This is a genomic window from Salinimicrobium catena (assembly GCF_900102915.1).
GTDB lineage: Bacteria > Bacteroidota > Bacteroidia > Flavobacteriales > Flavobacteriaceae > Salinimicrobium > Salinimicrobium catena.
In genome coordinates, this window is sequence record NZ_FNGG01000006.1 from 1 (window position 1) to 115,343 (window position 115,343).

The following is a 115,343-nucleotide window of genomic DNA, read 5'->3' on the forward strand; positions in this document are numbered from 1 at the left end:
ATAACAGGAAATCAAACTCTTACCTGTGATGTGACTTCAGTGACCCTGGATGCTTCCGCTTCAACTGCAGATGGAAACTTCACTTACCTGTGGAGCGATGGATCTACTGATCCTACCATAACGGTAACTCAGCCAAATACCTATTTCGTAATTATAACAGGTGAAAACGGCTGTTCTGCTGAAACAAGTGTAACTGTTGAAGCTTTCCAGGAAAGCCCGGCTGCTCCCGAACTTTCAGGCACCCCGGTGCAGCCTACCTGTACTGAGCCAACCGGATCTTTTGAGATCATAGCCACAGAAGGTTTGACTTATAGTATTAACGGCGGAGAGTTTACAACCGCTACTGGCTTTAGCAACCTTGCTCCGGATACTTATTCTGTAGTCGCCAAAAATGAATACGGTTGCACCTCTCAACCTCTAAACGTTAGCATAGAGGCACAGCCCGATGCACCGGCAGCTCCGATCATTCATGTAACCGTTCATCCCTCTTGCGGAGAAACAACCGGATCTTTTGGGATTTGCTGTGATAATGGATTAGAATACAGTATTGACGGTGAAAACTTCCAACGTGATCCGATATTCATGGATCTTGCGCCCGGATATTATGAAGTTGTGGCAAGAAATGCAGAGGGTTGTCTTTCTGTACCAACTCCCGTAACTATTAATGAGGCACCTGAAACTCCGGCCGCTCCCGAAGTGGCTTCTGTTGTCCAGCCTACCTGCGAAGTTCCAACCGGTTCTTTCACAGTGACCACTGAAACCGGATTGGAATACAGTATCGACGGAACAACCTGGCAAACTGAGGGAACTTTCGAAGACCTGACCGCAGAGACCGTTTACGAAGTAGTGGCAAGAAACCCTGACGGATGTATTTCCGAAGCAACTCAAGTGACCATTGACGCGCAGCCAGAAACTCCTGCAGCTCCTGCAGTAGCTTCTGTTGTCCAGCCTACCTGCGAAGTTCCAACCGGTTCTTTCACAGTGACCACTGAAACCGGATTGGAATACAGTATCGACGGAACAACCTGGCAAACTGATGGATCTTTTGAAGACCTTACCGCCGATACGGTTTACGAAGTGGTTGCCAGGAATGCTGACGGATGTATTTCCGAAGCAACTCAAGTGACCATTGACGCACAGCCAAATACTCCGGCAGCTCCTGCAATAGCTTCTGTTGAACAGCCTTCTTGTGAGGTTCCTTCAGGATTTTTCACAGTGACTACCGAAACAGGATTGGAATACAGCATCGACGGAACCAACTGGCAAACTGACGGTTCTTTTGAAGATCTGACTGCAGATGCCATTTATGAAGTGGTTGCAAGAAATTCCGAGGGATGTATTTCCGAAGCAACTCAGGTGAGCATTGAGGCACAACCTGAAACTCCTGCAGCTCCTGCAGTAGCTTCTACAGTACAACCTTCTTGTGAGGATCCTTCAGGATCGTTCACAGTAACTACCGAGACCGGATTGGAATACAGTATTAATGGTACAGATTTCTATACTTCTGGAGAGTTCAATGATCTGGCTCCTGATAGTTATGAAGTAATTGCGAGAAATACTGACGGATGTATTTCCGCAGCCACTACCGTAACCATAAATCCGCAGCCTGAAACTCCGGCAGCTCCGGTGGTAGAAGATATCATGCAACCAAGCTGTGTAGAACCTTCAGGTATGGTTGTCCTTACTTATATCGAAGGAATCACCTACAGCCTAACCGACGAAGCCGGCAACACCACCGCCGATACAGATGAGGATGGAATATTTGGCGGATTAGCTCCCGGAACCTATAGCATTACCGCGGAAAATGCGGAAGGATGTCTTTCTGAAGGCACTCAGGTTTCCATCGACGAACAACCCGAAGCTCCAATAGCACCGGAAGTAAGCTTTACGCAACCAAGCTGTGAAACTCCGACCGGATCTATTACCATCACTGCTGAGGAAGGAATGCTATATCGCATAAATGATGGGGAAATATCAGCTGAAACCTCATTTACTCAGCTCAGCCCTGGCACCTACACCGTCATAGCTGTAAATGCGGAAGGTTGTGAATCTCAACCTGTGACCGTAACCTTAAACCAGCCTGAGGCTGCTGTTATAGAAACCGCAGATCCAATGAGCCTGTGTATCGAAGATGCTGCTTATAACCTACAGAATATGCTGCTTGGAGAATATGACCAATCCGGAACCTGGGAAGATCCTGCAAACACTGGAGCCCTGGAAAATGGCTCTATTGATCCTTCCCTTCTTGCCCTGGGCACCTACACCTTCAATTATGTGATAGAAGGAACTTGTCCCTCTACTACCAGTGTTGAGATAAGCATTAACGACGATTGTGTGGTTTTGGCTTGTGAACTTGAAGATGTGAAAGAAAGCATATCTAAAGTAGTAACACCTAACGGGGACGGGATCAATGAATTCTTTACTGTAGGTTTAGATCTTGACTGCGGCTTCATTTACCACGTGCAGATCTTTAATAGATGGGGTAACAAGGTTTACGAATCAAACAATTACCAGAATAACTGGGACGGCACTGCCAGATCTTCTTTCACAGGAGATCAGTTACCTGCCGGAACCTACTACTACATAGTACAAATTGAAGGCCTCGAACCTATACAGGGATATATCTATTTAGGAACAAAATAAAATGATAAACATGAAAAAAATCTACCCAATAATAATCATCCTGTTTATTAGTGTTAGTACCCAAGCGCAACAAATGCCCCAGTTTACGCAGTACATGTACAACACGATCTCAATAAACCCGGCTTATGCCGGTAACCGGGATGCGCTATCTGTGGTGGGGCTGCACAGGAGTCAGTGGTCAGGAGTAAATGGAGCTCCTGAAACGCAAACATTGTCTATTCACTCTCCTTTGCGAAATGAAAAAGTTGGGGTTGGTCTTTCAATCATTAACGACCAACTTGGATATGAAGATTATACCTATGTGTATGGTGATTTTTCCTATACCATTAACGTAGCCGATTCCACCACCCTTTCCTTCGGGATCAAAGGAGGAATGAGCTATTATAATCTAGACGAAGAACTGTTGGGAGCTGTGGATGATCCTTATTTGAACGGAGACACCTTTAACCGCTGGACTCCCAACGTAGGAGCGGGTTTATATTTATCTGCTCAAAAATGGTACATGGGACTTTCAGCCCCCAGGCTTATCAACAATGACAACAATGAAAAGAGTGAATTTGTTGCCCTGGAACAGGTGCACTACTATTTGACCGGAGGGTATGTTTTCGACCTGAGCGACATGTGGAAACTCAGGCCCACCGCATTGGCAAAAGTGACCAATGGAGCACCACTTTCGGTTGATGTTTCAGCCGCCGCCATCTATAATGAGAAATTATATTTAGGAGCTACTTATCGCATAGATGATGCCTTTGGAGGTTTTGTCGACTTCCAGGTGCTGCCAAGTTTGAGGGTGGGTTATGCTTATGAATATACACTTTCAGACCTTCAGGATTACAGCAATGGATCGCACGAGATCCTGCTCATCTATGAATTAAGGCTTAATAACACGAAATACAAATCCCCAAGATTCTTCTAATAAAATTAAGGCATTATGAACAAAAAATACTTTCTACTTCTGTTGCTGCTGTGTTCTGCTTTTGCCCTGACTGCTCAGTCGGGTAAGCAGAAAAAGGCAGACCGCCTGTATGATGACTTTGCTTATGTTAAGGCCATAGAGGTTTATAAAGATCTCGTAGAACGCGATTATAACACCACTTATAATCAACAAAGGATAGCTGACAGTTATTACAAGTTAAGAGATCCGCAGAACGCAGTGCAATATTACGCGCAGGTGGTGAACAAGCCGGATGTTTCGCCGGAAGCTTACTACAAGTATGCCCAAATGTTGCGCGGAATGAGAGAATATGACAAGTCACGGGAATGGCTGAAAAAATACCAGGAGGAGGCAAAAAACCCTAAAGAGGTTGAAGAACTCTTGGATCCTGAATCCATTACTACCTATGAAGGACTTGAAAGTTTCAGGGTACAGCCCGGTGGAATGAACTCTCAGTACAGTGATTTTGGAACTTTCGTTTCCGACGGTACCGTATATTTCGTATCGGCCCGTGGTGAAGCAGATACCCGCACTAAGATCTATGACTGGACCGGAGAACCTTTTCTCGATATTTATAAGACTTCAGAAAACGGATCTGTGAACGCAGTTTCAGGAGAAGTGAATACCGTGCGTCATGAAGGTCCGCTAACCATTTCGGCTGACGGAAAGACCATGTACTTTACCCGTAACAACTATATGGACAACCGCAATGGTAAAAAAGATGAGCAGGGAGTTAATCACCTCAAGATCTATAAGGCCAAACTGGTAGACGGAAAATGGGATGATATCGAGGAACTGCCATTCAGCAGCGACACCTATTCTGTTGGCCACCCCAGCTTATCGGCCGATGGAAAGACACTTTACTTTGCCTCAGATGCGCCGGGAGGACTTGGCGGATCTGATATCTATAAAGTAAGCATTGACGGTGACAGCTACGGAACTCCTGAAAATCTTGGCGCTCCTGTAAACACTCCCGGAAACGAAGTTTTTCCGTACGCAGCCAAAAATGGCAATTTCTACTTCTCTTCAGACGGTCATAAGGGCTATGGCCTTCTGGATATTTTCGTGATGACCGAAGAAGCTCCGGAGAAAATTCAGAATTTGGGAGAGCCAATTAACAGCAGCCTGGATGATTTCGGTTTTTCCTTTTCTTCGGAAGACGATACCAAAGGCTACATTTCCTCCAATCGTGAAGGCGGAATGGGAAATGATGACATCTATGAAATGACCATTTTAGCGCCGCTTGTACTGAAAGGCCAGGTGACCGATTCCATTAACGGAAAACCTATCGCCAACGCTACAGTTCGCCTGATGGATGAAAATGACGAGCAGATCGCGTTTTTGGAAACCGATGAGGACGGAAACTACAGTACCGAAATTGCACGCGACCGGACGTACCCTCTTGAAGCCAAGCATATCAAGTACAACACTAAAACCGATGAGATCAACACTGCTAATATGGACGAACGGGAAGAACTGGTCTATGACATAGAACTTGCTCCTATCCGCGATGTGGAATACCTGGCAGAGATCAACAAGATCTATTTTGATTTCGATAAATCGAATATTCGTCCGGATGCAGCTAAAGAACTCGATAAACTGGTTGACCTCATGAAGAATGATTATCCCGAGCTTGTCATTGAGATCGGCTCTCATACAGACAAAAGAGGATCTGTGGAATACAACCGTAAGTTAGCGGAAAGAAGAGCACAATCTACTTATGATTATCTTGTAGAACACGGAATCGCGCCGGAAAGGATCGTGACCTACAAAGGTTACGGAGAAATGAAGCCAGATGTGGATTGTATGACCTGTAATGAAGAACAGCACCAGCTGAACAGAAGGTCTGTTTTCAAGGTAGTTAAAATGGAATAACCAAAACCCCTGCCTAATCTAACCAACCAGAAAAGGAGGCTCATGCGAGCCTCCTTTTCTATTATATATCAATAATCTTCTTCTCTGCCCTACTCTTCAGATCAGGAGGATCTTGAGGTATCGAAACCAAACTTCCTTCATGCTGGTTGTGTAATTTTACCCGACCTGGCCTGGGCATTTAATCAAGACAGTTTTTCAAATTTAATTCTTTTCCGGTCTTGGCTCACCCGTTGGGTATTTAAACTTATAGAATAGAAAAAGAGGCTTATAAAGCCTCTTTTCAGGTATCATATAATGCAAATCAGTGGAATTTCTCTTTATTTTCTAACGAAGATATTGGTATAATATAACTTCCCATCTGTTCCTTCTTTGATAGAGATCCCAAAATGTGTATGGTCACCTATCATGTTATCACGATGTCCTTCGCTCTTGATCCATGCGTTTACTACCCCTTCTGCAGTACTGAATCCGTAGGCTACATTTTCACTTACCGCTTTAGCCGCTTCGGTATTTACCAATGCTGTATACCTGTTGGCGAAATTATCATGACACACCTCGTCATTTTCTATCATATGAGAATTATGGGTGGCTGCCTGTCTAGAACCCTCGTCTAATAATAGCAATTCAGTTTGCCCCTCCTGGGTACGATATGCATTTACCAGATCAAGAACTTCCATTTCTAAAGTGGTATAACTTACTGGAGCAACTTTTACCGTAAGGTTAGCAGATTCTATTTCCTCAAGATTATCCTTAGAGCAGGATGTAAGAGTCAGAACCGAAAAAGCAAGAAGCCAAAAAGAGTAGGTTAAATTCTTCATAATCTCAAAATCAGTAGGTTTGGGATTATAAAAGTAGGAGATATTTCCGATTAACAAACAATTTAATCGACGAAATACACAAAATTAGCAAAATTTAACACTTTTGCGCGTAAAATCTTACAGTAACCACCTACAAGCTGCTCAAGATGAGAGGTTTATAACATCGGTGAAATGCACAATAATTGAAAGAAATTTGAAGGAAATACTATTAATAAAAACTAAAATTCTTACCGTCCTCGGCAAGTTCCACTTCAGGAAAGATCTCTTTAGCTTCTTCTTTGAAAGGTAAAATGGAATCGTATCGGGTAGAAAAATGGCCAAGAATTAATTTTGAAACTGAAGCTGAACGGGCAATGGCTGCCGCTTCTTTGGCGGTAGAATGTTTGGTAGGAGCGGCCAGGTAAGCGTGTTCTTCCAAAAAAGTAGCTTCATGATAAAGCACAGAAACGTTCTTCAGCTGAGATGCGATCTCGGGTTTATAAGCGGTATCGCTGCAAAAGGCATAGCTCAGCGGCGGTTCAGGATCGGCGGTAAGCAATTCGTTGGGAATTACGGTGCCGTCATCAAGAACGGCATCTTTTCCTTTTTTTATGCCCCTGTAATACGCAACATCAATAGGATACTTTTCCACCTCCTCCATCAGTAACTTCCGGTCGCCGGGTTTTTCCCTGAACAAAAATCCGTTGGTGTATACCCGGTGATCCAGCGGAATGGTCTCCACCGTAACCTTTTTAGTTTCAAGGATCACTTCGGGCTCCCTGCCGGTCAATTCATGGAAATACAGCGGATAACTGGTCCAGGATTTCGACATCTTCAGCTGCAGGGTAATGATCTCTTTGATGCCTTTGGGTCCGTAGATGTGTAGTTCGGTCTCCCGACCCAGCAGCATAAAGGTGGAGATCAAACCTATTAATCCGAAGAAATGGTCCCCGTGAAGATGGGAGATGAAAACGTGCTTGATCTTACTGAACTTTACCTTGTTTCTGCGAAGCTCTACCTGTGTGCCTTCTCCGCAATCTATCAGGAACAGCTCGTTGTTAAGCTCCAGTACCTGAGAAGTGGGATTGGTAAGTGTTCGAGGGGTAGCAGCATAACATCCGAGTATCGTAAGCTTCATAGCGCAATTTTTCCGCAGAAAAGGACTGCTAAGATCAGAATCCCAAATCCCTTTCTATCTCCTCCATTTGAATAATATCTTCGGCTTCCTGTAAAGTGGGAACTACCATGAGCTCCTCGGGAACCCGGTCAATATTTATAGTATCGTTTACAATGACGAAAGATCTTTTATTCTTTCTGTGGTTATTGGAAAGCTGCAAAAATGCCAGTAATTCATCCAGTTCCAGGTTACCATACTTCAGGATATCCACCACCACATTATCATCGCGGTAATCGTCATGCACTCTCTCAAGATACGAGGCAAAATCCTTCACGTCATCTTTCTCGTCCCTAAAGATCTTATAGTTATCCTTTTCTGTTATTTTCATAGCTGTTTAATTTTTGAAGCAAGCAGATAGATCACCGCCATGCGAACCGCAACTCCATTCTGCACCTGGTCAAGAATAATGGCCTGATCAGAATCGGCCACGTCACTGGTGATCTCTACTCCCCTGTTGATCGGGCCCGGGTGCATCACCACAATTTCTTTGTCAAGCGAGTCTAGTATTGCTTTATTCACCCCGAAAAGCTGCACGTATTCGCGGGTGCTTGGAAAATAGCTAATGTCCATCCTTTCATGCTGCACCCTTAGCATATTGGCTACATCACACCATTCCAGCGCTTTTCTAAGGTTGGTTTCAACCTCAACTCCCAGGGAAGTGATATATTTTGGAATAAGCGTAGTTGGCCCGCACACTTTCACCTCTGCTCCCTGGAGCTTCAGGGCAAAAATATTTGACAGCGCCACCCGGCTGTGTAAAATGTCTCCCACTATCACCACTTTTTTGCCGGCTACTTCTCCCAGTTTTTCCCTTATGGAATAGGAATCAAGAAGAGCCTGAGTAGGATGTTCGTGTGCCCCGTCTCCGGCATTGATGATACTCGCGTTCACATGTTTTGACAGAAAAATTCCTGCACCTGGATTTGGGTGGCGCATTACCACCATATCCACCTTCATGGAAAGGATATTATTGACGGTATCAATAAGGGTCTCCCCTTTTTTTACCGAAGAAGATGCGGCAGAGAAATTCACCACGTCTGCACTTAGGCGTTTTTCAGCGAGCTCAAAGGAAAGTCGGGTGCGGGTACTGTTCTCAAAGAACAGGTTTGCGATGGTCACATCTCTTAGGGAAGGTACTTTTTTAATTGGTCGGTTTATGACCTCTTTAAAATGGTCGGCGGTTTGAAAAATGAGTTCTATATCCTCCTTTTTGAGGTATTTGATCCCTAACAAATGGTCGACACTTAACTCACTCATAATGGTTATTTACTTATAAGATAAACGGCATCTTCGCCTTCGTTTTCCTGCCAGTTCACTTTTACTTTTTCTTCATTGATCGCATCTACCTGTCTACCGTTATAATCGGGCTGGATGGGCAGATGACGGCTAAACCTCCTGTCTATAAGCGTAAGAAGCTCTATCTCTTTTGGCCTTCCGAAGGATTGAATAGCCGTAAGGGCAGCCCTGATGCTCCTGCCGGTATACAGCACATCATCAATAAAGATCACTCGTTTGTCTTCAACCACAAAATCTATCCTGGTCTTATTGGCTTCCAACGGCTTATCGCTTCTTCGGAAGTCATCCCGGTAAAAGGTAATATCAAGATGCCCCAGTTTTATTCCGGTGAGACCATATTCCTCTTCGAGGATCTTTTCGATCCTGTGAGCCAGGTAAACACCTCTAGGCTGAATGCCGATAAGCACCGAATTTTCTAAATTATTGTGATTTTCAACTAATTGACAGGCCAGGCGATGTAAGATAATGTTCATCTCTTTGGAAGTAAGCAGCACTTTCTGGCTCATTTTCTGTACAAATAGAAGAAGTTAGTGAAACAAAAGTAATCTTTTTTTCGTGAGTGTGCAGAAATGAGGATTTCAATTTTTAGCTGATTTGAATCTGTCCTGTCTGAATTCTTCAGCCGTTTTTATAATCCTGGAAAACTTAAAGAATGACTAAAGCTTTTTCAGCAGCATCATAAATTCCCTATCTTTCAGTAAAAATAGGCAGAATGCTCTACCTCTTCCATCCGCCTGCTGATCTTAAAATAGTACAAAAAGAAATCATTCCCCTGCTTGGAAACAGGGAATTTGAGCTCGTTTCATTTCCTTATACAGAACAATTCGAACCGCAGCCGGACAGTATCCTGATGCTGTACCTTACCGACCAGGACCTGCGGGAATTTCTTACTGTTGCTTCACAAAACCAATGGCCGGTGGGCATTTTACCGCACCCGGATAATCAGTACGCAGCTAAAGGCCTGGGTATTTCGGGAGAAATGGAGGAGGCGGTGAACAACATCCTGCAGTCTGTAGATGCCGAACCGCTGGACATGCTTTATTGTAATGGGAAACCAATGTTCCAGTCGGTCAATATTGGTTCTATATTTCTGCTCAAAAAAGAGGAACACAAGAACAACTTCTTTTCAGAGATCTATAATATCTTTAAAAATGTTCGCCGGGCTTATTTTCTGAAACATTCAGAATTTAAGATAAGTTCAGATGAGGAAAAGGTGATCCATACCTCGGCCATGGGCATTATCGTTGTAGAACATTCACTGAATTCTCTTATTTCCAAAAGGCTGATACAGGATACCTCGATCAATGACGGCACATTTTACGCATTCATCCTGGCACCTCAGAATGTATTGATCCTGTTCCTATTCCTTATAAGAAGCCTTTGGCCCAAGAGAAAACCTATTTCCAGATTACCATCATTTATAGGTAGTATCAAAGCTCCCAATCTCACCATTACTAGCGCAACAGAGTTTAAATATGTGGTTGACGGGGAAGAAGGGACAGCCCGGGAGTTATTAATAGAGGTAAAAAGCAAGGCACTCATGCTGCACCAAACATCCAGCTACAGCGGGGAAAAAGGTGGGAAAAGTGGCAAGAAAAGCCTGAACGTAGAGGGGTTGCCAACCGGGCAAAAAAGGGATGAGCTGGTAAAACACCGTCTGCCGTTGCTACCCAGGGCCACTACCGAAGAATTTGAAGAACTATTCAAGGTTCTGCGGGAGAATGCCAGGATCAAAACAGCCTATATGGTTATGATGATCCTCTCTACCCTAATTGCCTCCTTTGGTCTTTTCGCCGACTCCTCCCCGGTAATTATAGGGGCCATGATCCTCGCTCCCATTATCGCACCCATAGTTTCGTTCTCAATGGGGATTGTTCGCTACGATGTATCTATGTTGAAAACCGGGTTTAAGACTATACTTTTAGGTACCATTGTTTCCCTCGCCTTTGCAGCAGCAGTGAGCCTGGTCATACCCTTAGAGATCCTCACCTCACAAATTCAGGCCAGGCTGTCTCCCACCCTGCTGGATATGGGAATTGCAGTAGCCTCGGGCATTGCCGCCGCATATGCCCATGCCGAAGAAGGAATCGCAAAAAGCCTCGCCGGTGTAGCCATCGCGGTAGCCCTGGTACCACCGCTCTCTGTCGCAGGGATCGGGATTGGATGGTGGGACTGGCAGGTATTTTCAGGGGCCTTCCTGCTCTACCTTACAAACCTGGCAGGGATCATCCTGTTCGCCGGACTTACTTTTCTGCTCCTGGGCTTTGCTCCCTTTAAAAGGGCAAAAATGGGCCTTGTCTACACTTTTATCATCGTAGTGCTGGTGGCGGTACCGCTTTCCCTTTCTTTCAACCGCATCATGAAAGAAGCAAAGATCACCAGGGCCCTTGAAGGCACTACCATAGATAAAGTAGTGCTGCGTGACGTAAAACTGCGATTTGGAAAGACAATGATCGTTTCTCTCAAGCTCGTAGGGACAGAACCCATGAAACCGGAGCAGATACAGGCCATCAAGAAAAAGATCGAAGAAAAGATAGAACAGCCGGTGATCCTGGAAGTGGTCTCGGCAATTGAATTTTAAAAAACATTATCCCCTCTAATGAAAAGATTCCTCTTACTCTTGCTCGCATTGTTCCTGATCTTCCTGGTATTGACCTACTGGTCAGTTTCTATTGGTCCCGAAAAAGTTAAACTTTCCGAAGTAGTAGAAAGAGATGGAGATTCGGTAACCGTTATCGCAACCAATGTATATGAATCTAATGTGATCAAAAGGTTCATGCAGGGCCGTAATTATCGCGAGGCGTGGGAAGCCCGGGTCAAAGTGCCTGTTCTTAACCTGGACTCGATGAAGGTAGTAGAAGAAGGCGGCGGGCAGCAGACACATTCCCTGGATCTGATGTCATCATCGGGAGTTCTTTACAGCCTTAGGAGCATTAACAAAGACCCCGATCCTCTGATTCCCGGCATCGCGAGGACTTTGGGACTCGAAAATATTGTTGTCGACGGGGTTTCTGCCCAGCATCCTTACGGAGCAATCCTCTCTGCAGCCCTTGCAGATGCTGCGGGCATTCTGCACACTCATCCCAGGGCTGTGTATGTTCCTAAGCAAAAGAATCTGGATAAATGGAATGACTCTTTTGGAAACCGGCTGTACCTGTTGGAGTATGAAACCGAAGGAAAGGTAAACTGGACCCGCTTTCCCAACGTAAGCGAGATTATGGATACAGATGACCTTCAGGAATTAAAATTAAAACACCAGGAAAAGGTGAGCATAGATAAACGGGCATTCATCCGGGCACGGCTTTTTGATATTTGGATAGGCGACTGGGATCGACATGCCAAGCAATGGGGCTGGGTGGTGATTGAGAAGAATGGCAATTTTAAAGCCGTTCCCCTTGGAGGCGATCGCGATAATGCCTTTTTCAAGATTGACGGTGTCATCCCTACCCTACTCACAAACGAGCTTGTGCAGCCCATGGTACGGCCTTTTGAAAAAGATGTAGATCATCTGCCGGGCTATGTCTACCCTGTTGATATGTATTTTCTTCGGAATGTTCCTGAAAAAGTCTTTATTGAAGAAGCGAGAAGCCTTCAGAAGATCTTTACTGATGAAAAGATCAATGAGGCTTTTAAAGCCTGGCCCGAGGTGGTAAATGCTTTGAATTTTGCGGATATCTCTGAAAAACTTAAAACCAGAAGGAATAATCTCACCAAATATGCGGCAGCATTCAGGGAAGAGATCCAGGAAAGGGAACTTCTCAGTACACCTCTCAAAGGTTCTGAAGACAAGGAGTTGCCGGAAGATCTCATAAAATGCTTTGACTGTTTATAAAGTTCAAAAATGCTGCAGATCTTAATTTTTTCCGCCGTAAATTGAGGCTATCGATGAACGGCAATGAAAAAATTTATTTTCGCCATAGCGACGGCTTTCCTGGCATTTGGATGCACGGTGGTAAGGTATGAAACACCACAGCCGGCAGATGTAGCTTCTTTGTCACAATTTCCTGAAAAGATGCAGGGGCTTTTCATTTCTGAAGATCAGGACACCCTGGAGGTGACCCAATTTAAATTCCATTTCAGGAACGGCGATGAGATCCAGGTGAAGGGCGATCTTTGCGGAAATGAAACTGTTCTGAAGGAATTCAGGAATTATTACATTCTTAACCTCAAGGATGAAGAGGTGTGGGATGTGTTTCCAGTAAGGCTCAAAAATGACGATCTCCAGGTATTTTTTTCAGCTACAGCTTCAAGAGCCGAAGAACTGATGGAAGAGCTGAAGGAAACCTCGGCGGTAAAGGAGATCCCTGATGAAGACGGCGACCTGGAATATTACCTCATTGCCCCCACTTCTGAAGAATTCCGAAGGCTCATGAGGAAAGGCCTTTTTGATGAACGCCTCTTGTTCAAAAGAATAAAATGAAAATTATTCCATTTTTTTACTTTCCGTAGACATCCATTTATCCCAGAAGGTAAAGTACAGCCCGTAATTAGTGAGGTATTCCTTATGATGATAATGATGGTGCGTGGCGCCAATGAACAACTTTCCGAATTTGGTTTTCTGAAAACCCGGCGGATAGATCTCGATATCCAGGTGGTTCACCACGCTGCTCACGGTCATGATGACCAGGTACAGGCCTAATACATAAACAGAGACCGGAATGAAAAGAAGAAGCACGGGCAAAATAATGGCCTCCAGTAAACTTTCCCACGGGTGAAAGGAAAAAGCCGTCCATGGCGTGGGCGTATGACTGTCGTGATGTACTTTGTGCACCTTTCTAAAGATCCCGGGAAAATGCATCCAGCGATGTATCCAGTAATAGTAGGTTTCATGCAGCAGCAGAATGATCACCAGGCTTACCGGCAGGTACCACAGCGGATATTTGGTAATATCCAGGTAAATGGCGGTGAGATCCCTTTGCCATAACCAGTATAAAACTGCACCGAAAAAAGCGAAGATCACGGATGATTTGATGCTCCAGATGACCTCTTTTTTCAGCTGAGCCTTTTTTGGCGGTCTGCGACTAAGCCGCCTTTCCCTGAATTCTTCCTTTTTTAAAACATAATAGTAATAATAGAAGAACCCTGCCGCGACAAAGTACCTGAACAGGATCGCCACAAAGAAGATCAGCACGTAAGCAAAGAAAAAAACGGGAGTATCGGCTTCCATCATATTATTGCGTAAATATTAAAGTTAGAGAATAAATTCCATTTTGAAAAACCCTTCGCCCTTGCCGTAATGGCCTTAAAAAAAGCTTCGGAATTTCACTTTTTTAACTACTTTGGCCTCCCCTCAGAAAAAGCGCGCATGAACAAAAGACAGAGCCAGGCCAGAACCATTAGAATTTTCAGGAAAATTCACCGCTTGACCGGAATTTCCCTCTTTGCCTTTTTCTTTGTGGTTTCGATCTCGGCCCTCTTGTTAGGATGGAAGAAAGACAGCGGAGGCATCCTTCTGCCTGAGACGATGCAGGGCACTTCGACCGACCTTCAACAGTGGCTCCCTCTTGATAGTCTGAACTCAATTGCCGAACAAGCAATTATGGATACGCTGAACACAAACGAGGTACAGCAAATAGATCGCATTGATGTGAGAAAAGAGGACGGGATCGTAAAATTCGATTTTAAGCACAATTATCTCGGTCTGCAACTGGATGGCGCTACCGGAAAAGTGCTGCAGTTTGGCCCCAGGAGATCTGATCTTATAGAGAACATACATGACGGTTCTATCCTGGACGATCTTTTTGGGACGGACGGCGTCTGGAAGCTTATCTACACAAGCATTATGAGTATTGCACTGTTTATCTTTACAGTTACGGGATTCTGGTTGTGGTATGGGCCGAAACGGATGAAAAGGAATAAGAAAAGGTGATTTTTAATACCTGGAGCTTAACAATTATTTCCTCCAAAAATGCAGCAATTTTAAAGGCATTGCGTAAGAAATGAGTTAATTTTATTCCGGAAAATAACCTTGATCAAGAATGAAAAATACCATTGCCCTTATCGCTCATAACAGCCGTAAAAATGATCTTCTTAACTGGGCCAAAGTACATCGTGAGACACTTGTTAATTACAACCTTATAGGTACAACTAATACTTCCAAGCTCATTAATGACATGCTGGAGCTTGATGTTGCCGGGTTCGGCCACGGCCCCAGCGGAGGAGACATCATTCTTGCCGCTAAGATCCTGGGCGGGGAAGTTCAAAAAGTGATCTTTTTTATTGATGCTGAAACTCCTCACGGACACGAACACGACATCCAGACCTTAATAAGAACCGCGGTGATCAATAATATTCCCATTGCACTTAACCGCGCCTCGGCCGACCTTATCATCTTGGAAGAAGATTAAGTAAATTGATAGTAACTTCTGGAAGTTTGGCCGCTAATTCCTAAATTAGGGATAGACTTAACTTTCTCTCTATGAAGATCCTTCTCACCGGCGCCACCGGTTATATAGGTAAAAGATTGCTTCCGGTTTTATTGGAACAGGGCCATGAGGTGGTGTGTTGCGTGAGAAACAAAGACCGCTTTCCAAAAGAGGGTGTCTATACAGATCCTAAGATCAGTCTGTTCCAGGTAGACTTTCTTCAAGAGCCGCCTTCTTCCGAAGCAATTAAAGATTGCGACGCGGCTTACTATCTTATCCATTCCATGAGTTCTGGCAGTGATGATTTTGAAGTGCTCGAAGAACGTGCCGCCAAAAATTTCATCAGCCTGGTCAAACCCACCTCTATTCAACAGATCATCTACCTCACGGGCATCACCAATGAAAAGAAACTATCGAAACACCTTGCCTCCCGCAAAAACGTAGAGGAGATCCTGGACAGGAGCGGGATCCCGGTAACTGCCATAAGGGCGGGTATCATAGTAGGCTCGGGCAGCGCATCATTCGAGATCATTAGGGACCTGGTGGAGAAACTGCCGGTAATGATCACTCCAAAGTGGGTGAACACCCGCAGCCAGCCTATCGCCATCAGGAATATCCTGGAGTTTCTCTCAGGGGTATTGCTCAAAAAGGAGACTTTTGGAAAAGGTTTTGACGTGGGAGGCCCAGATGTGCTGACATACAAAGAAATGTTGCTGCAATTCGCCGAAGTAAGGAACCTGAAAAGATATATTTTCACAGTGCCTGTCATGACCCCGCGGCTTTCCTCCTACTGGCTGTACTTCGTTACCTCTACCTCCTATAAGCTCGCCGTAAACCTGGTGAACAGCATGAAAGTGGAAGTGATCGCGAAAGATAATGAGCTTGAAAAGATGCTGGGCATCAAACCAATTTCTTATAAAAAGGCTGTAGACCTTGCTTTTCAGAAAATAGAGCAGAACAACGTCATTTCCAGCTGGAAAGACTCGCTGGCCTCCAGTTACCAGGACAATTCCCTGCTTGACCATATCAATGTGCCTACCGATGGATGTTTCTTTGACAAAAGAGAAAAACTGATCAAGGGAGATCCCAATAAAGTGCTTCAAAACATCTGGTCTATAGGCGGCAAAAACGGCTGGTACTACGGCAACTGGATGTGGAAGATAAGAGGGATCATGGATAAGATGGTAGGCGGTGTTGGCTTAAGGCGCGGCAGAACGCACCCTCACAGGATCAACACAGGTGACACACTCGACTTCTGGAGAGTTCTTGCCGCCGATAAAAAGAACAGGCGCCTGCTGTTGTATGCCGAAATGAAGTTACCCGGGGAGGCCTGGCTGGAGTTCAACATCTGTGAAAAGGATGGCAAACATTACCTTAGGCAGACAGCAACTTTCCGGCCTAAAGGCGTAGCGGGGAGGTTATATTGGTACTCTGTACTACCCTTTCATTTTTTTGTTTTTGACGGAATGGCAGAAAACCTTTTAGAAACAGATCGCACTATTGAAAAAGCTGATGCCTGAGCTGTTCTTCGAATCATAAAATCGTCTATTTTCGGCCTTTCTTCAAACCGATGAATATGAGCACCTCAATCCAATTGTCCGGCACAGGATCAACCCCCTTTGAAAGATTAATAGGACATAATCCTGCTGTTCTCGAGAAGTGGAATGATCTCGAAATTTCCCTTTTTACCCAAACTTCTCTTGATCCAGACCTGCTGGAACAGGTTCGAAGAACGTTGGCTTTTGGAAATGGCTGCGAATATTGCATGGTCAAAGCAGGAAAGCCCGATTTTGATCCCAAAGATCAAAAGATCTCTCTGGTAACTGCCTTTGCCGAATTGTTTGCTCTTGATCATAAATCCATACAGGAAGCCCATTTTAATATGCTGCGAGAGGCTTTTACAGAAAAAGAGATCGCAGAGCTGTGCACTTTTATCACCTTTATTACAGCTTCCCAAAGGTTTGGGAAGATCATGAACCTTACAGAAGACCTTCAGAAAAATAAAGTAAAGTCTCTTGCTGGAATGCAAGGTTCTTAAGCCATTTTCAGCTTTCAGAAACCAGGTTTTTTTCTTAACTTAATGGAAGATCAAAAACCTGAAAAACTATGAAAGAGAATGTTGGCAAAAAAGATAGAATCATCCGCAGTCTTGCCGGCCCGGCGCTCATCACTTTTGGATATGCGGGCTTAGGCGGAAATAAAGGCCACATTGCCGGCCTGTTGTCTATCGTGGCAGGCACCCTTATTACCGAAAGCGCGATCACCGAAGTTTGTCCTGTAAATGAATTTTTCGGGATAGATACAAGGCATAAAAAACAAAGTCCGTTCTCCAAGATAAAAAAGGCTTTGGTTTAAAATAGATCCCCCTCTCGCTCAGCTAGCCGGAGGTGTTCCCTACGGGGAAAATTCTTTCTTCGGTTATTAACTTAATGGATTTATTGGTATATTTAGTAGAACCACAGACATCCCCTCCTCTTCTGTTTTTTTACTAACCAATACCTGTACCTATGAAAAGAGCGATTTTTCTAATGCTATTAGTATGCTTTCCCGTCCTTGCACAACAGGACACCTCATCTGTTAAAAATTACACCATTGAAGAATTCTACGGAAATACCCGAATTGCCGGAGGGGAATTTTCAAATGATGAGACCAAATTGCTCATGAGCAGCGATGAATCGGGCATTTTTAATGTTTACGAGATCAACATCAGTGACGGCACCAAAACCCAGGTCACTAATTCAACCGAAGACTCCTTCTTTGCTGAAGATTACGTGCCCGGTACCGGGGAGATCATCTATTCCGCAGATAAGGGCGGCAATGAAATAAGCCATCTTTACCTGCTTCAAAAGAACGGAGAGGCAAAAGAACTTACTCCTGCCGAAAATGAAAAAGCCAACTTTGGTGGTTGGAGTGATGATGACCAATATCTCTACTATATTTCAAACAAGCGGGACCCTAAGTTCTTTGATATCTATAAAATGGATAAGGACACCTGGGAACCCGAAATGCTCTATGAAAATGATGAAGGCTACCAGCTGGAAGGCCTGTCGCATAATGAGAATTTGGTCGCACTTTCCCAACCCATCACCACCAGTGAAAGCAAACTTTTTATCTATGACCGGGAAAAGGACAAAATGACCGAGATCTCCCGGGAAAAAGGAAACTATTCGGCTTCGGGCTTCAGTAAGAACGATCAAAAATTCTATTACATCACAGATGTAGGCAAGGAATATGCTTATCTCGTGGAATACGATCTTGAAAGCGGGGAGAGCTCTACTGTTTACGAAACCAACTGGGATGTGATGTACAGTTACCTCAGCGAAAATGACAAGTATCGCGTGATCGCCATCAATGAGGACGGTAAGAACAGGCTTATAGTTCAGAACAACGAAACGGGAGAAAAGGTAGACCTGCCCGAAGTGCCGGACGGCGATATCAAAGCCGTCAATATCTCTGACAGCGAGAACCTCATGAGGCTCACGATCGGCACCTCAAAAACCCCCAATAACCTTTATGTTTATAACTTCAGGACCAATAAGATCAAAAAACTGACCAACACCCTCAATTCCAAAATAGATCCTGAAGACCTGGTGGCTTCAGAAGTGGTTCGATACGAATCTTTTGACGGCCTGGAGATACCTGCCATTTATTACAAGCCGCAGCAGGCATCTGAAAATAATAAGGTTCCCGCCCTGGTATGGGTACATGGTGGTCCTGGTGGGCAGTCCAGAATAGGATATTCTGCACTTATTCAATACCTGGTCAATCACGGTTATGCTGTCCTGGCAGTAAATAACCGCGGAAGCAGCGGCTACGGAAAATCCTTTTACAAAATGGATGATAAAAAACACGGCGAAGAAGATCTTAAAGATGTGATATGGGGCAAAAAGTGGCTGCAGGAACAGGATTATATTGATGATGAAAATATCGGGATCATTGGCGGAAGTTACGGAGGCTATATGACCATGGCCGCCATGACCTTTAATCCCGAAGAATTTGACGTTGGGGTGAACCTCTTTGGAGTGACCAATTGGCTGCGAACCCTAAAGTCAATTCCTCCCTATTGGGAAGCCTATAAAAAAGCATTATATGATGAGATGGGCGATCCTACAACTAAAGATTCTATTGCCCTGTACAACAAGTCGCCGCTGTTTCATGCCGACAAGGTGAAGAACCCGGTGATGGTGTTGCAGGGCGCCAATGATCCACGGGTACTGCAGGTGGAATCTGATGAGATCGTGGAAGAACTAAAGAAGAACAACGTACCGGTAGAGTATGTGGTCTTTGAAGATGAAGGCCATGGTTTCATCAAAAAAGAAAATGAGATAAAAGGGTATAAGCAGATCCTCGCGTTCCTTGACAAGTACCTCAAGGATGAAGAAATGTAAGCGTGAAATCAAAGCCCTGATCATTGTTTTGTAAACAAGCGATCAGGGCTTTAAAAAAATGTGAGCGTGGGCGATTTTTTTCAGGAACTCAGAAGGCGTAACGTCTACAAGGTAGCCACCGTATATGCTATCACGGCCTGGCTTGTAGCGCAGATCATCAAACTGGCGGCTGACTCCTTTAGTGCTCCTGCCTGGGTGATGCAGATGGTGATCGTATTATTGATCGCCGGTTTTCCTATTGCACTTATCCTGGCCTGGGCTTTTGAAATGACTCCCGAGGGTCTTAAGAGAACTAAACATTTAGAACGGGAGGAAACGGTAGCAGCAAGAAGCAGCTCCCGGTCCCGATTTAATTTCTGGATAATAGGACTGCTGGTCATAGCTCTTCTTTTTCTGGGATTGGAACGCATTTTCTTTGCTGAATCATCCCTTTGGGGAAATGATCCCGAGGCCCAGAATGCTTCCATAGCCGTGTTGCCTTTTGCCGATTTTAGCGCTGAAGGGGACCAGGAATATTTCGCCGACGGAATTTCTGAAGAGCTACTGAATTCCCTCGCGCAGATCAATGGCTTACATGTGGCAGGCAGAACCTCTTCCTTCCAGTTCAAGGATGAGAATCACGACCTGAAGGAGATCGGGGAAAAACTGGGCGTAGATCATATTTTGGAAGGCAGCGTTAGAAAAGCGGGAAACCAGCTCAGAATTACGGCGCAGCTCATAAAAATAGATGACGGCTTTCACGTCTGGTCTCAGACCTATGACCGCCCCTATTCGACCGAGAACATATTTGACATTCAGGATGAGATCTCCCAGGCAGTGCTGGAAGAATTGAAGGTCAGACTGCTTCCCGCTGAGCAGGAAAATGTCAAAAATCCCCGGCCTACTAAAAATGTGGAGGCTTACAATCTTTACCTGAAAGGACTTTCCAAAGCCGCCACGTTGAACCCATCAGATCTTGAAGAGGCAGAAGGGTTTTTCGAACAGGCCATAGCCCTTGATCCGGAATTTGCGCTCGCCTACGCAAAAAAAGCTGAAACCGTAATTTTTCAGCACATTTTGGGCAACGCTGAATATGAAAAGGCTATAAAAGAATCGGGGGAGGATATTGACGTAGCGCTACTTTTAAAAGATGATCTTGCTGAAGCATATGTCGCCCTGGGCCTCAACCACATGGTAAAAAATCAGCGAAAAACCTCCTTGCTAGCCTTTAAAAAAGCTAAGGAACTTAAACCGGGAGATGCAGAAGTCAGCGCCAGTTACGGCATTGGGTTGTGGCAAAATCAACAGCGAAAGGAAGCCCAGGAAGAACTGGAGTATGCCTACGAACTTGATCCGCTCTCCCCGCTTGTCAACCTTTACCTGGGGGAGATCTATCAAATGAACGGATCTTTAGAAAAAGCAGAAGAACATTTGCAGACAGCCATTAAGATCCGGCCCGATTACCTGGTAGCCTATGAATCGCTGGCGAATTTATATGGAGCAATGTTAGGACAACATGACAAAGCCATTATAACCATGCACAAAGCCTATAAAAAGACCGCTGAAAAAACGAAGTCCATAAGCCTGATATTCTACCCGGCAGTAGATCTGGATCTTTTAGGAGTTGCAAATGAGGTACTTGAAATCTTAAAAACAGAATTTCCGAACAACGAAACCACTTTAAATACCCAGCTTTACTGGCTAAGCCGCCAAGATAAATATGCAGAAGTTCTGGAGCTCATGAAGAAGTCAGATTCCATAAAGGGCAGAATGCCTGATCATTACTTTCTTAATCACATTCAAAAACCCGCACTTATAACCGGGAATTTCAACTATTTTCTTGATGAAGTAAAGAAAAGAAAACCTGAAAACCTTAGAACCGACACCATTAATTTCAAGGAACGATCCTACTCCACTATGTTAGGGGCCATTGTAGCCCTTACCAAAGCCGGTGAGGAGAAGAAAGCCCATACCATTCTTCGGAATCTAAAGGAACATCTTGAAAATTTACCTAAAAAAGAAACCCGGGATTTTCACGGCCGTTACTTTTGGCATTACACCGTATGCAAAGGCCTGATGAACGACAAGGAAGCGGTCAAAAATTCTCTGCAAACCCGATTGGAAACCGGAAATATCATTGGGCACCATTTTATCTATGGCATCGAAAATGAACTATTCTTTCATTTAAGTCCTGAGGAAATGCGCCCTTTTAAAGAAGCCGAAGAAAAGATCATTAAGGAACAGCGTCAAAACGTGATCGCCTATCTAAAAGAAGAAGGCGAATGGAAGGATGAATGGGAGACAACAGCATTAAAAAAATAATTTTTTCAGTGCCTTCTGAATAAAAGATTTCAACCTTTTTCGGAAAAAGCGTAGTTTTAACACACTTCATGAATTACGACTACGATTACATCATTATTGGCAGCGGCTTTGGCGGTTCTGTAAGCGCGTTGCGGCTTTCAGGAAAAGGTTATAAGGTCCTGGTGATCGAAAAAGGAAAGTGGTTCAGGGCTGAAGATTTTCCCAAAACCAACTGGAACCTGCGCAAATGGCTATGGATGCCTGCACTACGTTTTTACGGGATCATGAAGCTAAGCATCTTCAGGCATATCGCTGTGATCTCGGGTACCGGCGTTGGCGGCGGTTCCCTGGTCTACGCCAATACCTTACCCGTTCCCAAAAAAGCCTTTTATGCCTCCGGCAGCTGGAAAGACCTGGCCGACTGGGAAACCGAATTGAAACCTCATTACGAAAAAGCCCTGCAAATGCTGGGAGCAACTCCCAATCCACACTTATTTGATGGCGATCTTGCCCTACACCAAATGGCCAAAGAAATGGGCCGGGAAAAGCATTTTGAAAATCCCAATGTGGCGGTGTATTTTGGTAAAGAAGGAAAAACAGTTAGGGATCCCTATTTTGGTGGAAAAGGGCCGGACAGGACCGGTTGTAACTTTTGCGGCGGCTGTATGACAGGCTGCCGGCATAACGCCAAGAACACCCTCGACAAGAATTACCTGTGGCTGGCACAAAATTATGGCGCAGAAATACTTGCCGAAAATGAGGTTTTTGACGTACGTCCTTCCGAAGAAGGATATGAAGTCTTTACAAGATCGAGCACCGCATTTTTTCCGAAGAAAAAAAGCTTCAGGGCCAAAAATGTGATCTTTTCGGGTGGAGTTTTGGGAACAGTAAAACTGCTCCTGAAATTGAAAAAAAGTTCTCTTCCCCATCTTTCAGACAAGGTAGGTGACGACATTCGGACAAACAATGAAACCCTCATCAGCGTCTCCAGCAGCAGAAAAGACAAAGATTTTTCAAAAGGGGTGGCCATAGGCAGCCTTTTGCATACAGATGAGCACAGCCACCTGGAGATCGTGCGCTATTCGGAAGGTTCGGGTTTCTGGAAACTGTTGCACCTGCCCATGGCCTCGGGCAGCAATCCCATCAGTCGGCTACTTCATATTTTCGGGCAGCTGTTTTCCTCTCCTCTTTCCTGGTTCAACACCTATTTCATCAACAGCTGGTCAAGAAGCACCACCGTTCTGCTTTTCATGCAAAGTGTAGACAGCACGCTCAAATTAAAAAGAGGTTCCTTCGGAAACCTTGCCACCGGAGTTTCTTCGGGTAAAAGACCCACAGCCGATATTCCGGAGTCTAAAGAATTAACCGCCAGGTACAGCAGGATCGTGAACGGAAAGGCCACCTCTTTCACCCTGGAAAGCCTGGCAGGAATTCCCACTACCGCACATATTTTAGGCGGGGCAGTGATGGGAAGAACTGCTGAGGAAGGCGTGGTCAATAGCCGCAATGAGGTATTTAACTACAAGGGTCTGTATGTTATTGACGGTTCCATGATCTCAAGTAACCCGGGCGTGAATCCCAGTCTGTCCATCACCGCGATAGCCGAACATGCCATGGCGGGAATTCCCTCAAAAAAAGAAGCATCCCAACAGTCATTTTTAAAGGAAAGCAGTTGAACACCTGCAGATTTGGCGCAACCGGTGAAAAGGGTTTGAAGTTTGCTTTCAGTATAACCAAAAATTAAAAAATGATGACAGTAGATATATGGTCAGACATTCGCTGCCCTTTTTGTTATATAGGAAAACGCAATTTTGAAACAGCCTTGGAGAAATTTCCGGAAAAAGAAAAAATTGAGGTGAACTGGCACAGCTTTCAGCTGGACCCCAACCTTGAAACACGACCAGACCTGAGCACCCTGGATTATTTTGTGCAGGTGAAGAACGTTACAAAAGAACAGGCGCAGGAAATGTTCAGTAATGTGAAACAAATGGCAGCCGACACAGGGGTGCAGATAGATCCTAACTCCTCTGTGCTGGCCAATTCCTATAGAGCCCATTTACTGCTGCAGCTGGCCATTCAAAAGGGAAAGGCCAATCAGCTGAAGGAAAAGCTTTTCCAGGCTCATTTTTCCGAAGCAAAAAATATCGATGACGAGCAGACATTGGTAGACATTGCTGTTGCTGCAGGTTTAGACCAGCAAGAAGCCGAAAATGCCCTGACTTCTGAGGAATTGGGATATGCCGTGAAGCAGGATGAAATGCAGGCACAACAAATAGGTGTGCGCGGTGTTCCACTTTTTGTTTTCAATGATAAATATGCAGTTTCCGGTGCACAACCTGCCGAAACTTTCCTGGAGGTACTGCAAAAGGCCTGGCAGGAAAAGAACCCGGAATAGGTCTTCGTAACAAGTGTTACTGAAAAGCTTTTTTAAAAAGACATTTTTGTAGTAACTTAAGTATCAAACTAAAAGACCGAAAAAAATGAGCTATTATTTCACCAAAACCGTAAATGACAATTTCGATCAGGCTATTGAAAAGGTGACCGAAGAACTGAAGAAAGAGGACTTCGGCATTCTTACCGAAATAGATGTAAAAGAGACTTTTAAGAAGAAACTGGATAAAAATTTCAGGAAGTACCGAATATTAGGAGCCTGCAACCCCAATATGGCTTTTGAAGCCATACAGGCAGAGAGCCGCATTGGGACGATGCTCCCCTGTAACGTGATCGTACAGGAAACGGAAGACGGGAAAGTTGAAGTTTCGGCGGTTGATCCGGTGGCTTCGATGCAGGCCGTAAAGAACGATTCCCTTGCCGCTACAGCCAAACAGGTACGGGAAAAACTTCAGAAGGTGATCGAAAACCTAAATTAGTCAAACCTACATTTCAGATATAAATCCGGGATGATAAAATTCCGGATTTTTTATTTTAAGGCGGCTTTTGTGTAACAAAAGTAACTGTGGGCAAGGCACTTCCGCAGTAATTTTGCGCCTATTAATCCAGAAACTTTGATTATGGAAATTGAAAAACTGATAAAAGAAAATAAAGGAACCATTGTAGATGTACGCACCCGCGCCGAATATAGCGGTGGCCACGTGGCAGGTTCTGTCAATATTCCCCTAAATGAAATTCCTCTACGCATGGATGAGTTGGAAGCAATGGATGAGCCGCTGATCTTATGTTGCGCCTCAGGAATGCGCAGCGGGCAGGCGGCGAATTTCCTTGACCGCCAAGGCATGGAATGTCTCAACGGGGGTTCCTGGCTTGAAGTAAATCACCTGCAATCAAAATCTGCTTAACCTATGTTTGAACTAATAAAAAGACTTTTTAATCCCGGCCCAAAGGCTGATTATTCAGAAATGGTAAAGAACGGAGGAATTATCCTTGACGTTCGCACTCCCGGAGAATTCAAGGGAGGACACATCAAAGGATCCAAAAACATTCCTTTGAACAGCCTGCCGGCGAATCTAAAAAAACTGAAGAATAAGGAACAACCCATCATTACCTGTTGCGCATCGGGCATGAGAAGCGCTTCTGCCAAAAGCATCCTGCGCTCCAACGGTTATACCAATGTCCATAACGGCGGGGGTTGGAGAAACCTAAGAAACAAATTATCATGATAAAAGACAGGCTTCTTACCGGCTGGACCTTCACCAGAATAGCATACCTAATCATTGGGATCATGGTGATCATTCAGGCTGCGGTGAACGACCAATGGCTGGGGATCCTTTTGGGTGCTTATGTCACCTCCATGGGGCTATTCGCTTTTGGTTGCGCCTCAGGTAGTTGTTTCGATGGAGATTGCCGTGTGAAACATGACCCTGATCAGGAAAAATGAGCCGGTAAAAACCTAACTTCAGATAAAATTAAATACTATGGAAGATCATCTATACCAGGTGGGCCTGGAATGGAAACAAGACAGGAAAGGAGAAATATCCTCTCCGGTTCTAAACGATAAAATAGAAGTGGCCACTCCGCCTGAATTTCCGGGAGGAATGGAAGGCATCTGGTCTCCGGAACATTTATTCACGGCGGCTGTAAACTCTTGCTTCATGACCACTTTTTTGGCGATCGCTAAAAATTTTGACCTTAAGTTCAAGGATTTCAGCTGTCCTGCGGAAGGAAAACTGAGCAAGGCTGACGGCAAGTTCGCCATGACCGAAGTTCTGTTGCAGCCTGTGCTTACCATTCTTGACGAGAAGGATCTTGAAAAAGCGGAAAAGGTGATCCATAAGACCGAAAAGGCCTGCCTTATCACAAATTCCATTAAAGCTGAGGTGATCCTCAAACCTACAATAAAACTGGAAAGCAGCTATTCTTTAAGCTGAAAGATATCCCTGCACTCCTATCCCGTATGGCATTTTAAAAGCTATGCGGGATTTTTTTTGCCTATATTTTGCGTCTTTTTTAAACTTTTACAGTCTTGAGGATATAACAAAAATTCAAATAAGATGAAACCCTTCCATGTGCAAGGAATTTTTGGAAAAATGGACCGGCAATGATAATAAAAAGACCGATCACCTTTCTTCCGGAAAATAATTGGAAAAGGGCTGTAACAAAACCTTTGTTGAAAAGTCTGTAGAAAAATGCCTTGAAAAAGTTCAGATACTTCTGAAGGCTCATTTTAATCATCTAACAAATCTGAAAATGAAAAATCTCTTCCTTTTGTTCGCACTGTTGCTGATAAATTATTCGGCCCAATCAGAAGTAGTTAAGGTAACAACCACAGATGGCGTTGATCTCTACGTGAAAGTAGAAGGAAAAGGTACTCCCCTGCTTTACATTCATGGCGGGCCGGGATCTGGAAGCTATTGGTTCGAGAAATTCTTTGGAGAATTCATGGAAGAACATTTTACCGTAGTTTATCTGGATCAGCGAGGAGTGGGAAGATCGGGAAGCGCTAAAGACGGAAATTACTCCATGGATCGTATGGTGCAGGATTTTGAGGAGATAAGGCAGCAACTGGGCTTTGACAGCTGGCTTACCCTTGGCCACTCTTTTGGAGGAATTCTGCAAATGGGCTACGCCGAAAGATTTCCGAAGGCCCAGAAAGGCATGCTGATGATCAACTGCACTCTTGACATTACCCAAACCTGCTGTGAAAGCTGGTTTCCCAAAGCTGCCGAATTTTTAGAGGAAAAGTATACTTCCTGTGAAACAGACAGTATTCCGGTAGTAGAAAGAATGGGATATTTTGGAAACAAGCTTCGCGAGAAAAAGCTGTTCTGGAAAATGGCTTATGAAGATCAGGCTAATGAAGCAGTTATGGACAGTACTTTATATGCAATTCCTCACTTTAATTATGACTTTGGTAACGCGGCCATGAACAATCCTGAATTCTGGAACAATTTCAAATCGCTTACCCAGAAAATGGAAATGCCGGTGCTTTTCTTCTACGGAAGAAGGGATTGGATGATAGGGCCTGAGCATTACAAAGGTGTGAACTTTCCGCAGTTGATGCTATGGGAAAGCGAAGTAGGACATATCCCGTTCCTGGAGGCTAAAGAAGATCTTAAAAATGCTATTCTGGCTTATTTGGAGAAATATGACCTTTAAAGAATCTCATCGATCAATCAACAAAAAAGCCCCGTCTGGGGCTTTTTTATTGTATGGTCTCTATCTCGGTTCCCAGAGGAAGGGCAATTTCTCCCGCAGGAGGTTCGGGTTTGGCAAAATTCCGTTCATCCTTAAAATACTTTGCCACATAATTTTTCAGAGTGTCCCTTTCAGCAGGAGTTAGAAAATTGTTTTTTGGATCCTCTGCCATTTTCAGCCATGGGAAAGGGTTCTCATAATCGTATTTTCCAAATACCATAAAAGGAGTTCCATTTCTTTCAATTACCTGTCCTCTTTTATCCAGTTTCCACTGCTGCGCCCAATCGTAAACGTAAGTAGCATCTTCCTTCCGCAGCCTTACACAGGCATGGCTGGCAGGATAACCAGGCATGGAATATTCATGCACCCCTACCCCTTCAAAGTTCATGAAGTTAAAGTAGTATGGCATCAGCCAGTCGGGATTTATGGTACTTACCTTCTTACGGGCTTTGTAGTTTCCGTAGAACAAGCCATTTGGAGTTGGTGTAGATCTTTTACCTGAACTCACCGGCCCCCAGCGCACCAGTTTAGCTCCTTCGTAGAGTGCTATCCCTTGTATTCTTTGGTTTATGAGAACGGTTTTGGGAATGGAATCAAGTATTTCCAGTTGCTTCGGAAAAGGAGAATAATCCATCAGATCACCTGTAAGAGTGTCGGGAATGACAAGCTTGTCCCCGGCATCAAGTCGCCAGGCGTCCATGCGATTAAGCGCGAAAATAAGGTGCTGTTCCTCCCTGGAAAATCTGTTTTTAAAACTATCTACCACAGCCCGGGTAGGCAGGCTGTCCACTTTGTAAGTCATTATGATTTCCGGCTCCTTCTTCTTTACAGGACTTGCATTTAATACAGTGTCTTTAACTTCTTCTTTTGAAGGGTGTTCCTGCTGCTTCATTTCGGTTGCCCCGGTGTCGCAGGAAAAGATCACAAACGTGACCACAGCCAGGATAATCAAAGCATTAAAGAACCTGTATGTCAGATCTTTATCCACGGTGTAGATTTTAATTAGGTTGATCAATTTATATACCGAAAGATTGTAAGAATTGATTCGATTGACGGTTAAGGAAGCGCCAAAGCTTTGATAAAAAATCCTAATGTTTTTCACGGGGAACAGCTGAATTTACAGGATATTTGGCGAAATTTTGAGGGTAAGCATCTTCAGAAGGCAGGAATTTTCTTTGAAAAACAGCTGTTCAGGCTGGGCTAATTAACAAGAAATTAATATCTTGTGGCTTTACAACCAGATGCTATGAAAAACCTCGTTCTACTTTTAATGATGCTGATAGGCACAGGCCTTTATGCCCAGGACACTCCTGAAATCTTTAAAGGAGCCGGTGTCGTTTTTTCGGGAGACAATAGCAACTTCAGCAAGAACAGGCAGGTTGTGGAATTTACCGGAAATGTGCATTTCACCACAGATATAGTGGAAATAGAAAAGGCCGACAAGATTGTTTACGACAAGAAAACAAAAACATTTACCATTAGCGGCTTCAAAGAAATGCGTCTGCATGGGAAAAAGAAAATGGCTTCAGATTACGGCTCTACCACACTCAAAGTAGATCTTGGGGACTGTGTAGCTTACCTCATCCCCGACAGTAGCGCCTGTCCCGACGGCAAAGGCAATTGCTAAACTACCTGTTTTATTTAACGGCCCGGTTTTTGACTCATCACATGAGGCAAGGATAAAAAGTTTATCTTTGGCACCTTCTTAACATCCAAACGGCAGGTTGTAAGCCGGTCAAGAACAAAAAATCCATCGCTGTTTCAGAAAATGCAACGTCTTTTCCAGCATTTCAGATATACATAATTAATGTCATTCAAGAATTTAGAATTATCACAGCCTCTCCTGAAGGCCATAAAAGATCAGGGCTATACCACTCCCACTCCTATTCAGCAACAAGCCATTCCTTTAGTATTACAGGGAAAAGATCTTTTGGGGATAGCCCAGACAGGAACGGGAAAAACAGCTGCCTTTGGAATTCCGCTTTTACAGAGACTGGAAGAAAGTAACATTTCCGGAAGAGGAATAAAGGCCCTCATCCTTACTCCCACCAGGGAACTGGCCATACAAATAGACGAGAGCCTTACCGCCTACGGAAAATACACCAGATTAAAGCATACCGTCATTTTTGGCGGAGTTTCTCAAAACAAGCAGGTGCAGAAATTAAAAAATGGAGTGGATATCCTGGTGGCGACACCGGGGAGATTGCTCGACCTTATGAACCAGGGCTTTATAAGCCTGAAGCACTTACAGATCTTCGTACTTGATGAAGCTGACAGAATGCTGGATATGGGCTTTATACATGACGTAAAAAAGGTGATCAAGGTACTGCCTTCAAAGCGGCAGACGCTTTTCTTTTCGGCTACCATGCCCGAAGAGATCCAGAGTTTATCGAATATGATGCTGAAGAACCCTGCGAAAGTGGAAGTCACGCCTGCATCATCTACTGTAGATAAGATCCAACAGCGCATCTATTTCACCAATAAACCCGATAAGCGAAAATTACTTCTGCATTTGCTGGAATCTAACGGCATCTCCAGTGCGCTGGTCTTCACCCGCACCAAACATGGCGCCGATAAGGTGGCAAGATTCCTTGGTAAGGCAAAGATAAATTCCGCCGCCATTCACGGAAATAAAAGTCAGAATTCCCGCCAAAATGCTCTGAAGAACTTTAAGAGCGGAGAACTCAGTGTCCTGGTGGCTACCGATATTGCCGCCCGGGGAATCGACATCGATGAACTAAAGCACGTATTCAATTTTGATCTTCCTAATGTTCCGGAAACATACGTACACCGTATTGGCCGAACCGGCCGTGCCGGGAATGATGGTATGGCCATCTCCTTTTGCACTTCCGAAGAGAAAAAGGACCTGAAAGGAATAGAAAAACTAGCCGCAATTAAGATCCCGGTGGTAGAGGAGCATCCCTTCCCACTCGATCCAAACGCGCAACCTGCGCCGGCTGCTTCTCCAAAGAGAAACAGAAACAACAGGCAAAGAAGAAGGCGTTAAACACTTCAAACTTTCCGAATTATATAAATAAGTAAGAAACCTTTTCCCTCAGGAAAAGGTTTTTTTACTTTTTCCAACTTCTAACTTCGAACATCTAACTTCAAGGATCATCTTGCCAGATATCCTCCATCGATCGGGTAATAAGCTCCCGTGGCAAAAGAAGCTTTGTCACTGCCCAGCCAAAGAATGAGTTCGGCTACTTCTTTACCTTTTCCAAAGCGGCCTATAGGATGCATAGCTACCAGCTGTTGTTTCAGATCATCATCAAGTTGATCCAGAAGCGGGGTGTCGATAAATGCCGGCCCCACGGCATTGACACGTATATTTTCTGAGGAATACTCCAAAGCGGCTGTTTTAGTGATTCCCAAAGCAGCGTGTTTGGCAGCCACATAACCGGCTGAACCCATAAAACCAACACTTCCTAAAATGGAGGAAATATTCACAATGCTTCCGCCTCCATTTTTCTGCATGGCCGGGATCTGGTATTTCATACCGTAAAACAGGCTGTCCAGATTTACTGATATCACCTTATGCCAGCCTTCCAGGCTCATATCGGCAATTTTATTGGCCTCTCCGCCTATTCCGGCATTGTTCACTGCAATATCCAGTTTTCCGTAGGTTTCAATGGCAAAATTTACCAGGGCCTCATTTTCTTCGGCTACAGAAACATCGGCTTTGAAAAACGCCGCATTCCCGCCGTTTTTTTTGATTCTTTCGACCACAGCCTTGCCTTTCTCTTCCTGAATATCGGAGACCACCACACGGGCGCCTTCCGCAGCAAAAAGAGCAGCTGTGGCCTCGCCAATGCCAGAAGCTCCGCCGGTGATTATTACAACTTTATTCTTCATTTTTAATGATCTTTAGATTTCTCCGGAAGTTACCAAAATTCACCCCTCGTGAAGAATGACTTTTATCACCACCTGATTTTCCTTAACTTTAGATAAGAAGAAAAAGCTATGGAAAAAGAATTTTCAGGAATAAGCATAGAATGTCGACAAGGAGATATAGTTAACCAGGAAGACTGTGAGGCCGTGGTCAATGCGGCCAATGCGCAACTGGAAACCGGAGGCGGCGTTGCCGGGGCCATTCACAGGGCTGCGGGTCCTGAACTGGCTAAGGAAGCCAGACCTTTGGCACCCATAAAACCCGGGGAAGCCGTGATCACCAGCGGACAAAAGTTGCCCAATAAGTACGTGATCCACTGTCTTGGACCTGTCTACGGTCGTGATAAACCAGAAAATGAAATTCTGGCAGCCTGTTACCGGAATGCATTGAAACTGGCAGAAGAAAAGGGAATAAAATCAATAGCTTTTCCGGCAATTTCAACCGGCATCTTTGGCTACCCTGTAGAAGAAGCTGCAAAAGTGGCTTTTTCCACTATAATTAAAGAAGGGCCTTCACTGAAACAAGTCAAAAAGATCAGGTTTGTGCTTCACAGCATTCAAGACCTGGAGGTGCATGAACGGATTCTGGAACAGATGTAAATCCTGAGGCGACCTGCCTCTTTTCACTTACAACGATTAATTGAATTTGGGAGATTGCTCAACTCTCATTGCTCATTGTTCATTGCTCATTGCTCATTGCTCATTGAACTTTCACCACCATTTTCCCAATGTTCTTACCTTCAAAAAGGCCTATGAAAGCTTCGGGCAATTTATCAAACCCTTCAATAATGGTTTCCTCATAAACCAGTTCTCCTTCCTCTAGCCATTCGGAAAGTTGCCTGAAGGCAGGTCCAAAATCTTTTACATGATCCCTTACCAGGAATCCCTGCATTAAAGCTGTTTTTTTGATCAGGATCCCTTCGGGTCGAGGGCCTGTGGGCATTTCTTTTTCGTTGTATAATGAAATAGCGCCGCAGTTGATGATTCTTGCATCCTTATTAATGTTGGCCAGCACTGCATCCAGGATCTCGCCACCCACGTTGTCGAAGTAAACATCCACCCCGTCTGTACAACATTCAGAAATGGCCTTTTTCATATCGCCTGCAGTATTGTAATTGATTCCCTTGTCAAAACCCAGATCCTCTTCCATATATTTCACCTTTTCGTCACTGCCGGCAATTCCAACCACCATACAGCCTTTGATCTTACCAATCTGCCCGGCAATACTGCCAACCGCACCGGCTCCTCCGGAAACCACCAGAGTATCTCCCGCCTTGAGATCACCGATCTTTTCAAGTCCCAGGTAAGCGGTAAGGCCTGTTAACCCCAGAATTCCCAGGTAAGCAGAAAGAGGTGCTATTTCCTTATGAACCCGGTTAAGACCATTTCCCTTGGCCGTTTGAAGTTCCTTCCACTGCAACATTCCGCTTACATGATCTCCCTTGCTGAAAGCCGAATTTTTGGACTCTACCACTTCAGCCACCACCATGGATTCCAGTGGTTCGTTCAGCTTAAAAGGTTCAATGTAAGATTCCTCATCGCGCATCCTTCCGCGGAGATAAGGATCAACAGAAATATAAAGTGCCTTTAAAAGGATCTCCCCTTCTCCCGGCTCCGGCTGGCCTTCCTGAATGATCTCGAAATCTGAAGTAGAGGGCTTACCCTGAGGGCGATTCTTAAAAAGGATAGTTCTGCTCATATTTTTTGGTTTGGTTTCCCTGAAGTTACCTTTATTTATGCACATGAACAAGAGGCCAGGGCAGATTTCCCGAAGGATAACTTCATTTTAAGAATTCATATTTCGCAAAGATCAGGAACAAAAAAACCTCCTTAGTTGCCTAAGGAGGTTTTCATTATTTAAAAATGTTCAGGAATTACTTCTTCCCTTCCATTTTATCTTTCAACGCTTGAAGTTCTGCGTTCACATCACCAATAGTGGTGTTGTTCTGAGCCTGTTGCGCAGCGGCTTTCTTCTGAGCCTGCTTCACGATCTGAGCTTCTTCTTCCTTGTGGATAGCAGTGTGTGATGCTACCACTCTCTTGAATTCTTTGTTGAACTCAATGATCTGGAATTCTGCAGATTCTCCCTGCTTCAGTTTGCTTCCGTCTTCTTTTTCAAGGTGACGTTGCGGAACGAATGCAGTGATATCTTCATTAAAGTCAACTGTCGCACCTTTGTCAACGATCTCTGAGATCTCTGCAGTGTGAGTAGTACCTACAGCGAATTCAGTTTCGTATTTATCCCAAGGGTTTGATTCAGTTTGCTTGTGACCAAGGCTTAATTTACGTCCTTCAACATCAAGCTCAAGAACTACCACGTCAAGTTTGTCACCTACGTTAGTGAATTCTGATGGATGCTTGATCTTCTTAGTCCATGAAAGGTCAGAGATGTAAATAAGTCCGTCGATCCCTTCTTCCAACTCTACGAATACTCCGAAGTTAGTGAAGTTACGAACGATACCTGTGTGTCTTGAACCTACAGGGTACTTAGAAGTGATGTCAGTCCATGGGTCTGGAGTCAATTGCTTGATACCAAGAGACATTTTTCTGTCTTCACGGTCTAAAGTAAGGATCTGTGCCTCTACCTCATCTCCAACGTTCACGAAGTCCTGAGCTGAGCGCAGGTGAGTACTCCATGACATTTCAGAAACGTGGATAAGACCTTCAACACCTTCAGCAACTTCGATAAACGCACCGTAATCTGCGATCACAACTACTTTACCTTTTACTTTGTCACCAACTTTAAGGTTCTCATCAAGAGCTTCCCATGGGTGTTTGCTAAGCTGCTTAAGACCCAACTGGATTCTTGTTTTAGCCTCATCAAAGTCAAGGATAACAACGTTCAGTTTTTGATCAAGCTCAACGATCTCATTTGGATGGTTGATTCTTGACCAGCTAAGATCAGTGATGTGGATAAGTCCGTCAACACCTCCAAGGTCAACGAATACACCGTAAGAAGTGATGTTCTTAACAGTACCTTCAAGTACCTGACCTTTTTCAAGCTGCCCAATGATCTCTTTTTTCTGCTCTTCGATATCGGCTTCGATAAGCGCTTTGTGAGAAACAACAACGTTCTTGAATTCGTGGTTGATCTTCACCACTTTGAATTCCATTGTTTTTCCAACATATGCATCGTAATCCCTGATCGGCTTCACATCGATCTGTGAACCAGGAAGGAAAGCTTCAATTCCAAATACATCTACGATCATACCACCTTTGGTACGACATTTTACGTATCCGTTCACGATAAGACCTTCGTCGTGCGCTTTGTTCACACGATCCCATGCTTTGATCACACGAGCCTTACGGTGAGAAAGGATCAATTGTCCTGTAGCGTCTTCACGAACATCGATCAATACTTCTACCTCATCACCAACTTTAAGATCTGGGTTGTAACGGAACTCGTTAAGAGAAATTACACCTTCACTTTTCGCGTTAATGTCGATGATCGCGTCACGATCTGTAATGTTGATCACTTTTCCGGTTACAACTTCGTCATCTAAAGTGTCAACGAAATTCTCGGCTACAAGCTTCTCGAATTCTTCCAGCTTGTTATCGTCGATAGGATCAATTCCTTCTTCGTAATTGTGCCAGTTGAATTCCTTTAAGAATTGCTCAGGATTTTGCTGTTGTGCAGCAGTATCAGGTTGAGATGCAGTATCCATTCCTGCTACTTCCTGAACTTCTTTGTTTTTGTTTTCTTCAGCCATTGCTGATAATTAATTTGTATCCTGTATTCTTCGGAAGAAATTCTGCAATAAAAGAACACAGAAGTGTTTATAATATTGATTTTCAACCCTTTTACTCTTCCGGGTATTGCTAAAAGGAGTGCAAAAATACGATTAATTATTACAATTAACAATTGTCAAGAAACAATTATCAAAATTTTGGTTTTCAGGCGGTTGTCTTTTACAGTAAATGTTTAGTTGGCATTTTTTGCCACGAATCCACTAATCATTTTCTTTTCTGCGGAAATCTTTGTGGCCGTGGAAGTGTTTAGCCACGGATGCACTGATGTACCACATTTATCCGGAATTCTCAGTGAACTGCGGAAGAAATCATTTAAAAAAGGAAGAGTTAAGAAATTGACATTTTTGAGAGGTTTTGAATTCTACCGCTAATATCCCACTAACGTCCATCTTCAAATTTTCAAATTCACCAAATCTTCAAATCTTTATCTTGAAATTTGACGTAAATTACTTCGACTTTTCCTCCCTTCGGTCGGGCTCTGTCTGACAATTTTTGTTAATTGTTAATTGCTAATTGCAGCATTGTACAACTCAAGGATCTTCTCAAACTGCCCCGTCAAAGCAAGATGTGAATTATCAATCTCCTTGGCATCTGATGCCTTGACCAGCGGAGAGTCTTCCCTGGTAGTGTCCAGGTGATCTCTCTCCTGTACGTTTCTCAAAACCTCTTTATAAGTCACCTCTTCTCCCCTTTCAGAGAGTTCCTTAAATCTTCTTTGGGCCCGTTCTTCGGCCGAAGCAGTCATGAAGATCTTTAGTTCAGCATCAGGAAAGACTACCGTTCCGATATCTCTTCCATCCATGACAATGCCTTTCTCTTTACCCATTTGCTGCTGCTGGGCTACCAGCATTTCCCTTACTTCCGGAATTGCAGCGATCTTGCTCACATATTCTGAAACCTCCATTTGCCTGATCTCTTTCTCTACGTTCTCGCCATTCAGGTACATTTCTCCAAAACCTACTTCCGGATTAAAGATGAACTTCAGCTTTATCAGAGATAATTCCTTCACTAAAGCATCCCGGTCTAAATTATTTTCAGAAATGTAATTTTTCCGCAGGGCATAAAGGGTCACCGCACGGTACATGGCCCCGGTATCCACATACACGTAGCCCAGTTCTTTTGCCAGCTGCTTGGCTACTGTACTTTTACCTGTTGAGGAGAATCCGTCTATCGCGATGGTGATCTTTTTGGTCATGAAGAAATCAGGGTTTGCTTATGGTTTTGCAAAAATAGCAAATAGGATGGGATACTATAGGTTTTCCTGTCATCTATTCCTGATATAGGAAAAGAAAAACCCGGCCTTAGCCGGATTTTTCATTTATAGTTCTTTAGGATTTTTCACCTTCTCGTCAAGTATCGCCAGATCGATGACCTCCTTCATTTCCTTCACGTAATGAAAGGTAAGTCCTTTTAGATATTCATCCTTGATCTCTTCGATATCCCTGCGGTTCTCTTCACACAAAATGATCTCCTTGATGTGGGCCCGCTTGGCAGCCAGGATCTTTTCCTTGATCCCGCCTACAGGCAACACTTTTCCTCTCAGGGTGATCTCTCCTGTCATGGCAATGCTCTTCTTTACTTTTTTCTGAGTGAAAAGAGATACCAGTGAAGTCAGCATGGTGATTCCGGCACTTGGGCCGTCTTTTGGTGTAGCTCCCTCCGGTACGTGGATATGCACATTGTATTTCTCAATAACCTCGGGATCTATTCCAAACTCTTTTGCATTTCCTTTGATATATTCCAGGGCAATGGTCGCCGATTCCTTCATCACTTTCCCCAGGTTACCCGTAATGTTCAGGGCTCCTTTTCCTTTGGAAAGTATAGACTCGATAAACAGAATATCTCCTCCCACCTGGGTCCAGGCAAGGCCGGTGACCACTCCTGCAGTCTCATTGTCCTCGTACTTGTCGCGTTCCATTTTAGGGCTACCCAGCACTTCTTCAATATCGGCATCTGTGATCTTGACATTGTACTCCTGTTCCATCGCGATGTTCTTGGCAGCGAAACGCACCATCTTGGCCAGTTGTTTCTCCAGGCTACGTACTCCGGACTCACGGGTATAGCCTTCCACGATCTTCTCAAGCTGCTTCTTCCCTATCTTCAGGTTTTCTTTTGAAAGACCATGCTCTTTAATCTGCTTCGGAAGCAAATGCTGTTTGGCAATTTCCACCTTTTCTTCGATGGTATATCCTGTTACATTGATCATTTCCATACGGTCTCTCAAGGCCGGTTGGATATTGGCAATATTGTTTGCCGTCGCAATGAACATCACTTTAGAAAGGTCAAAAGGCATCTCCAGGAAGTTATCATGGAATTCGCTGTTCTGCTCGGGATCCAACACCTCCAGTAAAGCCGAAGAAGGATCTCCGCTGTGGCCGATGCTCAGTTTATCCACCTCATCAAGTACAAAAACCGGATTGCTTGTTCCGGCTTTTTTCAAAGACTGGATAATACGTCCGGGCATTGCCCCAATGTAAGTCTTACGGTGTCCTCTTATCTCTGCTTCATCCCGCAGTCCTCCAAGGGAGACCCTCACATACTCTCTGCCCAATGCTTCTGCAATAGAACGTCCCAGGCTGGTCTTACCCACTCCAGGAGGCCCAAAGAGGCACAGAATAGGAGATTTCATGTCATTCCTGATCTTAAGAACTGCGAGGTATTCTATGATTCGCTCTTTTACATCCTCAAGTCCGTAGTGGTCACGGTCCAGGATCTTTTGAGCTCTTTTAAGATCGAATTTATCTTTACTGAACTCGTTCCACGGAAGTTCCAAAAACAGGTCCAGGTAATTTCTTTGTATCGAATACTCCGCTACCTGCGGATTCATTCGTTGCATCTTGGACAATTCCTTATCAAAATGCTTTTTAATGTTCTCAGGCCATTTCTTCTTCTTGGCGCGGGCACGCATCTCCTCTACTTCCCCTTCATGTGAAACCCCTCCAAGTTCTTCCTGTATGGTCTTCATTTGCTGGTGAAGGAAATATTCCCGCTGTTGCTGACTCATGTCGCTTTGAACCTTTGACTGGATGTCATTCTTAAGCTCCAGCTTATGGTACTCCATATTCATGTACTTCAGGGTAGCCAGCGCCCGGTCCTTAAGATCATTAGTCTCCAGCAATTTTTGTTTTTCCTCAACAGAAAGATTCATGTTCGAAGACACAAAATTGATAAGGAAAGAAGGACTTTCAATATTTTGAATCGCAAAGGAAGCTTCCGAAGGTATGTTTGGACTGTTCTTTATGATCTGTAGAGCAAGATCTTTTATAGAATCAATGATCGCGCTGAATTCTTCATTGTCCACCGCGGGCCTGGCCTCGGGCACCTCCTTGATCCGGGCTGTCATATAGGGTTTCTCGGTGATCACCTCGGCCACTTCAAAACGTTTTTTACCCTGAATGATCACGGTAGTGTTCCCGTCAGGCATCTTCAAAACCCTTAAGATGCGTGCCACGACCCCCACCTTATTGATATCCTTAACGGTAGGATTCTCTACTTTTTCATCTTTTTGCGAGACCACCCCAATAACCTTACTATCGCCATTGGCCTCATTTATCAATTTAATAGAGGTATCACGGCCGGCGGTGATGGGAATCACAACACCGGGAAACAACACGGTATTCCTTAATGGAAGTATTGGCAGGATCTCCGGGAGGTTTTCTTTATTTATTTCTTCTTCATCTTCGGGGGTCATTAGGGGAATCAACTCAGCGTCTTCATCTATTCCCTGTAATGACAGACTGTCAAGATCTGTAAATTTTGTTCTGCCCATATCTATTTTTAAGTCAAACTGTCACTGCAGTTATTTATACAATATCAAAAAACTGCTATTTCTTTTCAGAAATCACCTATAAAACAAGGCTTTAAAGCAGTATACATCAGCAGTATTTCAATTGTTGTGCCAACGTACCCGAAATTTTTTAAAAGAAATTTTTCCAAAAGTGTAACAAATGAGACCTTCACCTATCTTTATAGTAAAGCATTGATATTTTGCCACTAACCACCACACATATTGATGAACTTATAGAAAAATGCCGTCGGGGAGACGAAAGGGCCCAGATGATGGTGTACAACAAATACAGTAAAGCCATGTACAACACAGCTTTTCGTATTGTCAAACACTCTGCGGAAGCGGAAGACATCATGCAGGAATGTTTTCTGAAGGCTTTTTCAAAGCTCGATTCTTTCCAGGGAACCTCAACATTCGGGGCGTGGCTGAAGAAGATCGTGGTCAATGAGAGCATCAATATCTATAACAGGAATATTAAATATCAGGAAGTCTCTTATAATGACCAGTTCAAAAATGCTGCAGAAGACGGAATTTCTACGGAAGAATCTGAAGAAAACCCGAAAGTGAAAATGATCCTGAAGTGCCTTAATTCACTTAAAGAGAGTTATCGCGTAAGCCTTACTCTCCACCTGATCGAAGGGTATGATTATGAAGAGATCTGCGAAATACTGAATATTTCATACGCCAACTGCAGAACAACCATCTCAAGGGCTAAAGAAAGCCTACGAAAAAAACTTACGAGCTATGAAAACTGATGATCTAAAAGACATTTTTGACGAGCTTGATTTTGACATCGCCCAACCGGCACAGGATCATGAAGAGCGGTTTCGTCATAAGCTAAGGAAAAGCAGGAAAAAGAAGACCAGTAGATCTGGAGTGATCTCCCTGTGGGGGCCGGTAATGGCCGTAGCAGCTAGCTTCCTTTTGGCTTTCCTCATCTTCCAGGGTGCATTTAACCCACTCTCCCAGGAACAGGATCTCGCCAGTGTTTCTCCAGAGATGAAACAAACCCAGGATTTCTATGCTTCAGTGATAAAAACCGAACTGGAAAACCTGGAAGAGCAGAAAACCCCGGAGACAGAGGCTGTTATTGAAGACGCGCTCAAGCAACTGGCCATCCTGGAAAAAGATTACCAGAACCTTAAAAAAGATCTGGGCAAAAGCGGCCAAGACAACCGTGTGATCTACGCCATGATCTCCAATTTTCAGAAAAGAATAGACCTATTGAACACAGTTCTTCAAAAAGTAGAAACTATAAACACCCTAAAAAACAATAGCCATGAAAACAACATTATATAATCTCCTTTTCGCGCTCCTGCTGCTACCGGCAGTCGCATGCGCCAATGATGTCTATAAAGGAAAGTATAACAAGCAAAAGACCATTAAAAAAGAGTTCAAGGTCTCTGCCAACGATCTTTTGAAACTGGATAACAGCTATGGTAATATCGACATCGTCACCTGGGACCAGAACCGTGTGGAGATTGAAGTGACCGTCAAGACCAATGGCAATGACGAAGAAAAAGTTCAACAACGCCTGGATGAGATCAAAGTAAATTTCAGCCAGACGGGTGGCGAGGTAAGCGCCGAAACCATTTTTCCCAACACCAGCAATTCCTGGTTAGGCAGCCTCTTTGGAAGCAGCAGCAACGTCAATATGGAGGTGAATTACAGAGTTAAAGCGCCGGTCACTAATAACATGAACATTTCTAATGACTACGGAAGCATCAACCTGGATGAGCTCGAGGGAGACCTGAAACTTTCCTGTGACTACGGAAAGTTCATGATAAGAGAGCTTAGGGGAAACAATAATTACCTCAACTTTGACTACACCCGAAAAAGCTCTATTGGCTTTGTCAAAAAGGCCAAAATTCAGGCTGATTATTCTGAGTTCAGAATAGAGGAAGCCGGTACGGTTGACCTTTCCGCAGATTATACCGACGCGTATTTCGAAAAAGTGGAAAACATCAGCTTTAACAATGATTATGGATCATTGAGCATTGACAAGCTAAGAAACATCAAGGGCCAGGGAGATTACCTGGGCGTGAAGCTGGGAATGGTGTACAGCAGGGCCGATCTTAATATGGATTATGGTTCCCTAAGCATAGACAAATTGATGCCCGCCATCAAAACAGTAGAAATTGACAGCGACTACACTTCCTTAAAAATAGGTTATGACCCCGAAGCCGCTTTTGGGTTTGAAGTTAACACTTCTTACGGGGGAGTAAAAGGTCTGGAAGGCAACAACTTCAATGTAAATAAAAGGCACCAGTCCGGCAGCGATAATTATTTCCAGGGATACTACGGAAATAGTTCCGGAGGACAGGTAAAGATCAACTCCAGCTACGGCAGTGTCAATTTCAACAGCAAGAACTAATCATCAATCCATAAAATAAATTCAAAATGAAAAAAGCATTTTTTATCCTGGCGATTATAGCCTTTAGCTTCCAATCCACCCACGCCCAGTGGTGGTCAGGTTCAAAAGAAATTGAAGGTAACGGAAATATGGTAACCAAAACCCGAACAGTTTCTAATTATGACCAAGTGGCGCTGTTAGGTTCAATGGACGTGGAACTGGTGGCAGGCAAAGAAGGGAAGATCAGGGTAGAGGCCGAAGAGAACCTTCAGGAATACATCCTAACCGAAACTGAGGGTGATCGCCTGAAGATCTCAGTTAAAAAAGGTTATAATCTGGATCCTTCAAACAATAAGCCTATCAGGATAACTGTTCCTTTTGAAACTTTAGACGGTATTTACCTAACGGGATCGGGAGACATATTTACTTCAGACGAAATAAAATCCGAAAATTTTGAGGTCAGGATGACGGGATCCGGAGATATCAGGCTGGTTTTGGCAGCAAAGAATACTTCCGCAGGCATTACCGGATCAGGTGACATAAGCCTTCGAGGCACTACCCAGGATTTCGATTGCAAGGTTACCGGTTCCGGTGACATCAGCGCCTTCGATTTCAAAGCCAAAAGAGTGGATGCTACCGTTACAGGATCGGGAGACATTCAGGTCTATGCTTCCGAAGAAATTAAAGCGGTTGTGCCCGGTTCAGGAGACATTGAGTACAAAGGCAATCCTAAAAAAGAGGATTTCAGGACAATGGGTTCCGGCAGTGTCACTAAAAAATAAGATCACAAAAACAAACTTTTTGAGGCGGTTTGATTTCTATCATACCGTCTCTTTTTTTGGCTGCAGGTGCTCCCTTGGAACCCTTAACAGCAGGATCACTCCTATAAAAAAGAAGGCTGTGAGAAACAGTACCGAATACCGGATACTTCCGAAAACCTGAGCTACCATTCCATACAGCAGCATGCCAATAACGATCCCTATTTTTTCAGAAACATCATAAAAACTGAAAAAACTGGCGGTATCAAGAGTGCCTTCAGGGATCATTTTTGAATAAGTGGAACGCGAAAGTGTCTGAATTCCTCCCATCACCAAACCTACCAGCCCTGCTGCGATGTAGAACTGCATGGGCGTCCTTACGAAAAAAGCGTAAATGCATATGCCTATCCACACTAAATTTACGGCAATGAGGATGTTGATGTTCCCGAACTTTTCAGAAAGTCTTGAGGTTATGGTCGCCCCGGCTATGGCCACGAGCTGGATGAGCAAAATGCTCACGATCAACCCTATGGTGGAATCATCTCCCGCCCAGTTGACCTCTTCTATTCCGAAGTAGGTAGCGATCAGCATTACCGTCTGCACCGCCATACTATAAACAAAGAAAGCCCGCAGATACTTTTTTAACTGCGGATTGTGCTGAAGCGAATTCCAGATCTTTTTTAACTCCTTAAAGCCGTTGAAAAGCACCTCGTTTGAAAGCGTTTGCTTTTTGTTGCCCTTTGGAAGATAATAATAGGTGATCTGGCTAAAACCTATCCACCACACTCCGGTAAGGACAAACGACAAACGGGTAGGAAATGCCGAATCTTCAAAGCCGAACAGTTCAAAGTTCAGGATCATGAAAAGGCAAATGACCAGCAAGATCACGCTGCCTATGTAACCCATTGAAAAGCCTTTGGCGCTTACCTTGTCCTGTTGCTCTGGAAAGGCTATATCGGGCAAATAAGAATTATAGAAGACCAGGCTGGCCCAAAACCCTACCAGGGCCAGGAAATAACAAAGAAGCCCGAACCAAAGGTTTTCAAGATCGAACCAAAAGAGACCGATACAGGAAAGGGCGCCCATATAACAGAAGAACTTTAAAAAGTTCTTTTTGTTCCCAACATAATCTGCGATACCCGAAAGAAAGGGGCTCATGACCGCCACCACCAAAAAAGCGAGGGCAGTAACATAGCTAATAAGGGAATCATTGTTGAAGTCAAATCCTAATAACTGCACGCTATCGTCAACTATTTCACCCTGCTCGTTCTTCACAATGGTAAGGGCCGCATAAAAAATAGGGAAAACCGTAGAGGCGATGACCAGGCTATAAACAGAGTTGGCCCAATCATAAAATGCCCAGGCATTGAGCAGTTTTTTACTTCCTTTTGGGAGGTTCTTCATACAGGGGGAAATTAAAAGAGCTGCCAAAATTGGCAGCTCCTAAAATACTATTTTTAAAATTTATCCCTGGAAGGAGGTCACTCCATACTTTCGGGCTTCGGCTTTAGCCTCGGGCGCCCATCTTTCAATGTTCCTTATCCTGGTGTCTGAAGAAGGGTGAGTGCTCAGAAATTCCGGCGGAGCCTGTCCCCCAGATTGTGCCTGCATTCTTCTCCAAAGGTCGGCCGCTGCCATTGGGTCGTAACCTGCCATAGCCATTAAGGTCAAACCTATACGGTCTGCTTCAGATTCGTGGCTTCTGCTAAAAGGCAGCATAACTCCTACAGTAGAACCAAGACCATAAGCGGTATTGAAGATCTGACGGGTTTCATCGCTCTTTCCGCTAAGAGCAACATTTCCGGCAACTGCACCAAGCTGCTGCAACTGCGCCGCGCTCATCCTTTGCGCTCCGTGATCGGCCAGGGCGTGGGCCACCTCGTGGGCCATGATCGCAGCCACGCCGGTTTCATTCTTTGCTATAGGCATAATACCGGTGTAAAAGGCGATCTTACCGCCGGGCATGGCCCAGGCGTTCACCTGGTCATCTTTGATCAGGCTGAATTCCCATTTGTAGTCATCAAGATATCCCTGGTACCCGTTGGCATCAAGAAATCTTTTAGAGGCAGTGGCAATTTTCTGGCCTACATTTTTTATCATTCGAGATTCAGCAGTTCCGGTCACCACCTCATTTTCGGCTAATACCTGGTTGTACTGCTGAAAAGAGGCCGGGAAGATCTGGGAGTTTGGATAAAAGTTCAGGTTCTTTTCTCCGGTAAAAGGATTGGTTTTACAAGCCGCCACCATGAAAAAGAAACTTAGGACTATTGCTATTTGTTTAAATTTCATAATTATTGATTTTTGTTAAAGTTACTAAATCAAGTGTTGTTGATTTATGGCTTTAAACTAGGTTTAACAAAATACCTGCCAAATTGATAATGGCCCCTTTATATATTCTTTTTCGATCTCAAAATAATTAACTTGCAGGCTTATCTCTAAGCATGACCGCAAAAACAAAAGACAATACTCCAGTACAAAGGCTCCTGGTGCCTTCTTACATATTGGCTATCTCCAAACTGCTTACCATCGTTTCTCCATTCCTGGCCAGCAGGTTTGCAGCGAAACTTTTCCTCACCCCTTTTAGATACAAACTACCCGAGCGGGAAAGAGAAATGGATGAGAACAGCAGGCAAACAAAGCTTACAGTACCCTCAATAAACAGGGAGGTTGTGGTCTATGAATATGGTGATTCTTCCAGAAAAATACTTCTTGCACACGGCTGGAGCGGCAGGGGCACACAGCTTTCTGTAATGGCGAAAACACTGTTACAGCAAGGCTATAGCGTGGTGAGTTTTGATGCCCCCGCCCACGGCAAAGCCCCCGGTAAATGGAGCATGATGCCCTTTTTCATTGAAACAATTCATTACCTGGAACAGGAATACGGACCGTTCGAAGCAGCCATTGGCCATTCCCTGGGAGGCATGTCCTGTTTAAAGGCTGTAAAAGATGGCCTGGACATCGAGAAACTGGTGATAATTGGAACTGCGAACAGCGTAACCCATATTACTCGTGAATTTGCCCATAACATGAAGATGAACGAGAAGGTGGCCAAGAAGATGAAAAAATACTTCGACAGGAAGTTTGGGGAGGATATGGATAACTATTCAGGTGCGGTCTCTGCGAAAAACGTACATATACCTACTCTGGTGATCCACGATGAGCATGATGTCGATGTTCATATCAGCTCAGCTCATGAGATCACAGAGAACCTTGAGAACGGGGAACTATATATTACGGAAGAATTGGGTCACCGGCGCATTTTAGGAGATCAAAAAGTAATTAACAAAATCATTGAATTCCTTTCGGTATAGTTCTTGCATCTTTCCCCAGAAAGAGCCGCAAAATGAAAAATTACCTCCTTTTAATATTGCTTGTTCTTGCTGTAAGCTGTAACGGAAACGCGCAGCGTGACCAGGAAGAGAAATATCCTTTAACAAAGTCTGAAGCTGAATGGAAAGCGGAACTAAGTCCGCAGGAATTCCAGGTGCTTCGGAAAAAAGGAACCGAACCTGCTTTTTCCAGCGAACTGAATGACATTGAAGAGCCGGGAACCTTTGTATGCGCTGCCTGCGGAAATGCCCTGTACAGAACTGAAAACAAGTTTGACAGCGGCACCGGATGGCCAAGTTTCGACAGACCTATTGATGAAGATAGTGTGGATTACCGGCCAGACAAGATCAATGGATATTCTGCTACCGAAGTGGTCTGCGCCAATTGCGGTGGCCATTTGGGACACGTCTTTAATGACGGGCCAAAAGAAACTACAGGAAAAAGGCATTGCATCAATGGGGTAGCAATGGATTTTATCCCCGATAATGAATAGCTAAAGTTTACAAATAGTTTAAGAGGCTTTAACCGGCGCATTCCTTATTTTTAAAAGAAACACCTTATGAAAAAGCGATATCCAGTAGAACATTCCGAAGCAGAGTGGCGGGAAAGACTTACCGAAGAACAGTACAGGGTACTGCGCCAAAAAGGAACAGAGGCGCCTCATTCAGGAAAATACAACCTCCACTTTCAGGATGGGGAATACCATTGTGCCGCCTGTGGCGCCAAGTTGTTTGAAAGCCCCCACAAATTTGAAAGCAACTGCGGCTGGCCAAGTTTTGACGATGCCATTGAAGGCAGCGTAGAATATGTGCAGGACAGGAGCCACGGCATGGTAAGAACAGAGATCCTTTGCGCCAACTGCGGAAGCCATCTTGGCCACGTCTTTGACGATGGCCCCACACAAACCGGTCAGCGTTACTGCGTAAACTCGGCCAGTATAGATTTTGAAACTAAAACCGAATAATATGAAACCAATTTATTTTTTACTGAGCTTTGTGCTCATCGCCTTCACCTCCTGTTCAGATGACGGGGAGATTGGCCCGCAGGGACCACAAGGACCCCAGGGAGAACCCGGAGTTAACATCGCAGGAACTGTTTTTGACGTTCAGGGTGATTTCACAGATGCCAACGAGTACACTTTATTCGTAGATTTTGCAGAATTCACTGATGTCGAGGTATTAGAATCTGATGTTGTTCTGGTATATCTACGAGTAGGAACTGATGGAGAAGCAGGCGGGGAACCTGTGTATGTATGGAGGCTGCTGCCTCAAACCTATTACTTAGAAGGCGGAGAAACCATGCAGTATAATTATGATTATACATTTTTTGACGCCACCGTTTTTCTTGATGCGAGCGTAGACTTGGCCACTCTTGGCCCTGAATTCACAGATGACCAGGTATTCCGGATCGCCATCCTTCCGGCTGATTTTGCCCAGGATACCGGTGTAGACGTATCAAACTACGAAGCGGTCATGTCTGCCCTGGATATTCAGGAAAGTGAAATTCCGCAGCTGGAACTTCAGTAATTCCACAAAAAGATTTTTAAAAGCTCCTTTTACAGGAGCTTTTTTTATGGCTTCCATACGAGCTTTTTACATTATGGTTTTCCTAAAGGTCAATTTCTTTAGGTTTATAGTTTAATTCCGTAAATTCGCTGTCTTAAATTCAGTTACAAAAATTTCCAGATATGAGTAAATACGATATCATTGTTTTAGGAAGTGGCCCGGGTGGATACGTTACCGCCATCAGAGCTTCACAATTAGGTTTCAAAACCGCTATTATCGAAAAAGAAAACCTGGGTGGAGTTTGCCTTAACTGGGGTTGTATTCCTACTAAAGCACTTTTGAAGAGTGCACAGGTATTTGACTATTTAAATCACGCCGAAGACTACGGACTTAAAGTAGACAAAGTTGAAAAGGATTTTGGCGCCGTTATAAAAAGAAGCCGAAATGTGGCCGATGGAATGAGCAAAGGTGTTCAGTTCCTAATGAAGAAGAACAAAATCGACGTGATCGAAGGCTTCGGAAAATTAAAGCAAGGAAAAAAAGTCGCAGTAACCGGAAAAGACAATAAAACTACAGAATATTCTGCAGACCATATCATTATTGCTACCGGTGCTCGCTCCAGAGAACTTCCAAACCTTCCGCAGGACGGGAAGAAAGTGATCGGGTACCGTGAAGCGATGACCCTGGAGAAACAACCAAAATCCATGATCGTGGTTGGTTCCGGAGCTATTGGAGTTGAGTTCGCTCATTTCTACAAAAGCATGGGAACAGAAGTTACCATAGTAGAATTCCTACCAAACCTTGTACCTCTTGAAGATGAAGAAGTTTCAAAACAATTTGAACGCAGCTTCAAAAAGGCCGGAATTAAGGTAATGACCAGTTCTTCGGTGGAGAGCGTGGACACTTCAGGTAAAACTGTAAAAGCAAAAGTTAAGACCAAAAAAGGAGAAGAAACTCTTGAGGCAGACGTGGTGCTTTCAGCAGTGGGTATCAAAACCAACATCGAAAATATCGGTCTTGAGGAGCTAGGCATTAAAACCGATAAGGACAAGATCCTTGTAAATGACTTCTACCAGACTAATGTTCAGGGGATCTACGCCATTGGGGATGCCGTACCCGGACCTGCTCTTGCACACGTTGCTTCTGCGGAAGGAATTACCTGTGTTGAGAAGATCAAAGGAATGAACGTAGAGCCTATCGACTACGGAAATATCCCCGGATGTACCTATGCTACTCCTGAGATCGCTTCTGTTGGTATGACCGAAAAACAAGCCAAAGAAGCCGGATACGAACTGAAGATCGGGAAGTTCCCGTTCTCAGCTTCCGGGAAAGCAAAAGCTGCCGGCACTCCTGACGGATTTGTAAAAGTGATCTTTGATGCGAAATACGGCGAATGGTTAGGCTGCCACATGATAGGCGCCGGCGTAACCGACATGATCGCAGAAGCCGTTCTTGGCCGTAAACTGGAAACTACAGGTCATGAAGTATTGAAAGCTATCCACCCTCACCCAACTATGAGTGAAGCGGTTATGGAAGCCGTGGCCGATGCTTACGATGAAGTAATTCATTTGTAGTATTGAGTATTCAGTACTGAGTATTAAGAATTCAGTTTGGTAAATAGTAAACCCTCCAAAAATGAACTTTTCGGAGGGTTTTTTATGGAACATATTTTAACCGTCATGCTGAACTTGTTTCAGCATCTTTAAGTATCAAAGTGAAAAAACCTTGGAATAAATTAAGGTGACGTGGGGAACTTCCGAAACCTCATACTCTCTCTAACCGTCATGCTGAACTCGTTTCAGCATTATTATGATCGGAAGTAAAAGACCTTGAAATAAATTGAGGGCCACGGGTATAACTCATCAAAAAGATCTTTAAGTTCAGGGTTATTTGATTTTATTAAATTCCATTTCCACTCCTTATGCCAGTTTTTTAACTGTTTTTCCCTTGCTATGGCTTGATCTATCGCTGTATATTCTTCAAAGTATAATAAAACCTGTAACCCATACTTTCTTGTAAAATTAGATCCTGTACCATTTTTATGTTGAGTAATTCTTGAAATGAGATCAGCAGTCACACCTATGTAGAGCATGGTTCTCGACTTGTTCGAGAGAAGATATGTATAGCTCTTTTTCATGGCCCGAAGAAAGCGTTAACCAATTTTCTATAGGTCCTTCATGTTAGTAGACCCTGAAACAAGTTCAGGGTGACGTCTTCCAGCCTTTTCATCGTCACGCTGAACTTGTTTCAGCACTTTCGAAGCCGAAGAACAGATTTCACAAGGAAATCAAGGGTAAACATTAAACCTTAAACTTTAAACTTTTTAAAGTCCGCTTATATAGCTTCCGTAAATATCCTTAAACTGCACCCCTTCAGCAAAGCGGTGCTTGTTGAGCTTTTTGTACTCCACCAGGCCCCAAAGAATGAACTCCTTCAGGAAGTATCGGTCTTCTTTTGAAGTTTCAGGTTGGTATTTATCGATGAGTTTTTCCAGTGCGGGAATGGAATCCAGCGCTTTTTTATATTCCTTATCTGAAGTCTCATCCAGCAACTCGAAACCGTTTTCAGAAAAGAACCATTCCACCACTTCAGCATAAGGATCCTCATCATCAGGTTTGCTAAGTTTTTCTATCTTCGGAAATAGCCTCGGAAACAAGGTTCTTACAGCATCTCCTATCAGCTGCAACGCAACCTCGGCACTTCCCTCCTGCTCTCCTTCATACACCAGCTCTATCTTTCCGGTAATGGAAGGAATGACTCCCAGAAAATCCCCAAACCTCAGCAGGGTTTGCGACTCTCCGTTCTTCAATGCTCTCCTTTCTGCAGTACTCAACAGGTTCTCATAAGCTGTAATGCTCAACCGGGCGCTGATCCCGCTGCGAACATCTATATATTCGTGTTCACGAGCTTCAAAACTTATCTGCTCCAGCAGATCTTTGGCGAGATCGGGCACATGCACCATTTTTATTTGCTCCTCATCCAGTTTAGCCTCCTGGGCCGTGATCTTTTTGGCGGTTTCAAGGTTGAGAGGATAATGCGTAAGGATCTGTGAACCGATTCTGTCTTTTAGAGGAGTAACAATGCTACCGCGGTTGGTGTAATCTTCGGGATTAGCGGTGAACACGAATTGCATGTCCAGCGGCAATCTTAATTTGAAACCGCGTATTTGAATATCGCCTTCCTGTAAAATATTGAAAAGGGCCACCTGTATCCTTGCCTGAAGATCTGGCAGCTCGTTGATCACAAAAATGCTGCGGTTTGCCCGCGGGATCATTCCGAAGTGGATCACCCGGTCATCGGCATAGCTGAGCTTTAAATTGGCCGCCTTGATGGGGTCCACATCTCCAATGATATCGGCAACAGTAACATCGGGAGTGGCCAGTTTTTCAAAGAATCGGTCGTTTCTGTGCACCCAGGCGATGGGAGTATCATCTCCCTTCTCTTCCAGCAGCTGTTTAGCGTACCGGGAAATTGGATGAAAAGGATCATCATTGATCTCTGAACCTTCTACAATGGGCATCCACTCGTCCAGCAGGTTCACCATCATCCTGGCGAGCCTTGTCTTTGCCTGTCCTCTAAGGCCCAGGAGGTTGATATTATGTTTGGAGAGTATTGCCCGCTCCAGTTCCGGGATCACGGTATGCTCATATCCGTGAATTCCTTCAAAAGCAGGTTCATTCCTGCGGATCTTCTCCAACAGATTTTGCCTTAACTCCTCTTTTATGCTCCTGCTTTTATATCCCGATCTCTTGAGATCTCCAAATGTTTTGATGTTCTCCTTCTCCATATTCTGTTTTTATTCTTTTCAAAATGTATTCTATGCTATCCCTTTATCCTCTTCTTCCTGTTTGTTTCATAGTCTTCGAAGATCATTTCGCCGAGGCCTTTCAACCCGGTGAAAAAGGCTTTTCCCTGATTGGCCTGGGTAAACTCTCTCACAAAACGTTCGAGGTACGGATCTTTGGCTATCATAAAAGTGGTAATGGGAATGTGCAGTTTCCTCGCCTGTCGGGCGGCATTGTAACACTGCTCTACTATGTAAGGATCCAGCCCCACGGGATTTTTATAGTAGTTCCCATCCCTCTCGCGAATGCAGCTGGGTTTCCCATCGGTGATCATGAAGATCTGCTTATTGGTGTTTCTTTTTCTTCGCAGAAGGTCCATGGCTAGCTGCAAGCCCGCAACCGTGTTGGTGTGGTAAGGTCCTACCTTTAAATAGGGCAGATCGGCGATCGATACCGTCCAGGCATCATTCCCGAAAACCAGTACATCCAAAGTGTCTTTGGGATATCGGGTGGTGATCAGCTCTGCCAGGGCCATGGCCACTTTTTTGGCGGGAGTGATTCGGTCTTCGCCGTACAGGATCATACTGTGACTGATGTCGATCATCAGGACCGTGCTCATCTGACTTTTATGGTGGGTTTCCTCCACCACGAGATCATCCTCGGTCATTCTAAAATCATCGGCACCGTGATGGATCTGTGCATTCCGAAGAGACTCTGTCATTGAGATCTTATCCAAAGAATCTCCGTAGTTATAGCTTCTGAACTCCCCCGTATGCTCATCTCCCAGCCCCTGATGCTTGGTGGTGTGAGAACCTGAACGGCTTTTTCGCAGCCTGCCGAAGATCTGGTTTAAGGCCTGTTGTCTTATGGCCCGTTCGGTCTTGGCCGTAATAGACATTCCGCCTTTGCCGTCGGGATCGATCTCTTCACGGATGTACCCTTTTTTCTTCAGGTCTTCAATAAAGTCATCTATGCCGTAATCCTCATCGGTAAGTTTATATTCCTGGTCCAGCTGCCGAAGCCAGTCAATAGCCTCATCAAAATCTCCCGAAGTATGGGTGATCAATTCTTTGAAGATCTCGAAAAGCTTGTCAAACGGTGACTGCGCCTCATCCTCATATTTTTGGAACACAAATCCTCTCCGCATTGTCTCTTTCTTTTCCATAGCTTAAAGTTAAGGGATTCCTTTTGCATTCTGAAAAGCGGCAACTGCGAAACCGGATAAAGTTATGTTAAGAATTGCTTTTTTCGGGCAGCAGGTCACAATACCAGAAACGGGTATCCCAGCTTTGCTGTTCTTCGGCAAAGCAGTCATCATCCTTGCTTTTTGAAGGCTGGTAAGATCGCTCCACTATTTCTCCTTTTTGGAAAGGAACCGGAAACTTAAAGTTCGGCCCGTCATACACGAAGCTGTGAAACTCCCCGTTCTCGCCGGCAGGATCAACTTCAGGAGGAAGTTCGGCTAAAAATTCTTGGTCTATCACCCTTCCGCAGAAAGATTCATCTAAAACTTTGGCATTGACGCAAAGGGTGATCGCCCTGAAGCCGGCTTTCAGAAAATCTTTCATGAGCTGTGAAGTATCTTTCTTCCAGAGCGGAAAAACCGCCTGCAAACCTGCTTTTTGAAGCTGCTGCTCCCTGTACTCCCGCAGATCTTCCAGGAAGATATCGCCGAAAACACTGTGGGTAAATCCTTGCGACCGCAGGTAGTCGGTGGCTTGTTGCATGATGTCATTATACACCGGCATAGAGACATTCCCCGGCAGCTCAATGATCTCCAAAGGAATTCCCAGGCTTTTTGCCTGCTGCTGTAAAAGTTCCTTTCTCAATCCGTGCATGGAAATACGATTGGTCTCAGTATTGACCGAGGTGACCAGCTTTTCAACCGAATATTCTTTTCCCTGTTGCAAAAGATGTAAAGCATGGGCCGCATCTTTCCCGCTGCTCCAGTTCAAAAAGGCTTTCTTCATAGGGTGTTTTTGTAAAGGTAAAAGATTTCAAAAAAGAAACGCCCCATAATGGAGCGTTATAAAAAGATTACATTATTCTGATATAAAGAATCTCGTTCACCTTGCAGGCTGCAGTTCAGTTTCGGTTTTCTCCAGGCGGATACGTACATCTACAGCGATAAGATCATTTTCAGTGGCCATGAGCGGATTGAGGTCTAATTCTGCAATTTCGGGAACTGTCATCAAAAGATCTGAGAGCTTCACAATAGCGTCAGCAAACGCCGGGATATTTATCCCTTTTTGGCCCCTTACACCTTTTAATATTGGATAGGCCTTCAAGTCATTGATCATTTTTAAAGCCTCTTCTTCTGAAACAGGGATCATGGATGTGCTGATGTCTTTCAATACTTCCACAAAAATTCCTCCCAGGCCGCACAAGATAACGTGCGGATAATTACCTTCTTTTTTTGCTCCTATGAACAATTCCTTTCCGTTGATCATTGGCTGGATCATAACCGAAACTGCTCCTTCGATCTGCATTAGCTTATGGAAGCTATCGAATAATTCAGTTTGACTGGAGACATTTAATATTACCCCTCCAACATCCGATTTGTGCAGTGGGCCTTCCACTTTAAGAACTACCGGAAAAGTGATGGACTTCATAATTTTATTTAGGCCGGCTTCAGAAGTAACCTGATGCGGGGTCGCAAATTTTATTCCCGCAAGCTTCAGCAGGCGAACAGCTGCTTCGGTTGGCATGTATCCTTCGGGATGGCTATTTATCAGTTCTCTTATTTCTTCGGAAGGTCCAATATCGAAATCCCCGGTTTTTTGACTCAGCAAAGTATGGTTGTAAACTTTAGCCAAAGCACTTCCGAAGAGAACCTCATCAGGAAACGCGATATTTCCCTTTTTTATAAAATTGTCGATTTCACCCTTCACGTTCACCACCGATGGTAAAACGGCATAGATCGGTTTTTTTGAAATCCTGATCTTTTGATCGAGCACTTCATAAACATCTTCCACAGTCGTCAGGCCCGGACTACCAAAAATGACGGTCATCGCATCAATTTCGGGGCTATTTTCACAAAACTCGATAATGGCTTCTAACTGCTGAGCGTTCCCCGTAGCTAAAAAATCGATTGGGTTTGAAACCGACGAGCCATCGAACAACTGGCTCAACAGAATTTCACTTTCTTTTCCTTTTAATTGCGGAATTTTTAATCCGTTCTTTGACAGGACATCGGTCAGCATAACTGCCGGTCCGCCCGCATGGGTGATGATCGCAATATTCTTCCCTTCAGATTCTTTTTGCTGAAGTATTCCGGCAACCGTGATCAATTCATTTCTGCCATAACAGCGGATGATTCCCGCTTTTTTGAACAGGGTATCTACAAAAACATCCGAATTCGCTATAGCTCCCGTATGCGAAGAAGCCGCGCGGTTTCCCTCTTCCGAACTTCCCGCCTTTATAGCCGCTATTTTACAGCCTTTCCTGATCAAGGAAGAGGTGTGCTTTAAAAACTTAAGCGGATCCTTGATACTCTCTATATAAAGCAGTTTAACTTTGGAACTTTTTTGGAGATCAAAAGAGTGATCCAAAAATTCCAGGATCTCCTCCACTCCTATTTGGGCACTGTTCCCTACGGTATAGATACTCGAAAAAGTCAGTCCCATGCTTTTTGCCGCTTCGATTATAAAAACGGCGGTCGCACCAGAACCCGATATAAAATCAACTCCTTTTTCATCGAGTCTGGGGATTGGAGTGGTGAAAACTCCGGTGTAATGTTTATTGATCAACCCAATGTTATTAGGGCCTAAAAGGCTTCCCCCTGCTTCCCTGATCATTCCCGCGACCTCCTTTTCCAACCTGGCGCCACTTTCATCCTTTTCACTGAACCCGGCCGAAAAAATGATGAAGCCTTTAGTATTCTTGCTTTGGGTAAGGACCTTTACAGCTTCAGGAACATACTTTGCCGCAATGGCAATTATGGCCAGGTCTGTTTCGGGAATGTCATTGATATCTCTGTAAGAGGTGATCCCCTGCACAACATCTTTCTTGGGGTTGATCACCAACAATTTTCCCTGAAAATGATGATCTATCAGGTTTTTCAGAACTCTGCCGCCGGGGCTGTGTATATTATCTGAACCCCCAACAACAACAATGCTTTCGGGACGAATCAATTTTGAATGAAGCATAAAACACAAGAATTTTAATAACTGTAAAGGAAGCCAATAAAAATAGGTTTTAAACTGACCTTTATCAGCATCTGTTTGATTGCATCTTTGTTAATTTGATAAGACAGTCAAATACTTCAGCCTATGTACGCATTTTCAAAGGCAGTTAATTCCATTCATTCAGAAGACGTTAAAAAATTGATGAAACAGGCTTCAGGAAAGAACCTGATCTCATTTGCCGGCGGTATGCCGAACAATGATCTGTTTCCGGTAGAACAGATCGATGAGATCTATAATTCTTTGCCAGAAGACATCAAAAAGTTATGTTTTCAATACGGCCCCACCTCCGGTTATCCGCCTCTTGTCAATTCTCTACAGAGCTACCTGGAAAACAAAGGTGTGGCTGTTGGTGATAATAAAATTCTGATCACCACCGGTTCGCTGCAGGCCATATCCATCATAACCCAGGAATTCGTCAACGAAGGAGATATCATACTTACTGAAAATCCCTGTTTTGTTGGAGCTTTGACGGTTTTTGAGACTGCCGGCGCTGAGATCCACAGCATCCCGATCGATAAAGATGGGATCGATATAAAAGCTTTAAAGAATAAGATTGCTTCCTTAGACCGAAAGCCTAAATTCTTATATGTCACCCCTAATTATCATAATCCGGCCGGGATCATTTACACCCCCGAAAGAAAAAGGGAACTCCTAGAGGTGTTATCAGGTACAGGGATAATCCTAGTGGAAGATGATGCTTACAGCGACCTGTATTTCGATCAGGCTGAAAAACACCTTACCAGATCTATGAAATCATTCGGGGTGCAAGATGTGGAGATCATATACACAGGTTCATTTTCAAAGATACTTGGCCCCGGCTTTAGGTTAGGCTTTATGCTTTCTTCGGAAGAGATCTTCGATAAAGCGGAGACCGTAAAACAGGCGCTGGATGCCTGCACTTCCAATTTCATGCAGATCATTGCCAATGAATTTTTGACCCGGAACAAGCTGGAACCTTACCTGAAGTTTTTGAGAAACGAATATTCTGACCGGAAGAATTTGCTCCAAAAACACCTGAAAACCTATATGCCGCCAGAGATCACCTGGAACGAACCAAAGGGAGGATTTTACACCTGGCTCAAATTACCTTCTCATGTTAGGTCAACAGACATCTTTAAGGAAAGTGTTGCCAGGGGCGTTGTTTTTGTAACGGGCAGGACCTTTGATCCTGCAAGTAAAAAGGATGACAGGCTGCGGCTTTCTTTTTCAAATATGCCGAAAGATCAAATTGAAAAGGGAGTTAAGATCTTGTCTGAAGCAATAAAACATGTACTTCAGAATTCTAAAATGGTGATTTCATAATGAATCCTATACCAGGATTTTTCTTGGGAAGGATCTTTTTTGTAAGTGTAGTGCTCCACCGGCGTTAAAAATTTTTGAAGCCTTGGAGAAGATTTAGTCGGGGGAGCACGGTCCTAATTTTGCAGGAGCAAAATTGGAAACACCTATCAAAAAAGTGTCCTTTTTTTGGTTCGTTTTGCCTGCATCCGACGACCGAAGGGAGAGGAATGCACAACAAAAAAATGAACAATCATGAAAAGACCGACTTTTACAATACAGGAATTGCTATAGCTTCTTCTGTAATCGAATTACTTGCTAGCAGCCAAATCAGTAATTCCTTCAGCTACTTTTTTCCCTTCCGCAAAAGCTTCCAGGTTCAGCTTAATGATCCTTTCACTCTTGTGCTGAAACAACTCCTTAATAGCTTTGACCAGGCTGTCTTCAGATAAAGGGATAATGGCAGAAGCCGCTCCCAGCAGTACCATATTGGCAGCTTTTGAATTACCGATCTTTTTAGCGATCTCAGTTGCATCTACGATCACATGGTTAGGATGTTTTTTGATCTGGTTAAAAAGCTCCTTTTTATCCGGGTAATTGGAAGTATTGATAAAGGATTCTGAATCGGTCACCAGCCACCCGTCTTTCTTTAAAAAGGGCATATATCTCAACAATTCCATGGGTTCTACCGATAAGATGAGATCGGCCTGCCCTTCCGGGATGAGATCGGAAAAAATTTCCTTGTCAGATATTCTCACGTGGGACTGAACGGCCCCGCCGCGCTGGCTCATTCCGTGAACTTCCGATTGCTTGATAAATAAATCTTCACTTAAAGCTGCAGTATCCAGAACCGCAGCAATGGTCAGGATACCCTGCCCCCCGACCCCGGATAATATTATGTTCGTTTTCATCTGTTTCTGTTGATTTATAAAACTTTAGTTCAATGCCGCGATCTTGGCTTTGATCACTTCTTTTTGATCCCTGGACAATCTCACGCAGGGCCTTTCAGAAATAATGACCGAAACCCCTTTGTACTTCAATTCATTCCGAAGTACTTCTACGTTTTCATCGTGATTCTTTTTCAGCGGCACAATTGTCTTCAGGTGATCCGGATGAACTCCAAGACCCAAACAGATCTTGTGCAACCTGCCTACCGCTGTCGATTCCTGGGCTCCTGTCATCGCAACAGCCGAGTTGTCTGAAATGATCACCGTAATGGGAGAGTTCTCATAAACGGCATCTAAAAGCCCGGTCATCCCCGAATGCGTAAAAGTGGAATCGCCAATTACAGCAATGGCATTGTCCATTCCCGCATCCGCAGCTCCTTTTGCCATGGTTATGGAGGCTCCCATGTCGATCAAAGTATTGACGGTATTCATTGGCGGCAAGGCCCCGAGAGCGTAACAGCCAATATCCCCAAACACATTCTTGTCCCCTATTTCTCGGATCACTTCGTTGATGGTGTTGAAAAGGTCTGTATGTCCACAACCATCACAAAGCTGCGGTGGCCTGGGTGTGACCACCGAAGGAACGGGTTCAGTGCTGTTTTGGAAAAGCCCTAAAGCCCTCCCGACAATATTTGGGTTAAGCTCTCCTGTCCTGGGGAGATCACCAGATAACCTTCCTTTAATTTTATCATTTTCATCAAAATAATTGTGCAACAGCTCTTCTACAATAGGGTAACCCTCTTCCATGACGATGATTTTGTCACAGTGCCGGTACAAGGCTTGTATCTTTTCTTTAGGTAAAGGATACTGTGATATCTTAAGAATGGAATAAAAAGATAGATCTTCTCCAATATTTTCCATTAAATAATTGTAGGCCAGCCCACAGGCAATGATCCCTGTGTTCCTGTTCTCACTCAACCTCAGGCTATTTAAATTGGAGGTTTCAGAACAATGAACAAGTGTGTCTTTCTTACTAACAAGCAGGTCAAACTGTTTCCGGGCATTGCTGGGAAGTAAGGCAAATCGTGAGGTGTCTCGCGGTAAATCTATTTCGTTTTGATCTCTTCTTTGCTTTACTTTTATTCCCGCGCGGGAATGCGACAGGCGGGTAACCATTCTTAGCAAGACCGGTAGTTTTACATCTTCGGAAAGGTCAAAGGCATAAGACATAACATCATAAGCTTCCTGCTGGCTAGAAGGTTCCAGAATGGGGATCATCGCGAATTTTCCATAAAAACGGGAATCCTGTTCATTCTGTGAGGAGTGCATGGAGGGATCATCGGCTACCACCACCACCAGGCCGCCGTTAATTCCGGAGACCGCCATGTTCATGAAAACATCTGAAGCTACGTTCAAGCCCACATGCTTCATCACCACCATCGACCTTTTGCCGACATAGGACATACCTAAAGCAGCTTCCATGGCCGTTTTTTCGTTGACCGACCAGGTGGTGTGGATCTTTAACTCCTGCGCAAGTTTTGACTTTTGAATGTATTCTGTTATTTCAGTTGAAGGTGTGCCGGGATAAGCATAAACACCAGATAACCCGGCATCTATACTGCCCTGAGCCAGTGCCTCGTTACCTAATAGAAGACTTTTCATCTGTAAAAAATTATTGGTTTTATAGGTCAGATGGAATGCCTTTTAATCGTAGGCATTCACAAAAACGCTGTTCATTGTGCTGCCTAATTTAAAAGTATCAGGGCTCTTAGAGTATGACCTGTGTCATACCTTGCTATTATTTAAGATCATTAGTTATTTCCTTCGGAAAGTGAGGACAAAATAAAATTTGTTCATTTCTGAAGAGGATTCAGAAATGGCTTTTTTAAAAGATATTTAGGCTAAAATCTTTTTATAAAGGAAGGTTTTATTTCACCCGTAATGAGTGCATGATCTCTTTGGCTGCAGGACTCCACTCATTCATGCTATCAATGGTGCAGTTAAATGTGCATAAAAGCAGCTTTCCATCCAAATCGGTAAAAAATATCAGATTGTAGATCTCTGTGTCTATTGCAGGAGTCACTAATTCCAGGTACCCGACTTTCCTCCCATTAATTGTGGTAACTCCACTGCTTTTCCATTCTGCCGAGGGATAAACACTTTCGAAAGTTTGGACCAAGTAATCTTTATAAGAGTCGATTTGGCTTTGGGAGGCCTGGCTTTCCGTCAGGTTCAAAGCCACATTAATTCCTCCCGTTTTATTCGTGTAGACCAGTTTTGGCCTATTTGCTGAAGGGTACTTTGTATTCAGCATTTCTTCAGACATGATCTGAAAATTCTTAGGGATCTTTAGCTCTAACCGGTTGTTGAGCAATGATCTCTTTTCCAGTTCGATGTTCACTGTTGCCGAAACGAGAACCAGCGTTAAAAGTACAAGCCCGAAGTATTTCATTGTGATCACTTTTTTATCAAATATCATCCAAAAGTTGATATGAAATTAAAACAACTACCTGTTTGTTAATAACTTTCCAATTTAAGGCAATAAAAAAACGCTCCTTTTCGGGAGCGTTTTTTGTCCTTTTTGAGATCCTAGGATTAAGCGATCTCGATCATTCGTTTTGGCTGCACTTTGGCCTCTTCTTTCTTTGGAAGAGTGATCTCAAGCACTCCGCTGTTATAAGCCGCAGAGATCTTTTCGCTGTCCACAGTTTCAGGCAGGCTAAAAGCCCTTTTGAAGTTGGTGTAGCTGAACTCTTTTCTTGTAAACCTTCCGTTCTTTTCTGAAGTTTCATTTTCTTTTTTCTCTTCAGAAGAAATGGTCAATACATCATTGTCCAGCTCGATATTGAAATCTTCCTTGGTCTTTCCGGGAGCGGCCACTGCAACCATGAAGTTGTCATCGCTCTCAAAGATGTTTACCGCAGGAATGCTGGTTCCAATGCTGTTCACGTTAGTTGTTCCTCCTAACCAATCAGTCTTAAACATATCGTCGAACACTGATGGCAGCCAGTTGGCCTCGTTTCTCTTTATTAAGCTCATATCATTTAGTTTTTTAGGTTTCACATTTACTCCTTAGCAAACCGAATACCACTCCTTTTTAACCGACATTATGTCCTATTAACCACAACTTAATATGTCTTTTTGTCATTTAAGATGTTAAACTCTTTAATTTTTGCCTACTTTGCTTAAGAAGGATTTCAGTGGCTGGGGAAACTTGATTACTTTTGCAGGCATCTAATATTCCGCGCTTCTATGGCTTTATCAAATAACGACATCTTCAAAAAACTTCGAGTCGCCCTGAAACTGAGAGATGATGACATTGTACACATTTGCTCCCTGGTAGACTTCAAGGTGACCAAAAGTGAGATCGGAGCCATTTTTAGAAGTGAAGACCACCCTAAATACATGGAATGCGGGGATCAATTTCTTCGGAATTTTCTCAATGGCCTGGTGATCTATAAACGCGGCCCAATGCCTAAAAAGGAAAGTAAGGACGTAAAGAAAAAAAGCTAATGCCCCCTATGGAAATGATCGCAGAAAAAAGAGAAATTTCGGCAGAGGAGATCAAATTATTGAATGAAAAATACCAGAGCCTCTCTCTTCTGGAAAGGGTTGCAGAGCTCTACAATGATTTCTCTGCCAATGAGATCATGCTCACCAGTTCCTTTGCAGCTACTTCAGCATTTCTTCTGAAACTCTTTTCTGATGTTAACCGCGACCAGTTAGTTCATTTTATAGACACGGGATATCACTTTGAAGAAACTTTAAAATATAAGGAGAGACTTAGTGAAAAATACGGCCTAAAGGTGAGATCGATCAGCGCCTTAAAGGAAGAACATGCCTTCACTACTGCCGACGAGACCTGGAAAAAGAATCCCGATTTTTGCTGTTACATCAATAAAGTGAAGCCCCTTGATCTTATTAAAACCAAATATACCGTTTGGGTTAGCGGACTTATGGAATGGCAAAGCGACCACAGGGCATCTCTAGATATTTTTGAGAACCGCGGAGACATTCTCAAGTTCTATCCTTTACTGGACGTTACACAGGAAGAAAGGGACGCATTCATAGAAGAACATAAGCTCCCCTTCCATCCGTTGGTTTCCAAAGGCTATCATTCTATTGGTTGCTCCCACTGCACTGTGGCCGGAGAAGCCCGCAACGGCAGGTGGAACAACAACCCCAAAACAGAGTGCGGCCTGCACCTGTAAAAAGAAGAACCCGACCAAAGGCCGGGCTCATCCTAACTCAAACATTGAAACAATTTTTGGCTTATCTCACAGTTACAGTAAGCTCATAAACTTTTCCTTTTAGCCACTGCTCGCCCGTAAGTTCTTTTCCGTTCAACTCTTTCAAAAGGACCTGATTGATCTCCTCATTGGAAGAAGCTACAGAAAGGCTCTGGATCCTGTCTTCTTCAGAAATGGAAAAGAAGATGGTAACTTCAAGAGCGCCTTCAGAAACATATGTTTCTGACTTAACCAGTTTTTCGATCTCTTCGGTAACTGAAGCAGGATCGGTGAATTTCTCAGCCTTAGCAAAAGCAGTAGTACTAAGGACAATAGCAAAAATGACAAATAACGTTTTTAAATTTTTCATGACGGTTCGTTTTGATTGATTGATATTGATTGATCGATTTACTATAATGACTGTTGAAAATTTGGATCGTTACAATTCTGAAACATTTTTATATTTCTTTTAACAAATTACGTTTTCCCTACCGGCTCACCTCCAACTTTACAGGAACAGCATAAACCTCTCCTTTTTCCCAATAACTGCCATGAAGTTTACGGTTTTGTAGTCTTGTTTCAATAAAACACTTCACAGCAGTATCTCTTACTATTATTGAGCGGATCGATATCTTCTTTTCAGGAGTGACATTGAATATCAATACCGCCTTTGTCTCCTCCTCTATTACCAGCTCAGACTCCCGTAGCATCCTTTGAATTTCCCGGGATAGCTCATCCTTTACCAAAGGAGCGATTTCAACATTTTCACTGAAAATACCAGGTGCCTCAGCCGAATAACTTAAAGGGCTTAGGGTCATGAGAAGTAATACGATTGGTAATTTAAAAGCTGTCATAATTAATGGTTTTAGATTTTTAATTCATTTATTTTCATACAAGACTTTCAACCATAAAAAAAGACGCAAAGTTTTTTGGAAAAATTTTCTCCTCTTCAATTAATGAACCACCTACGACAAAAAAACCCGGCGTAAAAGCCGGGTTTTCCATAAAATTACAAATTTTTCTATCTCATAGCTCGCACCCTTACAGGCAGTTCATATAGCTTTTCTGCAAACCAGTCATCACCATGAAGTTTCCTGTTCTTTAGTCTTTTTTCCAGAAAAGCGTTCACTGCTTCATTTGAGGATTCAATAGACTTTAATTCAATTCTCTTTTCAGAATTGACCTTGAAGACAACCGTAATCAAAAAATCATTTTCAATGATCAGGTTGGAATCGGCTAACATCTTTTCGATCTCATAAGAAATTGGAGAGTTAGATCTATCCTCTTCAGAGGGAATTTCGGCAGCAAATATAGTACTGCTAAAAACTAAAGCCAGGGCAACGAATAATAATTTGAAGGTTTTCATAAACAAATGATTTAAAATGATTGATTGATGATTTACCTTAGAGACCTTTCAACCCCTTCATTTGTTACACCGCCATTTTCAGCTTAACAAATCTTTAACATTTCAAAAGCAGACATAAAAAAAGCCCCGAATCCCGGGGCTTCAAACTTCTGTATGTTTTTGTGCTTAAGCCAGCACCTCGTGTACTTTATCAGCTGCTTCCTGGAATTCCACAGCACTGTGTACATCAAGTCCGCTGTTATCGATAAGTTCTTTAGCGATATCGGCATTTGTTCCCTGTAAACGAACAATGATCGGCACTTTAATGGCGTCTCCCATGTTCTTGTAAGCATCAACGATACCCTGTGCCACACGGTCACAACGAACAATACCTCCAAAAATGTTGATCAAAATAGCTTTTACTTTCTCATCTTTTAAGATCAAACGGAATGCCTCTTCTACTCTTTTTGCATCGGCAGTACCACCAACATCAAGGAAGTTAGCAGGTTCTCCTCCCGCTTGCTTGATAAGGTCCATGGTTGCCATTGCAAGTCCGGCACCGTTCACCATACACCCTACGTTTCCGTCAAGGTCAACATAGTTAAGACCTACGGCTTTAGCTTCCACTTCTACAGGATTTTCCTCCCGGGTATCACGCATTTCAGCGTAATCTTTATGACGGAAAAGCGCGTTATCATCTAAAGTCACCTTGGCATCAACCGCCATGATCTTGTCATCGCTTGTCTTTAGAACAGGGTTGATCTCGAAAAGAGAGGAATCAGATTTTGTGTACGCCTCATAAAGAGCCATCACGAATTTTGTCATTTCTTTGAAGGCAGCACCGCTCAATCCAAGGTTGAAGGCGATCCTTCTTGCCTGGAACGGCATCAATCCAACTGCAGGATCTATCTCTTCGTTGAAGATAAGGTGTGGAGTCTGCTCGGCTACGGTCTCGATGTCCATTCCTCCTTCAGTAGAGTACATGATCATGTTCTTTCCAGTAGCGCGGTTAAGAAGAACCGACATGTAATATTCTTCCGGCTCGCTGTCTCCCGGATAGTATACATCTTCGGCCACCAACACCTGGTGAACTTTCTTACCTTCCGCAGAAGTTTGTGGAGTCACCAGGTTCATCCCGATGATCTGTCCTGCGATCTCTTCTACCTCCTGAAGATTCTTTGCAAGTTTCACTCCCCCGCCTTTTCCACGACCACCTGCGTGAACCTGGGCTTTGATCACATGCCACCCGGTTCCGGTTTGTTCAGTAAGTTTTTTTGCAGCATCTACTGCCTCTTTAGCATCTTGTGCAACGATACCTCTTTGTACGCGTACGCCAAAGCTGCTCAATATCTCTTTTCCTTGATATTCGTGTATGTTCATAATGAGGTGTTTCTTCTGTGTTTATTATGGTTCACAAAAGTAACAAACATTATAGGATTCTGCCAATCTTTTTTAAAAGGGGAAACTGCCGAAAGAACGGATATAATTTCATCTTTGACGCAAACGGAACTCCCTGAAATCCAGCGGGTCAAAATTCCGGAAATGGCCGTTTAGTTCGATCACATATTTGGCCCTGTTCATTTCCTGCACGATGGGAATGGTGATCAACAAATGATTAATGAGGTAAGAAAGCCGTTCTTTTTCAGATCTCTGCTTTAAAAGGGTATATTCCTGCTGAAGTGACAATCCTATTTTGTGCGCCAGGGTAAAGCTGCGGAAGGTTTCCCGGTCAATGTTTGGCGGCGGCACTTCGAGATGAACATAAAGCTCGGTAATGAGATCCATCAACTGACTTATCTGCTCCTCTTCGGGGTTGTCAATATCTTCCAGAAATTCAACATCTCCGCCGGCATAGATCTTTCCCTTCTCGTGGTGATCGAATTCTTTGATCCTGAATACCCTTAGTCCTCTGCAGATCACATCCTTGGCTCCTGAAGGATAACTTTTTGCCACAGAGGCAAGTTCTACTTCTGTCCCATACTCCAACCGATTGTTCAGGTAAACCGGAATGCCAAAGGTAATACCTGTATCCTCGCAGTCTTTAATCAACTGCTTGTAGCGCTCTTCAAAAATGTGCAGGGGGAGCTTTTCTCCGGGGAAGACCACGTTCTGTAAAGGAAAAAGCGCTAATCTTGTCGTCATAACTACCTGATTTACAATTCTCAATTTACGAATTTTCCGGGTTTTATTCCGGCACTCCATCACATATTAGGAAATATTAATTATCACTTGCTCAGTTTAAAAATAACAATTTGTTAGAATTGGTTAATTTTACAATAGTTGTGCAGTAACCTTATAATTCTGCTTTACTTTTGCACCTTTAATTTTTCCGAAGATGAACAACAGTGACCTTTTAGCCATTACCCGCGAATTTGGAGACCCGGTTTATGTTTACGATGCCGAGAAGATCATTTCTCAATACAGGCGCCTGACCAGTGCATTTAAGCCGGTTAAGCAGCTAAAGATAAATTATGCCGTAAAGGCTCTTTCAAACCTCAGCATTCTTAAGTTGTTCAATAAACTGGGGGCAGGGTTAGACACTGTTTCTATCCAGGAAGTGCAGTTAGGGCTTGAAGCCGGGGTTGAACCCTCAAAGATCATCTACACTCCCAACGGGGTGTCTCTGGAAGAGATCGAACAGGTGGCCAAGCTCGGGGTGCAGATCAATATCGACAACCTTTCCATCCTTGAGCAATTTGGCTCCCGCCACCCGAAAGTTCCGGTATGCATCAGGATCAATCCGCATGTGATGGCCGGGGGAAACACTAATATTTCGGTTGGGCATATAGATTCCAAGTTCGGCATCTCCATTCACCAGATCCCGCATTTGATGCGCATAGTGGAAAATACCGGGATGAACATCAACGGAATTCACATGCACACCGGGAGTGACATCCTGGACATAGAGGTTTTTCTTTATGCTTCGGAAATTCTATTTGAGACCGCCAAGAACTTCAAGAACCTTGAGTTCATTGACTTCGGAAGTGGTTTTAAAGTACCTTACAAAGAAGGTGACATAGAAACCAATATCGAAGAGCTGGGAGAAAAACTTTCAAGCCGATTCAACGAGTTCTGCAAGGAATATGGAAAAGATCTTACTCTTGCTTTTGAACCCGGAAAGTTCCTGGTAAGTGAAGCCGGAAAATTCCTGGTAAAGGTGAACGTGATCAAGCAGACCACTTCTACCGTCTTCGCACAGGTAGACAGTGGCTTCAACCACTTAATTCGTCCCATGTTCTACGGTTCGCGTCATGAGATCCATAACATCTCGCATCCCGATGGAAGGGAACGCTTCTACTCGGTGGTAGGCTACATTTGCGAGACCGACACTTTTGCCAGCAACCGCAGGATCTCAGAGATCAAGGAAGGTGATATCCTGGCCTTCGACAATGCGGGTGCTTACTGTTTCTCTATGGCCAGCAACTACAACTCCAGGTTTCGTCCGCCAGAAGTATTATGGTATAACGGGAAAGCCCATCTTATTCGAAAAAGAGAAGAATTCGAGGATCTTACCCGCGGACAACTTCCGGTTGAGCTGGAGCTTTCGGAGAAAGTTGAAAAGAAGAGCCTTAAAAGTTAATCTTTCAGAAAACTTTCGGAAAAAGCCGCCAATTCTTTTGCGCTCCAACTCATAAATTTTAGGTTTGTCGTTTAACCTAAAAATAGATTTATGACTTTTAGAACAAAGAAATTTGCCGGATTCTTCCTGTTCTTCGCTTTGACCGCCACTACCCTTTTTGCTCAGGCAGATCAGGCTAAGGTGACCGATGCTGAACTGAACAAGTTCGCCGCTGTTTTTCAACAGATGCGCATGATGAACCAGGAAGTTCAGCAAAAAATGGCGCAGGTAGTCGCAGAAGAAGAAATGGAAATTCAGCGGTTCAATCAGATCCATAAAGCGCAACTTGATCCTGCGGTTGAGGTTGAGACCACCGAGGAGGAAGAAGAAGCTTACGAAGAGATCGTAGCCGAAATAGAAGAAGTTCAGCTTGAGTTTCAAGAAAACATCCAGGAAAACGTGGAAAAAAGCGGATTGACCATGGAAAGATACAAGCAGATCGCCACCCGGCTACAAACCGATGCGGAACTGCAGCAACGATTAAAGGATACTTTTCAGAAATAAAAAATCTGAAACATTTTAAAAGGCGGCCGATGGCTGCCTTTTTTTATACCTGTTCTTTATCTTTTATAGCTGTTCTTTCATCTTATAGACCTCTTTCCAGCTCCAGCCGGCGTAATAGAGGCTGGAAGTAAACCTACGATCCATCTCTGTACTCTTTTTAAAAGTATGCCCGTATTTCTGCCAAAAACTTCGCAAAGTATCCAGCTTTTCCTGGTTATGAAGATCTTTATCGGGACCTTCCAGCCCAAGGTCCAGGTACTTTTCAATGGCATTGATAAGAGTACACAGTTTTGCATGCTGAATGCTTCCCTCCTTCCAGTCCATTCGCAGGACCATCAATACTTCAGACAGGATAGCCAATTGCACGATCAAAGCAGAATTGCGCTTCTTGGTCAGGAAGTAATTGGTCATGGGAAAAGCGAGGTAACTACTGGCATTTTGAAGGATCTGCTTCCGCAGGTCATTGGCATCAGATAATAACCCGTCAAGATTTTGGTCTTTTTTAAAGAATTGATAGATCTCTTCCACATCCCCTCCCAGGGTAGAGATGAAGAAAGCCAGTTCTTTTTTGCTCAGTACGGCCTGCACTACGCTGAGTAAGTAAGTCAAACCTGTGGTGATGAGGATGAATCCGGTAAAGGAAAGAATTCCGGTGAGGATCCTGCTGGTTTCACTGCCGGGAACAAAATCGCCAATTCCCAGGGTGGAAAGCACATACGATGTGTAATAGAATCTTTCATCTTCTGTGGCCGGTAAAAAAGTGCTTCCGTTGACCACCATTTCTTCTTTTGCGGTAAAAATCAGGAATGCACCGCAGAACAGGAGCCCCAACCAGACCGAGGTGGTGATCAATAAATGGGCAAGTCCGGAATAACGATAAATGGATCTGCTCCGGTTCCTTATAATGAGGCGGTTCAAAAGACGATTCAATTCCCGCGAAATAAATCCGAAACCATTACCCGATAAGGTAGTATGAAAAAAATCAAGAAACGTAAGGGCAATCACAACCAGACCCCCGATTATTTGAAGTGAATCCATAGCATTCAATTTAATTAAAACCTCCTTAAAATTTGAAAAGAAGGACTTAAACTTTTCTAAAGCCACTGCTGCTTCGGGCATTGCCCTCTAAATAATTCGTACCTTATTTATTGTAAATCAACCGAATAAATCATTAAAGCATAGAACCATGGCAAACTGGATATCAAACTTCACTTCAGAAACAGATCTTTCAGCAAAACATATTCGTCCTCTTGAAAATGCCGAAGACCTGGATCCTTTGATGCACAGGATAGGAGATGCAAAATACGTGCTGCTGGGGGAGGCTTCTCACGGCACGCACGAATATTACACCTGGCGGGCAGAGATCTCAAAAAGGCTTATTGAAGAAAAAGGTTTTTCGTTTGTGGCTGTAGAAGGTGACTGGCCAGATTGCTACAAGATCAATCGCTGGGTCAAAGACCTTCCAGATTCAGGGTCCTCAATAGAGGAAGTTTTAAAGACCTTTAAACGCTGGCCCACCTGGATGTGGGCAAACTGGGAAGTCGCGGCCTTTGCCGAATGGATGAAGAGCTACAACTCAAATCTTGATCCTGCTGAAAAAGTGGGCTTTTACGGGCTTGATGTCTACAGCTTATGGGAGTCTATGGAAATAATTGTCAATTACCTGGAAAAAGAAGACCCCGAAACCGCAACTTTAGCCCGGCGTGTGGCTGAATGTTTTGAACCTTACCGCAAGAACGATTCTTACGCCACGGCTTACCGTGGCATGAACCAGAGGTGCCGTAATGAAGTTGTACAGCTGCTTACTGAAGTAAGGCAGAACATCAAAAAGTACAACGATGAGCGGGAGGCCGACCTCAACGCAGAGCTGAACACCCTGGTGATGAAAAATGCCGAGAAATACTATGAAGCCATGGCCTCATTTGACAGCTCTTCCTGGAACGTGCGAGACTCGCACATGGTAGAAACCTTGAACCATCTCATGAACTACCATGATGATCATGCCAAGGTGATCATTTGGGAACACAACACCCACATTGGCGACGCCCGCGCTACAGACATGGCCGCTCATGGCATGCACAACGTGGGGCAGCTGGTCCGCCAGCAGCACCAGGATGACGGGGTGGTGCTCGTTGGCTTCGGATCATATCAGGGGTCTGTAATGGCAGGTGAATTTTGGGGAGGAAAAATGAAGAAAATGGAACTTCCCAAGGCCATAGAAGGCAGTGTGGAACGATTGCTTCACCAGCACCACAGCAAGAACCAGCTCCTCATTTTTGATGACGATTCTCCGCTCAAGGAGATCTTCCAGGAAAGGCTGGGTCATCGCGCAGTTGGGGTGGTTTACGATCCTCATCATGAAAGGGGAAATTACGTTCCTTCCAGGCTGTCTGACCGTTATGACGCTTTCTTATACATTGACAAGACGAAAGCCTTACATCCGCTGCACCTGAAACCCGACGGTCATTTAGTCCCTGAAACTTATCCCTTCGGAATTTAAAGCTGCAGCATGAAAGTTAAGATCCTGGGCACCCGCGGCAAGATCCCGCAATCGGCGCCACGACATAAGAAATACAGCGGAATTCTCATCGATGACAAGATCCTGATAGATGTGGGGGAAGAGAAATACATGGAAAATGATCCTGAAGCCATTGTTTTTACCCATTTTCATCCGGACCATGCTTTTTTTGTTTTCAACGAGGAAGAATTTTCTCCTGAAATCCCCCTTTTCGGACCCGAACCCCAGGAATTGGTCCCAACCCTGAAGGTGATCACAAAACCCTTCAGCATTGGCGATTATCATTTTACTCCCGTTCCAGTGATCCATGCCCTACGCCTGAAATCTTTAGGTTACGTGATTCAAAAAGGGGAAAAAATCATCTTTATCACAGGAGACGTAGCCTGGATAGAAAAAGCGAATCTCAAGGATCTTCCAAAGGTTGACCTGGTCATAACTGAAGCTTCTTTTATACGCAAAAGAGGCATGATAAGAAGAAAGAACGATCAGATCTTCGGACACACCGGCATTCCTGACTTGCTAAGACTGCTGGAGCCGCTTACCTCAAAGATCGCCCTTACCCATTTTGGGGGATGGTTCTTTAAGGATATCAGTGAATCACGTAAAAAATTAAAAGCTCTGGAAACCAAAGATCTGCAGATCATTCCCGGCTATGACGGAATGGAAATAGAAATTTAACTAAAAAGCTGTTTCAGTTGTTCGGCATTTTTGGGCGCATTAGCGTGAATGTCATTATTGAAATAAATATAGATCTCCTCCAGATCCTCTTTCATGATCTTTTCATGCCACTCTTTCAACTCTTTTTCAGAATAAAGATAGTCATACCAGTTTTTCCCTTTTCCGTGGAACCGCAGATAGCCGATTTTGCCGGTAGTGATCATATCTTCTGGAAAATCGGGACTGGAAATACTGCAGTAAATTACTTTGTGTTCCCTCAAGATTTCATAAACCTCCTCATGAAACCAGGATTCATGCCTAAACTCGATCACATTTTTGCGCCTGCCGTCGAGAGTTTTACAGAAATTAGTTAGCTTTTCATCGTTCCGGTGCAGGTTACCGGGTAACTGCCATAGGAGGCAACCCATTTTTCGTTTCAGGAACCTGGTCAGGTCTTCAAAGTCTGACACGCTTCGCTCCACCTCTTTTAATTTTTTACGATGGGTAATGTATCTGTGACCTTTCAGCGTAAACTTAAAATCTGAAGGTACCAGATCATGCCAGTTTTTGAGGGCTTCTTCCCGCGGAAATTTGTAAAAAGTGTTGTTGATCTCTACCGTGTCAAAAACAGTAGCATAGTATTCCAGCCAGTTCTTTTGCGGCATTTTTTGAGGATAGAACTTACCCCTCCAGTCCTTGTAATTATAACCCGAACACCCTATATGGACCTTCATTTTTGCTCTTTTTGACAGGAAGGGCAGAAATAAGTGCTCCTTCCGGAAACCTTGATCTGTTTGGTCTTTCCGGAACATTTGGGACAGTCTTCCCCGTCCTTGCGATGGTTGATGAGATAGTCTGAAGGAAATTCAGACCGCTCCCCTTCCTTATCTATGGCCATTTTAAGCACCTTTTTCATCTGCTTGTAAAGTTGCTTTTTCTCAGCTTCGGAAAGCTTATCTACTTTTGACTTCGGATGGATCCCACATTGATACAGCATCTCGTCTGAATAAACATTCCCGATACCGGATAGAAGATGCTGGTCTGTGAGTGCTCCCTTGATGCTGCCGCTTTTATCTGTGAGTAAATTCAGGAACTGCTTTTCTGAAAGTTCCAGGGCATCGTCACCCAACTCATGTTCTTTTTTGAATTCCTCAAAGCCTTCAGCCAGGTAGATCTTTCCGAGTTTTCTCCGGCAGCTGTAGGCAAGATGGTAATCGTTGTCAAAGCTCAGCAGCATTTTAGTGTATTTGGGAGTTTCCCGGTTCTGGTAGTATTCCAGTTTTCCGGTCATTCCGAAGTGGAAGACCAGCCATTTCCCGCTGCTTATCTTTATCAGAAGATATTTCCCCAGCCTGGTGGTTTCTTCCAACTCCTCTCCTTTTAAGGCCTTCTCAAAATGTGATTTTGGAGCCTGCAGCAAACTGGCATCGGGAAATGACAGCTGGGTGATCTTTTTGTGAAGCGCGGTGGCATCCATATACTTTTTATTAAGAGCGATCTCGGGTAGTTCTGGCATAGTCGTTGAATTAAGTTAGCAGCATTAATTTACTTAAAAACAAGCTACTACCCAATTGAATACCTACAGTTTTCTTTGTATAACAAAAAGAATCTGTTATTTTAAAAGGGAGGAACGGCATGTTTCCTAAGTTCAAAAACCCATTGTCTTGCGCAGAGTTTCAGTCATTTTATTAATAATACCACTATTTATTGCAGTTGTGGGCTGCGGAGCAAATAAATCTATGAGCGAAAAAGTAGTTTACCAGGATAATAAGATCATTCCCCAATCTATTCTTGAAGAAGCCAAAACCGCGCTGTCTTACTATCCCGAACTAAAAGACGTTAAGATCGAGTTCAGGTATAAAGAAGACATCAAGAAATCTTTTATGCAGGCGCAGCCTGAATTTAGCAACCTGTTCAAAGGCAAGGACGACCGCAGTTATAATGTTTTCATCAGCAGCCGATTTCTTATTGAGGAAGAGGAGTTCTCTATGGCCGATGTTCCTTCGGAAGTGCTTATCGGCTGGCTGGGGCACGAACTTGGTCACATCATGGACTACCGGGATAAGTCGGCCGCGGGATTGATCATTTTCGGCCTGCGTTACGTTACTTCCAAAAATTACATCAAAGAGGCCGAGCGTGCCGCGGATACTTACGCAGTAAACGCCGGAATGAGTGATTATATTCTGGCGACAAAAGATTTTATTCTTAACCACTCCCACCTATCCGACTCTTATAAAGAAAGGATCGCCCGCCTGTATCTTTCCCCGGAAGAGATCATCGTGCTGGTAAACAAACTCGAGGAAGACCTGGAAAAAGCAGAACAGGAAGGAAGCTGAGGAAATGTTTATTGTATAATGGTTAATGTATAATAGCTTCGTGTATTGAAATTTCTTTAAAACATTAATACAAATAACTCATAAGCATTGGCATAATGGTTGATTCTCCTTGCATATCCTAATTGGATCGGCTTAAGGTTCATTTTCCATGAATTTCAGAACCGCCACGCCTCAAAACTCATGTGCAATGAAGAAAATTTTTGTTCTGGTTTTAATCTTCTCGTTTCTTGCAGGAAATTGTAGTTGTGCTACCAAAAGAAATTTTAAGGAAGAAAAGATCCTTCACCAGGGCAACAAGATCATACCGGTAAATATCGTGAATGAAGCCAAAATTGCTCTCTCCCATTACCCCCAACTTGAAAACGTAGAGATCGAGTTCAAATATAAGAACAACATTAAAAAGTCTTTTATGCAGGCACAGCCCAAATTTGCCAACCTGTGGAAAGGAAAAGAGCACCGTAGCTACTATGTTTTTATGAGCAGTAAATTCCTTATTGAAAACCAAGAATTCTCTATAGCCGATATTCCTTCGGAAGTCCTTATTGGATGGCTGAGCCATGAGTTAGGGCACATTGTTGATTACCGCGAAAAATCGACCTTGGAACTGGTGCGCTTTGGTGCAAGCTATATTGCCTCAGAAAAATTCATCAAAAAAGCGGAACGAACAGCAGACACACATGCTATAAGCCACGGATTAGGAAATTATATTTTTGCAACCAAGGATTTTATCCTCAATCACTCCAGTTTGTCAGATTCATACAAAAGGAGAAAGGCACGGCTTTACCTCTCTCCCGCAGAGATAATGGCATTGGTGAACAACCAGGAGGAAAACCTGGAACAAGTAGAACAGGAAGGAAGCTGAGGGAATGTCTAATGTATAATGATTAATGTATAATGCCCATCAAGCAGCTTATAGAAATTTAAGATAATCTCTTTGATGATCTATTTTCATCTGATCATTGTTCATTGTTTATTGCTCATTGCTAATTTGTCATTGACCTTACGAATTTTTCCCATTCGGCGAATTTGTCTTCTTTCATCACTTTTTCCATTTTGACCTGTCCGCCTTTCTTTTTGTTTTTCGCGCTCCATTCATGGAAGACAGTAGGTGAAATCGTCACAACTTCCACTCCCTTTAGCGCCTTTTGACGGGCAACTCCGTAATTCTTGTTGGCTTCTTTCAGGTGATTATCCAGGGCTTCAGCCAGCTTTTCAGCTTTGGCTTCGCCTTCCACTCCCATGTACCATTTGTGGATGTATTCCCCATCTTTTTGCACCGCGGCCACGGTAAATTCCGGAATAGTGATCCCAAATTCCTTTTCCAGCTCTTTCACCGCATCCTGCATTTTATTGACAGATAATTGAGAACCCACCACGTTCAAAAAGAACTTCGTACGGCCGGTAATCTTGATCTCCATCTTCTCTACATCGGTGAACTTTATAGTGTCGCCAATAAGATATCGCCAGGCCCCTGAAACAGTACTGATCACCAGGACGTAGTCTTCTTCCTCTTTTACATCCTTCAGCCCCACCACGGGCGCATCGGGTATAAGCGAGCCGTCTTCGTTGATAAATTCAGGTTTAAAAGGCACAAATTCAAAATAGATGCCGTTGTCCAGCACCAGCTTCATGGCCAATGTACCGGGCCGTGCCTGGAACGCCAAAAAACCTTCCGAAGCCAGATAGGTATCTATTACAATTACAGGGTGGCCCAGGATCTTCTCAAAGGCCTTTTCATAAGGTTCAAAGGCCACTCCGCCGGTGGAATATACCTGCAGGTTGGGCCAGATCTCGTGGATATTCTGTACATTATGATACTCCAGGATCTTCTTGATCATGAGCTCCGTCCAGGAAGGGATTCCGGTAATGGCCCCAATGTCCCAGTTCTTTGCCTCTTTCGCGATCTGTAATACCCGCTCATCCCAATCGTTGATGGATGATATCTCCATGCCCGGTTTATAAAAATCCCTGAACCAGAATGGAATGTTGCTTGCGCTTATCCCGCTGATCTCACCTTCTTCGTGGTCGCCCTTTTTATCAAGATCTGTAGAGCTGCCCAGCATCATGATCTCCTTTTCGAAAAAATCAGACGGCAGGTCAAAATTGGTCAGCGTCCCCACCTGTTTGATGCCGGTCTGTCTTATGGCTTCCATCATGTCATCGGTTACCGGGATCCTTTTGCTGGACTTTCCGGTGGTGCCCGAACTCAATGCAAAATACGGCGGCCTGCCGGGCCAGGTGACATTTTCGGCTCCTTCGTGCATTTTGCTCCACCACTCTTCGTTGATCTTGTTGTAATCGAAAAAGGGCACTTTTTGTGCATATTTTTTTTGAATATTCTCACTTTTCAGGATCTCTTTAAAGCCATAGAATTTCCCGAATTCGGTATCCTTCGCCTTTTCCAGCAATCCGCGGAGCACCTTTTCCTGTGCCTCAAAAGGATCGGGTTCAGAAATAACCGCATCCCGGGCATGTAGCAAACCCTTTATAATTGAACCTATAACAGCCATAAAATCTCTTTTTTTTGAATATACTCAAAAGCTGAAACTCCTGTAAAACCCATTATCAAGAATTTAACTTTACTTCAGGCCAAAGGCAGATTAATTCTTTTAAAATGGCATTTACTGCCACTTTTTTCCTGAAATTCGCCGCATGGAAATTCAACCAAACCATAAAAGCCTGCTCGAGCTTGCCCATGCGAAAATGTACTTCGGAAAATACAAGGGCAGATATTTGTCTGAACTTCCGGAACATTACCTGGTCTGGTTCAGGCAGCAGGGATTTCCGAAGGGAAAATTAGGCGACCAGCTACAGCAGGTCTTTGAACTGAAGGTCAACGGAATGGAACATATCCTCAGGACCATTCGGCAGAAGTATCCACGGTAAAAAGGATGCCTCTAAAGCCTTAAAGTTTTCCTAAAGTATTCCGGCTTAGATGGTTTCTTTTTCTATTCTTCTTTGTAATTTAGCGCCCTGAATAAACAACGCACAAAACACCCTTTCAAAATGGCTGAAACCAAGTATATTTTTGTCACCGGCGGTGTATCCTCTTCTCTGGGAAAGGGTATTATTGCTGCGTCTTTGGCAAAATTACTGCAAGCGCGTGGTTACAAGACCACTATTCAGAAGCTGGACCCCTACATCAATGTTGATCCCGGCACCCTGAACCCTTACGAGCACGGCGAATGCTATGTGACCGAAGACGGGGCAGAGACCGACCTTGACCTGGGCCATTACGAACGATTTTTGAATGTAAATACCTCACAGGCCAATAATGTTACCACCGGCCGAATTTACCAAAGCGTGATCGAAAAAGAGCGCCGCGGGGAATTTTTGGGAAAAACCGTGCAGGTAGTTCCCCATATCACCAACGAGATCAAGGAACGCATTCAGCTGCTTGGAAAGAACCACGAATATGACATTGTGATCACAGAGATCGGTGGAACCGTAGGTGACATCGAATCCCTGCCATACATAGAAGCGGTAAGACAGCTAAAGTGGGAACTGGGAGACGACAATGCCCTGGTGATCCACCTTACCCTGGTGCCATTCCTTTCGGCAGCGGGAGAATTGAAGACCAAACCTACCCAGCACAGCGTAAAAACGCTGATGGAAAGCGGGATCAAAGCCGATATTCTGGTGTGCCGTACAGAGCACGAACTTTCAGACGACATAAGAAGAAAACTAGCCCTTTTCTGCAACGTGAAGCAGGAAGCGGTGATCCAGTCCATAGACGCCTCTACCATTTATGATGTTCCAAATATGATGCTGGAAGAAGGCCTGGATACCGTAACGCTGAAAAAGCTGGCCCTGCCCGATGATTCTTCACCCAACCTTACCCAATGGAACGAATTCCTTAAAAGGCATAAGAACCCGAAGCATGAAGTTACTATCGGCTTGATAGGGAAATATGTGGAATTGCAGGATTCCTATAAATCTATCCTGGAAGCCTTTATTCATGCGGGAGCAGCGAACGAGGTGAAGGTGAACATTGAGAGCATACATTCAGAGTTCATCAATGACACTACCATAAAGAACAAGATCTCTCACCTTGACGGAGTACTGGTAGCTCCCGGATTTGGGGAACGCGGAGTAGAAGGAAAGATCGATGCGGTACGTTTTGCCAGGGAGCAGAAAATACCATTTTTGGGCATCTGTCTTGGAATGCAAATGGCCGTGATCGAATTTGCGCGTAACGTGCTGAAATTGAAGAATGCCAATTCTACCGAAATGGATGCTTCAACTCCGCATCCGGTGATCGATCTTATGGAAGAGCAAAAAGAGATCACCCACCTGGGCGGAACCATGAGGCTTGGTTCCTGGAAATGCGAATTAAAAGAAGGTTCCATTGCCGAAGAAGTCTACGGCAACAAAACCATTAGTGAAAGACACCGTCATCGTTACGAGTACAACAACAAATACGCCGAACAACTGGAATCTCAGGGTATGCTGAGCACGGGGATAAACCCTGACACTAAACTGGTGGAGATCGTGGAAGTACCAGAACACCCATGGTTCGTGGGAGTACAATACCACCCCGAGTATAAGAGCACCGTAGCGAGCCCACACCCACTCTTCGTGGCATTTGTCAAAGCGGCAAAGGAATATTCAAAGCAACAAAAAAATGCCACCTTGGCACAATAACCTTAGTTGGTCACAAAATTGACTAACACAATAAAAGCGGAAATTACCGCACGTTTTATTTACACCGAATAATGGAAGAAAAAAAGTTAGATATCAACTCCCTCATAGGTTTCATCTTAATTGGTGGGATCCTGATATGGATGTTGTACATGAACCAAACTGCTCCCGAAACCATTGAGGAGGAAGCAGGAACCGAAGAAGTAGTAGTTACCCCCGAAGAAACTCCGGATAGCCAGGACCAGCCATCTGTGCAGGTCACTGATTCAGCCGCGGTTGCCCAGGCGCAGAGCCGCCTTGGAGCCTTCGGATATTCGGCTACCCTTCCTTCAGCACAGGAAAATACCACTACCATAGAAAATGATGTGCTGGAATTAAAGGTCGAGAACAAGGGGGGGTATATTTCCGAAGCAAGACTGAAAAATTTCAAGACCTACGACTCCATCCCGGTCTATCTTATAAAGGACGGCAATGCTTCCTTCAACATCAATTTCAGTACTACCGATGGCAGGGTTCTGGACACGCAAAACCTGTTCTTTGAACCTACTGTGACCAAGAACGGTGAAAACACGGTACTAAGCATGAAACTGAAAGTTTCTGATAACGAGTTCCTAGAATACCGATACGTCCTGAAGCCGGGTGAGTATATGATGGACTTCAGCATAAGATCGCAGGGGCTTGGCGATGTATTCAACACTGCGAACGCCGTGACCATGGACTGGAAGCTGAAGGGTTACCGTCACGCCAAAAGTATTTCCTATGAGAATAGATATACAGAACTTATTTATGAGTATGGCGGCGGAGATGACGACTACGTAACCGATGGCGAAGATGAAGATGAGGACATCACTTACGTGGCTTATAAACAGCACTTCTTCACCTCTATTTTACTGACCGACACTCCTTTTGAAACCGGAAGATTCAAGTCTGAAAATCTTGTTGAAGATGAAGAGATAGATACGGTTTATACTAAAGCCTTTGCTTCTACTTTCCCTCTGGAGCTAAAAGGCGGAGAGCTGAACTACAACATGAACTGGTATTACGGGCCAAGTGATTACCAGATCCTGAATAATTACGACCGCAATCTTGATGAGATCATGCCTCTTGGATGGGGGATCTTTGGATGGATCAACAAATACATCTTCATTCCGTTCTTTGCCTTCCTGAGTTCGTTCTTACCAAGCTACGGGATCGCTATTATCGTTATGACCATTGTGGTCCGTATCGTGCTGTCTCCGGTGACCTACAAATCTTACCTGAGCCAGGCTAAGATGAAGGTGTTGCGTCCTGAGATCAATGAACTTAACGAGAAGTACAAAGACAACCCAATGAAGAAGCAGCAGGAAACCATGAAGCTGTACAGCAAGGCAGGAGCCAGCCCAATGAGCGGGTGTTTGCCGGCCTTGATGCAGATCCCGGTTTTCTATGCGCTTTTCCAGTTCTTCCCGAGCGCCTTCCAGTTGCGTCAAAAAGGATTTTTGTGGGCAGATGACCTTTCCAGCTATGATACCATAGCCCAGCTGCCGTTCAACATTCCTTTTTATGGAGATCACATTAGTCTTTTCCCTATCCTCGCCTCTATTGCCATTTTCATTTATATGATGATGACAACCGGGCAGAACATGCAGAGTCCGCAACCGGGAATGCCGAACATGAAGTTCATCATGTACCTTTCTCCGCTGTTGATGTTGTTCTTCTTCAACAACTACGCGAGTGGTCTTTCATTGTACTATTTCACCTCAAACCTTATTACGATCGGGATCATGCTGGTGATCAAGCACGTGATCATTGACGAGGATAAGATACATGCCAAAATCCAGGAGAATAAGAAGAAACCGAGAAAGCAGGGTAAATTCGCGCGCAAGATGCAGGAAATGATGGAGCAGGCAGAACAACAACAAAAAGGAAAGAAATAATACTTTCTCATATTAAAAATGAAAAGCCCGGCAGTGACCGGGCTTTTCTCTTTTAACACAACAACCTAAAAGGGGGGATTAAAATTGGGGGAGCAACACAGTGTCTAAAACATGGATCACACCATTGGTAGCCTGCACATCTGTAGCGATAACGGTGGAGGTCCGTCCACTGGCATCTGTGATTACCACATTATCTCCCAGATTTACGGTAAAGGATTGGTCAATGAGGGTGTTGACTACCATAGCATCTGTGAGATCTGTAGACCGCACATTGGCTGAGGGTACAACGTGATAGCTTAGAGTGGTAGCGAGTATATCTGCAGGTACCTCATCAAGACTCGCAAAATTCATTTCTTCCAAGAAGGCTGCAAAGGCATCATTGGTGGGTGCAAAAACAGTGAATGGAGCAGGATCTTCAGAAGACATTAAAGTAGAAACGAAAGTATAATCCTCCTCACGAGTGAGGGCAGCTACAAGAATATCAAATGTAGGATCTGCTAAAGCAAAGGTCGTAATATCAGGTAATCCTATTACAGCATCCACAGCATGGATGATCCCGTTCGCCACCTCAATATCAGCATTCTCTACTGTAGAGACTCCGTTGATCATTACTCCATTGGAAGTATTAATGTACATGCTCAGATTTTCTTCGGAAGCTGCCCCGGTGGCCATACTTTCAATATAACCGGTACTAAGATCGGCAGCCCTGATCTCTCCTGACTGTACGTGGTTCAACAGGATTTGTGTAAGTATTTCCTCCGGTACTTCTTCAAGAGAAGAAAATCCATTGTCTGCGAGAAATGCAGCAAAAGCATCATTATCGGGTGCAAAGACAGTATAAGATGCAGTACCGTCTAAAGTTGCTGTCAACCCGGCCACTTCAAGGGCTGCAGCCAAAGAAGAGTAATTATCATTAGAAGCCACAAAATCGGCAACGGTCATTGGCTCTTCTACTGGCGGGGTATTCATATCGTCGTCATCGCTGCAGGAGTTCAAGCTAAATAATAGCATAGGGATCAAAAGGATCTGTAAAAAATTTGAATAGGTTTTCATAGCAATAAGTTTAAATAATTACTCAAATTTAATTCATAACTTTCAATAATAATGTTTAAGTTAAGTTAATTTTATTTTAACAAAATCTCTCCACCCAATTTTGTGGCTCAGAATAATTTTTAATTAAACTGTTTATAAATCAGCCTCTCACCTGGTTTTTATTCTACTTAATCATCTGACGCACAGACATTTTTATTATATTTAGTAGAAACACCACGTATTATGAAAAAAATTTTGATCCTTTTGATGATGACTGCTTTGGTGGGGTTCACCTCATGCAGTGATGATGACGAAGAAGGTGAACGAGTTCTGGGAACCTGGATCCTTCAAAGCGTTGAACCGAATACATTATTTGATCCACAGGAATGCGCGAACAATTCAACTGTAAGAGTTGAAGGTGACAATACCCTTACCGCGAACTTCTATTTTCAGCAGAACAACTGTGATCTCACATCTGGCGAAGGAACCTGGCAAAAAACCGGAGCCTCTTCCTATTCGTTTGATTTCCCTGAAGTAGGAGAAGTAAGTGGAACAGCAACTTTCCCTAGCAAAGACAGAATGATCTTTACTTCTGAAGAAGGCATTGTCTTCACATTTCAAAGACAACTATAAAGCCCCTATTGACTAAACATTTGAAAAAGCGGCCCTTAGAGCTGCTTTTTTTTATGATATTTTTATAAATTCAAATTAGGCGGTGTTAAAACTTATTTGGATTTTTCCGTCACCAATAAAACCTACTAAACCGTTTATTATGAAAAAACACCTGATCTTTCTACTGGTAGCCGGACTTTTCGCTTTTACTTCCTGTAGTGACGATGACGACGGAGCATCTACTAAAAACACTGTTATAGGAACATGGACTCTTGTACAGATCAACCCTCCCGTTTGGGATCTGGAAGCGTGTGATGACAAACCAGTCGTTACTTTCAATGAAGATGGCACAGCAGATATGACCTGGTATGATGAGGACACCTGCGAGGCCCAACCCAGTGAAGGGGAATGGAGCAAGGAATCTGCTACTCAATACACTATAAATGTATCGCCTTTTGGACTTTTAGCGGGAACGGTAACCTGGGAATCTGAGAACAGGTTCGATTTCTTAACCAATTATCAAGGTGTGGATTTTACGTTTACCTTCGAAAAGTAAATTCAATACATTTTAATTTAAAGCGGCCTTTCGGTCGCTTTTTTTGTTTAAGGCTTCTCGTAACCGCGTCCTCCCTACTTCTGAGAAATGGCATATTTTATGTATTTTTGCGGCAGCAATACAGCCCTCAAAAAAGAGGATTTTAAAGTTTTATGAAAAGAGTAGTTGTAGGATTATCGGGAGGAGTAGATTCAAGTGTCGCGGCATATTTGCTGAAGGAACAGGGATATGAAGTAATAGGCCTTTTCATGAAGAACTGGCACGATGACTCTGTGACCATTTCCAAAGAATGTCCCTGGCTTGACGATTCTAATGACGCGATGCTGGTAGCCGAGAAACTGGGCATTCCTTTTCAAACAGTTGATCTAAGCGAGGAGTACAAAAAACGTATAGTGGACTATATGTTCAACGAATACGAAAGAGGCCGTACCCCAAATCCTGATGTACTTTGCAACCGCGAGATCAAGTTCGATGTCTTCATGAAGATAGCTCTTTCGCTGGGTGCCGACTTTGTGGCGACCGGCCATTACTGCCGAAAAGGCACCACCACTACAGAAAATGGCGAGATGGTTTATCAATTGCTCGCTGGAAAAGATAAGAATAAAGACCAGTCTTATTTCCTTTGTCAGTTATCACAGGAGCAGTTGTCTCAAACCCTGTTTCCTATTGGAGAATTGCAAAAGAGCGAGGTTAGAAAGATCGCTGCGGAACAGGACCTGATCACTGCTGAAAAAAAAGATTCCCAGGGACTTTGTTTCATTGGGAAAGTAAGGCTTCCGGAATTCCTTCAGCAAAAACTCCAGCCAAAAGAAGGAAACATTGTAGAAATAGATGCTTCCGAAGAAAAATACCAGGCTGAAACCCCGGAATTCAGTGACAAAAAAGAGGAACTGGAATTCCTTTCCAGAAAGTACAGTTATTCCCCGGCCGAAGGAAAAGTAGTAGGGAAACACCAGGGGGCTCATTATTTCACCAAAGGTCAGCGCAAAGGGCTGGCCGTGGGCGGCACACCAGAACCTTTGTTCGTAATAGAGACCAGTGTGGAAGACAATGTGATCTACACCGGACAGGGAAAAGATCACCCGGGAATGTACCGCCGCGGACTTTTCGTGACTCCGGAAGAAACACACTGGGTAAGGGAAGACCTTAAACTTGAGCAGGGGGAAGAAATGAGGGTGAAGGCACGAATTCGCTACCGCCAACCTTTACAGGATGCTACTTTGCACCAAACTGCAGAAGGCTTGTACGTGGTCTTTGACGAGCCCCAGGCTTCGATCACCGAAGGACAGTTTGTTGCCTGGCACCTGGAAGAGGAATTGATAGGCTCGGGAGTAATTTCTTAAAATAAAAGAAACCCTTTCAGGGTTTGAAACCTTGAAAGGGTTAATTAGCATATACCTAACAAAGTTATGACCAACCCAATTACCGAACTCTTCAACATAAAATACCCCGTGATACAGGCGGGCATGATCTGGGCCAGTGGCTGGAAACTGGCAAGTGCCGTGAGCAACGAAGGCGGACTGGGAATTATTGGCGCCGGATCTATGTATCCTGAAGTTTTACGCGAACATATTCAAAAATGTAAAAAAGCTACTACCAAACCCTTCGCAGTGAATGTACCCATGCTCTACCCTAACCTGGAGGAGATCATGCAGATCATCATAGAAGAAGGGGTGGAGATCGTTTTTACTTCTGCCGGAAACCCAAAGACCTGGACAGGCTACTTACAGGAAAAAGGCATCAAAGTGGTTCACGTGGTAAGCAGTGTAAAGTTCGCCTTAAAAGCTGAACAAGCGGGAGTAGATGCCATCGTGGCTGAAGGCTTTGAGGCAGGAGGCCATAATGGGCGGGATGAAACCACCACTTTCACCCTTATTCCTATGGTAAAAGAGCAGATAAAGATCCCGCTTATCGCCGCCGGAGGTATTGCCACGGGACGTGGAATGCTGGCCGCCATGGTTTTGGGTGCCGATGCCGTGCAGGTGGGAAGCCGTTTTGTAGCCAGTCATGAAGCTTCCTCTCATCAGGCTTTTAAAGAAATGGTAGTAAAAGCTCAGGAAGGCGATACCATGCTCACCTTAAAAGAACTGGCCCCGGTAAGGCTGCTCAAAAATCACTTTTTTGAGGAGATACAGGAACTATACTCTAAAAACCCTTCAAAAGAAGACCTCATTACCTTGCTTGGAAGAGCCCGAGCTAAAAAAGGCATGTTTGAAGGAGATCTTGACGAAGGTGAACTTGAAATAGGACAGATAGCCGGGCTTATCCACGACATCAAACCTGCGGCAGAGATCCTGCACGATATGATCAGGGAATTTGAAGAGGCAAAAGCTGAAGTGGCTGCTCTTTAAGAAGAGTATTCCTCGTGTTCGGCCAATTTTGACCTTATAAAGATCTCCCACTTTTCCTGGGCTGCTTCATCCTGGCCGTGACGGGTTTCCCTATCGTACTTTTCCTGCATTTGGCGGCGGGCATTTTCGTTCTTCTCATAGATCCTTTCCAGCACTTCCTTAACATCGCTCTTTAGATCGGGTACATATCCGTCCATGATCTTTCTTAGTTTGCGGGCGTGGAGTTCAGAAATGTCAAAATGAAGTTGTTCATGCGCCAGCAATAGGGCGGAATCTTTTCCGGGTTTCACCCAGGAGAGATCGGGGTAAAAGTAAGATCGCACCTTGTAGAAAAGCTCTGCTTTTGTTTCAGAAGAACGCAGCGACCACGAATACGAAATTCCCGAATTAGTGCTGGCATCAAAATCGTTATGAAGATCGGGCACTCCCGAAAAATCATTCCAGGTCAAAGGAGTTTCCTGCCACTTCATTCTGTTTTCGGGTAGCTGCGCGAAAATTCCGGAAACCGAAAACAACAGGAAAAGCAGACTAAAAAAGGTCTTTTTCATAACCTTGAAAAACAAGAAGCAAGCCAGGTTTTATTCCGAATAGGAGAAATCGATATCAAGCTCAATATCCGGGTGAAGGCTGTACAATACCGGGCAGGTCTTTGCGGCACGCTCCAGGATCTTCCGCTCTTTATCGGCATAATTCGACGGAAAACTAAATGCTACCTTGATGCCGGTAATGCGTCGCGGATTAGAGCCCATTGTTTTTAGAACTTCCGCAGAAGCCCCTTCTATGCTAAACTCATGGTCTCTCGCCTTTATACCCATAATAGTGAACATGCAGCTGGCAAGCGCGGTTGCAACAGTATCTGTGGGCGAAAAAGCCTCGCCTTTCCCTTCATTATCAACGGGCGCATCTGTAATGAACTCATTGCTGCTGGCCAGATGTTCACATTCGGTTCGCAGATCGCCCAGGTAAATCACTCTTGAAGTCATGCTACTGTACTACTTTTAGATTAAGGTCTTTGTCATAGGCCATGATGTAAATGGCTTTATTGGCAAAACCACCTGTTGAACCGGCGTCATAATCAAACTTGTTCTCTACATATTGCGTAGTACCCTCCTCCTTTAATGAGCTGTAAAGATCTCCGCTGGAAGCCAGCCTCAACAGCACATCATAGGTAATATCGAACCCGCGCACCGCATAACGGTTTGGCACCACCCCGTATTTTTGAGAATACTTCTTGATGAATGCCCGGTTTGCTTCGGGAGAATAAACTTTGTCTACAGAAGGATAATGAAAATTAAGTTTGCTCAAATGCCTGTTGGAGATATTGTCGCTTTCAAAAGAATTGTTCCTGTCTGTTGTGAACAGGGTGATCTTGTACTTGTCGGCCAATGAATTCAGATAAGAAGTGGCATTGCTTATCACGCCAATTTTGTTTGCCTCCAGTATCACCCAGTTTGGCCGGCCTTCCACCAGTGCAGCTGTAAGTTCTTCCTGATCAATATAGCTGCCTTCCTTTGGGTTCACTATTCGGGCTGAAGGAAAAGCGCCCATAAGTTGTTGTTTTTTAGCTGAAGAAGAAGCATCGGCAATGATCACCAGGTTTTTCCCGTCAGCATTTTCAGAAATGTACGAGATCATAGTTTGAGACAGTATTTCGTCTGAAGGTCTTGCCTGCAGGAAATTGTCCAAAGAACCTCCCCCGTTCTTACTGAACGGAGAAACCACAGGAATACCCTGCCGCTCCAGTCCGGAGGCTGCCGCCTGGGCTGTAGATTCCACCAGGGGACCTATCACCGCATCAACATTGCTAAAATCATTGGTGTTGAGGATAGTGTGTACTTTCCCGGCATTTTGTTGGGTGTCATATACTTTAAGTCTTGTGGAAATACCCTTTGCTTTGGCAGAGTCTATCGCCATGAGCACCCCACTGTAAAAATCAAGAGAGATCTGCAGCACCCGGTCTTTTCGTATCCTTTCTGAAGTATTATCTGAAGTATCAGTTTTTACGATTTTATTCAAGTGAAAAGGCAGCATCACCACCAGGTTCTTTGTATCATAATTCATGATCCTGTTTTCCAGGTTCACGATGCTCTCTTCGGAATAAGAATCGTATTCCAAATCTTCTTTATTCGGGATCTTCAACACCATTCCAGATTTCAACCCATCAGCTAAAGCCGGATTCAGGGTAAGCAAGGAATCCCTGCTTATCCCAAAACGCCGGGTAAGACTAAAAAGAGTTTCCTGTGGCTGCACCTGGTAATATTTGAAAAGATCTCCTTCAACTTTGATCACTTTTTCAACATTCCCGTTCCTTACTTTCAGTACCATCCCCGGCTGCAGGGTATCCATGTTCGGATTAAGCCGCTGAAGATCGGCAATGGTAATATTGTATTTTCGGGAAATTCCGTAGAGGGTTTCCTGCGGAAGTACCACGTGTTCCTTAACGGTAAGGTCCAACGGGTTAACTCCGGAAGTTTCCCTCCTTGGCTCCTGTTCTTCCTTCGGCAGGTTTAACGGGATCCTGATCCTTTCTCCCCTGCGCAATTCTTCAGAATACAAATGCTTGTTGAAGCGCTTGATATCGTCAATGCTCACATTGTACTGCTGAGAAAGGCTGAAAAGGGTTTCCTTTCGCTGCACGCGATGTTCCCTGAACCTGATCTCACGATCTGTAAGTCTTTCTCCAGATAACGGCACTACTAGCTTGGTGTTGGGGCTAATGCCTTTGCGGGCATCGGGATTATATCTAAAAATTGTCTCTTCGGTCACATTATACATCCTGGCAATTTCTGCAGTAGTTTCCCCACGTTTAACAATGTGGTATTTGTACTGCTGCCCAAAGGCAGAAACTGCAAACAGTTGAAAAAACAGAAAAAGAACAATTATATGCTTCATAGATTTGGTTTTATTCCCACTCAATAGTGGCCGGTGGTTTGGAGCTTATATCATATACTACCCTGTTAACGCCTTTCACACGGTTAATTATTGTGTTTGACGTTTTTTGTAAGAAATCATACGGCAAATTCACCCAGTCGGCTGTCATTCCATCGGTAGATTCAACCGCTCGCAAGGCCACTACTTTTTCGTAGGTCCTTTCATCTCCCATCACTCCTACCGAGCTTACCGGTAACAGGATCGCGCCTGCCTGCCATACCTTGTCATACAGCATCCATTCCTTCAGTCCGTTGATAAAGATGGCGTCAACTTCCTGCAGCACTCTTACCTTTTCTGCAGTGATATCGCCCAGAATCCTTATGGCCAGACCAGGTCCCGGAAACGGGTGTCTTCCCAATAGTTCCTTGTCGATGCCCATTTCGGCACCTACTCTTCGCACCTCATCCTTGAACAGCATTCTTAAAGGCTCCACCACTTTCAGCTTCATGAAATCTGGCAGACCTCCCACGTTGTGGTGTGATTTTATGGTTGCTGAAGGCCCGTTCACAGAAATAGATTCGATCACATCTGGATAAATGGTTCCCTGCGCGAGGAATTTCACATCCTGGATCAAATGGGCTTCATCATCAAAAACTTCAATAAAGGTCTTCCCTATGGCTTTTCTTTTGCCTTCAGGATCTGAGATACCCGCCAGGGCATCCAAAAAACGTGCCGAAGCATCTACCCCTTTTACGTTCAACCCCATGTGTTTGTACTGGTCCAGCACACTTTCGAATTCGCCTTTTCTAAGCAAACCGTTATTGACGAAGATACAGTAAAGATTCTTTCCAATGGCTTTATGTAAAAGTACGGCGGCAACGGTAGAATCCACTCCCCCGCTTAGGCCAAGGACCACTTTGTCATCTCCCACCTTTTCTTTAAGCTCTGCGACCGTCATATCCACAAAGGCTTCGGGCGTCCACTCCTGCTCCACTCCGGCAATGTTGACCAGAAAGTTCTCAAGTAGTTGTTTCCCGTCTGTTGAGTGATATACTTCGGGATGAAACTGTATCGCGTAGGTCTCTTCCCCATCAATTCTGTAAGCTGCATTGAGTACATCAGGAGTACTGGCAAGTCTCACTCCGTTTTCAGGTAATTCCTTAATGGTATCACTGTGGCTCATCCACACCTGGGAATTCTCCCTGATGTTTTCAAAAAGAGCTTCTTCATCTTTGATCACTGAAAGATTCGCGCGGCCGTATTCCCTGATCTCTGAAGCCTCCACTTTTCCGCCGTTGAAATGCGCCAGGTACTGCGCCCCGTAACATACGGCCAGTAGAGGAACTCTTTTTCTTATCTGGGAAAGATCGGGGTGCGGGGCGTTTTCTCCCCTTACCGAGAACGGACTTCCCGAAAGGATCACCGCCTTGAATCCGCTAATGTCTTCTGGTGGGTTGTTGTAAGGATGAATTTCACAGTAAATATTGAGCTCTCTAACTCTTCTCGCAATTAATTGCGTGTACTGCGAACCGAAATCTAGAATGAGTACGTTATTTTGCATGTGCAAAAGTAAGAATTTGAGGCAAAAATCAATCCCCCGGCCATTTATTTTATGACTTTTAATAAATCTGGATAACGATAGCCGGACTTTCCACAAAAAAGACTTCAGGAAAGTTCTTCAGGAGAAAATGGCAATTTCTTTAGAATTTACCTAGCAGTTCTTATTATCCTTCATTTCCTGCGCGATCCAGGCTTCGTTCTCGCGATTGCTTTGCCTGGTCTTCACCAGAAGATAAACCGCTATGACACAGAGTATAAAAGAGATAATAAACAGTAGTAATTCCAAAAATTTTGCACGAATTGTTTCCTTACAAATATCGGTGATATCAGATTAAAAGCGAAATTTAATCGACGAAATACACAGTTAAATTCAGGTTAAAGAGCAATTTTATCTACATCCATCAAAGTATCAGGAATTTAGTAACTTAATTAGCCAAGAAATTTAATCCCATGAAGAACCTGTTGACCTGTGAGTGGAGGAAACTGGCTTTTGCCAATTACATTGTTCCTCCAGAGATCTTAGAGAAATATTTACCAGCACACACCCAACTTGATTATTTTAACGGAAACTGTATCGTGAGCCTGGTAGGCTTTCAGTTCAAAAATATTTCCGTAGCCGGAATAAAAGTTCCTTTTTATTCAGACTTTGAAGAGATCAACCTGCGGTTCTATGTCAAAAGATTTGACGGAGCAAAGTGGAGAAAAGGAATAGTCTTCATCTCAGAAATAGCGAATAAGAAAGCTCTGGGCCTGCTGGCGAACACTTTGGCCCGAGAGCATTACCAGATACTTCCCACCACCCAGGAAATCAGGGAAACCGAAGACCGGCTGGACGTAAACTATTCCTGGAAGTTTCGGAAAAAGGAACAGTTCTTAAGGGTGATAAGCAGCAAGCTGATCACCCCCTACGAACAACATTCTGAATCTGATTTTATCCTGGACCGCCTCTACGGCTATGGCCAAATTGACGAGGAAGTGTCAAATGAATACAGCATTTCGCATAATCGATGGCAAACCTATGAAGTAAGAGAGTACTCCATAGATGTTGATTTTATGAGGCAGTTCGGACCTGAATTTTCCATTCTCACCTCCATGACCCCACATTCTGTTATGCTGGCAGAAGGCTCAAAAGTGCAGGTTAACGGCATTCAGAAAATACATTCTTAAACTACTTCATCGTCTCCAGGATCACATCTATGTCCTCTTCGGTAGTTTCGGGATTGATAAAACAGAATCGCGAAATGGTTTCGTAACCCTGTTTGCCTTTCCATTTTGTAGGCGTGACAAGGGCAAGACCGCTTTTATGATTGCGGTAGGTCCAGTCGCGGTAATCTTCAGCGCTCCAGCCTTTTCTTCTAAAGAGCACCACAGAAAGACTGGCGGGACGTACCAATTCAAGTTCTTCGGCGACATCGATCTTTTTGGCCGCGATCTGGGCCAGCTCAATGCCCCTCTCAATAGAGGTGGTGTATTTTTCAGTTCCGTGCATGGCCAGGGAGAACCAAAGCGGCATACCTCTCAATCTTCGGGTTAACTGTATCTGGTAGTCAGCAGGATTAAAGCCCTGTGCGCCTTCGTCCTTAAAGATCTCCAGGTAAGAACCCTTTTGAGAATGTGCTTCCGCAGCAAGCTCCATGTTCTTATAGATCACTGCCCCGCAATCGTATGGTGAAAAAAGCCATTTATGAGGGTCAATGGTGATACTGTCTGCTCTCTCAATTCCGTTGAACAAATGGCGAACCGACGGCGCGGCCAACGCTCCCCCGCCATAAGCCGCATCTACATGAAACCACAGCTCTTCCTCTTCGCACACCTCAGCAATGGAGTCAAGTTCATCAATGATCCCGGCGTTGGTGGTACCCCCTGTAGCCACTACCGCAAAAAGCCTTTTCCGGTCCTTCTCACTTAGTTCATCTATAGCTGTACGCAGCGCATGGCCGCGCAGGTTTTCGTCAGGGCAATCTATCATCACCACATCGGCATCCATCACTTTTGCCATGGCCTGTATGGAAGAATGGGCGCCGTTAGAAGTGAGCAACAAGGCTCTGACCCCAATATTTCCGGAATCTTTCTTTCTCCACGCCTCCCGGGCCGCTACCATAGCCGAAAGGTTTGCCGCTGTACCCCCGCTGGTGAACACTCCAAAAGATTCCTTCGGAAGCCCGGTAAGGGAGACCAGCCATTTCATCGCCTGGTTTTCACAGAAGATACCGCCGGCCCCTTCCATCCAGTAAGCCCCGTGAATACTGGAAGCCGAAGTTACCAGGTCGAACAGGATAGCTGCGCGGGAAGGCGCTGCCGGCACGAACGCCAGGTGCCTGGGGTGGTCAATGGGCACGGTAGCCTTGACCAGCACATCCCTGAACATCTTAAAAGCGACTTCCCCGCCAATTCCTTCGGGGGTAATTGTTTCACCAATAAGTTCAAAAAGCTCTTCTTCTTTCTTAGGTGCGCCAAGCTCCGGAGTCACGTTAGAGATACGATCTATGGTATATTTCATCACATCCAGGGTCATCTCCACTAGATCGATGTCTATTTTATGCATTTTATTCATAGAGAGAGAATGTCAAATTTTAATTCAAGCGGTTTTAGATTTTTAAGGAGTAGTGGGATCAGGTTTTCCCCGTACTCCAGGTAGAATTCAGAAAAATTCTGATGCCGCTCCTGCAGGCCTTTATTCGGAAAAAGCTCATTTTGCAAGGCCGCGATACGGCTTACCTCATCTTCAAGTTTCTTTTTCTGTGCCTTGAGCAGTCTTTTTTCAAGATTTTCCAGCCCCTTCAGCTGTTTTACCTCCTGGGCTTTTACCGCCCCAAGAAAGGACTTATCGGTTTTTTCAGCAACTTCATAGAGTCCCTGAAATTGATTTACCAGATGCTCTTTTTGAGGGGAAAGGTCAATGTCTATATTCGATATCTGTCGTACCTTTCTGTTGATGAGTTCGTGGTTCTTCAGGAAAAGTTCGGGAATGGAAATATTGAGCTTTCGTCTTTTTTGGTCCTGCTTTTCGGTTTGAATTAAAACTGAATTCCGCAGCAATAGAATGGGAAAAGGCACTTTTTGCTGTTCAAAATATTCCTTCAGCTCGAACCAGTATGCCAGCTCGCCGCCACCGCCAATATAACAGAGGTTAGGCAGTACCACCTCCTGGTACAGAGGCCGCATCAATACATTGGGACTAAATTTTTTGGGCTCCCGCTCCAATAGTTCGAGAATTTCCTGCCTGCTCCAGGTGATATCCTGGTCATGCACGAAATAATTTCCATCCTTTTCAATAATACGTTCCCGAAGCCCTTTTTCAAGGTAGAACAGGTTGATCTCCCGCGGATTCACCTGTACCGAATAACCTTTTTTTTCCAAAGCTTCAGCACTGGAAACACTTGCTTTGCAGGAGGATTTCTCAAGCAGCTCCTGCTGCATGTGCGGTACGAACTGCTTTTTCAGCTTCCTGTTGTGCCCATCGAGGATCACCAGGCCGTATTTTCCGAAGAGTTCATTGGCCAAATACCGGGTAGCTGCCGCGAGATCATCATGCTCCAGGTAAGCTTTTTTAAACCACTCCTTCAGCTGCCTCGCATTTGCCGTATCGCCTATTTCGGCGCTGAAAAGTTTAAAAACATCCTCCAGCCCGGCGGTAGGCAGTTCTCCCACAGCCCCTCCTCGCTCTTCAACGGCAGGAAGATTCCACTGGAATTTCTTTCCGTGAACGTTGAAGAAATTGATCTCTTCAAAATCATGATCTTCCGTGGCCATCCAGTAAACAGGCACGAAATCATGATCTGGATATTTTTCCTTTAGTTCCTGAGCAAGATTTATGGTGGTGACGATCTTGTACAGAAAATAAAGCGGGCCGGTAAATAAGTTCAGCTGATGACCGGTAGTAACCGTAAAGGTGTTGTCTTTGCCCAGTAATTCTATATTCTTTAAGGTAGCTTCGGAAGCTGGGACCTTTTCATACTGCTCCTTTAAAACAGCAACCAGCGTTTCCCTTTTGCCGTTTTTATTGAAAAACTCCTTTTTTTCCTCCAGTTGCTGCCCGAAATTTCCGATCTCGGGAAAGCGGCTGTAAAAAGGCTTCAAAGTGCTTTTTTGGGCCAGGTAATCTGTTATGAGAGAGGAAAAATAATTAGTGTCGGAATAGGAAATGGTGTCAGTTGACATAGAATTATTTTGAGAAGGTAAAGATACCGATTATTATATTTTTTGAAGAGAATTTCAATTAATTCCCGCCCGTATGCTACCTTTACCTGCTTAATTCTGAATTTCGATTAGTTTATGAAAAGAACGGTCGGCTTTTTAGCAGGTATTCTGGCTTGTGCCAGTAGCATTTTTGCACAGCAATCTCCACAGGAGTTTTTAGGGTATGAAATAGGCACCCATTTTACCCGGCATCACAAAATAGTGGATTACTTTGAACATGTCGCTGAAGCCTCACCGCTTGTGGAATACCACACCTACGGGGAGACCTATGAAGGCAGGCCACTCACTTACGCGGTGATCTCTTCGGAAGAGAACCTGAACAACCTGGAAGCCATCAGGGCAAACCATCTTCAAAATGCCGGAGTAATTTCGGGAGCTTCGGGAAATTCAGATAAAAAAGCCATTGTCTGGCTGAGTTACAACGTTCACGGCAATGAAGCTTCGAGTTCAGAAGCCGCCATGCTTACCCTTTATGAATTGATAACTTCGAAAAAGGACTGGCTTGAAAATACGGTGATCATCATGGATCCAGTGGTGAATCCTGACGGAAGGGACCGGTATGTGAACTGGTACAAGCAGGTGAAAGCCACCCCTTACAACACCGCCCCCATGGCAAAAGAACATATGGAACCCTGGCCGGGAGGGCGTCCAAATCATTATCTTTTTGACCTTAACCGTGACTGGGCATGGGCCACACAGGTAGAGACCCGGGAAAGACTTGAGGTGTACAATCAATGGCTGCCGCATGTGCACGTAGATTTTCACGAACAGGGTATTGACGACCCTTACTATTTCGCCCCGGCCGCAGAACCTTTTCACGAGGTCATCACTCCTTTCCAGAGGGAGTTCCAGACAGAGATCGGGAAAAATCACGCCCGTTACTTTGATGAACAGGGCTGGTTATATTTTACAAAAGAAAGATTTGACCTGCTTTACCCCAGCTACGGGGACACCTATCCCACCTATATGGGCGCCATAGGAATGACCTACGAGCAGGCAGGTCATGGCCGTGCCGGGCTGGGGATAGAAACTTCTGAAGGTTATGTGCTTACCCTGGTAAATCGTGTAGCCCATCACCATACCGCAGGAATGTCTACTATTGAGATCGCTTCAGGAAATGTGGACAGGCTCAATACTGAATTCAAGAAATTCTATACGAACTCAAAATCCAGCCACAAGAATTACGCTTTGAAAGGAGAGCCATCAAAAATAAAGGCCGTAAAAGACCTTCTTGACAGGCATGAGATCTCCTACGGAATGGCTAAAAAAGGAAAAGTAAGAGGTTTTGACTACACCAAAGGCAAGAACGCCGAGTTCTCTGTAGATGAAAAGACGCTTATCGTGCCCACAGATCAGCCGAAAGGGAAGATGGTGAAAGTGCTTTTTGAGCCATCAACAAAGCTGGTGGATTCTCTTACATATGATATAACCGCCTGGAGCCTGCCTTATGCCTATGGTCTGGAGGCTGTGGCAACCAATCAAGAGATCGCTGGAAGCAACAGTATTTCCGAAGATAAGATCACGAATACTGCAACCCCTACTGGTGCGGGATATATTACTGTCTGGAACGGTATGAAAGATGCCCGGTTCCTTTCGGCCCTTTTACAGAACGGCTTCAAGGTAAGGTTCACCGAAAATGCCATCCGTACTGCAGAAAAGGAATTCAGCGCGGGCAGTTTGGTGATCACTAAGAGTGACAACCGCAGGAAAGAGGGATTTGACCAGCAACTTGTTGCACTTGCCGATCAATACGGGCAGCAACTCACTTCAGCAGCTACAGGATTTTCTATGGAAGGTCCCGATTTTGGTTCCTCTCAGGTAAGGATCATCAACAAACCAAGAATCGGTGTGGTGCGTGGAGAAGAGACTTCTTCTCTGAACTACGGGGAGATATGGTACTTTTTTGAACAGGAGTTGAATTATCCGATCACTTCAATTGGAAGCAGCTATTTTTCAGATATTGATCTGTCCAAACTCGATATTCTTATACTTCCCTCAGGAAACTACTCAGAAATCCTGAAAGAAGACAAGCTGGAAAGACTTTCCGGCTGGATCAAAAACGGCGGAAAGATCATCGCCCTTGGAAGTGCTTTGGACCTGTTTGCCGGCAAAGAAGGTTTTGACCTCAAGAAGAACGAGCAAGCTAAAAAAGACAGCCTGCAGCAGGGGAACCTTATACCTTACGCTCAAAGGGAACGGGAAAGTATAAAGGAATTGATCACCGGAAGTATTGTAAAGACAAAAGTTGACAATACTCACCCACTGGCCTTCGGCTATGATGACACCTACCTTAGCCTGAAATTGAGCAGTGACAGCTACGCTTACTTAAATGAAGGTTACAATGTGGCCTATTTGGGCGAAAAGCCAGAGATCGTTGCCGGTTTTGCGGGAAGCGATGCAAAATCAGGAATAGGATCATCTCTTGTTTTTGGAGAACATCCCATGGGCCAGGGCAGCATCATTTACATGGTAGACAATCCGCTGTTCCGCGGGTTCTGGGAAAATGGAAAGCTTTTCTTTGTCAATGCGATCTTCTTTGTTAATAACGACGACTACCGCCTGGAGTTGACGCATTAGGATCTCAAAAATCCAATTTTGGAAGTAATTACTAAATTGTAAATTAGGGAGTATTAAAATGCGCCCTAATTTTATATCCAACCTATGATACTAGACATACTACTTATACTTGCTGGTTTTGCCGCCCTTATCTACGGCGCGACAAAACTGGTGGACGCTGCGTCCAGCCTGGCGGCAAAAATGGGAGTTCCCAGCATCGTCATTGGATTGACCATAGTGGCTTTCGGAACCTCGGCGCCGGAGCTGGTGGTGAACGTCTTTGCCGCCGTTTCAGGAAGCACCCAAATGGTATTGGGAAATGTGCTGGGAAGTAATATTTTTAACGTTCTCGCTATTCTGGGAATTTCCTCTATAATCTATCCCCTCACCGTAAAGACCAACACCACCTGGATCGAGATCCCGCTCAGCCTTTTGGCTGCCATTTGTGTTTTTGTGATAGGAGCCGATTACTTGCTTGATGGGCAGGAAAATCTCATCTCCCGGTCTGATGCCATTACTTTACTATTGTTCTTCCTCATTTTCCTCGTGTATAACCTGTTCACTGCCAAAAGCGGTGCCGGCGAGGAGGAGATAGTGACTGAAGAATACAGTACAGGAAAAGCTGTTCTTTTTATCGTTTTTGGCCTGGCAGGATTGATCGTTGGAGGAAGGCTTATCGTAACCAGTGCGGTAAGCATTGCAGAAGTAATAGGGATCTCAGAACGAATTATAGGTCTTACCGTGGTTTCTATAGGAACTTCACTTCCCGAACTGGCCACCTCGATCATAGCAGTTAGAAAGAAGAACGTGGACATTGCCATAGGAAATGTGGTAGGTTCTAATATCTTCAACATCTTTTTCATCCTGGGAGTTTCCGGAACGGTGATGCCGCTGACCATAGACGAAAATGCCTTTTTTGACATTACTGTGAATATTGTTGCCGGACTCCTGTTGTTCCTTTTTGTCTTTACCGGCAAAGGAAGACAGCTGGAACGATGGGAGGGAATCGTTCTCCTGGGTTCATATATAGCTTATCTAATGTACCTGGTTATTTGATCGACCACATTTAAGGCAGGAATTTATATGAGCAGATGAATTATCCGCAGACAGTCCCCTGCGGATATATTTTTTGACCACAGGAAATCCTAACATTTTTTCCTTTTACCTTAGTCGATGATTGGCGGTGCAACACCCAGGCTCCTGAAAAGTTCTGCCCTGGCAACAAGGTATTTTGTTAGCAGCTCATTTTGTTTGAGCCTTGCCTCTATCAACTTGTTCTCCCTTGAATTTATCAGAAAAAGAGAGCTTTCACCAAAGCTGAATTTGCGTTCTTCAGCTCTAAGAAGTTCCCGGTAATTAGCGACCATCTGTTCACTAAGACTTATCTGTTCCATATAAGACTCCAACTCCTGCAGAAGACCATCTATCTTGTTTTCTATTTCCCTGCGACTCAGCTCCAGCTCAAGAGAAGCATCCTCCAGTTTAAATTTTGCCAGCTTTAACTCTCCGCGCTCCTTCCGCAGAAACAGCGGAAAACTGAACTTTAGACCAGCTTTATAATTTGAGGTGTCATAGTTATTAATAGATTCCGGCTCAGGAGTTATAAAATTGTATTCCAGATCAACCTTGGGAAGCAAATTGTTCATCTTGAGCCTTCTTTCTACTCTTAAAGCTTTTAACTTTGCTTCCATGGCCTGCATTTTAGGATGGTCTTCAAAGGAAAATTCCTGCATCCACTCCCCTGCTCCCATCTCATTTGGATATTCCTGTAAAAAATCCGCTTCAGGAACAGTGGTTGGCTGTAATTCGACAGGCACGTTGTTTTCCAGCCAAAGAAAATTTGAGACCTGCAGCTTCTGCTTTAGAAGCTTCACCCTTGTTTGTTCCAATTGTAGTAATCTGTCCTGCAAAGCTATTCCCGCTTCAACAGTATCTATCGCCGCGATCTCACCCGTAGCTGCACTGCGGCTAATTCCCTGAAAACGTTGCCTGGCGTTAGCCACAAAACCTTCATAGATCTCCAACTCCCTGTGCAGGCGAGCCCACTTCAGGTAAGCCTCTGAAGCTTCAAAAAGAACGTCGCTGACCATTAGATCCCTTTCCGCCTGAGTTTGCTCTCTCAAGGCTTTAGCTGATTTTAATACCGCCCTCCTCTTATCCATGATCAATCCTTGCGCTGCAGATAATGAAATTCCTGCACTAAAAAGTCCTTCTGGCGGAACTGTACGCTCCGGGTTTAAATATAGACCTTCGTTTTGCTCAAAACCTGCCTTAAGCTCCAGGCCGTACCAGGTGGGTATTTTAAAGGTGGAATTCAACAGATCATAATACTCTGTACCTTTAAATTCTTTACGGCTATAATCAACTTCCAGTTTAGGATCAAATGCGCCTCTTGCCCTTAGAAGTTCTGCCTCTCCCATTTCAAGCTGAAGATCGGCCTGACTCACCACAGGGTGGTATTTCTTAACATAGGCTAAGTACTCAGGATAGCTTAAAACCTGTTGGCCGGTTTCCTGCCCGGTAGTAATAAATGCCTGCAACAGTAAAATTAAAGATAGGTAAAACCTCATTTCTTCTGCTTTTCCTGGTTTTCAACAACGATCTCGGGCTGGTAAAAATCTGGTGGAAACCCGTTAAGATTTCTCCATATCTCATACCAAATAGGTACCTCGTCAAGCAATGCCAGAGTGGTTGCTCCAGAACCAATACGGACACCCTTTGGCCACGGTTCTTCCTCGGGATCGGGAGCCAGGAGCACCCGGTACTTCCCATTTTCACTAATGAAGTTGTCAACTGCTACGATTCTGGCTCCATAAGTCCCATAAGACAGATTTTCCCATCCGCTAAAGACAATAGAAGGCCAACCGTCAAATTGGACGCGAACCCTTTCGCCTTTATGCAAAAGGGGTACATCAATTGGCTTAACATATGTTTCTACAGCCAGTTCAAAATCTGCCGGCATGATCTCCACCAATTTTTCCCCTTCCTTAAAGGTCTCACCCAAACCGGCTTTTAAAGCCTTGTTTATATATCCTTTTTGTGGTGCCAGTATATAATACATCTGGTTGCGAATAGAGTAGTTGCTATAGTCATTCTGTAATTTGCTCACCTGGGCCGCAGCATCATATTGATTGGAGCGTGCTGTATGGAGGTCACTCTGTGCCTTTGAGACTTTGTCGCTGTATTCGGCTCCGATCCTATTGATCTCAAGTTCAGCATTAATAACCTCGTTTTTGCTGGCCAGCAACTTGTTTTCCTGGGAGATAAGTTTAGCACGGGCATCCTGGAGTTTTTGTCTTTTCTCTTCCACATCAGGTAAGGCTTTTAAACCTTCCTGCTGTAGTTGTTGAGTACGTTCAAACTGTGCCTGGGCAATATCAAGGTTTGACCTTGCAGCCTCCAGATCTATGCTATCACTCTCTACCTTGAGCTTTGCCTGCCTTAGTTTGTTCTGGGCCTGTTGAGCCTTTAAAGCTCTTTCTTCTCCCAAGGCCTGTATTTGAGCTGAAAGCGCCGTGATTTTTTCACTGTATGAATCAACTGAACCAGATTTAGCTTCCAGTTGCTCAGCAGTACGCTCCACCAACAAGGGATCAAAATACTCTCCTTTCACTTCAGAAATGTGTAGAATAGTATCCCCTTTCTGCACGTATTCCCCTTCCTGCACATACCACTTTTCAATCTTTCCTGGAATGGGAGATTGGATGGTTTGGGGCCTGTGTTCAGGCATTAATGTAGTGACGTACCCTTTTCCGCTAACGTTCTGGGTCCAGGGAAGGAAAAGGATGACCAACAGGAATAGGGATATTCCCAGTAAGAACCTGTTAAAATACTTATAGTGCCTTTTGTGGAGTGCCTTTTTACCAGCTTCAAAATTCTCAAGGTCTATCCTGTTCTCTAATGAATATTTTGAAATATTAAGCATGTTCTAATCCTATTGTTTCTTTTATCCTTCCGTTTTCAAGCACAATTCGTTTTGTGCACACCTTCTCCCAAATTTTATTTTGACTAGCCACCAAAATGGACCAGCTGTGCTTTTCTTCAGAAACGTAATCCACTATCCTCTCAGCTTCTTCTTTGTTGAATAGTTCAAGAGGTTCTTTTAACACTAATAGGTCAGGTTTCTTTAGTATCGCCCTTGCCAGGATAATTTTCTTCCTTTCCAGGTTTGAAATGAACTTTCCTTCAGGGTAGATCATGCTTTTGAGGCCATTGGACTGCTGCCTTAAGAACTGGGAAAGCCCCAGAACTTTTAAAACTTCGAGAACCTCTTTCTCAGTTATCCTCGCATCTCCAAAAGTCAAATTTTCCAGCAGGCTTCCTTCAAAGGGCACTTCTTCGGGAAAGAACACTCCTACACGACTTCGAAACTCGTTGATCTTGATATTTTTGATGGAGAGGTCATTGATGTAGATATTACCCGAAGAAGCTTCAGTTACACCGCTTATCAATTTTAAAAGACTGCTTCTTCCACTGCCATTACTGCCATCCAGAATGATCCTTTCTCCAGGCAAGATCTTGAGGTTGATATCCTTTAATACGGTTTTACCTGTATCTTCAGAGAGAAATCCGACATCAGACAATTCAATTTGAAGAGGTTCTCCTTCAGGAAGTTTGTTCTCTGACTCCTGTTTTTCTATTCTGAGGTCTAAAACCTGTCCCAGTTTTTCCAAAGAAGTGAGTGTATCATAGACAGAATTCAGACCTTTGGTCAATTTCTCTACAGAGCCCATGATCAAAAGGATAATGATCTCTGCAGCTACGAACTGTCCAATATTCATTTCCTGGTTAAGCACCAGCATTCCCCCCACAGCAAGAAGGCCACCGGTTACAAGGACCTTAAAGATTATCATTTTTATGTATTGGATCTTCAGGATGCCAAAATGCTCTTCACGTGCCGTCAAATATTTTGTGGTATACTTATCATTTTTATCCAAGGAGATGCTCGTATCTCCGGAAAGTTTAAAGCTTAGAAGTGACCTTGCTACCTCCTGCAGCCAATGTGCCACCTTATACTTACTTTTAGATTCATCAAGGCTGGTCTCCATACCCTTTTTGGCTGTAAACCTGAAGACCAGGTAGATCAAACCTACCAGGAGAAGGCCAAAAATGATAAAGACCGGATGGTACAGCGATAAAAGGATCAACCCGAATAAGATCTGAATCAAAGCAGCAGGGAAGTCCAGCAACAATTTAGCAACTCCCTTTTGAACCGAAAGAATGTCAAAAAATCGGTTAGCCTGCTCTGGCGGATAAGAATTTTTGAATTCATTCATTTTTATCTTCGGAAAACGAAAAGCAAAATCAAAGGAAGCCCGGGTAAAGATCTTTTGCTGAAGGTTCTCTACGATCCTTAGCTGCATCAGCTCCAGAATACCTACAAACCCCACTGCAATAGTCACCAGCACCACCAGGATGATCCAGGAGGTACTAACCCTTCCTCCCTGAATGAAGTTAATAATAGCTTGAATTCCCAGCGGAACAGACAGGTTAAGCAGTCCGGCAAATATTGCATAATAAAAGGTCTGTAGTATGTCTTTACGGTCAAGACTAAGAAGCCTGTATAAACGCTTTAAGGGTGAAATTGATTCTTTAGCCATTATTTTTCAGGTTTAGAACATTAAAGACCATATGAGTAAAGTATTCTGAGGGTAAAGTTTTTGTGCTGCATTCGGTTAGGGCCGGAAAATGCTCTTTCAGAAAATACTGGTGTAAAGAACCTTCCAGTATCGTACTGGCTAAAGAGGCAGGGTAAGGATATTCCTTATCAACTTCCTCGATCATTTCCTTTAGCCTAAAGACAAGACGGTTGTAAACCGCAAAAAAACCTTCCTTATTTTCCTTGTCCACCTCCTTTGTAAGATAAGATTTTGAAAATTCATTGACAACTACCCTGTTGAGGACCACCTCATCAATATGTGAAATAAAAGAATCTTTTTCTACTTGTCGCGTAAGCACCTGTACCGCCTTTTTCAGCTTTGCACTTTTATCATCCATGTTTGCTGTAGAAAAAACCAGTTGGTATTCCTTCCAGCCCCAATACCAGGAGGTAAGGTATAACAACAACTTATGCTTGTTTTCAAAATACCGGTAGACCGAACTCTCGTTAGACCCGATTTCTTTCCCCAGTTTCCTGAAAGTAAACTGCTCGAAACCGATTTTATCGATCAACAGAATACTGTGCTCCACGATCTTTTTCCCCAGATCTGATGATTCCGGATTTTTAATGTAGAGATTTTCATTCACCTCGATTTTGATCTGAGAAATTAAATGCTTCATTAGGTCGCTCTAATTATTTTGGACAAATTTAATAGTAATACTATTATAAATTAATAGTAAATATATTTAAATTTTGAGTAAGGCTTTCAATTACTTTGCCAAAGAAGCACGGAGAGAAAAAAGATTTCTACCTTTAAAGCAGCAATTTCCCCAGTCCTTATGAGGAAAGCGGAATAGAAAAGTAAAAAGGGATGATTAAGATCTTGTCTTAGAAAAGTCTTAGCCTCTTTAGTAGTAATTGGTTGAACAAAAAAAAAGCCCGGCACTGCCGGGCTTTTTCTATTCTTAAAGGCTGAAAACCTGTACCTCTTTAAAAGGGGATATTTCCACCTGTTCCATCTTTTGACGGTAAGGAGGCCATTCCTCCTTGTAGAAGGTATTCACCTTTTCAAGGGCTGACTTAAGTTCTTCTTCTGCCTGGGAGATTAATTGTTCCTCGGTCCCGGTAAGACCTGTAGGGCGACTGCCCACATATCCGCTGGCCAATCTCAACCTGTTCACCACATTCATTTCACGGCTGCGAACAATTCCCTGCCTGTCATCTTCCTCGCCAAGGAAAAGGGCGATCTTTTCATCTATCTTCTTGATGATCTCTTTAGAAGCTTTGATCTCCTCCTTGTATTTTTCCTTGTCTTCCTTCTTAAGTTTCGACTGGAATTCTTCAGCGGTGTTCTTGCTTTCTACAAGCTGCTTCACAGCATCGGCGGTTAGCTGCATCTTGTTCTCCAGTTCTTTCTCTGCCGCGTAGACCTCTTCAATATCTGCTGCGGAAAGATCCAGCCTCGGATCGCTTTTCACGGTGATATCGGCAGTAGATTCCATTCCGGCATATTCCATAACCAGTTTATAAGTTCCCGGCTTCACCGTAACTCCTCCCGGCTCATCTTTTCTTTCCCTGATCTTTCTCGAAGGCCTGTCTGCGCCTTTTTCGTTGAGGTACCAGCGAAGGGTATAGATCCCGGTAGAATCGGGTGCTTTTTCCTTAAGGGTCCTTATCAGTCTTTGCCCGTCATAGATCTTAAGGGTAACCGAATCTTTTTTGGCGCCATTTTCTTTCTTTTCAGAATTCTCTTCGGCTTCTTTCTTTTCTTCGGAAGCTTCTTTGCTTTCCTTTTTTACCGGCTTAAAGAAGTACCTGATCCCTGCACCCCTCCTGCGGTTTTCACCATTAAAGGTCGCATCGGCTCCAAACCTCGAACCCGTAGGCTGCTGAATGGCCGCAAGATATTCCGTAGAAGGCGACACCACGTGAAGTACAGCGCCATCTCCAATTTTTATCTTTTGCCCCACACCATTATTCCTTGCAAGTTCTCTTAACGGGCTAATATCATCAAGTATCCAGAACGAACGCCCGAAAGTACCTATCACCAGATCATCCTCTCTTGGATGGATCACCAGGTCTTTCACCGGCACCGTTGGAAAGCCATTGGTGTACTTCTCCCAGTTCTTCCCGGCATCAAGGGAAACATACAACCCGTCATCTGTTCCCATGAACATCAAGTTCGGCTCCTTTTTATCTTCTACTATAGCCAGAGAATAGCTTAAAGCGTCCTCTTCATCTGCTATTCTTTCCCAGCTCTTTCCGTAGTTCCTTGTTCTGTAAACGTAAGGCTTGTAATCAAATCTTCTGTAGTTGTTGGCCACGAGCAAAGCTTCTCCCTTGTTTTTAGCTGAAGCCTTGATCTGGGCGATCCAGCTTCCTTCGGGAAGACCTTTCAGGTTCTTTGAAACCTCGTTCCAGTTCTCTCCCCCGTCCCGAGTATAGAACACCTTTCCGTCATCAGACCCTGTCCACAGCATTCCTTTTTCCACCGGGCTAGGCTCGATCACCAGGATGGTGGTATGGTTCTCTGCCCCGGTGGCGTCTATGGTAAGTCCACCACTGTCCATCTGCTTCTGCTTTGAAGGATCATTGGTGGTAAGGTCCGGAGAAATTACTTCCCAGGTAAGCCCTTCATCGGTAGATTTATGAACGTACTGGCTTCCGAAGTAAATGGTGTTATTGTCAAAAGGATCGATGTTGATGGCAGAGTTCCAGTTGAACCTGAGCTCCACCTCTGGATCGGGATGAGTTGGACGTACCAGGTAATTGTTCCCGGTCTCCCAGTCATAACGGCTCACATAGCCTTGCTGGCTCATAGTCCATCCGTACTGGCTGTTCTCAGGATCGGGCACCACGTCGAAGCCGTCCCCAAAAGAGATCTCCTGCCAGTAAGCATTTCTTATTCCCTGGTCTTTTAAGACATAAGCGGGGCCTCTCCAGCTTCCGTTATCCTGCATTCCTCCATAAACGTTGTAAGGGAATTCATTGTCAACCGCCACGTGGTAGAATTGACCTACAGGAAGATTTTCCACGAACCGCCAGGTCTCTCCCCCGTCACGTGTAATATTGAGTCCGCCGTCATTCCCGTCCATCATGAAATCGGGATTGTCGGGATGAATGTACCAGGCGTGGTGATCTGGGTGCACCCCGTTGTCAACCCCGTAGGCCGGCATTAGCTCTTCGAAGCTCTTTCCGCCATCTTCAGAAACATTCACATAAGTGAAAATGCTGTAAAGCCTGTTCTCATTATCGGGTGCCACGTAGATCTCTGCATAATAGAAGGGACGGTTCCCGATCTCGTTCATGTCATCGTTCACCATTTTCCAGCTCTCGCCCCCATCTTCAGAGCGGTAAAGGGCATTCTTTTTCGCTTCCACATAGGCATAGACCCTGTTTGGATCACTTGGCGCGATAGCCAGTCCCATTCTTCCAAGATCACCTTCGGGAAGTCCGTTTTCAGAAGTGATCTCTTTCCAGTTATCTCCCCCGTCATAAGTTATATACATTCCAGAACCCGGACCTCCGGAATGGAAGAACCACGGATCTCTTTTGTGTTCCCACATGGCAGCGATGAGCTTGTTTGGATTGGTTGGGTCCATCACCAGCTCGGCTGCCCCGCTTCGGTTGTTCGTAAACAATATCTTTTCCCAGGATTTTCCCCCGTCCCTGGTTCTGTATACGCCTCTCTCAGGATGCTCTCCCCAGGGGGAACCAATGGCAGCTGCATAAACGGTGTTGGGATCTGTGGGGTCAATGATCACCCGGTGAATGTGACGGGTCTTTTCCAGCCCCATGTTCTTCCAGGTCTTTCCGCCGTCCAGTGATTTGTATATCCCAAAACCGCCATTAAGGCTGTTACGCGGATTTCCTTCACCGGTTCCCACCCATACTACGGAAGGGTTGGATTGCTGAATGGCCACCGCGCCTATAGAGGCAGTAGGCTGGTCATCAAAAACCGGTTTCCAGGTCACTCCTCCCGAGGTTGATTTCCAAAGCCCGCCTGAAGCCGAGCCCGCATAAATAATATCGGGATTGGAAGTGACCGCGTCAATGGCCGTGATCCTTCCGCTCATTCCTGCCGGACCGATGTTGCGAGGTTCCAGGTTTTCGACCAGGGAAAGATCCAGCTTTTGGCCGTTCACTAAAAAAGGTACTGCTAAAAACAGCATCAATAAAGTTCTTTTCATAATAAGAGATTAAGTTTAAGGTTGCCCAATTTAATAAATGCTCGGAACATTTCTGTTCCTTACCCACTTTCTGCTTCTGTTTTGCACGAAGCGAAATATGAAGCATTCAGGAGAAAATAATATCTCCCCGATCTATAGGACTCTTAACATTCCCATAAAGTTTAAATGATGATCAAATAATTATGAGGTAACCCTGAAGTTACATTGCGCGTCTTTCTTTGCGGCAAGAAACATGACAAAAATGACAAGAATTTTCACAACTGCCTTTCTGTTCTTAATGACACTCAGTTTACAGGCGCAAAATGGATCTACCGGAAGCATTGCCGGAAAGCTTACAGACAAAGAAATGAACGGGGAACCCCTGCCCTTTGCAAACGTACTTTTGAAAGGAACCACCAAAGGGGCCACTACAGACATGAACGGCTTATATGAATTCAAATCTCTGGAGCCGGGAAAATATACAATAGTCTTCAGTTTTGTGGGATATGAAACTATAGAAGTACCTAATGTAGATGTGGTAGCGGGAAAAGTTACCGAAGTAAATACTGAACTGGGTTCTAGCGCAGCTTCCCTGGACGAGGTGGTCATCACCACTGTTTCCAGAAGAGATTCTGAAGTAGCCCTGCTGCTTGACCAGAAAAAAGCCATAGAAATAAAAGAAAGCATAGGTGCCCGGGAATTAGCCAAATTGGGCGTTTCCGATGTTGCTACAGCCACTACCCGCATTTCGGGAGTAAGCAGTAGTGAAGCATCGGGTGACATTTTTGTACGCGGGTTGGGAGACCGTTACCTGTACACCACCTTGAACGGCCTCCCAATCCCATCTGATGATGTGGAGCGAAAGAACATTGACCTGGAACTCTTTCCTACCGGGGTGATCCGAAGTGTTGGGATCAGTAAAACCTATACCCCGTCCACTTCCGCAGACCAGGCTTCAGGAAACATTGACATTTCTACCCGCGAACTTGTAGGATCAGAGGAATTAAGTGCAGGCATAGGTGCGGGAGTCAATACCAATGTATTGAAAGATGGTGTTTTTAACAATTTTAAAGTTTCAGTAAACACAAAAAAGTCTGACTTCGGCTTCTATACCGGTGGAAAAGCTTCAGAATTCAAACTCATCTACCAGGACTGGACGCCGGGAACAGCAGATTTGCCCATGAACTATAAATATAGTCTTACTGCAGGAAAACGCTTCGGGGAAAAACTTGAAGTACTGGTCACCGGATCTCAGGATGTCTCATACGGATACACCAAGGGCGAGTTCAGGGAGTTCAGGGCAAACTTCATCAATGACTCCATCAGCGATGCCGAGATCTTCTCCAAGACTATCAACACCACTGGTCTTGCTACCGTAGCCTACGAATTCAGCAATGAGCACTATGTGAGGGGGAACAGCCTCTTCATCAACAAACTGGCAGATGAAGTTTACGAAGGCGGAAGGAATGGCGAAGGATACATTTATGAGGAAACGGATGAAAATGACAACTGGTCCCAATTCGTAAGAGACCAAAACACAAAACAGACACGGCTCTGGATCAACCAGCTGTTGGGAGAACATCAATTAGGAGAAAATAACAACCTTCACTGGGCTGCCGGGTTTAACCTGGTGAATGCAGATGAGCCGAACCGCATCAGGAACGAGGTCAATTTCAATGAAGATGAAGTGAACCTTGGAAATACCGGAGGATATCAACAACGTAAAAGTTACCAGGAGATCGATGACTATGAATTCAACGGGATGATCTCTGATAAACTTCAGATCACCAAAGGTGAAAACCGAAACCTTGATGTAAGCTTCGGCGGAAACTACAGGTTCAAGAAAAGAGATTTCATTTCAAGATTTCTGGGGCTGGAAGAATCTTCTACAGGAATCCTCACCCCCTCTTCCGTTGACAATATTTCCGAAGTATTTACAGAAGCAAACCTTGCCAACGGCACGCTGGACATCAACAACAGCCTGCAGGCAGACCGGTACCGGGCCAACCTGGAATCGGCTGCAGGGTTCACCATGTTCAATTTAGGATTAAATAAATGGAACCTCAATGCAGGGGCACGCTACCAGCAGGATGAACTGGATGTGGTATACAACGTGGGGAACATTCCCGGAAGAATTGGTTCTTCCAATATGAGCTACAACAATTTTTACCCCGCTCTTAATCTACGATATGCCCTAAATAAAAAGAACAACCTCAGGCTAGCCTCAAGTAAGACTCTCACGCTGCCGGAATTTAAAGAGGTGGCGCCCTTTGAATATGTTTCTCAAACCGGGCAGGTAACTCGTGGTAATCCGGATCTACAGGCATCCACTAACTACAATTTTGACCTGAAGTGGGAATATTTCCCTTCAACCGGAGAACTTATTTCCCTCACTGCCTTTTACAAGAAGATCGAAGATCCTATCAATAAAGTACAGGACAGAGGTTCCGCAGGGGTCTTTTCCTTTTTCAATGCAGGAAAGCAGGCCGAGATCTATGGACTTGAATTAGAATCGAAACTGGAACTCATCAGCATACAGAACGGGGCGGCATATGATCTCAATCTTGGGTTCAATGCTTCCAGGATGTGGCATTCGCAAGACCTGAAAGAGGTAAGGGACGCCGACGGAACATTTATAAGAACCTTCCAATATAAAGGACTTACCGAAACCGGCCTGCAGGGCGCATCTGACTGGATCTTTAATGGTTCACTCAACTTCCAGACAGGAAATGAAAATCCATTCATGGCCAGTTTGGTTGCCAATTATGCTTCAGATAAGATCTTTGCTTTAGGAGCGCCGGAAAGACAATCTGAAAGTGAAACTTTTTACAACGATGCCATTGTGGAAAAAGGTTTTGTGACATTAAATGCGGTACTAAGCCAGGATCTGGGAGAGCACTGGAGCCTGAAATTCACAGGAAAGAACCTTTTAAACCCTAAAATAGAAAGAATTCAGAAGATCAAACCTTCCACCACCGGTATAGAAACCACAGAAACCGTGCGCTCATATACCAGGGGAGCCGTTCTGAGCCTGGGAATCAACTATAGCTTTTAATCTTTAATCACTATAAACTCAACACAATTAACCTAAATTAAATTCAGAAAAATGAAAAAAATGAACAACAAATTAGCTGCTGTAATAATGGTCATCAGCGGATTTATCTTTACCGGGTGTAGTCAGGATACAGATCCTATCATCGACGTGCCTGTTGTTGAAGTAGACAATGAGCTTAACGGCCAGATCACCGAAGATGTCACTCTTGATCCTTCAGTTGAATATACCCTAACAGGATCTTACGAAGTATTGGCAGGAGCTACTCTTACCATTCCCGCAGGCACAAAGATCGTTGCCGAAAAAGGTACTGAAGTTTACATAGCTATTCACCAGGATGCGGATATCGTGATAAGCGGTACAGAAAGCAATCCGGTGATCATGACATCTGCCAGTAAAGCCACAGGTGACTGGGGCGGACTGGTGATCCTTGGAAAAGGTATCACTACCGAAGGTACAAACGTTACCGCCGAAGTCGGAGGATTCCAGTATGGAGGTACTGACAATGCCGACAGTTCCGGTTCTATCGAGTACCTGGTAATAGAAGGAGCGGGAGCCCAGATCAATGCAGATTCCCAGTACAACGGACTCACCCTTTACGCAGTTGGTTCAGGAACCAACATCAGCAATGTGGCTATTCAGAACGGAGCCGATGACGGAGTGGAATTCTTTGGCGGGGCTGTTTCAGTGACCGGGCTTTATCTTGAAAACAACGAGGACGATGCCGTGGATTGGACCGAAGGCTGGAACGGCACCATTACAAACGTATATGTACTGCATACCATTGAAGGTTTCTCAACAGCTATTGAAGCTGATGGGGTGAACAACAACCCAACTATAGTGAACTTTACTGCGGTTTCCACAACCGGGGGTACTGCTTTACAGTTCAAGAAAGAATCGGGTGCTACTTTTGAAGGCCTTTCTCTAACAGGTTATGACACTTCAATAGACATGAAGGATAATGGGCCTTTAGCCAATGTTTATATTGAACAAAAGATCGCAGATCCGGAGTCTAACTATACTACTCCTTCCTCAACCTCTCAATCCTCCTTTGACTGGATCAACAACAGGTCAAGCGTGGAATCAAGCATTCTTCATGGTGCTGTTGAAGGACGTGTAGAACTGGACGCGTCGGTTACTTATTCCCTTAACTCTTCTTACATAGTTCAGGAAGGTGGTGAACTAGTTATCCCTGCTGGAACGAAGATAATTGCAAGAGACGGCGGAACAGATGTGTACATTGCAGTTCTAAAAGGCGGAAAGATCGACATCCAGGGAACTGAAGCCAATCCGGTAGTGATTTCTTCTACGGAAGCAAATCCAGGAGACTGGGGTGGCCTTACAATTGTCGGAAACGCTACTACCACCGAAGGTGTAGACGCGGTAGCTGAAGTTGGTGGATTCAAATATGGAGGCAATGAGGATGCTGATAATTCCGGAAGCATCAAAAACCTGGTGATCGCCGGAACCGGCGCGCAGATCAACTCAGAATCTCAGTACAATGGAATTTCTTTCTATGCCGTAGGCTCGGGAACTGTAGTAGAGAACATCGCGGTGATCAACGGAGCTGACGATGGAGTGGAATTCTTTGGAGGAAGCGTTTCTGCAACTAACCTTTACCTAGAGAACAATGAAGATGACGCTGTTGACTGGACCGAAGGCTGGAATGGAACCGTAACCAACGTGTATGTAAACCATTCTATTGACACCTTCTCTACCGCCGTGGAAGCCGATGGGGCCAACAACAATCCTCAATTGGTAAACTTCACCGCTGTATCAACCACAGGAGGTACTGCCCTGCAGTTCAAAAAAGAATCGGGTGCTACATTTTCAAACCTCTACCTGGAAGGCTACACCGACAATATTGATATGAGAGACGGAGGCGCTTTGAGCAATATACAAATAGACGGAGCTGATGCTACTACCGATGGAAATTACACTACAGGATCCAAAGTAGATATCTCTGCCTGGATCTGGATCGAGGCTTCTCTGTAAACCAGGGAATTACAAAATTTGAGTTTTAAAGGGCTGCCGATTGGCAGCCTTTTTTGTTTCCTGCCTATTTAATTGGTAGCATAAAAAAAGGCAGCTCAAAAGCTGCCTCTTCCACATACGATTGAAGAATTAGTCTTCGCTTCTTCTAACTTTTTTCTTCTTTTGGTGCTTTAAAACCTCTGCCTCCCTGTAAAAAATGATCTCCTCGGCAATGTTGGTAATAAGGTCACCTATCCTTTCCAGCTTCTTGATAACAGAGAACAACAACATGAACTGGTCAATAAGCTTTGGATCCTTTTTCACCTCTGCAGAAATGATCCCGAAGGACTGCATATTGATCTGGTTAAGAACCTTGTCTTTTTTAAAAACTTTACGGGCTACTTTTGTATCCACCTCGTTGTAAGCGTCGGTAATATCTTCCAGCATAGAAAGCGTTTCTTCAAACATCTCTTTTACCCTCATCTTTTCAAGCAGTCTTTCCTCTATTGGAGTATTGACCTCAATGATGTACTTGGAAATTCCGAAGGCGTGATCCCCTATCCTTTCCAGGTCGAAGTTGATCTTTCTAAGAGCCAGAACGAAACGAAGGTCACTGGCCACGGGATTGTGCAGAGCAATAAAACGCTCACAATCACGGTCGATCTTAAGGTCCAGCGCGTTAACCCTGTTCTCTGTATGAAGTACTTCCTCAGCCAGATCATTGTCATGGTTAAAGAAAGCTTCCCGGGCATTTTCCAGCTGCTTTGCACATAAATGCAGCATCTCCAGCCCTGTTTGATTTAATCCTTCTCTATGTTGGTCTAAACTTATCATAGGTACACTATTTTAACCGAATCTACCGGTGATGTAATTCTCTGTTTGTTGTTTCTCTGGGTTGGTGAAGAGTTTCTTTGATTTGTCATACTCTATCAATTCTCCAAGGTAGAAAAACGCAGTGTAATCGCTAACCCTACCTGCCTGTTGCATATTATGGGTGACGATCACGATGGTATATTTTTCTTTAAGCTCATAGATCAGCTCCTCGATCTTGGCTGTAGAAAGCGGGTCAAGAGCCGAAGTAGGCTCATCCATCAAAATGATCGATGGCTCCACAGCCAGGGCTCTGGCGATACAAAGTCTTTGCTGCTGTCCTCCTGAAAGTGCCAGCGCCGATTTATGAAGATCATCCTTTACCTCATCCCAAAGCGCTACCTGCTTTAAGGATGCCACCACTTTCTCCTGAAGGAATTTCTTATCCTTTATCCCCTGGATCTTTAGGCCATAGGCAACATTTTCAAAAATGGATTTCGGGAAAGGATTTGGTTTTTGAAAAACCATGCCGACCTGCTTCCGCAGCTGTTCCACGTTCACCTTTTTCTTGTAGATGTTCTCCCCGTCAATAAGGATCTCACCTTCCATTCTAAAACCGTCAACATAATCGTTCATTCTGTCAAAAAGCCTTAGAAAGGTCGACTTTCCGCAGCCAGAGGGCCCGATGAAAGCGGTCACCTTATTGGCCCTTATATTCATATCTATGCCCTTGATGGCCATAAAGTCATTATAGAAAACCTTCACGCCTTTCGCCTGAAGTTTATGTTTTCTTTTTATCGACTTATCTATAACAGTGTCTTTCTTTTCTTTGCTCATGAAAAGCTTTATTTAAATTTTTTCTGCCATTTATTTCTGAAATAAACAGCAATTCCATTCATAACAAATGTAATCAATAATAAAATGATGATCCCTGCAGCGGCATTGACCTCAAAGCCGTGTTGTGGACGCGAAATCCAGTTAAAGATCTGGATAGGTAACACAGAAAATTCATCCATGGGAGATGAGGGTGCGAACGGCACATATGCCAAAGCCCCGATAACGATCAATGGCGCGGTTTCTCCCACAGCCCTTGATAAGGCCAGGATGATCCCGGTCAGGATCCCACCCGAAGATGCAGGCAGCAACTGCCTGGAAACCGTTTGCCACTTGGAAGCCCCTAAAGCATATGAGGCATCCCTGATCGATTTAGGTACAGCCTTCAAAGCTTCCCGGGTAGACACGATCACAATGGGCAGGATAAGCAGGGCCAGAGTAAAACTACCGGCCAGCACGCTTGATCCCATTTGTATCACCCTTACAAAGATCTCCAGACCCAAAAGTCCGTAAATGATAGAAGGTACTCCTGCAAGATTGGATATATTGATCTCCAGCAATGAGGAAAGCTTGCTCTTATTGGCATATTCTTCCAGGTAAATAGCTGCGCCTATTCCCACAGGTAAGGCTATTATGGTTGTCAACACCAGGATCCAGACACTTCCCATCAGCGCGGTATAGATACCGGCTCTTTCCGCTTTTCTGGAAGGTAGGTTGGTAATAAAATCCCAGTCGATCCGCTGAATTCCGTCGACCAGGATGGATCCTATGAATATGGCCAGTAAGACGATTCCCAGCAGGGTACAAAATATTCCCCATGCTTTGAAGATCTGGTCTTTTAATCTGTTCTTCTTTATCCTATTCATACTTCTCCCTGAATTTTTTCCTTATCTGGTAACTTAACGTGTTCAGCAGGAAGGTGAAAATAAATAAGGTGATCCCTGCTGCAAAGATGGTCCTGTATTCCAGTGACCCGTGTTGCACATCACCCAGGCTCACCTGCACAATGTAAGCGGTTATGGTCTCTACCGGCACGGTTGGATCAAAAGTCAATCTTGGCTGCTGACCTGCAGCAATGGCAACGATCATGGTTTCCCCAATGGCCCTTGAAATGGCCAGGATCACAGAAACAATGATACCTGAGGAAGCCGCCGGAACTAAGATCCTGAACGAGTTCTGAAGTTTGGTAGATCCCATTCCATATCCTGCTTCCCGCAAAGAATTGGGAACCGCATGCAGCGCGTCTTCACTTAAGGAAGAGATAAAAGGAATGATCATGATCCCCATTACCAGCCCTGCGGAAAGGGAGTTGAACCCGGACAGTCCCGGAATAAAAGTTTGTAAAAACGGGGTTACAACAGTTAAGGCAAAGAACCCGTAAACTACTGTAGGTACGGCTGCCAGTAGCTCCAGTGCAGGTTTTATGGTCCTCCTGAAACTTTTTGGCGCATATTCGCTAATGTAAATGCTAATTGACAAACCAATAGGTACAGCAAAGGCTATTGCAATGATCGAAGTCAAGAGGGTTCCAGACAACAGTGGCAGGATCCCGAAATGCTTATCGGCAAACAGGGGGGTCCATTCTGTGTCGGTGAGAAAATCAAGTACCGAAACTTCACTGAAGAAGTTCACCGCCTCGATAGACAACACCAGAATGATCCCGGCAGTTACGGCAATAGTGACCAGAGCACTGGTAAGCAGTGTCTTTTCAATTATTGCCTCTTTTAATTTTCGCATATATAAAAACCCATTATACGGAAAAACCAGGGCCTTTCAAGGCCCTGGTAGCTTCCTCAAAAAGAAAGTGTTATTTACTTCTGATTATTCTGATGTTTCTCAACAAAAGATTTAAATTTCTCTTTTTGCTCCTTGTATTCTTCAGGGGTCAAAGGTACATAACCTACATCTTTTAATAAAGATGGAGCTTCATTTAAATAGAAATTCATAAAATCTACTACCTTAGGATTATTTTGAATTGAGGAACTGTTCACGTACACGAAAAGTGGTCTAGAAAGCGGCGCGTAGCTACCATCGCTAACGGTTTGAGTAGATGGCTCAACACAGCCTTCACCACCGTCAACGGCTACCATTCTCAATTTGTCCTCATTTTCTTCATAGTAAGCCAGTCCAAAGAAACCAAGCCCGTACTTATCTCCGGAAACACCCTGTACCAGTACGTTATCATCTTCACTGGCAGTATAATCTCCACGGCTGCTTCCGCTTTCTCCTACTATGGCTTCGGTGAAATAATCAAATGTACCTGAAGCCACTCCGGGGCCGAACAAATGGATCTCTTCATTTGGCCATTCAGGATTGATCTGGTTCCAGTGAGTAATGGTACCCTGTGCTCCAGGCTCCCAGATCTTTTTCAACTGCTCCACGGTGAAGCAATCTACCCAGTCATTTTCGGGATTTACCACAACGGCAAGACCGTCATAAGCCACTTCAAGTTCAATGAAATCGATGTTGTTCTGCTCGGCGATCTTTTTCTCATCCTCTTTAATTGGTCGTGAGGCATTTGAAATATCAGTTTCTCCTCTCCCGAATTTCTTGAATCCGCCTCCGGTTCCTGAAACCCCTATCGTCACATCCACATCCGGATCTTCAGATCTATATTCTTCAGCGATAGCCTCTGTAACAGGATAGACCGTGCTGGAACCATCTATATTAATAGATGAGGTCTCTTTATCTTTTTTATTGTTTCCGCAGGAAAGAACTGTAAGGGAAACCGCGGTAATCAAAAGTAATTTTCTCATAATTTATTATTTAAAATTGTAATTCAAATTGCAATCTGTACAGCAGTCCGTCATTAAAATTACGATTTAAATCGTTATAACTTAAATCTGTCTGGACTTTAAGCTTATGCTTAACAATATATTTAGAAAGTGCAAGGGTATATTGATTTTCAATAAGCTCAGAAACCACGTCATCATAATTTATACTGGTATATCTACCCACTACCTGAAAGTTGCTTGGAAAGAGGTATCCTGCCTGCAGGTTGAGACCCTCTCCAATACTCACAGCATCTCCTGTAAGGCTTCCGTCTGTATTTCTCGCGAAAGGATTGTCTGCGGTTCTATTGGCGTATTCACCCATCACTGAAATTCCACGGTATTTGAACATGGCATCTAAAAAGAAGGTAGAAATATCTGTGTTATAAAACCCTTCGTCATTAAGCATGTAAGATCCTGCGGTTGAACGGGTTTTTACGGCATCATTATTAAAGGAGTAGCTTGCTCCTACTGCCAGCTTTGGAGTTTCCTCACGGGCAAAGTCAGCTCCTGAATAGTCATCAAAGTCTCCGAATGGAAGCACTTCAACACGTCCAACATAATGGTGCCCGCCAAGGTTACCGGAAGTTACATTCCTTCCTTCCCCCTGGGATATGGAAACAGCTTCCCTTACTAGAAAATCATTCCCCAGGTCAAAATAATGGTGCAATTGCACTCCTGTCTCCCGGTCAATATTAAAACGGCTGTTAAGTAAAGACCTGTCTACAGTCTCCAGACTTCCCGAAGATATTACCCTTTCCCGGTTACCCGGTAATTTTGTCTGTCCTACCCAAAGTTCGAAGTTCTCATAAAAGTTCCACTTGGCCACCGCATCCAAAATATAACGCGGAGCCTCGCTGGTAAATTCAGAAGCACCCGAGATATCCCGGTTAGACAATCCCAATTCTATTTTATAAGTCAACCTTGGAGAATAAGCAAATCCTTTGAATTTAAGACGTGCTCTCCTAACCATCATGTTCGTTTCTGCATCGCTCCAGTCACCCTGCTCAGGAATATCCCATTCAGAAGTGAAAAGAGACTGCATTCTTACGGTGAAGTTCGCACTGTAAGAACTGTCTTTGGCAACCACGTTAAAAAGGCCCTTTCCGAATTTACTTTCGGTACTGTCCTGTGCCTGGGTTGCGAACGAAGCCATCAAGACTAGAGCAGCGATTAAGCTTTTTTGAAATTTCATAGTGTTCTTTGTTTTTGTCGATGCAAATAAACTACTCCAATGTTAACTTAATGTTACCTACAGGTTATTTATAAGTAAAAGGTTGCCTGGCCGGGGCAACCTTTGCTCATACATCTACATGACAAAAACTTAGAATATATGAAAATTTGCTTAAGCATTTCAAAGGTAATAAGAGACACAGGTTTTTTGTGTAACCTTAAAATTACCAAATCCTTAAATTATTGATTTTACAAAGACTTGAAAATGGGATTTTCAGAAAATATCAACAGGAGACGGAATTAATAATTCGTATTTTCGGGGGACAATGGCAAAATCCTTCTTTGAAAAATACATCGGATTTATACTTAGCGGCCTCGTGTTGGCAGGCCTGGTAGTGCTATATTTTGTTCACCCTGAATTCCAGGAACAGGTAAAAGAGGTCTGGAAGGTGTTAATGAGCGAAGACGAGGAATATATTCAGGAATACGTCGAGCGTTTTGGGATGTGGGGTCCTATCGCCATAATAGTGTTCATTGTAATGCAAATGTTCCTGATCATCTTTCCCTCCTGGCTGCCCATTATCGTGGGAGTAATGGCCT

At 44.2% G+C, this 115,343-nt stretch carries 107 protein-coding genes (1 of these 107 running past the window's edge); 55 read left to right on the forward strand and 52 right to left on the reverse strand.

Annotation, left to right across the window (positions count from 1 at the left end; all coding sequences use genetic code 11):
* From BLS64_RS11485 to BLS64_RS11495, 3 genes are all read left to right on the forward strand, one after another.
* A partial coding sequence (locus BLS64_RS11485; protein ID WP_143019309.1) for a gliding motility-associated C-terminal domain-containing protein occupies positions 1-2,643 on the forward strand: 2,643 nt, incomplete at its 5' end.
* Positions 2,644-2,653: 10 nt separating this feature from the next.
* Positions 2,654-3,559 carry a PorP/SprF family type IX secretion system membrane protein gene (locus BLS64_RS11490; RefSeq protein ID WP_093113795.1) on the forward strand — a complete coding sequence of 302 codons (906 nt, stop codon included), beginning with the start codon at positions 2,654-2,656 and terminating at the stop codon, positions 3,557-3,559.
* 15 nt (positions 3,560-3,574) lie between these two features.
* The gene (locus tag BLS64_RS11495) at positions 3,575-5,452 is read left to right on the forward strand and encodes an OmpA family protein (protein WP_093113785.1); all 1,878 of its coding nucleotides are present in this window, start codon (positions 3,575-3,577) and stop codon (positions 5,450-5,452) included.
* Positions 5,453-5,769: 317 nt separating this feature from the next.
* Here the strand turns inward: BLS64_RS11495 and BLS64_RS11500 are convergent, their stop codons facing one another.
* The 5 genes from BLS64_RS11500 to pyrR form a co-directional block, all read right to left on the reverse strand.
* Complete coding sequence (locus BLS64_RS11500) at positions 5,770-6,270, reverse strand: CAP domain-containing protein (protein WP_143019310.1); 501 nt, start codon at positions 6,268-6,270, stop codon at positions 5,770-5,772.
* 208 nt (positions 6,271-6,478) lie between these two features.
* Entirely contained in the window at positions 6,479-7,387 is a 909-nt protein-coding gene (locus BLS64_RS11505) for a ribonuclease Z (RefSeq protein ID WP_093113783.1), read from the reverse strand.
* Between the two features lie 34 nt (positions 7,388-7,421).
* Entirely contained in the window at positions 7,422-7,754 is a 333-nt protein-coding gene (locus BLS64_RS11510; protein WP_093113782.1) for a ribonuclease Z, read from the reverse strand.
* A complete protein-coding gene (locus BLS64_RS11515; RefSeq protein ID WP_093113781.1) occupies positions 7,751-8,683 on the reverse strand; it encodes an aspartate carbamoyltransferase catalytic subunit in 933 nt (310 codons plus the stop codon). The genes BLS64_RS11510 and BLS64_RS11515 overlap by 4 nt, the downstream gene beginning before the upstream one ends.
* Before the next feature lie 5 nt (positions 8,684-8,688).
* The gene (gene pyrR / locus BLS64_RS11520; protein WP_093113780.1) at positions 8,689-9,228 is read right to left on the reverse strand and encodes a bifunctional pyr operon transcriptional regulator/uracil phosphoribosyltransferase PyrR; all 540 of its coding nucleotides are present in this window, start codon (positions 9,226-9,228) and stop codon (positions 8,689-8,691) included.
* A gap of 206 nt (positions 9,229-9,434) precedes the next feature.
* Between pyrR and BLS64_RS11525 the strand changes: the two genes are divergently transcribed.
* The 3 genes from BLS64_RS11525 to BLS64_RS11535 all read left to right on the forward strand — a co-directional run bounded on the left by BLS64_RS11525 (position 9,435) and on the right by BLS64_RS11535 (position 13,142).
* Positions 9,435-11,303: a TIGR00341 family protein gene (locus BLS64_RS11525; RefSeq protein WP_093113779.1), complete on the forward strand. Its 1,869-nt coding sequence runs from the start codon at positions 9,435-9,437 to the stop codon at positions 11,301-11,303.
* Positions 11,304-11,321: 18 nt separating this feature from the next.
* Complete coding sequence (locus BLS64_RS11530) at positions 11,322-12,554, forward strand: hypothetical protein (RefSeq protein WP_093113778.1); 1,233 nt, start codon at positions 11,322-11,324, stop codon at positions 12,552-12,554.
* A gap of 63 nt (positions 12,555-12,617) precedes the next feature.
* Entirely contained in the window at positions 12,618-13,142 is a 525-nt protein-coding gene (locus tag BLS64_RS11535) for a hypothetical protein (protein WP_093113777.1), read from the forward strand.
* A gap of 3 nt (positions 13,143-13,145) precedes the next feature.
* Here BLS64_RS11535 and BLS64_RS11540 read toward each other — a convergent pair whose 3' ends face one another.
* Positions 13,146-13,892 carry a sterol desaturase family protein gene (locus BLS64_RS11540; RefSeq protein WP_093113776.1) on the reverse strand — a complete coding sequence of 249 codons (747 nt, stop codon included), beginning with the start codon at positions 13,890-13,892 and terminating at the stop codon, positions 13,146-13,148.
* A gap of 135 nt (positions 13,893-14,027) precedes the next feature.
* Here BLS64_RS11540 and BLS64_RS11545 point away from each other — a divergent pair, with 135 nt between their 5' ends.
* The 15 genes from BLS64_RS11545 to BLS64_RS11620 all read left to right on the forward strand — a co-directional run bounded on the left by BLS64_RS11545 (position 14,028) and on the right by BLS64_RS11620 (position 27,308).
* Positions 14,028-14,591 carry a PepSY-associated TM helix domain-containing protein gene (locus tag BLS64_RS11545; RefSeq protein WP_093113794.1) on the forward strand — a complete coding sequence of 188 codons (564 nt, stop codon included), beginning with the start codon at positions 14,028-14,030 and terminating at the stop codon, positions 14,589-14,591.
* Positions 14,592-14,700: 109 nt separating this feature from the next.
* Entirely contained in the window at positions 14,701-15,069 is a 369-nt protein-coding gene (locus BLS64_RS11550) for a methylglyoxal synthase (protein ID WP_093113775.1), read from the forward strand.
* 71 nt (positions 15,070-15,140) lie between these two features.
* Positions 15,141-16,607 carry an SDR family oxidoreductase gene (locus BLS64_RS11555; RefSeq protein WP_093113774.1) on the forward strand — a complete coding sequence of 489 codons (1,467 nt, stop codon included), beginning with the start codon at positions 15,141-15,143 and terminating at the stop codon, positions 16,605-16,607.
* Positions 16,608-16,663: 56 nt separating this feature from the next.
* Positions 16,664-17,125, forward strand: a complete 462-nt coding sequence (locus tag BLS64_RS11560) for a carboxymuconolactone decarboxylase family protein (protein WP_093113773.1) — start codon at positions 16,664-16,666, stop codon at positions 17,123-17,125.
* Between the two features lie 68 nt (positions 17,126-17,193).
* Positions 17,194-17,442 (forward strand): YgaP family membrane protein, encoded by a 249-nt coding sequence (locus BLS64_RS11565; RefSeq protein ID WP_093113772.1) that lies wholly within the window; start codon positions 17,194-17,196, stop codon positions 17,440-17,442.
* Positions 17,443-17,594: 152 nt separating this feature from the next.
* Positions 17,595-19,475, forward strand: coding sequence for a S9 family peptidase (locus tag BLS64_RS11570; RefSeq protein ID WP_093113771.1), 1,881 nt, complete (start codon positions 17,595-17,597; stop codon positions 19,473-19,475).
* Between the two features lie 66 nt (positions 19,476-19,541).
* Positions 19,542-21,776 carry a tetratricopeptide repeat protein gene (locus BLS64_RS11575; RefSeq protein WP_143019311.1) on the forward strand — a complete coding sequence of 745 codons (2,235 nt, stop codon included), beginning with the start codon at positions 19,542-19,544 and terminating at the stop codon, positions 21,774-21,776.
* 68 nt (positions 21,777-21,844) lie between these two features.
* Positions 21,845-23,431 (forward strand): GMC family oxidoreductase, encoded by a 1,587-nt coding sequence (locus tag BLS64_RS11580; protein ID WP_093113769.1) that lies wholly within the window; start codon positions 21,845-21,847, stop codon positions 23,429-23,431.
* Between the two features lie 71 nt (positions 23,432-23,502).
* Positions 23,503-24,150: a DsbA family oxidoreductase gene (locus tag BLS64_RS11585; protein ID WP_245693447.1), complete on the forward strand. Its 648-nt coding sequence runs from the start codon at positions 23,503-23,505 to the stop codon at positions 24,148-24,150.
* Between the two features lie 85 nt (positions 24,151-24,235).
* Entirely contained in the window at positions 24,236-24,625 is a 390-nt protein-coding gene (locus BLS64_RS11590) for a DUF302 domain-containing protein (protein WP_093113767.1), read from the forward strand.
* A gap of 141 nt (positions 24,626-24,766) precedes the next feature.
* Positions 24,767-25,051, forward strand: a complete 285-nt coding sequence (locus tag BLS64_RS11595) for a rhodanese-like domain-containing protein (RefSeq protein ID WP_093113766.1) — start codon at positions 24,767-24,769, stop codon at positions 25,049-25,051.
* 3 nt (positions 25,052-25,054) lie between these two features.
* Positions 25,055-25,372, forward strand: a complete 318-nt coding sequence (locus tag BLS64_RS11600) for a rhodanese-like domain-containing protein (protein WP_093113765.1) — start codon at positions 25,055-25,057, stop codon at positions 25,370-25,372.
* The gene (locus tag BLS64_RS11605) at positions 25,369-25,590 is read left to right on the forward strand and encodes a hypothetical protein (protein ID WP_218124613.1); all 222 of its coding nucleotides are present in this window, start codon (positions 25,369-25,371) and stop codon (positions 25,588-25,590) included. Before BLS64_RS11600 ends, BLS64_RS11605 begins: the two co-directional genes overlap by 4 nt.
* A 37-nt stretch (positions 25,591-25,627) precedes the next feature.
* Positions 25,628-26,080 carry an OsmC family protein gene (locus BLS64_RS11610; RefSeq protein WP_093113764.1) on the forward strand — a complete coding sequence of 151 codons (453 nt, stop codon included), beginning with the start codon at positions 25,628-25,630 and terminating at the stop codon, positions 26,078-26,080.
* 319 nt (positions 26,081-26,399) lie between these two features.
* Positions 26,400-27,308 carry an alpha/beta fold hydrolase gene (locus BLS64_RS11620; protein ID WP_093113762.1) on the forward strand — a complete coding sequence of 303 codons (909 nt, stop codon included), beginning with the start codon at positions 26,400-26,402 and terminating at the stop codon, positions 27,306-27,308.
* Between the two features lie 46 nt (positions 27,309-27,354).
* Here the strand turns inward: BLS64_RS11620 and BLS64_RS11625 are convergent, their stop codons facing one another.
* Positions 27,355-28,335 (reverse strand): L,D-transpeptidase, encoded by a 981-nt coding sequence (locus tag BLS64_RS11625; protein WP_245693448.1) that lies wholly within the window; start codon positions 28,333-28,335, stop codon positions 27,355-27,357.
* A 258-nt stretch (positions 28,336-28,593) separates the two neighbouring features.
* Between BLS64_RS11625 and BLS64_RS11630 the strand changes: the two genes are divergently transcribed.
* Together BLS64_RS11630 and BLS64_RS11635 are read left to right on the forward strand one after the other, a co-directional pair.
* Positions 28,594-28,974, forward strand: a complete 381-nt coding sequence (locus BLS64_RS11630; protein ID WP_143019312.1) for a hypothetical protein — start codon at positions 28,594-28,596, stop codon at positions 28,972-28,974.
* Positions 28,975-29,154: 180 nt separating this feature from the next.
* Positions 29,155-30,354 carry a DEAD/DEAH box helicase gene (locus tag BLS64_RS11635; RefSeq protein WP_093113760.1) on the forward strand — a complete coding sequence of 400 codons (1,200 nt, stop codon included), beginning with the start codon at positions 29,155-29,157 and terminating at the stop codon, positions 30,352-30,354.
* Between the two features lie 107 nt (positions 30,355-30,461).
* Here BLS64_RS11635 and BLS64_RS11640 read toward each other — a convergent pair whose 3' ends face one another.
* Entirely contained in the window at positions 30,462-31,202 is a 741-nt protein-coding gene (locus BLS64_RS11640; RefSeq protein ID WP_093113759.1) for an SDR family NAD(P)-dependent oxidoreductase, read from the reverse strand.
* A gap of 108 nt (positions 31,203-31,310) precedes the next feature.
* On the opposite strand from BLS64_RS11640, the gene BLS64_RS11645 reads away from it, so the two are divergent.
* Positions 31,311-31,838, forward strand: a complete 528-nt coding sequence (locus BLS64_RS11645; protein WP_093113758.1) for a macro domain-containing protein — start codon at positions 31,311-31,313, stop codon at positions 31,836-31,838.
* A 100-nt stretch (positions 31,839-31,938) separates the two neighbouring features.
* Here BLS64_RS11645 and BLS64_RS11650 read toward each other — a convergent pair whose 3' ends face one another.
* The 4 genes from BLS64_RS11650 to lon form a co-directional block, all read right to left on the reverse strand.
* Positions 31,939-32,937 carry an NADP-dependent oxidoreductase gene (locus tag BLS64_RS11650; protein WP_093113791.1) on the reverse strand — a complete coding sequence of 333 codons (999 nt, stop codon included), beginning with the start codon at positions 32,935-32,937 and terminating at the stop codon, positions 31,939-31,941.
* 175 nt (positions 32,938-33,112) lie between these two features.
* The gene (gene rpsA / locus BLS64_RS11655) at positions 33,113-34,948 is read right to left on the reverse strand and encodes a 30S ribosomal protein S1 (RefSeq protein ID WP_093113757.1); all 1,836 of its coding nucleotides are present in this window, start codon (positions 34,946-34,948) and stop codon (positions 33,113-33,115) included.
* A gap of 542 nt (positions 34,949-35,490) precedes the next feature.
* Positions 35,491-36,183, reverse strand: a complete 693-nt coding sequence (gene cmk / locus BLS64_RS11665; protein WP_093113755.1) for a (d)CMP kinase — start codon at positions 36,181-36,183, stop codon at positions 35,491-35,493.
* A gap of 123 nt (positions 36,184-36,306) precedes the next feature.
* Positions 36,307-38,757 (reverse strand): endopeptidase La, encoded by a 2,451-nt coding sequence (gene lon / locus BLS64_RS11670; RefSeq protein ID WP_093113754.1) that lies wholly within the window; start codon positions 38,755-38,757, stop codon positions 36,307-36,309.
* 218 nt (positions 38,758-38,975) lie between these two features.
* On the opposite strand from lon, the gene BLS64_RS11675 reads away from it, so the two are divergent.
* The 4 genes from BLS64_RS11675 to BLS64_RS11690 are packed head-to-tail and all read left to right on the forward strand — an operon-like array spanning position 38,976 to position 41,910.
* Complete coding sequence (locus BLS64_RS11675) at positions 38,976-39,530, forward strand: RNA polymerase sigma factor (protein ID WP_245693450.1); 555 nt, start codon at positions 38,976-38,978, stop codon at positions 39,528-39,530.
* Positions 39,520-40,074 carry a hypothetical protein gene (locus BLS64_RS11680; protein WP_093113753.1) on the forward strand — a complete coding sequence of 185 codons (555 nt, stop codon included), beginning with the start codon at positions 39,520-39,522 and terminating at the stop codon, positions 40,072-40,074. Before BLS64_RS11675 ends, BLS64_RS11680 begins: the two co-directional genes overlap by 11 nt.
* Positions 40,055-41,149, forward strand: a complete 1,095-nt coding sequence (locus BLS64_RS11685) for a hypothetical protein (protein WP_093113752.1) — start codon at positions 40,055-40,057, stop codon at positions 41,147-41,149. Before BLS64_RS11680 ends, BLS64_RS11685 begins: the two co-directional genes overlap by 20 nt.
* A 26-nt stretch (positions 41,150-41,175) precedes the next feature.
* The gene (locus BLS64_RS11690; protein WP_093113751.1) at positions 41,176-41,910 is read left to right on the forward strand and encodes a head GIN domain-containing protein; all 735 of its coding nucleotides are present in this window, start codon (positions 41,176-41,178) and stop codon (positions 41,908-41,910) included.
* A gap of 39 nt (positions 41,911-41,949) precedes the next feature.
* On the opposite strand, the gene BLS64_RS11695 is transcribed toward BLS64_RS11690, so the two are convergent.
* Complete coding sequence (locus BLS64_RS11695; RefSeq protein ID WP_093113750.1) at positions 41,950-43,290, reverse strand: MFS transporter; 1,341 nt, start codon at positions 43,288-43,290, stop codon at positions 41,950-41,952.
* Positions 43,291-43,350: 60 nt separating this feature from the next.
* Positions 43,351-44,175 carry a M48 family metallopeptidase gene (locus BLS64_RS11700; RefSeq protein ID WP_093113749.1) on the reverse strand — a complete coding sequence of 275 codons (825 nt, stop codon included), beginning with the start codon at positions 44,173-44,175 and terminating at the stop codon, positions 43,351-43,353.
* Between the two features lie 152 nt (positions 44,176-44,327).
* On the opposite strand from BLS64_RS11700, the gene BLS64_RS11705 reads away from it, so the two are divergent.
* The 5 genes from BLS64_RS11705 to lpdA all read left to right on the forward strand — a co-directional run bounded on the left by BLS64_RS11705 (position 44,328) and on the right by lpdA (position 48,295).
* Positions 44,328-45,197 carry an alpha/beta fold hydrolase gene (locus BLS64_RS11705; RefSeq protein ID WP_093113748.1) on the forward strand — a complete coding sequence of 290 codons (870 nt, stop codon included), beginning with the start codon at positions 44,328-44,330 and terminating at the stop codon, positions 45,195-45,197.
* Positions 45,198-45,229: 32 nt separating this feature from the next.
* Positions 45,230-45,709, forward strand: a complete 480-nt coding sequence (gene msrB / locus BLS64_RS11710; protein WP_093113747.1) for a peptide-methionine (R)-S-oxide reductase MsrB — start codon at positions 45,230-45,232, stop codon at positions 45,707-45,709.
* 66 nt (positions 45,710-45,775) lie between these two features.
* On the forward strand, positions 45,776-46,180 hold the full coding sequence (gene msrB, locus BLS64_RS11715; RefSeq protein WP_093113746.1) for a peptide-methionine (R)-S-oxide reductase MsrB: 405 nt from the start codon (positions 45,776-45,778) through the stop codon (positions 46,178-46,180).
* A 1-nt stretch (position 46,181) separates the two neighbouring features.
* On the forward strand, positions 46,182-46,742 hold the full coding sequence (locus tag BLS64_RS11720) for a hypothetical protein (RefSeq protein ID WP_093113745.1): 561 nt from the start codon (positions 46,182-46,184) through the stop codon (positions 46,740-46,742).
* Positions 46,743-46,903: 161 nt separating this feature from the next.
* Entirely contained in the window at positions 46,904-48,295 is a 1,392-nt protein-coding gene (lpdA, locus tag BLS64_RS11725) for a dihydrolipoyl dehydrogenase (protein ID WP_093113744.1), read from the forward strand.
* Between the two features lie 233 nt (positions 48,296-48,528).
* Here the strand turns inward: lpdA and BLS64_RS11730 are convergent, their stop codons facing one another.
* The 5 genes from BLS64_RS11730 to BLS64_RS11750 form a co-directional block, all read right to left on the reverse strand.
* Positions 48,529-48,858, reverse strand: a complete 330-nt coding sequence (locus BLS64_RS11730; protein WP_093113743.1) for a GIY-YIG nuclease family protein — start codon at positions 48,856-48,858, stop codon at positions 48,529-48,531.
* A 186-nt stretch (positions 48,859-49,044) separates the two neighbouring features.
* On the reverse strand, positions 49,045-50,508 hold the full coding sequence (locus tag BLS64_RS11735) for an AAA family ATPase (protein ID WP_093113742.1): 1,464 nt from the start codon (positions 50,506-50,508) through the stop codon (positions 49,045-49,047).
* Between the two features lie 35 nt (positions 50,509-50,543).
* Entirely contained in the window at positions 50,544-51,671 is a 1,128-nt protein-coding gene (locus BLS64_RS11740; protein ID WP_093113741.1) for a vWA domain-containing protein, read from the reverse strand.
* 67 nt (positions 51,672-51,738) lie between these two features.
* Positions 51,739-52,476 (reverse strand): Dph6-related ATP pyrophosphatase, encoded by a 738-nt coding sequence (locus BLS64_RS11745; RefSeq protein ID WP_093113740.1) that lies wholly within the window; start codon positions 52,474-52,476, stop codon positions 51,739-51,741.
* A gap of 96 nt (positions 52,477-52,572) precedes the next feature.
* Entirely contained in the window at positions 52,573-54,654 is a 2,082-nt protein-coding gene (locus BLS64_RS11750; RefSeq protein WP_093113739.1) for an acetate--CoA ligase family protein, read from the reverse strand.
* Between the two features lie 123 nt (positions 54,655-54,777).
* Between BLS64_RS11750 and BLS64_RS11755 the strand changes: the two genes are divergently transcribed.
* Positions 54,778-55,995 carry an aminotransferase-like domain-containing protein gene (locus BLS64_RS11755; protein ID WP_093113738.1) on the forward strand — a complete coding sequence of 406 codons (1,218 nt, stop codon included), beginning with the start codon at positions 54,778-54,780 and terminating at the stop codon, positions 55,993-55,995.
* A 287-nt stretch (positions 55,996-56,282) separates the two neighbouring features.
* On the opposite strand, the gene BLS64_RS11760 is transcribed toward BLS64_RS11755, so the two are convergent.
* The 4 genes from BLS64_RS11760 to BLS64_RS11775 form a co-directional block, all read right to left on the reverse strand.
* Entirely contained in the window at positions 56,283-56,882 is a 600-nt protein-coding gene (locus BLS64_RS11760) for an indolepyruvate oxidoreductase subunit beta (RefSeq protein ID WP_093113737.1), read from the reverse strand.
* A 24-nt stretch (positions 56,883-56,906) separates the two neighbouring features.
* Entirely contained in the window at positions 56,907-58,520 is a 1,614-nt protein-coding gene (locus tag BLS64_RS11765) for a thiamine pyrophosphate-dependent enzyme (RefSeq protein ID WP_093113736.1), read from the reverse strand.
* 265 nt (positions 58,521-58,785) lie between these two features.
* Positions 58,786-59,310 carry a hypothetical protein gene (locus tag BLS64_RS11770; protein WP_143019313.1) on the reverse strand — a complete coding sequence of 175 codons (525 nt, stop codon included), beginning with the start codon at positions 59,308-59,310 and terminating at the stop codon, positions 58,786-58,788.
* Between the two features lie 143 nt (positions 59,311-59,453).
* The gene (locus tag BLS64_RS11775; RefSeq protein ID WP_093113734.1) at positions 59,454-59,897 is read right to left on the reverse strand and encodes an Hsp20/alpha crystallin family protein; all 444 of its coding nucleotides are present in this window, start codon (positions 59,895-59,897) and stop codon (positions 59,454-59,456) included.
* Between the two features lie 213 nt (positions 59,898-60,110).
* Between BLS64_RS11775 and BLS64_RS11780 the strand changes: the two genes are divergently transcribed.
* Positions 60,111-60,371: a DUF1456 family protein gene (locus BLS64_RS11780; protein ID WP_093113733.1), complete on the forward strand. Its 261-nt coding sequence runs from the start codon at positions 60,111-60,113 to the stop codon at positions 60,369-60,371.
* The gene (locus BLS64_RS11785; protein WP_245693451.1) at positions 60,371-61,069 is read left to right on the forward strand and encodes a phosphoadenylyl-sulfate reductase; all 699 of its coding nucleotides are present in this window, start codon (positions 60,371-60,373) and stop codon (positions 61,067-61,069) included. Before BLS64_RS11780 ends, BLS64_RS11785 begins: the two co-directional genes overlap by 1 nt.
* A gap of 61 nt (positions 61,070-61,130) precedes the next feature.
* Here the strand turns inward: BLS64_RS11785 and BLS64_RS11790 are convergent, their stop codons facing one another.
* From BLS64_RS11790 to BLS64_RS11810, 5 genes are all read right to left on the reverse strand, one after another.
* Positions 61,131-61,457: a hypothetical protein gene (locus tag BLS64_RS11790; protein ID WP_093113732.1), complete on the reverse strand. Its 327-nt coding sequence runs from the start codon at positions 61,455-61,457 to the stop codon at positions 61,131-61,133.
* A gap of 118 nt (positions 61,458-61,575) precedes the next feature.
* A complete protein-coding gene (locus tag BLS64_RS11795; protein WP_143019314.1) occupies positions 61,576-61,941 on the reverse strand; it encodes a hypothetical protein in 366 nt (121 codons plus the stop codon).
* A 167-nt stretch (positions 61,942-62,108) separates the two neighbouring features.
* Positions 62,109-62,453, reverse strand: a complete 345-nt coding sequence (locus BLS64_RS11800) for a hypothetical protein (protein ID WP_093113730.1) — start codon at positions 62,451-62,453, stop codon at positions 62,109-62,111.
* A 165-nt stretch (positions 62,454-62,618) separates the two neighbouring features.
* Positions 62,619-63,812 carry an ADP-forming succinate--CoA ligase subunit beta gene (gene sucC, locus BLS64_RS11805; protein ID WP_093113729.1) on the reverse strand — a complete coding sequence of 398 codons (1,194 nt, stop codon included), beginning with the start codon at positions 63,810-63,812 and terminating at the stop codon, positions 62,619-62,621.
* Between the two features lie 108 nt (positions 63,813-63,920).
* Positions 63,921-64,574, reverse strand: a complete 654-nt coding sequence (locus BLS64_RS11810; protein WP_093113728.1) for an LON peptidase substrate-binding domain-containing protein — start codon at positions 64,572-64,574, stop codon at positions 63,921-63,923.
* Between the two features lie 193 nt (positions 64,575-64,767).
* Here BLS64_RS11810 and lysA point away from each other — a divergent pair, with 193 nt between their 5' ends.
* Together lysA and BLS64_RS11820 are read left to right on the forward strand one after the other, a co-directional pair.
* Positions 64,768-66,012 carry a diaminopimelate decarboxylase gene (gene lysA / locus BLS64_RS11815; RefSeq protein ID WP_093113727.1) on the forward strand — a complete coding sequence of 415 codons (1,245 nt, stop codon included), beginning with the start codon at positions 64,768-64,770 and terminating at the stop codon, positions 66,010-66,012.
* Positions 66,013-66,102: 90 nt separating this feature from the next.
* The gene (locus BLS64_RS11820) at positions 66,103-66,555 is read left to right on the forward strand and encodes a DUF4168 domain-containing protein (protein ID WP_093113726.1); all 453 of its coding nucleotides are present in this window, start codon (positions 66,103-66,105) and stop codon (positions 66,553-66,555) included.
* A gap of 63 nt (positions 66,556-66,618) precedes the next feature.
* Here the strand turns inward: BLS64_RS11820 and BLS64_RS11825 are convergent, their stop codons facing one another.
* Positions 66,619-67,593, reverse strand: a complete 975-nt coding sequence (locus BLS64_RS11825) for a potassium channel family protein (protein WP_176763474.1) — start codon at positions 67,591-67,593, stop codon at positions 66,619-66,621.
* Between the two features lie 148 nt (positions 67,594-67,741).
* Here BLS64_RS11825 and BLS64_RS11830 point away from each other — a divergent pair, with 148 nt between their 5' ends.
* Positions 67,742-69,055, forward strand: a complete 1,314-nt coding sequence (locus BLS64_RS11830; RefSeq protein WP_093113724.1) for an erythromycin esterase family protein — start codon at positions 67,742-67,744, stop codon at positions 69,053-69,055.
* 9 nt (positions 69,056-69,064) lie between these two features.
* Positions 69,065-69,751 carry an MBL fold metallo-hydrolase gene (locus tag BLS64_RS11835; RefSeq protein WP_093113723.1) on the forward strand — a complete coding sequence of 229 codons (687 nt, stop codon included), beginning with the start codon at positions 69,065-69,067 and terminating at the stop codon, positions 69,749-69,751.
* On the opposite strand, the gene BLS64_RS11840 is transcribed toward BLS64_RS11835, so the two are convergent.
* On the reverse strand, positions 69,748-70,464 hold the full coding sequence (locus BLS64_RS11840; RefSeq protein WP_176763475.1) for a DUF72 domain-containing protein: 717 nt from the start codon (positions 70,462-70,464) through the stop codon (positions 69,748-69,750). The two genes, BLS64_RS11835 and BLS64_RS11840, sit on opposite strands and share 4 nt — an antisense overlap.
* Positions 70,461-71,246, reverse strand: coding sequence for an Fpg/Nei family DNA glycosylase (locus BLS64_RS11845; protein ID WP_093113721.1), 786 nt, complete (start codon positions 71,244-71,246; stop codon positions 70,461-70,463). Before BLS64_RS11845 ends, BLS64_RS11840 begins: the two co-directional genes overlap by 4 nt.
* Before the next feature lie 223 nt (positions 71,247-71,469).
* Between BLS64_RS11845 and BLS64_RS11850 the strand changes: the two genes are divergently transcribed.
* Together BLS64_RS11850 and BLS64_RS11855 are read left to right on the forward strand one after the other, a co-directional pair.
* Positions 71,470-72,066 (forward strand): M48 family metalloprotease, encoded by a 597-nt coding sequence (locus BLS64_RS11850; RefSeq protein WP_093113720.1) that lies wholly within the window; start codon positions 71,470-71,472, stop codon positions 72,064-72,066.
* 187 nt (positions 72,067-72,253) lie between these two features.
* Positions 72,254-72,928, forward strand: coding sequence for a hypothetical protein (locus BLS64_RS11855; RefSeq protein ID WP_245693453.1), 675 nt, complete (start codon positions 72,254-72,256; stop codon positions 72,926-72,928).
* A 121-nt stretch (positions 72,929-73,049) separates the two neighbouring features.
* Here the strand turns inward: BLS64_RS11855 and BLS64_RS11860 are convergent, their stop codons facing one another.
* A complete protein-coding gene (locus tag BLS64_RS11860) occupies positions 73,050-74,576 on the reverse strand; it encodes a GH3 family domain-containing protein (protein WP_093113719.1) in 1,527 nt (508 codons plus the stop codon).
* A gap of 55 nt (positions 74,577-74,631) precedes the next feature.
* Entirely contained in the window at positions 74,632-74,763 is a 132-nt protein-coding gene (locus BLS64_RS15475) for a hypothetical protein (protein WP_143019315.1), read from the reverse strand.
* Here BLS64_RS15475 and BLS64_RS11865 point away from each other — a divergent pair.
* The 3 genes from BLS64_RS11865 to yidC all read left to right on the forward strand — a co-directional run bounded on the left by BLS64_RS11865 (position 74,719) and on the right by yidC (position 78,623).
* Complete coding sequence (locus BLS64_RS11865; protein WP_093113718.1) at positions 74,719-74,952, forward strand: DUF3820 family protein; 234 nt, start codon at positions 74,719-74,721, stop codon at positions 74,950-74,952. The two genes, BLS64_RS15475 and BLS64_RS11865, sit on opposite strands and share 45 nt — an antisense overlap.
* A 120-nt stretch (positions 74,953-75,072) precedes the next feature.
* On the forward strand, positions 75,073-76,710 hold the full coding sequence (locus BLS64_RS11870; RefSeq protein ID WP_093113717.1) for a CTP synthase: 1,638 nt from the start codon (positions 75,073-75,075) through the stop codon (positions 76,708-76,710).
* 71 nt (positions 76,711-76,781) lie between these two features.
* Positions 76,782-78,623 (forward strand): membrane protein insertase YidC, encoded by a 1,842-nt coding sequence (gene yidC / locus BLS64_RS11875; protein ID WP_093113716.1) that lies wholly within the window; start codon positions 76,782-76,784, stop codon positions 78,621-78,623.
* Positions 78,624-78,701: 78 nt separating this feature from the next.
* Here the strand turns inward: yidC and BLS64_RS11880 are convergent, their stop codons facing one another.
* Positions 78,702-79,676, reverse strand: a complete 975-nt coding sequence (locus tag BLS64_RS11880) for a fasciclin domain-containing protein (RefSeq protein WP_093113715.1) — start codon at positions 79,674-79,676, stop codon at positions 78,702-78,704.
* 222 nt (positions 79,677-79,898) lie between these two features.
* Between BLS64_RS11880 and BLS64_RS11885 the strand changes: the two genes are divergently transcribed.
* The 4 genes from BLS64_RS11885 to BLS64_RS11900 all read left to right on the forward strand — a co-directional run bounded on the left by BLS64_RS11885 (position 79,899) and on the right by BLS64_RS11900 (position 83,174).
* Complete coding sequence (locus BLS64_RS11885; protein ID WP_093113714.1) at positions 79,899-80,288, forward strand: lipocalin family protein; 390 nt, start codon at positions 79,899-79,901, stop codon at positions 80,286-80,288.
* Positions 80,289-80,427: 139 nt separating this feature from the next.
* The gene (locus BLS64_RS11890) at positions 80,428-80,823 is read left to right on the forward strand and encodes a lipocalin family protein (protein WP_093113713.1); all 396 of its coding nucleotides are present in this window, start codon (positions 80,428-80,430) and stop codon (positions 80,821-80,823) included.
* A gap of 152 nt (positions 80,824-80,975) precedes the next feature.
* The gene (gene mnmA, locus BLS64_RS11895) at positions 80,976-82,166 is read left to right on the forward strand and encodes a tRNA 2-thiouridine(34) synthase MnmA (RefSeq protein WP_093113712.1); all 1,191 of its coding nucleotides are present in this window, start codon (positions 80,976-80,978) and stop codon (positions 82,164-82,166) included.
* A 66-nt stretch (positions 82,167-82,232) separates the two neighbouring features.
* Positions 82,233-83,174, forward strand: coding sequence for an NAD(P)H-dependent flavin oxidoreductase (locus tag BLS64_RS11900; protein ID WP_093113711.1), 942 nt, complete (start codon positions 82,233-82,235; stop codon positions 83,172-83,174).
* Here the strand turns inward: BLS64_RS11900 and BLS64_RS11905 are convergent.
* From BLS64_RS11905 to BLS64_RS15400, 5 genes are all read right to left on the reverse strand, one after another.
* Entirely contained in the window at positions 83,171-83,722 is a 552-nt protein-coding gene (locus BLS64_RS11905) for a DUF922 domain-containing protein (protein WP_093113710.1), read from the reverse strand. The two genes, BLS64_RS11900 and BLS64_RS11905, sit on opposite strands and share 4 nt — an antisense overlap.
* A 30-nt stretch (positions 83,723-83,752) precedes the next feature.
* Positions 83,753-84,157, reverse strand: coding sequence for an OsmC family protein (locus BLS64_RS11910; protein ID WP_093113709.1), 405 nt, complete (start codon positions 84,155-84,157; stop codon positions 83,753-83,755).
* A gap of 1 nt (position 84,158) precedes the next feature.
* Positions 84,159-86,066, reverse strand: coding sequence for a LysM peptidoglycan-binding domain-containing protein (locus BLS64_RS11915; RefSeq protein WP_093113708.1), 1,908 nt, complete (start codon positions 86,064-86,066; stop codon positions 84,159-84,161).
* Positions 86,067-86,076: 10 nt separating this feature from the next.
* Positions 86,077-87,606, reverse strand: coding sequence for a glutamine-hydrolyzing GMP synthase (guaA, locus tag BLS64_RS11920; RefSeq protein WP_093113707.1), 1,530 nt, complete (start codon positions 87,604-87,606; stop codon positions 86,077-86,079).
* 150 nt (positions 87,607-87,756) lie between these two features.
* Positions 87,757-87,891 carry a hypothetical protein gene (locus tag BLS64_RS15400; RefSeq protein ID WP_256325195.1) on the reverse strand — a complete coding sequence of 45 codons (135 nt, stop codon included), beginning with the start codon at positions 87,889-87,891 and terminating at the stop codon, positions 87,757-87,759.
* Positions 87,892-88,055: 164 nt separating this feature from the next.
* Between BLS64_RS15400 and BLS64_RS11925 the strand changes: the two genes are divergently transcribed.
* A complete protein-coding gene (locus BLS64_RS11925) occupies positions 88,056-88,772 on the forward strand; it encodes a YqjF family protein (protein WP_093113706.1) in 717 nt (238 codons plus the stop codon).
* A gap of 1 nt (position 88,773) precedes the next feature.
* Here the strand turns inward: BLS64_RS11925 and BLS64_RS11930 are convergent, their stop codons facing one another.
* The gene (locus BLS64_RS11930) at positions 88,774-90,150 is read right to left on the reverse strand and encodes a pyridoxal phosphate-dependent decarboxylase family protein (RefSeq protein ID WP_176763476.1); all 1,377 of its coding nucleotides are present in this window, start codon (positions 90,148-90,150) and stop codon (positions 88,774-88,776) included.
* Between the two features lie 5 nt (positions 90,151-90,155).
* Positions 90,156-91,766, reverse strand: a complete 1,611-nt coding sequence (gene bshC / locus BLS64_RS11935; RefSeq protein ID WP_093113704.1) for a bacillithiol biosynthesis cysteine-adding enzyme BshC — start codon at positions 91,764-91,766, stop codon at positions 90,156-90,158.
* A 114-nt stretch (positions 91,767-91,880) separates the two neighbouring features.
* On the opposite strand from bshC, the gene BLS64_RS11940 reads away from it, so the two are divergent.
* Positions 91,881-94,382 carry a M14 family metallopeptidase gene (locus BLS64_RS11940; RefSeq protein ID WP_093113703.1) on the forward strand — a complete coding sequence of 834 codons (2,502 nt, stop codon included), beginning with the start codon at positions 91,881-91,883 and terminating at the stop codon, positions 94,380-94,382.
* Positions 94,383-94,466: 84 nt separating this feature from the next.
* On the forward strand, positions 94,467-95,417 hold the full coding sequence (locus BLS64_RS11945; protein ID WP_093113702.1) for a calcium/sodium antiporter: 951 nt from the start codon (positions 94,467-94,469) through the stop codon (positions 95,415-95,417).
* A gap of 110 nt (positions 95,418-95,527) precedes the next feature.
* Here BLS64_RS11945 and BLS64_RS11950 read toward each other — a convergent pair whose 3' ends face one another.
* From BLS64_RS11950 to BLS64_RS11970, 5 genes are all read right to left on the reverse strand, one after another.
* A complete protein-coding gene (locus tag BLS64_RS11950; RefSeq protein WP_093113701.1) occupies positions 95,528-96,931 on the reverse strand; it encodes a TolC family protein in 1,404 nt (467 codons plus the stop codon).
* Positions 96,928-98,286 (reverse strand): HlyD family secretion protein, encoded by a 1,359-nt coding sequence (locus tag BLS64_RS11955; protein WP_093113700.1) that lies wholly within the window; start codon positions 98,284-98,286, stop codon positions 96,928-96,930. Before BLS64_RS11955 ends, BLS64_RS11950 begins: the two co-directional genes overlap by 4 nt.
* Positions 98,279-99,961 carry a peptidase domain-containing ABC transporter gene (locus tag BLS64_RS11960; protein WP_093113699.1) on the reverse strand — a complete coding sequence of 561 codons (1,683 nt, stop codon included), beginning with the start codon at positions 99,959-99,961 and terminating at the stop codon, positions 98,279-98,281. The genes BLS64_RS11955 and BLS64_RS11960 overlap by 8 nt, the downstream gene beginning before the upstream one ends.
* Positions 99,954-100,640 carry a TetR/AcrR family transcriptional regulator gene (locus tag BLS64_RS11965; RefSeq protein ID WP_093113698.1) on the reverse strand — a complete coding sequence of 229 codons (687 nt, stop codon included), beginning with the start codon at positions 100,638-100,640 and terminating at the stop codon, positions 99,954-99,956. Before BLS64_RS11965 ends, BLS64_RS11960 begins: the two co-directional genes overlap by 8 nt.
* A gap of 285 nt (positions 100,641-100,925) precedes the next feature.
* Complete coding sequence (locus BLS64_RS11970) at positions 100,926-104,150, reverse strand: VPS10 domain-containing protein (RefSeq protein ID WP_093113697.1); 3,225 nt, start codon at positions 104,148-104,150, stop codon at positions 100,926-100,928.
* A 241-nt stretch (positions 104,151-104,391) separates the two neighbouring features.
* On the opposite strand from BLS64_RS11970, the gene BLS64_RS11975 reads away from it, so the two are divergent.
* Both BLS64_RS11975 and BLS64_RS11980 read left to right on the forward strand, forming a co-directional pair.
* The gene (locus tag BLS64_RS11975) at positions 104,392-107,184 is read left to right on the forward strand and encodes a TonB-dependent receptor (protein ID WP_093113696.1); all 2,793 of its coding nucleotides are present in this window, start codon (positions 104,392-104,394) and stop codon (positions 107,182-107,184) included.
* Between the two features lie 51 nt (positions 107,185-107,235).
* The gene (locus BLS64_RS11980; protein ID WP_093113695.1) at positions 107,236-109,176 is read left to right on the forward strand and encodes a hypothetical protein; all 1,941 of its coding nucleotides are present in this window, start codon (positions 107,236-107,238) and stop codon (positions 109,174-109,176) included.
* 129 nt (positions 109,177-109,305) lie between these two features.
* On the opposite strand, the gene phoU is transcribed toward BLS64_RS11980, so the two are convergent.
* The 6 genes from phoU to BLS64_RS12010 form a co-directional block, all read right to left on the reverse strand.
* On the reverse strand, positions 109,306-109,989 hold the full coding sequence (phoU, locus tag BLS64_RS11985; protein WP_093113694.1) for a phosphate signaling complex protein PhoU: 684 nt from the start codon (positions 109,987-109,989) through the stop codon (positions 109,306-109,308).
* 12 nt (positions 109,990-110,001) lie between these two features.
* On the reverse strand, positions 110,002-110,802 hold the full coding sequence (gene pstB / locus BLS64_RS11990) for a phosphate ABC transporter ATP-binding protein PstB (RefSeq protein ID WP_093113693.1): 801 nt from the start codon (positions 110,800-110,802) through the stop codon (positions 110,002-110,004).
* A gap of 8 nt (positions 110,803-110,810) precedes the next feature.
* Complete coding sequence (gene pstA / locus BLS64_RS11995; protein WP_093113692.1) at positions 110,811-111,665, reverse strand: phosphate ABC transporter permease PstA; 855 nt, start codon at positions 111,663-111,665, stop codon at positions 110,811-110,813.
* Positions 111,658-112,536: a phosphate ABC transporter permease subunit PstC gene (pstC, locus tag BLS64_RS12000; RefSeq protein WP_093113691.1), complete on the reverse strand. Its 879-nt coding sequence runs from the start codon at positions 112,534-112,536 to the stop codon at positions 111,658-111,660. Before pstC ends, pstA begins: the two co-directional genes overlap by 8 nt.
* Before the next feature lie 74 nt (positions 112,537-112,610).
* Complete coding sequence (locus BLS64_RS12005; RefSeq protein ID WP_093113690.1) at positions 112,611-113,555, reverse strand: PstS family phosphate ABC transporter substrate-binding protein; 945 nt, start codon at positions 113,553-113,555, stop codon at positions 112,611-112,613.
* Between the two features lie 10 nt (positions 113,556-113,565).
* The gene (locus BLS64_RS12010; protein WP_093113689.1) at positions 113,566-114,765 is read right to left on the reverse strand and encodes a porin; all 1,200 of its coding nucleotides are present in this window, start codon (positions 114,763-114,765) and stop codon (positions 113,566-113,568) included.
* A 304-nt stretch (positions 114,766-115,069) separates the two neighbouring features.
* Here BLS64_RS12010 and BLS64_RS12015 point away from each other — a divergent pair, with 304 nt between their 5' ends.
* Positions 115,070-115,343, forward strand: the beginning of a protein-coding gene (locus BLS64_RS12015) for a TVP38/TMEM64 family protein (protein WP_093113688.1). It continues 410 nt past the right edge of the window; the window shows 274 of its 684 coding nt (coding positions 1-274); its start codon is at positions 115,070-115,072; its stop codon lies beyond the right edge, outside the window.

Excerpts from the sequence above, each read along its gene's own strand:
- BLS64_RS11580 (WP_093113769.1), top strand. The coding sequence starts at position 21,845 with ATGAATTACGACTACGATTACATCATTATTGGCAGCGGCTTTGGCGGT.
- BLS64_RS11630 (WP_143019312.1), top strand. The coding sequence starts at position 28,594 with ATGAAAAACCTCGTTCTACTTTTAATGATGCTGATAGGCACAGGCCTT.
- BLS64_RS11645 (WP_093113758.1), top strand. The coding sequence starts at position 31,311 with ATGGAAAAAGAATTTTCAGGAATAAGCATAGAATGTCGACAAGGAGAT.
- BLS64_RS11760 (WP_093113737.1), bottom strand. The coding sequence starts at position 56,882 with ATGAAAACGAACATAATATTATCCGGGGTCGGGGGGCAGGGTATCCTG.
- BLS64_RS11775 (WP_093113734.1), bottom strand. The coding sequence starts at position 59,897 with ATGAGCTTAATAAAGAGAAACGAGGCCAACTGGCTGCCATCAGTGTTC.
- BLS64_RS11860 (WP_093113719.1), bottom strand. The coding sequence starts at position 74,576 with ATGGCTGTTATAGGTTCAATTATAAAGGGTTTGCTACATGCCCGGGAT.
- BLS64_RS11770 (WP_143019313.1), bottom strand. The coding sequence starts at position 59,310 with ATGAAATACTTCGGGCTTGTACTTTTAACGCTGGTTCTCGTTTCGGCA.
- BLS64_RS11930 (WP_176763476.1), bottom strand. The coding sequence starts at position 90,150 with ATGCATAAAATAGACATCGATCTAGTGGAGATGACCCTGGATGTGATG.
- BLS64_RS11785 (WP_245693451.1), top strand. The coding sequence starts at position 60,371 with ATGCCCCCTATGGAAATGATCGCAGAAAAAAGAGAAATTTCGGCAGAG.
- BLS64_RS11915 (WP_093113708.1), bottom strand. The coding sequence starts at position 86,066 with ATGAAGCATATAATTGTTCTTTTTCTGTTTTTTCAACTGTTTGCAGTT.
- BLS64_RS11515 (WP_093113781.1), bottom strand. The coding sequence starts at position 8,683 with ATGAGTGAGTTAAGTGTCGACCATTTGTTAGGGATCAAATACCTCAAA.
- BLS64_RS12005 (WP_093113690.1), bottom strand. The coding sequence starts at position 113,555 with ATGAGAAAATTACTTTTGATTACCGCGGTTTCCCTTACAGTTCTTTCC.
- BLS64_RS11755 (WP_093113738.1), top strand. The coding sequence starts at position 54,778 with ATGTACGCATTTTCAAAGGCAGTTAATTCCATTCATTCAGAAGACGTT.
- BLS64_RS11905 (WP_093113710.1), bottom strand. The coding sequence starts at position 83,722 with ATGAAAAAGACCTTTTTTAGTCTGCTTTTCCTGTTGTTTTCGGTTTCC.
- BLS64_RS11850 (WP_093113720.1), top strand. The coding sequence starts at position 71,470 with ATGAGCGAAAAAGTAGTTTACCAGGATAATAAGATCATTCCCCAATCT.
- BLS64_RS15475 (WP_143019315.1), bottom strand. The coding sequence starts at position 74,763 with ATGGGCAAGCTCGAGCAGGCTTTTATGGTTTGGTTGAATTTCCATGCG.
- BLS64_RS11800 (WP_093113730.1), bottom strand. The coding sequence starts at position 62,453 with ATGAAAACCTTCAAATTATTATTCGTTGCCCTGGCTTTAGTTTTTAGC.
- BLS64_RS11610 (WP_093113764.1), top strand. The coding sequence starts at position 25,628 with ATGGAAGATCATCTATACCAGGTGGGCCTGGAATGGAAACAAGACAGG.
- guaA (WP_093113707.1), bottom strand. The coding sequence starts at position 87,606 with ATGCAAAATAACGTACTCATTCTAGATTTCGGTTCGCAGTACACGCAA.
- mnmA (WP_093113712.1), top strand. The coding sequence starts at position 80,976 with ATGAAAAGAGTAGTTGTAGGATTATCGGGAGGAGTAGATTCAAGTGTC.
- BLS64_RS11640 (WP_093113759.1), bottom strand. The coding sequence starts at position 31,202 with ATGAAGAATAAAGTTGTAATAATCACCGGCGGAGCTTCTGGCATTGGC.
- BLS64_RS11810 (WP_093113728.1), bottom strand. The coding sequence starts at position 64,574 with ATGACGACAAGATTAGCGCTTTTTCCTTTACAGAACGTGGTCTTCCCC.
- BLS64_RS11765 (WP_093113736.1), bottom strand. The coding sequence starts at position 58,520 with ATGAAAAGTCTTCTATTAGGTAACGAGGCACTGGCTCAGGGCAGTATA.
- BLS64_RS11495 (WP_093113785.1), top strand. The coding sequence starts at position 3,575 with ATGAACAAAAAATACTTTCTACTTCTGTTGCTGCTGTGTTCTGCTTTT.
- BLS64_RS11605 (WP_218124613.1), top strand. The coding sequence starts at position 25,369 with ATGATAAAAGACAGGCTTCTTACCGGCTGGACCTTCACCAGAATAGCA.
- BLS64_RS11570 (WP_093113771.1), top strand. The coding sequence starts at position 17,595 with ATGAAAAGAGCGATTTTTCTAATGCTATTAGTATGCTTTCCCGTCCTT.
- BLS64_RS11825 (WP_176763474.1), bottom strand. The coding sequence starts at position 67,593 with ATGGATTCACTTCAAATAATCGGGGGTCTGGTTGTGATTGCCCTTACG.
- BLS64_RS11680 (WP_093113753.1), top strand. The coding sequence starts at position 39,520 with ATGAAAACTGATGATCTAAAAGACATTTTTGACGAGCTTGATTTTGAC.
- pyrR (WP_093113780.1), bottom strand. The coding sequence starts at position 9,228 with ATGAGCCAGAAAGTGCTGCTTACTTCCAAAGAGATGAACATTATCTTA.
- BLS64_RS11940 (WP_093113703.1), top strand. The coding sequence starts at position 91,881 with ATGAAAAGAACGGTCGGCTTTTTAGCAGGTATTCTGGCTTGTGCCAGT.
- BLS64_RS11925 (WP_093113706.1), top strand. The coding sequence starts at position 88,056 with ATGAAGAACCTGTTGACCTGTGAGTGGAGGAAACTGGCTTTTGCCAAT.
- BLS64_RS11565 (WP_093113772.1), top strand. The coding sequence starts at position 17,194 with ATGAAAGAGAATGTTGGCAAAAAAGATAGAATCATCCGCAGTCTTGCC.
- BLS64_RS11500 (WP_143019310.1), bottom strand. The coding sequence starts at position 6,270 with ATGAAGAATTTAACCTACTCTTTTTGGCTTCTTGCTTTTTCGGTTCTG.
- BLS64_RS11970 (WP_093113697.1), bottom strand. The coding sequence starts at position 104,150 with ATGAAAAGAACTTTATTGATGCTGTTTTTAGCAGTACCTTTTTTAGTG.
- BLS64_RS11700 (WP_093113749.1), bottom strand. The coding sequence starts at position 44,175 with ATGAAATTTAAACAAATAGCAATAGTCCTAAGTTTCTTTTTCATGGTG.
- BLS64_RS11545 (WP_093113794.1), top strand. The coding sequence starts at position 14,028 with ATGAACAAAAGACAGAGCCAGGCCAGAACCATTAGAATTTTCAGGAAA.
- BLS64_RS11595 (WP_093113766.1), top strand. The coding sequence starts at position 24,767 with ATGGAAATTGAAAAACTGATAAAAGAAAATAAAGGAACCATTGTAGAT.
- BLS64_RS11590 (WP_093113767.1), top strand. The coding sequence starts at position 24,236 with ATGAGCTATTATTTCACCAAAACCGTAAATGACAATTTCGATCAGGCT.
- BLS64_RS11835 (WP_093113723.1), top strand. The coding sequence starts at position 69,065 with ATGAAAGTTAAGATCCTGGGCACCCGCGGCAAGATCCCGCAATCGGCG.
- BLS64_RS11900 (WP_093113711.1), top strand. The coding sequence starts at position 82,233 with ATGACCAACCCAATTACCGAACTCTTCAACATAAAATACCCCGTGATA.
- BLS64_RS11620 (WP_093113762.1), top strand. The coding sequence starts at position 26,400 with ATGAAAAATCTCTTCCTTTTGTTCGCACTGTTGCTGATAAATTATTCG.
- BLS64_RS11730 (WP_093113743.1), bottom strand. The coding sequence starts at position 48,858 with ATGAAAAAGAGCTATACATATCTTCTCTCGAACAAGTCGAGAACCATG.
- BLS64_RS11735 (WP_093113742.1), bottom strand. The coding sequence starts at position 50,508 with ATGGAGAAGGAGAACATCAAAACATTTGGAGATCTCAAGAGATCGGGA.
- BLS64_RS11740 (WP_093113741.1), bottom strand. The coding sequence starts at position 51,671 with ATGGAAAAGAAAGAGACAATGCGGAGAGGATTTGTGTTCCAAAAATAT.
- BLS64_RS11585 (WP_245693447.1), top strand. The coding sequence starts at position 23,503 with ATGATGACAGTAGATATATGGTCAGACATTCGCTGCCCTTTTTGTTAT.
- BLS64_RS11865 (WP_093113718.1), top strand. The coding sequence starts at position 74,719 with ATGGAAATTCAACCAAACCATAAAAGCCTGCTCGAGCTTGCCCATGCG.
- bshC (WP_093113704.1), bottom strand. The coding sequence starts at position 91,766 with ATGTCAACTGACACCATTTCCTATTCCGACACTAATTATTTTTCCTCT.
- BLS64_RS11795 (WP_143019314.1), bottom strand. The coding sequence starts at position 61,941 with ATGACAGCTTTTAAATTACCAATCGTATTACTTCTCATGACCCTAAGC.
- sucC (WP_093113729.1), bottom strand. The coding sequence starts at position 63,812 with ATGAACATACACGAATATCAAGGAAAAGAGATATTGAGCAGCTTTGGC.
- BLS64_RS11790 (WP_093113732.1), bottom strand. The coding sequence starts at position 61,457 with ATGAAAAATTTAAAAACGTTATTTGTCATTTTTGCTATTGTCCTTAGT.
- pstB (WP_093113693.1), bottom strand. The coding sequence starts at position 110,802 with ATGAGCAAAGAAAAGAAAGACACTGTTATAGATAAGTCGATAAAAAGA.
- BLS64_RS11780 (WP_093113733.1), top strand. The coding sequence starts at position 60,111 with ATGGCTTTATCAAATAACGACATCTTCAAAAAACTTCGAGTCGCCCTG.
- BLS64_RS11720 (WP_093113745.1), top strand. The coding sequence starts at position 46,182 with ATGAAACCAATTTATTTTTTACTGAGCTTTGTGCTCATCGCCTTCACC.
- lon (WP_093113754.1), bottom strand. The coding sequence starts at position 38,757 with ATGGGCAGAACAAAATTTACAGATCTTGACAGTCTGTCATTACAGGGA.
- msrB (WP_093113747.1), top strand. The coding sequence starts at position 45,230 with ATGAAAAATTACCTCCTTTTAATATTGCTTGTTCTTGCTGTAAGCTGT.
- BLS64_RS11885 (WP_093113714.1), top strand. The coding sequence starts at position 79,899 with ATGAAAAAAATTTTGATCCTTTTGATGATGACTGCTTTGGTGGGGTTC.
- BLS64_RS11535 (WP_093113777.1), top strand. The coding sequence starts at position 12,618 with ATGAAAAAATTTATTTTCGCCATAGCGACGGCTTTCCTGGCATTTGGA.
- BLS64_RS11845 (WP_093113721.1), bottom strand. The coding sequence starts at position 71,246 with ATGCCAGAACTACCCGAGATCGCTCTTAATAAAAAGTATATGGATGCC.
- cmk (WP_093113755.1), bottom strand. The coding sequence starts at position 36,183 with ATGACCAAAAAGATCACCATCGCGATAGACGGATTCTCCTCAACAGGT.
- BLS64_RS11830 (WP_093113724.1), top strand. The coding sequence starts at position 67,742 with ATGGCAAACTGGATATCAAACTTCACTTCAGAAACAGATCTTTCAGCA.
- BLS64_RS11550 (WP_093113775.1), top strand. The coding sequence starts at position 14,701 with ATGAAAAATACCATTGCCCTTATCGCTCATAACAGCCGTAAAAATGAT.
- pstA (WP_093113692.1), bottom strand. The coding sequence starts at position 111,665 with ATGAATAGGATAAAGAAGAACAGATTAAAAGACCAGATCTTCAAAGCA.
- BLS64_RS11855 (WP_245693453.1), top strand. The coding sequence starts at position 72,254 with ATGAAGAAAATTTTTGTTCTGGTTTTAATCTTCTCGTTTCTTGCAGGA.
- rpsA (WP_093113757.1), bottom strand. The coding sequence starts at position 34,948 with ATGGCTGAAGAAAACAAAAACAAAGAAGTTCAGGAAGTAGCAGGAATG.
- pstC (WP_093113691.1), bottom strand. The coding sequence starts at position 112,536 with ATGCGAAAATTAAAAGAGGCAATAATTGAAAAGACACTGCTTACCAGT.
- BLS64_RS11960 (WP_093113699.1), bottom strand. The coding sequence starts at position 99,961 with ATGGCTAAAGAATCAATTTCACCCTTAAAGCGTTTATACAGGCTTCTT.
- BLS64_RS11490 (WP_093113795.1), top strand. The coding sequence starts at position 2,654 with ATGAAAAAAATCTACCCAATAATAATCATCCTGTTTATTAGTGTTAGT.
- BLS64_RS11820 (WP_093113726.1), top strand. The coding sequence starts at position 66,103 with ATGACTTTTAGAACAAAGAAATTTGCCGGATTCTTCCTGTTCTTCGCT.
- BLS64_RS11600 (WP_093113765.1), top strand. The coding sequence starts at position 25,055 with ATGTTTGAACTAATAAAAAGACTTTTTAATCCCGGCCCAAAGGCTGAT.
- BLS64_RS11975 (WP_093113696.1), top strand. The coding sequence starts at position 104,392 with ATGACAAGAATTTTCACAACTGCCTTTCTGTTCTTAATGACACTCAGT.
- BLS64_RS11965 (WP_093113698.1), bottom strand. The coding sequence starts at position 100,640 with ATGAAGCATTTAATTTCTCAGATCAAAATCGAGGTGAATGAAAATCTC.
- BLS64_RS11880 (WP_093113715.1), bottom strand. The coding sequence starts at position 79,676 with ATGAAAACCTATTCAAATTTTTTACAGATCCTTTTGATCCCTATGCTA.
- BLS64_RS11560 (WP_093113773.1), top strand. The coding sequence starts at position 16,664 with ATGAGCACCTCAATCCAATTGTCCGGCACAGGATCAACCCCCTTTGAA.
- lpdA (WP_093113744.1), top strand. The coding sequence starts at position 46,904 with ATGAGTAAATACGATATCATTGTTTTAGGAAGTGGCCCGGGTGGATAC.
- BLS64_RS11945 (WP_093113702.1), top strand. The coding sequence starts at position 94,467 with ATGATACTAGACATACTACTTATACTTGCTGGTTTTGCCGCCCTTATC.
- BLS64_RS11890 (WP_093113713.1), top strand. The coding sequence starts at position 80,428 with ATGAAAAAACACCTGATCTTTCTACTGGTAGCCGGACTTTTCGCTTTT.
- BLS64_RS11705 (WP_093113748.1), top strand. The coding sequence starts at position 44,328 with ATGACCGCAAAAACAAAAGACAATACTCCAGTACAAAGGCTCCTGGTG.
- BLS64_RS11910 (WP_093113709.1), bottom strand. The coding sequence starts at position 84,157 with ATGACTTCAAGAGTGATTTACCTGGGCGATCTGCGAACCGAATGTGAA.
- BLS64_RS11635 (WP_093113760.1), top strand. The coding sequence starts at position 29,155 with ATGTCATTCAAGAATTTAGAATTATCACAGCCTCTCCTGAAGGCCATA.
- BLS64_RS11540 (WP_093113776.1), bottom strand. The coding sequence starts at position 13,892 with ATGATGGAAGCCGATACTCCCGTTTTTTTCTTTGCTTACGTGCTGATC.
- yidC (WP_093113716.1), top strand. The coding sequence starts at position 76,782 with ATGGAAGAAAAAAAGTTAGATATCAACTCCCTCATAGGTTTCATCTTA.
- BLS64_RS11750 (WP_093113739.1), bottom strand. The coding sequence starts at position 54,654 with ATGCTTCATTCAAAATTGATTCGTCCCGAAAGCATTGTTGTTGTTGGG.
- BLS64_RS11690 (WP_093113751.1), top strand. The coding sequence starts at position 41,176 with ATGAAAAAAGCATTTTTTATCCTGGCGATTATAGCCTTTAGCTTCCAA.
- BLS64_RS11650 (WP_093113791.1), bottom strand. The coding sequence starts at position 32,937 with ATGAGCAGAACTATCCTTTTTAAGAATCGCCCTCAGGGTAAGCCCTCT.
- phoU (WP_093113694.1), bottom strand. The coding sequence starts at position 109,989 with ATGATAAGTTTAGACCAACATAGAGAAGGATTAAATCAAACAGGGCTG.
- BLS64_RS11685 (WP_093113752.1), top strand. The coding sequence starts at position 40,055 with ATGAAAACAACATTATATAATCTCCTTTTCGCGCTCCTGCTGCTACCG.
- BLS64_RS11695 (WP_093113750.1), bottom strand. The coding sequence starts at position 43,290 with ATGAAGAACCTCCCAAAAGGAAGTAAAAAACTGCTCAATGCCTGGGCA.
- BLS64_RS11555 (WP_093113774.1), top strand. The coding sequence starts at position 15,141 with ATGAAGATCCTTCTCACCGGCGCCACCGGTTATATAGGTAAAAGATTG.
- lysA (WP_093113727.1), top strand. The coding sequence starts at position 64,768 with ATGAACAACAGTGACCTTTTAGCCATTACCCGCGAATTTGGAGACCCG.
- BLS64_RS11840 (WP_176763475.1), bottom strand. The coding sequence starts at position 70,464 with ATGAAGGTCCATATAGGGTGTTCGGGTTATAATTACAAGGACTGGAGG.
- BLS64_RS11510 (WP_093113782.1), bottom strand. The coding sequence starts at position 7,754 with ATGAAAATAACAGAAAAGGATAACTATAAGATCTTTAGGGACGAGAAA.
- BLS64_RS11955 (WP_093113700.1), bottom strand. The coding sequence starts at position 98,286 with ATGCTTAATATTTCAAAATATTCATTAGAGAACAGGATAGACCTTGAG.
- BLS64_RS11505 (WP_093113783.1), bottom strand. The coding sequence starts at position 7,387 with ATGAAGCTTACGATACTCGGATGTTATGCTGCTACCCCTCGAACACTT.
- BLS64_RS11950 (WP_093113701.1), bottom strand. The coding sequence starts at position 96,931 with ATGAGGTTTTACCTATCTTTAATTTTACTGTTGCAGGCATTTATTACT.
- BLS64_RS11980 (WP_093113695.1), top strand. The coding sequence starts at position 107,236 with ATGAAAAAAATGAACAACAAATTAGCTGCTGTAATAATGGTCATCAGC.
- BLS64_RS11530 (WP_093113778.1), top strand. The coding sequence starts at position 11,322 with ATGAAAAGATTCCTCTTACTCTTGCTCGCATTGTTCCTGATCTTCCTG.
- BLS64_RS11525 (WP_093113779.1), top strand. The coding sequence starts at position 9,435 with ATGCTCTACCTCTTCCATCCGCCTGCTGATCTTAAAATAGTACAAAAA.
- BLS64_RS12010 (WP_093113689.1), bottom strand. The coding sequence starts at position 114,765 with ATGAAATTTCAAAAAAGCTTAATCGCTGCTCTAGTCTTGATGGCTTCG.
- msrB (WP_093113746.1), top strand. The coding sequence starts at position 45,776 with ATGAAAAAGCGATATCCAGTAGAACATTCCGAAGCAGAGTGGCGGGAA.
- BLS64_RS11745 (WP_093113740.1), bottom strand. The coding sequence starts at position 52,476 with ATGAAGAAAGCCTTTTTGAACTGGAGCAGCGGGAAAGATGCGGCCCAT.
- BLS64_RS11870 (WP_093113717.1), top strand. The coding sequence starts at position 75,073 with ATGGCTGAAACCAAGTATATTTTTGTCACCGGCGGTGTATCCTCTTCT.